92 protein-coding genes (1 of these 92 running past the window's edge) are annotated in these 115,343 nt (G+C 63.6%); 43 read left to right on the top strand and 49 right to left on the bottom strand.

Annotated elements, in window-relative coordinates; genetic code table 11:
• Positions 1–118 precede the first annotated feature (118 nt).
• From LLH00_07035 to LLH00_07070, 8 genes are all read right to left on the bottom strand, one after another.
• Positions 119–2,239: a carbohydrate binding family 9 domain-containing protein gene (locus tag LLH00_07035; protein ID MCE5271024.1), complete on the bottom strand. Its 2,121-nt coding sequence runs from the start codon at positions 2,237–2,239 to the stop codon at positions 119–121.
• A 286-nt stretch (positions 2,240–2,525) separates the two neighbouring features.
• Positions 2,526–2,903 (bottom strand): hypothetical protein, encoded by a 378-nt coding sequence (locus tag LLH00_07040; protein ID MCE5271025.1) that lies wholly within the window; start codon positions 2,901–2,903, stop codon positions 2,526–2,528.
• Positions 2,900–3,541 (bottom strand): hypothetical protein, encoded by a 642-nt coding sequence (locus LLH00_07045; protein MCE5271026.1) that lies wholly within the window; start codon positions 3,539–3,541, stop codon positions 2,900–2,902. The genes LLH00_07040 and LLH00_07045 overlap by 4 nt, the downstream gene beginning before the upstream one ends.
• Before the next feature lie 214 nt (positions 3,542–3,755).
• Entirely contained in the window at positions 3,756–5,555 is a 1,800-nt protein-coding gene (locus LLH00_07050; GenBank protein MCE5271027.1) for a DUF4340 domain-containing protein, read from the bottom strand.
• Positions 5,552–7,150: a GldG family protein gene (locus tag LLH00_07055; protein MCE5271028.1), complete on the bottom strand. Its 1,599-nt coding sequence runs from the start codon at positions 7,148–7,150 to the stop codon at positions 5,552–5,554. Before LLH00_07055 ends, LLH00_07050 begins: the two co-directional genes overlap by 4 nt.
• Positions 7,151–7,156: 6 nt before the next feature.
• On the bottom strand, positions 7,157–7,906 hold the full coding sequence (locus LLH00_07060) for an ABC transporter permease subunit (protein MCE5271029.1): 750 nt from the start codon (positions 7,904–7,906) through the stop codon (positions 7,157–7,159).
• A 17-nt stretch (positions 7,907–7,923) separates the two neighbouring features.
• Entirely contained in the window at positions 7,924–8,865 is a 942-nt protein-coding gene (locus LLH00_07065) for an ABC transporter ATP-binding protein (protein MCE5271030.1), read from the bottom strand.
• Positions 8,866–9,179: 314 nt separating this feature from the next.
• The gene (locus LLH00_07070; GenBank protein ID MCE5271031.1) at positions 9,180–9,386 is read right to left on the bottom strand and encodes a cold-shock protein; all 207 of its coding nucleotides are present in this window, start codon (positions 9,384–9,386) and stop codon (positions 9,180–9,182) included.
• Between the two features lie 253 nt (positions 9,387–9,639).
• Between LLH00_07070 and LLH00_07075 the strand changes: the two genes are divergently transcribed.
• Positions 9,640–10,467 (top strand): TylF/MycF family methyltransferase, encoded by an 828-nt coding sequence (locus LLH00_07075; protein MCE5271032.1) that lies wholly within the window; start codon positions 9,640–9,642, stop codon positions 10,465–10,467.
• 190 nt (positions 10,468–10,657) lie between these two features.
• Here LLH00_07075 and LLH00_07080 read toward each other — a convergent pair whose 3' ends face one another.
• A complete protein-coding gene (locus tag LLH00_07080; protein ID MCE5271033.1) occupies positions 10,658–12,574 on the bottom strand; it encodes a KamA family radical SAM protein in 1,917 nt (638 codons plus the stop codon).
• A gap of 491 nt (positions 12,575–13,065) precedes the next feature.
• On the opposite strand from LLH00_07080, the gene dacB reads away from it, so the two are divergent.
• The gene (dacB, locus tag LLH00_07085; GenBank protein MCE5271034.1) at positions 13,066–14,556 is read left to right on the top strand and encodes a D-alanyl-D-alanine carboxypeptidase/D-alanyl-D-alanine-endopeptidase; all 1,491 of its coding nucleotides are present in this window, start codon (positions 13,066–13,068) and stop codon (positions 14,554–14,556) included.
• A gap of 19 nt (positions 14,557–14,575) precedes the next feature.
• On the opposite strand, the gene LLH00_07090 is transcribed toward dacB, so the two are convergent.
• Positions 14,576–14,860, bottom strand: a complete 285-nt coding sequence (locus tag LLH00_07090) for a hypothetical protein (protein ID MCE5271035.1) — start codon at positions 14,858–14,860, stop codon at positions 14,576–14,578.
• A gap of 10 nt (positions 14,861–14,870) precedes the next feature.
• On the bottom strand, positions 14,871–15,371 hold the full coding sequence (locus LLH00_07095; protein ID MCE5271036.1) for a hypothetical protein: 501 nt from the start codon (positions 15,369–15,371) through the stop codon (positions 14,871–14,873).
• 198 nt (positions 15,372–15,569) lie between these two features.
• Here LLH00_07095 and LLH00_07100 point away from each other — a divergent pair, with 198 nt between their 5' ends.
• The 3 genes from LLH00_07100 (at position 15,570) to LLH00_07110 (ending at position 19,480) form a co-directional block, all read left to right on the top strand.
• The gene (locus tag LLH00_07100; GenBank protein ID MCE5271037.1) at positions 15,570–16,904 is read left to right on the top strand and encodes a glycosyltransferase family 39 protein; all 1,335 of its coding nucleotides are present in this window, start codon (positions 15,570–15,572) and stop codon (positions 16,902–16,904) included.
• A 92-nt stretch (positions 16,905–16,996) separates the two neighbouring features.
• Complete coding sequence (locus tag LLH00_07105; protein MCE5271038.1) at positions 16,997–18,274, top strand: SLBB domain-containing protein; 1,278 nt, start codon at positions 16,997–16,999, stop codon at positions 18,272–18,274.
• Positions 18,275–18,292: 18 nt separating this feature from the next.
• The gene (locus LLH00_07110; protein ID MCE5271039.1) at positions 18,293–19,480 is read left to right on the top strand and encodes a hypothetical protein; all 1,188 of its coding nucleotides are present in this window, start codon (positions 18,293–18,295) and stop codon (positions 19,478–19,480) included.
• 106 nt (positions 19,481–19,586) lie between these two features.
• Here the strand turns inward: LLH00_07110 and LLH00_07115 are convergent, their stop codons facing one another.
• Together LLH00_07115 and LLH00_07120 are read right to left on the bottom strand one after the other, a co-directional pair.
• Entirely contained in the window at positions 19,587–20,984 is a 1,398-nt protein-coding gene (locus tag LLH00_07115) for a sigma-54 dependent transcriptional regulator (protein ID MCE5271040.1), read from the bottom strand.
• Between the two features lie 9 nt (positions 20,985–20,993).
• The gene (locus LLH00_07120) at positions 20,994–22,568 is read right to left on the bottom strand and encodes a hybrid sensor histidine kinase/response regulator (GenBank protein ID MCE5271041.1); all 1,575 of its coding nucleotides are present in this window, start codon (positions 22,566–22,568) and stop codon (positions 20,994–20,996) included.
• Positions 22,569–22,965: 397 nt separating this feature from the next.
• On the opposite strand from LLH00_07120, the gene clpB reads away from it, so the two are divergent.
• From clpB to LLH00_07150, 6 genes are all read left to right on the top strand, one after another.
• Positions 22,966–25,575 (top strand): ATP-dependent chaperone ClpB, encoded by a 2,610-nt coding sequence (clpB, locus tag LLH00_07125; GenBank protein ID MCE5271042.1) that lies wholly within the window; start codon positions 22,966–22,968, stop codon positions 25,573–25,575.
• A 233-nt stretch (positions 25,576–25,808) separates the two neighbouring features.
• Complete coding sequence (locus tag LLH00_07130) at positions 25,809–26,060, top strand: zinc ribbon domain-containing protein (protein MCE5271043.1); 252 nt, start codon at positions 25,809–25,811, stop codon at positions 26,058–26,060.
• A gap of 118 nt (positions 26,061–26,178) precedes the next feature.
• Positions 26,179–26,463, top strand: coding sequence for a co-chaperone GroES (groES, locus tag LLH00_07135; GenBank protein ID MCE5271044.1), 285 nt, complete (start codon positions 26,179–26,181; stop codon positions 26,461–26,463).
• Between the two features lie 93 nt (positions 26,464–26,556).
• Positions 26,557–28,185, top strand: coding sequence for a chaperonin GroEL (groL, locus tag LLH00_07140; protein ID MCE5271045.1), 1,629 nt, complete (start codon positions 26,557–26,559; stop codon positions 28,183–28,185).
• A 242-nt stretch (positions 28,186–28,427) separates the two neighbouring features.
• Positions 28,428–29,255: an AAC(3) family N-acetyltransferase gene (locus LLH00_07145; protein ID MCE5271046.1), complete on the top strand. Its 828-nt coding sequence runs from the start codon at positions 28,428–28,430 to the stop codon at positions 29,253–29,255.
• Positions 29,255–29,950, top strand: coding sequence for a carbohydrate-binding family 9-like protein (locus LLH00_07150; GenBank protein ID MCE5271047.1), 696 nt, complete (start codon positions 29,255–29,257; stop codon positions 29,948–29,950). Before LLH00_07145 ends, LLH00_07150 begins: the two co-directional genes overlap by 1 nt.
• A gap of 89 nt (positions 29,951–30,039) precedes the next feature.
• Here the strand turns inward: LLH00_07150 and LLH00_07155 are convergent, their stop codons facing one another.
• Entirely contained in the window at positions 30,040–30,312 is a 273-nt protein-coding gene (locus LLH00_07155) for an integration host factor subunit beta (protein ID MCE5271048.1), read from the bottom strand.
• Positions 30,313–30,610: 298 nt separating this feature from the next.
• Between LLH00_07155 and LLH00_07160 the strand changes: the two genes are divergently transcribed.
• Positions 30,611–31,618 carry a hydroxyacid dehydrogenase gene (locus LLH00_07160; GenBank protein ID MCE5271049.1) on the top strand — a complete coding sequence of 336 codons (1,008 nt, stop codon included), beginning with the start codon at positions 30,611–30,613 and terminating at the stop codon, positions 31,616–31,618.
• Positions 31,619–31,929: 311 nt separating this feature from the next.
• Here LLH00_07160 and LLH00_07165 read toward each other — a convergent pair whose 3' ends face one another.
• On the bottom strand, positions 31,930–32,175 hold the full coding sequence (locus LLH00_07165; GenBank protein ID MCE5271050.1) for a DNA-directed RNA polymerase subunit omega: 246 nt from the start codon (positions 32,173–32,175) through the stop codon (positions 31,930–31,932).
• A 298-nt stretch (positions 32,176–32,473) separates the two neighbouring features.
• Here LLH00_07165 and LLH00_07170 point away from each other — a divergent pair, with 298 nt between their 5' ends.
• The 4 genes from LLH00_07170 (at position 32,474) to LLH00_07185 (ending at position 36,972) form a co-directional block, all read left to right on the top strand.
• Positions 32,474–33,094, top strand: coding sequence for a nucleotide exchange factor GrpE (locus LLH00_07170; protein ID MCE5271051.1), 621 nt, complete (start codon positions 32,474–32,476; stop codon positions 33,092–33,094).
• Positions 33,095–33,258: 164 nt separating this feature from the next.
• Positions 33,259–34,656 carry a nodulation protein NfeD gene (locus LLH00_07175; GenBank protein ID MCE5271052.1) on the top strand — a complete coding sequence of 466 codons (1,398 nt, stop codon included), beginning with the start codon at positions 33,259–33,261 and terminating at the stop codon, positions 34,654–34,656.
• Between the two features lie 70 nt (positions 34,657–34,726).
• A complete protein-coding gene (locus LLH00_07180) occupies positions 34,727–35,515 on the top strand; it encodes a slipin family protein (GenBank protein MCE5271053.1) in 789 nt (262 codons plus the stop codon).
• A 134-nt stretch (positions 35,516–35,649) separates the two neighbouring features.
• On the top strand, positions 35,650–36,972 hold the full coding sequence (locus LLH00_07185) for a hypothetical protein (protein MCE5271054.1): 1,323 nt from the start codon (positions 35,650–35,652) through the stop codon (positions 36,970–36,972).
• A 16-nt stretch (positions 36,973–36,988) separates the two neighbouring features.
• Here LLH00_07185 and LLH00_07190 read toward each other — a convergent pair whose 3' ends face one another.
• Positions 36,989–38,911 carry a PAS domain S-box protein gene (locus tag LLH00_07190; GenBank protein ID MCE5271055.1) on the bottom strand — a complete coding sequence of 641 codons (1,923 nt, stop codon included), beginning with the start codon at positions 38,909–38,911 and terminating at the stop codon, positions 36,989–36,991.
• Between the two features lie 87 nt (positions 38,912–38,998).
• On the opposite strand from LLH00_07190, the gene LLH00_07195 reads away from it, so the two are divergent.
• The 7 genes from LLH00_07195 to LLH00_07225 all read left to right on the top strand — a co-directional run bounded on the left by LLH00_07195 (position 38,999) and on the right by LLH00_07225 (position 46,441).
• A complete protein-coding gene (locus LLH00_07195; protein ID MCE5271056.1) occupies positions 38,999–40,012 on the top strand; it encodes an aminopeptidase in 1,014 nt (337 codons plus the stop codon).
• Positions 40,009–41,277, top strand: coding sequence for a glycosyltransferase (locus LLH00_07200; GenBank protein ID MCE5271057.1), 1,269 nt, complete (start codon positions 40,009–40,011; stop codon positions 41,275–41,277). Before LLH00_07195 ends, LLH00_07200 begins: the two co-directional genes overlap by 4 nt.
• Positions 41,278–41,425: 148 nt before the next feature.
• The gene (locus LLH00_07205) at positions 41,426–43,486 is read left to right on the top strand and encodes a DNRLRE domain-containing protein (GenBank protein ID MCE5271058.1); all 2,061 of its coding nucleotides are present in this window, start codon (positions 41,426–41,428) and stop codon (positions 43,484–43,486) included.
• Positions 43,487–43,864: 378 nt separating this feature from the next.
• On the top strand, positions 43,865–44,806 hold the full coding sequence (locus LLH00_07210) for an LOG family protein (protein ID MCE5271059.1): 942 nt from the start codon (positions 43,865–43,867) through the stop codon (positions 44,804–44,806).
• Between the two features lie 34 nt (positions 44,807–44,840).
• Positions 44,841–45,197, top strand: a complete 357-nt coding sequence (locus LLH00_07215; GenBank protein ID MCE5271060.1) for a hypothetical protein — start codon at positions 44,841–44,843, stop codon at positions 45,195–45,197.
• A 4-nt stretch (positions 45,198–45,201) separates the two neighbouring features.
• Entirely contained in the window at positions 45,202–45,516 is a 315-nt protein-coding gene (locus LLH00_07220; GenBank protein ID MCE5271061.1) for a hypothetical protein, read from the top strand.
• A complete protein-coding gene (locus LLH00_07225; protein MCE5271062.1) occupies positions 45,503–46,441 on the top strand; it encodes a sugar phosphate isomerase/epimerase in 939 nt (312 codons plus the stop codon). Before LLH00_07220 ends, LLH00_07225 begins: the two co-directional genes overlap by 14 nt.
• A 481-nt stretch (positions 46,442–46,922) precedes the next feature.
• Here the strand turns inward: LLH00_07225 and LLH00_07230 are convergent, their stop codons facing one another.
• The 5 genes from LLH00_07230 to LLH00_07250 form a co-directional block, all read right to left on the bottom strand.
• Positions 46,923–47,285, bottom strand: coding sequence for a VOC family protein (locus LLH00_07230; protein MCE5271063.1), 363 nt, complete (start codon positions 47,283–47,285; stop codon positions 46,923–46,925).
• Between the two features lie 62 nt (positions 47,286–47,347).
• The gene (locus tag LLH00_07235; GenBank protein MCE5271064.1) at positions 47,348–48,547 is read right to left on the bottom strand and encodes an alkaline phosphatase; all 1,200 of its coding nucleotides are present in this window, start codon (positions 48,545–48,547) and stop codon (positions 47,348–47,350) included.
• 187 nt (positions 48,548–48,734) lie between these two features.
• On the bottom strand, positions 48,735–49,934 hold the full coding sequence (locus LLH00_07240) for an alkaline phosphatase (protein ID MCE5271065.1): 1,200 nt from the start codon (positions 49,932–49,934) through the stop codon (positions 48,735–48,737).
• A 174-nt stretch (positions 49,935–50,108) separates the two neighbouring features.
• On the bottom strand, positions 50,109–51,086 hold the full coding sequence (locus LLH00_07245) for a hypothetical protein (protein ID MCE5271066.1): 978 nt from the start codon (positions 51,084–51,086) through the stop codon (positions 50,109–50,111).
• Positions 51,087–51,222: 136 nt separating this feature from the next.
• Complete coding sequence (locus LLH00_07250; GenBank protein MCE5271067.1) at positions 51,223–52,107, bottom strand: sugar phosphate isomerase/epimerase; 885 nt, start codon at positions 52,105–52,107, stop codon at positions 51,223–51,225.
• A 378-nt stretch (positions 52,108–52,485) separates the two neighbouring features.
• Here LLH00_07250 and LLH00_07255 point away from each other — a divergent pair, with 378 nt between their 5' ends.
• From LLH00_07255 to LLH00_07290, 8 genes are all read left to right on the top strand, one after another.
• Positions 52,486–54,189, top strand: coding sequence for a 2-oxoacid:acceptor oxidoreductase subunit alpha (locus LLH00_07255; GenBank protein ID MCE5271068.1), 1,704 nt, complete (start codon positions 52,486–52,488; stop codon positions 54,187–54,189).
• Positions 54,190–54,209: 20 nt separating this feature from the next.
• Positions 54,210–55,058 (top strand): thiamine pyrophosphate-dependent enzyme, encoded by an 849-nt coding sequence (locus LLH00_07260; GenBank protein ID MCE5271069.1) that lies wholly within the window; start codon positions 54,210–54,212, stop codon positions 55,056–55,058.
• 200 nt (positions 55,059–55,258) lie between these two features.
• Complete coding sequence (locus tag LLH00_07265; GenBank protein MCE5271070.1) at positions 55,259–55,429, top strand: hypothetical protein; 171 nt, start codon at positions 55,259–55,261, stop codon at positions 55,427–55,429.
• Positions 55,430–55,758: 329 nt separating this feature from the next.
• Positions 55,759–57,039, top strand: a complete 1,281-nt coding sequence (locus tag LLH00_07270) for an SUMF1/EgtB/PvdO family nonheme iron enzyme (protein ID MCE5271071.1) — start codon at positions 55,759–55,761, stop codon at positions 57,037–57,039.
• A gap of 64 nt (positions 57,040–57,103) precedes the next feature.
• Positions 57,104–60,085 (top strand): T9SS type A sorting domain-containing protein, encoded by a 2,982-nt coding sequence (locus LLH00_07275; protein MCE5271072.1) that lies wholly within the window; start codon positions 57,104–57,106, stop codon positions 60,083–60,085.
• A gap of 70 nt (positions 60,086–60,155) precedes the next feature.
• Positions 60,156–60,590: a DUF3795 domain-containing protein gene (locus LLH00_07280; protein MCE5271073.1), complete on the top strand. Its 435-nt coding sequence runs from the start codon at positions 60,156–60,158 to the stop codon at positions 60,588–60,590.
• 113 nt (positions 60,591–60,703) lie between these two features.
• On the top strand, positions 60,704–62,284 hold the full coding sequence (locus LLH00_07285; protein ID MCE5271074.1) for an NAD(P)-binding domain-containing protein: 1,581 nt from the start codon (positions 60,704–60,706) through the stop codon (positions 62,282–62,284).
• Between the two features lie 135 nt (positions 62,285–62,419).
• Complete coding sequence (locus LLH00_07290) at positions 62,420–63,355, top strand: hypothetical protein (GenBank protein ID MCE5271075.1); 936 nt, start codon at positions 62,420–62,422, stop codon at positions 63,353–63,355.
• A 225-nt stretch (positions 63,356–63,580) separates the two neighbouring features.
• Here LLH00_07290 and LLH00_07295 read toward each other — a convergent pair whose 3' ends face one another.
• Positions 63,581–64,564 carry a Gfo/Idh/MocA family oxidoreductase gene (locus LLH00_07295; GenBank protein MCE5271076.1) on the bottom strand — a complete coding sequence of 328 codons (984 nt, stop codon included), beginning with the start codon at positions 64,562–64,564 and terminating at the stop codon, positions 63,581–63,583.
• 41 nt (positions 64,565–64,605) lie between these two features.
• Positions 64,606–64,803 carry a DUF6485 family protein gene (locus LLH00_07300; protein ID MCE5271077.1) on the bottom strand — a complete coding sequence of 66 codons (198 nt, stop codon included), beginning with the start codon at positions 64,801–64,803 and terminating at the stop codon, positions 64,606–64,608.
• A 202-nt stretch (positions 64,804–65,005) separates the two neighbouring features.
• Between LLH00_07300 and LLH00_07305 the strand changes: the two genes are divergently transcribed.
• The gene (locus LLH00_07305; GenBank protein MCE5271078.1) at positions 65,006–66,745 is read left to right on the top strand and encodes a hypothetical protein; all 1,740 of its coding nucleotides are present in this window, start codon (positions 65,006–65,008) and stop codon (positions 66,743–66,745) included.
• A gap of 735 nt (positions 66,746–67,480) precedes the next feature.
• Here LLH00_07305 and LLH00_07310 read toward each other — a convergent pair.
• The 3 genes from LLH00_07310 to LLH00_07320 all read right to left on the bottom strand — a co-directional run bounded on the left by LLH00_07310 (position 67,481) and on the right by LLH00_07320 (position 70,272).
• Complete coding sequence (locus tag LLH00_07310; GenBank protein ID MCE5271079.1) at positions 67,481–68,032, bottom strand: hypothetical protein; 552 nt, start codon at positions 68,030–68,032, stop codon at positions 67,481–67,483.
• 237 nt (positions 68,033–68,269) lie between these two features.
• Positions 68,270–68,443: a hypothetical protein gene (locus LLH00_07315; GenBank protein MCE5271080.1), complete on the bottom strand. Its 174-nt coding sequence runs from the start codon at positions 68,441–68,443 to the stop codon at positions 68,270–68,272.
• A 191-nt stretch (positions 68,444–68,634) separates the two neighbouring features.
• Positions 68,635–70,272 carry a glycosyltransferase family 39 protein gene (locus LLH00_07320; protein MCE5271081.1) on the bottom strand — a complete coding sequence of 546 codons (1,638 nt, stop codon included), beginning with the start codon at positions 70,270–70,272 and terminating at the stop codon, positions 68,635–68,637.
• Positions 70,273–70,438: 166 nt separating this feature from the next.
• Between LLH00_07320 and LLH00_07325 the strand changes: the two genes are divergently transcribed.
• The 4 genes from LLH00_07325 (at position 70,439) to LLH00_07340 (ending at position 75,016) form a co-directional block, all read left to right on the top strand.
• Positions 70,439–72,262, top strand: coding sequence for an ABC transporter ATP-binding protein/permease (locus LLH00_07325; GenBank protein MCE5271082.1), 1,824 nt, complete (start codon positions 70,439–70,441; stop codon positions 72,260–72,262).
• Between the two features lie 8 nt (positions 72,263–72,270).
• The gene (locus tag LLH00_07330; GenBank protein ID MCE5271083.1) at positions 72,271–73,413 is read left to right on the top strand and encodes a glycosyltransferase; all 1,143 of its coding nucleotides are present in this window, start codon (positions 72,271–72,273) and stop codon (positions 73,411–73,413) included.
• Positions 73,414–73,466: 53 nt separating this feature from the next.
• On the top strand, positions 73,467–74,261 hold the full coding sequence (locus LLH00_07335) for a DUF3108 domain-containing protein (GenBank protein MCE5271084.1): 795 nt from the start codon (positions 73,467–73,469) through the stop codon (positions 74,259–74,261).
• Between the two features lie 143 nt (positions 74,262–74,404).
• Complete coding sequence (locus LLH00_07340) at positions 74,405–75,016, top strand: MjaI family restriction endonuclease (GenBank protein ID MCE5271085.1); 612 nt, start codon at positions 74,405–74,407, stop codon at positions 75,014–75,016.
• On the opposite strand, the gene LLH00_07345 is transcribed toward LLH00_07340, so the two are convergent.
• From LLH00_07345 to LLH00_07370, 6 genes are all read right to left on the bottom strand, one after another.
• Entirely contained in the window at positions 75,009–76,145 is a 1,137-nt protein-coding gene (locus LLH00_07345; protein ID MCE5271086.1) for a site-specific DNA-methyltransferase, read from the bottom strand. The two genes, LLH00_07340 and LLH00_07345, sit on opposite strands and share 8 nt — an antisense overlap.
• Positions 76,146–76,152: 7 nt before the next feature.
• Positions 76,153–76,911 (bottom strand): hypothetical protein, encoded by a 759-nt coding sequence (locus tag LLH00_07350; GenBank protein MCE5271087.1) that lies wholly within the window; start codon positions 76,909–76,911, stop codon positions 76,153–76,155.
• Positions 76,912–77,081: 170 nt separating this feature from the next.
• Positions 77,082–78,419 (bottom strand): hypothetical protein, encoded by a 1,338-nt coding sequence (locus LLH00_07355; protein MCE5271088.1) that lies wholly within the window; start codon positions 78,417–78,419, stop codon positions 77,082–77,084.
• Positions 78,416–78,682 (bottom strand): sulfurtransferase TusA family protein, encoded by a 267-nt coding sequence (locus LLH00_07360; GenBank protein MCE5271089.1) that lies wholly within the window; start codon positions 78,680–78,682, stop codon positions 78,416–78,418. The genes LLH00_07355 and LLH00_07360 overlap by 4 nt, the downstream gene beginning before the upstream one ends.
• Positions 78,639–79,232: an epoxyqueuosine reductase QueH gene (locus tag LLH00_07365; protein ID MCE5271090.1), complete on the bottom strand. Its 594-nt coding sequence runs from the start codon at positions 79,230–79,232 to the stop codon at positions 78,639–78,641. Before LLH00_07365 ends, LLH00_07360 begins: the two co-directional genes overlap by 44 nt.
• Positions 79,233–79,339: 107 nt before the next feature.
• A complete protein-coding gene (locus LLH00_07370; protein ID MCE5271091.1) occupies positions 79,340–80,374 on the bottom strand; it encodes a Fe-S cluster domain-containing protein in 1,035 nt (344 codons plus the stop codon).
• 233 nt (positions 80,375–80,607) lie between these two features.
• On the opposite strand from LLH00_07370, the gene LLH00_07375 reads away from it, so the two are divergent.
• Both LLH00_07375 and LLH00_07380 read left to right on the top strand, forming a co-directional pair.
• The gene (locus LLH00_07375) at positions 80,608–81,498 is read left to right on the top strand and encodes a hypothetical protein (GenBank protein ID MCE5271092.1); all 891 of its coding nucleotides are present in this window, start codon (positions 80,608–80,610) and stop codon (positions 81,496–81,498) included.
• Positions 81,499–81,673: 175 nt separating this feature from the next.
• Complete coding sequence (locus tag LLH00_07380) at positions 81,674–82,849, top strand: 8-amino-7-oxononanoate synthase (GenBank protein ID MCE5271093.1); 1,176 nt, start codon at positions 81,674–81,676, stop codon at positions 82,847–82,849.
• 259 nt (positions 82,850–83,108) lie between these two features.
• Here LLH00_07380 and bioD read toward each other — a convergent pair whose 3' ends face one another.
• The 14 genes from bioD to LLH00_07450 all read right to left on the bottom strand — a co-directional run bounded on the left by bioD (position 83,109) and on the right by LLH00_07450 (position 102,759).
• Positions 83,109–83,855, bottom strand: coding sequence for a dethiobiotin synthase (bioD, locus tag LLH00_07385; GenBank protein MCE5271094.1), 747 nt, complete (start codon positions 83,853–83,855; stop codon positions 83,109–83,111).
• Between the two features lie 2 nt (positions 83,856–83,857).
• The gene (locus LLH00_07390) at positions 83,858–84,718 is read right to left on the bottom strand and encodes a methyltransferase domain-containing protein (GenBank protein MCE5271095.1); all 861 of its coding nucleotides are present in this window, start codon (positions 84,716–84,718) and stop codon (positions 83,858–83,860) included.
• Positions 84,711–85,523: an alpha/beta hydrolase gene (locus tag LLH00_07395; GenBank protein ID MCE5271096.1), complete on the bottom strand. Its 813-nt coding sequence runs from the start codon at positions 85,521–85,523 to the stop codon at positions 84,711–84,713. The genes LLH00_07390 and LLH00_07395 overlap by 8 nt, the downstream gene beginning before the upstream one ends.
• A 40-nt stretch (positions 85,524–85,563) precedes the next feature.
• Positions 85,564–88,311: a DUF2723 domain-containing protein gene (locus LLH00_07400; GenBank protein ID MCE5271097.1), complete on the bottom strand. Its 2,748-nt coding sequence runs from the start codon at positions 88,309–88,311 to the stop codon at positions 85,564–85,566.
• A gap of 166 nt (positions 88,312–88,477) precedes the next feature.
• A complete protein-coding gene (locus LLH00_07405) occupies positions 88,478–91,231 on the bottom strand; it encodes a DUF2723 domain-containing protein (GenBank protein ID MCE5271098.1) in 2,754 nt (917 codons plus the stop codon).
• Between the two features lie 313 nt (positions 91,232–91,544).
• Positions 91,545–92,468, bottom strand: coding sequence for a hypothetical protein (locus LLH00_07410; protein ID MCE5271099.1), 924 nt, complete (start codon positions 92,466–92,468; stop codon positions 91,545–91,547).
• A 177-nt stretch (positions 92,469–92,645) separates the two neighbouring features.
• Positions 92,646–92,831, bottom strand: coding sequence for a hypothetical protein (locus LLH00_07415; GenBank protein MCE5271100.1), 186 nt, complete (start codon positions 92,829–92,831; stop codon positions 92,646–92,648).
• 28 nt (positions 92,832–92,859) lie between these two features.
• Positions 92,860–95,949: a multidrug efflux RND transporter permease subunit gene (locus LLH00_07420; protein MCE5271101.1), complete on the bottom strand. Its 3,090-nt coding sequence runs from the start codon at positions 95,947–95,949 to the stop codon at positions 92,860–92,862.
• Positions 95,946–97,094 carry an efflux RND transporter periplasmic adaptor subunit gene (locus LLH00_07425; protein ID MCE5271102.1) on the bottom strand — a complete coding sequence of 383 codons (1,149 nt, stop codon included), beginning with the start codon at positions 97,092–97,094 and terminating at the stop codon, positions 95,946–95,948. The genes LLH00_07420 and LLH00_07425 overlap by 4 nt, the downstream gene beginning before the upstream one ends.
• 32 nt (positions 97,095–97,126) lie before the next feature.
• Positions 97,127–98,608: a TolC family protein gene (locus LLH00_07430; protein MCE5271103.1), complete on the bottom strand. Its 1,482-nt coding sequence runs from the start codon at positions 98,606–98,608 to the stop codon at positions 97,127–97,129.
• 9 nt (positions 98,609–98,617) lie between these two features.
• Positions 98,618–99,253, bottom strand: a complete 636-nt coding sequence (locus tag LLH00_07435) for a TetR/AcrR family transcriptional regulator (protein ID MCE5271104.1) — start codon at positions 99,251–99,253, stop codon at positions 98,618–98,620.
• A gap of 138 nt (positions 99,254–99,391) precedes the next feature.
• Positions 99,392–100,570, bottom strand: a complete 1,179-nt coding sequence (locus LLH00_07440; GenBank protein ID MCE5271105.1) for a hypothetical protein — start codon at positions 100,568–100,570, stop codon at positions 99,392–99,394.
• Between the two features lie 51 nt (positions 100,571–100,621).
• Positions 100,622–101,869, bottom strand: a complete 1,248-nt coding sequence (locus LLH00_07445; GenBank protein ID MCE5271106.1) for a DegT/DnrJ/EryC1/StrS family aminotransferase — start codon at positions 101,867–101,869, stop codon at positions 100,622–100,624.
• A gap of 122 nt (positions 101,870–101,991) precedes the next feature.
• Complete coding sequence (locus LLH00_07450; protein ID MCE5271107.1) at positions 101,992–102,759, bottom strand: creatininase family protein; 768 nt, start codon at positions 102,757–102,759, stop codon at positions 101,992–101,994.
• Positions 102,760–102,975: 216 nt separating this feature from the next.
• Between LLH00_07450 and LLH00_07455 the strand changes: the two genes are divergently transcribed.
• Complete coding sequence (locus LLH00_07455; protein ID MCE5271108.1) at positions 102,976–104,628, top strand: amidohydrolase family protein; 1,653 nt, start codon at positions 102,976–102,978, stop codon at positions 104,626–104,628.
• Positions 104,629–104,910: 282 nt separating this feature from the next.
• Complete coding sequence (locus tag LLH00_07460) at positions 104,911–106,188, top strand: beta-lactamase family protein (GenBank protein ID MCE5271109.1); 1,278 nt, start codon at positions 104,911–104,913, stop codon at positions 106,186–106,188.
• A gap of 102 nt (positions 106,189–106,290) precedes the next feature.
• Here the strand turns inward: LLH00_07460 and LLH00_07465 are convergent, their stop codons facing one another.
• The 3 genes from LLH00_07465 to LLH00_07475 form a co-directional block, all read right to left on the bottom strand.
• Complete coding sequence (locus tag LLH00_07465; protein ID MCE5271110.1) at positions 106,291–107,862, bottom strand: sodium:solute symporter; 1,572 nt, start codon at positions 107,860–107,862, stop codon at positions 106,291–106,293.
• Positions 107,863–107,934: 72 nt separating this feature from the next.
• Positions 107,935–108,753, bottom strand: a complete 819-nt coding sequence (locus tag LLH00_07470; GenBank protein MCE5271111.1) for an L-rhamnose mutarotase — start codon at positions 108,751–108,753, stop codon at positions 107,935–107,937.
• Positions 108,754–108,849: 96 nt separating this feature from the next.
• On the bottom strand, positions 108,850–110,238 hold the full coding sequence (locus tag LLH00_07475) for an alpha-L-fucosidase (GenBank protein MCE5271112.1): 1,389 nt from the start codon (positions 110,236–110,238) through the stop codon (positions 108,850–108,852).
• 343 nt (positions 110,239–110,581) lie between these two features.
• On the opposite strand from LLH00_07475, the gene LLH00_07480 reads away from it, so the two are divergent.
• The 3 genes from LLH00_07480 to LLH00_07490 form a co-directional block, all read left to right on the top strand.
• Positions 110,582–111,634 carry a LacI family transcriptional regulator gene (locus LLH00_07480; GenBank protein ID MCE5271113.1) on the top strand — a complete coding sequence of 351 codons (1,053 nt, stop codon included), beginning with the start codon at positions 110,582–110,584 and terminating at the stop codon, positions 111,632–111,634.
• Between the two features lie 1,206 nt (positions 111,635–112,840).
• A complete protein-coding gene (locus tag LLH00_07485; protein MCE5271114.1) occupies positions 112,841–114,034 on the top strand; it encodes an SDR family oxidoreductase in 1,194 nt (397 codons plus the stop codon).
• 73 nt (positions 114,035–114,107) lie between these two features.
• A protein-coding gene (locus LLH00_07490) for an HAD-IIIC family phosphatase (protein ID MCE5271115.1) crosses the window boundary here: on the top strand, positions 114,108–115,343 show its 5' portion. The gene runs 555 nt beyond the window's last position; the window shows 1,236 of its 1,791 coding nt (coding positions 1–1,236); it begins with the start codon at positions 114,108–114,110; its stop codon lies off the right edge, out of view.

The raw sequence follows: 115,343 nt of genomic DNA on the forward strand, positions 1-115,343 counted from the left end.
GGCACACAGTATCCGGCCCAAGTTTGCTCCGGGTGGCATTATTGTGAGTAGGTGGAAAAACTCTCTTAGCGTGGCAGGGAAAGTCTAACACCGCCGGGCGGGTCAATCAAGAAAATACTTACTCTGTCAGGGCCACGGGCACGCTGAGCTTGACAAAGAACGCCCGCTGACGGCGCCGCAGGGGGTCGGCCAGCAGCCCCGGCCGGCTCTCCAGCTCGTCGAAACGGTCCGCGGTGTAGGCCACGTACAGCGCCCCGAACGGCGGGGCGAACCTCCAGCCGAACAGGCCGTACACATACACCCGGTCGTTCCGGCTGTTGTACTGGGTGAACAGGTGCAGCCAGAGGTCGGGAGTGAAATTCCAGTCGCCGGTCAGGATATGCAGGTTGGTAGTGGAGTGGTCCGGGTCGGGGTGGAACACCACCCGGTTGAAGGCATAACTGAGCGACAGGGCGCTGCTCAGTTTCACTTTGGGCCGGAACACGTACTGACGGAACTCGCGGTCGAAATTGCGGCCGCTGGTGATTATCCAGCTCGTGTTGTTCCAGGATTGCAGGTTGTAGCCGCCCTCCATGAACCGGCTGTGGTTGTGGAAACGCTTCTCGTACAGCTCGGTTAGGTAGTTGTTGCCCGCTCCGAGCAGCCATTTGTTCAGGAAACTTACGGCCATCCACTGGTCCAGCTCCACGTGCCGCAGCGACCCGTCATAGCCCCAGTACACGTCGTTCGTGGTGAACCCCTGGACCTTGTCTATGCCGTGACTGTTGATCCAGTGCACGAAATTGGCGTTGGTGTCGAGCCGCCGCAGATTGTCGTCCTGGATGTAGCCCACCTTGTTCACGTTGTCCCGGAAACCCGGATCGATGCTCTCGTACATCAGGTGGTAGCCGTACAGCTCGGTCTCGCGGACGGCGCGGACAAACCAGGCCTTGCTGGAGACGCCCTCGGAGGGGAAACTGCCCACCAACTGCGAGGTCAGCTTGACGTGCGAGGGCAGGTTGAACGTGGCATCCGTGGAGAGCACACGGTTGTAGCCGCCGTCATAGCTGCGGTTCACCGCGGTGAGCCCGATATTCGAGGCGCCCAGGATATCGCGCTGCACCCGCGCCACAGTGAACAGGGCCGAGCTTTCGCCCCCGGCGGCGCGCTCGCGGGCGCCGAGCACGGAGTAGTTGAACGCCCCCACCCGTCCGTTGGACTTGGCCCCGAAATCCAGGTCACCCACCCGGCGCGAGTAGAACACGTTGAAATGGTCGTTGAAAAGCTCGGCCCCCTCCAGGAAATAGAGGCGTTTCTCGGGGTAGAAAGTCTCGTAGCGGGTCAGGTTGATCTGGTCCTGGTCCGCCTCCACGGTGGCGAAATCGGGGTTGTAGGTCAGATTGGCGTTGACCGAGCTGCCCAGGCCCAGCTTGAGGTCGGCTCCGCCCATCAGCTCGCTCCCGCCCGAGGCCAGGATTGTCCGCCGCCCGGTCGCGGGCGTGTTGGTGTCCAGGCCGACCAGGTACGGGTAGAGCGAGGCGCTGAAACCTTTCCGGAACGCGGGCAGGCCGGTCAGGTCGCCCGATTGCGAGACTTTCCAGGCCGTGTCGCGCTCCTGCCAGAAACTGGTCTCGAAATACTCGGGATAGTTGCGGCGGAAATTCACCCCCCAGGCGGCGGAGTCACCCTTGGGGATACGCAGCTCGGCCACCGGGATCGCCATTTCGGCGCTCCAGCCAGCCGAGTCCTCACGCGCGGCCACCTGCCAGGCGCAGTCCCAGCTCTTGTCGTTCGTGTTGCCGTCCTCGCCGATACGGCCATCCACCCGGATGCCCAGCGAGTTGGTGGAAAAGTAGTAGCAGTCGCGGCGGGTGTGGAAAGTATCCAGGTAGAGAGTGACCGCGTTGTCGGTGTCCATGTCGCCGTCCGCGCGGTTGGTCTTGCTGTTCGTGGCGGGGCCGGCCGGGCTGGCGCAGCGCCAGGCGACATACATATGCCTGTCGTCGAACGCCACGGCCACGCGGGTTTCGGCGCGGGCGGGCGCGCCCGGAGAGGGCTTGAGCTGGCTGAACCCGCCCTGCCAGTCGGCCCCGGCCCAGAGCGGATCATCCAGCACGCCGTCGACAGCCGGGGCCACCGTGGCCCGCACGGCGTGGATGCTGCGGGTTGAGGCTTTTATATCCAGGACCTGCTGTGCGACAAGAGGGCGATGGAATGCCAGAAAGGCGAGGGCCAGGACTACGCCGGCAAATCTTCGCACCGTGTTCTCTCCGCTGGGTTGGGGGGCGGGCGGGCTGGAGCAAGGGAACTGCCGGCGGCGGGACTGGTTTGGGCGGTCCCTTCGCACGGGTGTTAAGAAAAAATACACCCGCAATGGAGAGTCGTTCCCTTCTGGACTACGGCGGAAGAATATATTACTTAACTGTTTGCGGGGCAACCGTGGGTGCGGCCAGTCTGCGGTTATCTGGATGGAGTCAATGGGCCATGAACAACAGGCCGAGGATTACGAACGGCGGGATGGCGATGGTATTGAATGTCACTCCGGTCTATTCCGTGGCCAATGAAAATAGAGCCAGAAGCGCCAGCGGCACTGCGATCACGGCGATACATTTGGCTACGGTCAGGGCGTGCGACCGGGAGAAATCGATTTTCACGATGCGGTCTATCTCGACTCTCAGCGCCTGTCCATCGCTTTTCTGTATGACAGCCAGAGAGTCTACCGCGATCAGGCGGCCCTGGATAACCGAGGAGTCGGCCGTGACAATCCTGACCTCGTCGCCTACATAATCCTGCAGCAGCCCCTGGGTAAGGTTCTCATATACCGGAGGCAATCCGGTTCCGCTTTTCTCCCGTGCCGGGGCGCTGGCCGGCAGCGCCTGCAGGGCCGCCACGAGCAGAAAACATACAAGCCGGCAGTTTCTCATGCGCCTGACTCGAGCTCGAGAAACAGAAGGAATAACGCGACACAGGTCGCGGCGCCGATGATTACCGTTTTCGTGACCGCGGACATGTTCTTGGCGGCTTTGAGTCCGGCGATATCATCCCACGGGACAAAGCGGTGGAGCTTTGTCAGCAGCAGCCCGCTCTGACGCACCTCGATCGGGCCCTTGTAGCTGTCGCCGTCCTTGAGGCTCACACGATAATTGTTTTTTCCCAGCGCTTGGATAAGCTGCAGCAGGGACGGGTCCGGGCGATGGGCCAGGTCCCCGGCCTGCAGAGGGACAGGCTTTTCTTTTTTACCGCGGGCAAAGCTGAGCGAATCGATGTCCGCCCAAGGGAAAAAGTCCTGTCTGCGGCTGTCGTTCACATTCAATCCGGTCTGTGCCCAGGCCTTGATTGTCAATCCCCCGGCCTGGACCGTGACAACCCCTTCCACTTCCTTTCCGTTGACCGGAAACAGGCGGCACCATGCGCCGCTGATTTCCTGCAGCAGGCAGAGAACCGCCGAATCCGGCGGCGCTCCGTGCAGGGAGCCGTCCCAGGCAGGTGCCGGCAACGGCAGGGCGAGGGCCAGGAGGCAGGGCAGGGCTGAACCGAGCCAAAACTTCCGGAAACTTTTCATAGGATTGTCGGAGTGGAATGTAACGGATATTTTGGTTTGAGGCTTTATTGAGCTTAGCAACTCTCGCAGCGGCTGTCAATGTTTCGATGAACAAGAATCAAAAGGGGTCACGGCAGACGGTGCCCCTGCAGGAGAAATCCTCGAACAAAAAAAGAGGGCCGGTCTTTCGGCCGGCCCTCACGCAGATTCTCCTCTGTCTTGACGCTGTCGCTCGTTATTTCTGCTCCGGCTTCGGTTCATCGCCCTTCAGGTCCTCCGCTTTCGCGGGCAGGCCGCGCAGAAGGCTCATCGGCACCTTGAACGTGCGGGCCGTGCCACTGCGGCGCAGGTACACCGACCGTCCCGCCTCCAGCGAGTCGCCGAACGCGGCCTGGGCCACCAGGCTGTCACCCTTGAAAAGGCCCACCCGCGCGGACGGTTTGCCGAAGCCCTGGCTCAGGCTGTCCGCGCCGCTTTCCGATACGATGCTCTCGAAATTTACGCCCTCGATGTCCCAGAGCAGGTTCTGCACTTTCCACTCCTTGGCCGGGGCTTTCTCCGGGGCGGTAAGCTGCCAGGTGTCGCCCTTTTTCTCGACCTCAAGCTTGTGGTCCGGGTACTCCAGGGCCACCCGGTTAACCGTGCCGGTGTCGAACTCGAAGATCTTGCGGTAGCGCAGATCGCGCCCGGCCGGGTCGAGGCGGCCCAGCACGCTGCTGTCCACCGCGGCCACGCCCGGCAGGCCAGTCACCCGCACCCAGACCAGCGAGTCCGCGGCCGAGGCGCACGCGAACTCCAGGCGGGTCACCGCGCCCGAGGCCGCCACACTCGCGGTCAACAGCGGCTGCTGGAACGCGGCGGCGAGCCTGGCCGGAAGCGGGTCGGCAAACTGGCGCGCGCGCAGGTCCTTGAGGTCCCACAACAGACCGTCCACCTGCGAGCCATCCGCCCGGGAGCGCTCGGGAACCAGAAGGCTCCACGCACCGGCGCTGTCCTTGCGCGCGGCCAGCGGGGCCTCGCCCGGACGGGCCAGGGCCAGGCTGTCGATCCGCTCGCGGGCCGCGTGCACCAGGGCCCGGTCGCGCAGGCGCGCCGGGTCGAGGAGAAGGCGCGACAGCAGCGAGACGGGCAGCACGTACACGTTGTCCATGCCCTGACGGCGGGCGTAGTAGTTGCCAGTGGAATCCTTGCCGCCGAGGAACAGCCGCCGCTCGATCTCGCCTTTCTGTCCGCTCAGGCTGAGAGTGAACGCGGGATTGTCCAACCCGAAAGCTTTCAGCCCCCCGGCGGGCAGGCTGTCCACGAACGAAAGCGCCTCGGCCTCCTCCACCGCGCGCAGCAGCTCCTTGAGGCTGTCGCTCTCGGCCGGGGCGGCCAAGGGCGCGGTCAGCTCCCAGAGGCCGCTATCGCTCCGGCGGGCGGAAAAGACTGTCGCCGCGCCGCGCTCCAGGCTCAGGCTTTCCACCTGGTCGCTCGCGAAATGCAGGGCTTTCTTGTCCCGCAGGTCGGCGGCGTGCTTGTCCAGATCGGTCCGGGTCCAGGAGTTGAGCAGCAGCACCCGCCGCGGACGGTCGAGGTTGACCGCATAGATAAAGCTTCCGGTGGGGTTCTTGGCCCCCAGGGCCAGGCGCAGCCCGGGTTTGCTTTCCACCTGAAGGCTCAGTGTCAGCTCCGGCTTGTCCAGCCCGAACGGGGCCAGGCTCGCGGCGCTGTCCTCCACCACCCGGTCGACCGCTGCATCCGCGGCGCTGCGGATGAGACGCGCCACCGCGGCGCTGTCGGCATCCGCGGCCAGGGGCCAGGTGATACGCCAGCCGGCCTGCGGCGAGCGGACCAGCACCAGGCTGTCCACACCCAGGCTGTCGTGGCGCAGCACGTGGAACGCGCTCACGCTGTCGGCGGAGAAGACCAGGGCCTTCTTATCCAGGTCGCTTTCTTTCTGGCGTTCCGCGCCGCCCTTGTACTCGTAGAAATAGTAGACCAGACCCAGCACCAGAAACAGCGCCAGGTAAATCAACGGCTTGCGCGCGCTCATCGCTTCGCCCTCCGACGCAGCCGGATGAAGACCCCGGTCAGGATGATGACCAGCGGCAGGGCCACCAGGGTGACCACGGCCATGGTCAGCATGTCCGAGCGCTCCAGCACCAGAGGGGTGTTCTCGGTCTCGCGCGGCTGGATCGTGATATCTTCATTTTGGCCGCGCAGCCAGCGCAGGCAGTTGAGCAGAAGGTCACGGTTGCCCAGCTGCTCGATATAGGTGTCCGAGATGAAATCGCCGTCCCCGATAACCACCAGACGGGCCGCGCGCGGCTTGGCCGTGCTGTCGGCCGCGGTGCTGTCCTCGTGCTGGAAGAACGAGGGCTCCAGCTCCACGCTCACCCCCAGGCTCACCTTGTGGCCCTGGTCCGAGGCGCGCTGGATCACCTGGTCGAAATTATTCTGCAGAGTGCCCAGGTCGCTCTCGGCCCAGCTTTTCTCGCTCGACTCCAGGAATCGGTTCACCGTGGCCCCCGGGGGCGGCACGCTGTCCGGGGCCACCGAGCGCACCATGTCGAACACCGTGCCCACATCGAAGAAACGGGTGATGTCGTGGGTCGGGTAGTCCTTGACCAGGAAAGCGAAGGGGCTGTTGGGCGAGCCGCGCAGCATGTCGACCACGATGTCATGGCCGGCTTTAACCCCGTAGCGGCCGAGCTGCTCGGTCAGCAGGGTGTCGGGCATGAACGGTTCGAGCAGGAACAGGGCCCGTCCGCCACGGGCCAGGAACGAGTCGATGTCTTTCAGTTCCACGGGCAGGAAATCTTTCTTGGGGCCGTCGACAATCAGGATGTCGCAACTGTCGGGCACCCCCTTGCCCGTGGCCAGGAACGCCTCGCGCACCGGGCCGATCTGGTCCTCGATGCTCTGGCGCACCCGGCTGACCGAGTAGGGGTCGCCCTGGTCCGTGCCCGGCTCGCCGTGGCCGGTGGTGAAATAGACCGCCCCCCGCGCGCCGGGGCTGGCCCCGCCGATGAGCGAGTTGATCGAGCTGGTGAGCTTGGCCTCCTGCTCGCTGAATATCTTGTCGGTCTTCTCGCCGTAGCGAATTAGCACCGTACTGGTGCTCGTGATACCCATCTGCATGGCCAGCAGCGGGTTGCGGTCGATGTCGATCTTCTCGAACTTGAAACGCTTGCTCTGAAGGGAATAGGTCTCCAGAAGGTCGAGCAGCGGCTGCTTGGTGCGCAGGTCACCCTCGCCGCGGTAGAACACGTAGACATTCAGGTCCAGGGTGTCGCGGTCCAGCTTTTCCAGCACCTGACGGCTCTGCAGGGCCAGGGAGTGGGTCTTGTTCTTGGTCAGGTCCCAGCGGTGGTTGTGCTTCTCACTGAACAGGGCCGCCAGCACCAGGATGCCGATGAAGAGCAGCGACATGGAGACCGAGACCGCGCCGTAGCGCGCCGCGCGGCGGGTGAACAGCATCCCCAGTTCGGACAGGTTGCGCGCCACGTAGAAACCCAGCGCCAGCGCGGCCAGCGCCCAGGTGACAATGTACCAGAGTCCCACCCCGGCCTGCGCGACCTTGACCACATAGCCGGCGACCGCGAGCAGCACTCCCAGAATCAGAAATATGAATGAACGGGTGGCCATCGGTGCTCAGCTCCTCCACTTTTTGGATTCCAGGACCCGGAGAGTCAGGAACAGCCAGAGCAGGATGAAACTTGCGTAGAATATCACATCCCGCGTGTCGATCACGCCCTCGGCGAAGTTGTTGAAATGCTCGAGGATCGACAGGTGACGAAGTATCTGGTTGCCCTCGCTCCAGAAACTCATGAACCAGAATGTCAGCAGCACGGCGAAAGTGGCCACCGCGGCGATGATCTGGTTCTCGGTAAGGGAGGAGATGAAAAGCCCCAGGGCGATGAACGAGCCGGCCAGGAGAAGAATCCCCAAATAGCCGCTGGCCAGGGTGCCGGTCTCGGGCTGGGAGTGGAGGTAGAGGAACATGGGGTAGATCAAAGTCAGACCGAGCATGATCACGAACAGGCTCAGGGCCGACAGGTACTTGCCCAGGAGCACGTCCAGATCGGTGAGCGGGTAGGTGAGCAGCAGCTCGATCGTGCCGCTCTTGCGCTCCTCGGCGAACGGTTTCATCGTGATGAGCGGCAGGATGAACAGCATGATCACGCTCATGTTGCCCAGCAGCGGCCGGATCACGCGCATGGTGATGTTCAGGTTGTAGCCGCCGCCGTAGGGCGACTGGTTCATCGAGGCCATGCTGAAATCGCTGACAAAGAGCATGAAGAAAATGCCGGTCAGCAGGATGAAAAACAGCATCACCACGTAGGCGATGGGCGAGTAGAAATAGCTTTTCAGCTCGCGCTTGTAGACAGGCCAGAAACCCATTTTATCTTTCGCCCTCCTCAAGCGTTCCGGGTGATTATCTGCATGAATATTTCCTCGAGGCTCAGACGGTTGGGCCGCAGCTCCAGAAGGCCCGCGCCAGCGCCGGCCACGGCCTCGGCCACGGCGCGCCGGATGTCGGCCTCGCGCTCGGCCAGAACCATAAGCTCGGTCTCGCCCTGCGGGGCGGCCGGGCCGGTCAGGCGCACCGAGGCCACACCCTTGAGCGCGGCCAGGCGCCTTTCCAGTTCAGGCGTGCAGCTTTCCACCCGCACGGTGACGCTGCCGCCGCGGCCGCTGCCACCGGTGAGGTTCTCCAGCGAATCCTCGGCCACGATCCGTCCCTCGTTGATTATTATCACCCGCTTGCAGACCGCGCTCACCTCGGGCAGGATATGCGTGCTCAGGATGATCGTGTGCTCGCCGGCCAGGGAGTTGATCAACTCCCGTATCTCGATGATCTGGGCCGGGTCGAGGCCGGTGGTCGGCTCATCCATGATCAGCACCTGCGGGTCGTTCACGATGGCCTGGGCCAGTCCCACCCGCTGACGGTAGCCCTTCGAAAGCGCGCCGATCAGACGGTTATTCACCTTGTCCAGTCCGCACTGGGCGGTGACTTTATCCAGACGGGCGCGGCGCTCGCTCGGGGCGACCCGCTTGGCCTCGGCCACGAAACGCAGGTACTCGCTGACGGTCATGTCGTTGTAGAGGGAGACATTCTCGGGCAGGTAGCCCAGGGCGCGCTTGACCGCCAGCGGCTCGCGGTCCACCGCGTGGCCGGCCACCACCGCCTGCCCGCTGGTCGCCGGGAGGAACCCGTTCAGGATGCGCATGGTCGTGGTCTTGCCAGCCCCGTTCGGACCCAGGAACCCCACGATCTCGCCCTTGCCCACGCTGAACGAGATGTCCCGCAGCACCTGGAACGCCCCGTAGAACTTGTTCACCGATTGCAACTCGATCATCTACTCACATCTCCTTCCCGGTGGCAGATAACCCTTACTCCAACTTTTATTGACCTCAAATCGGGCAATCTTTACATCAAACCTATACTTCCTTACAAGCTCCATGCCAGGCCGGATGAAAAATCAAGGCGCGTTTTTCACAATGACTTACCTGTGCGCTATCTGCCCGGCCCGCCCTGGGCATAGCGCAGCCTCGCTCCAAATGGGGCAGATCAGCGCCCGCAGGAATAACAAACGGGCGGCCCGCAACAGGACCGCCCGCATTCGTTCGATTTCAGTTTTTGCCGGCGCCGCTTCATTCTCGCCAGACCCGCTCAGTCCTCCAGCGGTTTGACATTGGCCGCCTGCAGCCCCTTGGGGCCCTCGACCACGTCAAACTGCACTTTCTGGTTCTCGTACAGGGATTTGAACCCCTCGCGCTGGATGGCGCTGAAATGCACGAACACATCCTGGCCGCCATCCTGCTCGATGAAACCGAAGCCCTTGGCGTCGTTGAACCACTTGACTTTTCCCAGCGGCATGACCGGTGCTCCTGCGAAAGCATTGACAACTGGCCGTCCGGAGCGGACGGCTGGAAATGGAAAGAGGGCGTGCGCCCGAAAAAATATTAAAACCCGCCATACACTTAGCAAGAAAAATCTTTACCTTCGCGCAATGTCCGTGAGCCGCTTCCACGGTTCCGCAGCGGCTCTGGGATTGACAGGGGCGGCGATGGAGTTATTTTAGGCTCTGCACATTCGCAATCAAAACGAACCACAAGCGGAGCGCCCCCCGGTGAACGCGAGCCTGCTCGACCTTTATCTGGACTTGCTCAAAAAGGCCCTTTCCTATTCGCTCTGGGAGGAGCCGGGCGTGCCGGTGGACGCCTTCGCCTCGCGGCGGCATGCCCCCCAGCGGCTGTTCCTGCGCGCCCTGACCGGGGTCCTCGGCCGCCTGGGCTATCAGTTGGTCAAGCCCGTGCACTACAGCGCCGAGCAGCGCGAGACCGGTCAGATCTGGCCCATGCAGGCCGACACCATGATCGGCATGCGGCGGCTGGACAACCTGCGCCGCTGCGTGGAGACAGTCCTGGCCGACAACGTTCCGGGAGACCTGATCGAGACCGGGGTCTGGCGCGGCGGGGCCTCTATTTTTATTAAAGCGGTGCTCGAAGCCCACGGCTCCACCGGACGCCGCCTGTTTGTGGCCGACTCGTTCCAGGGCCTGCCGCCGCCCGAGCTGGAGCGGTTCCCGCAGGACCGCGGCGACAAGCTGCACAAGTTCGATTTCCTGGCGGTCTCGCAGGAGCAGGTGGAGGAGAATTTCCGCAAGTACGGGCTGCTGGATGAGAGCGTGGTGTTCCTCAAGGGCTGGTTCAAGGACACCCTGCCCGCCGCCCCCATCGAGCGGCTGGCCCTGATCCGGCTGGACGGAGACATGTACAGCTCGACCATGGACGCCCTGGGGGCGCTCTACCCAAAGCTCAGCCCGGGCGGGTTCTGCATCATCGACGACTACAACCTGAAAACCTGCCGCGAGGCCACGGTGGATTACCGCCGGGAGCACGGGATCAGCGCGACGGTGCAGCCCATCGACGGCCAGGGCGTGTTCTGGCGGAAATGAGCCGCAGGGAAGGCGTTATTGGGCACGGAGCACCGTGCCCCTGCAACGAGATCAGAGAGCATTCGTAGGGGCGAACCCTGTGTTCGCCCTTTTTGTCTTTCCCGGCCATGTCTGAGTGAACCGGTAGAGGCAGAGATTTGGCCTTTCAATGTAAGGGCACGGCATGCCGTGCCCTATAGGTTTTCCCGCCTCAGAAATAGTACCAGATCGAATGGTAGTCGTTCACGTTCTCGCCCTCGGCCGCCAGGCGGGTCAGGTAGTCGTGGATCGAGACATCCGTGTACAGGTAGGGCTTGGTCAGGGCCAGCATCGACTCCCAGGGGTAGAACCGGTAGACCCGGCGGCCGTCCGGCAGCAGCATCACGATCTCGTGGTCCTGCCACGACTGCAGATAGCTCTTGCCCAGGGTGGGCACGTTGAACACCGGGGTGTCCGTGCGGGCCAGGCCCGGCAACAGGCGCGCCTCCTCGGTCCACTCCTGCAGCAGCCTGGCGATGGGCACCCGGAAATCGACGGTCTCATCCTTACCCTTGGCGTTGAAACAGTAGTAGGGGTCCACTCCGCTGCGCTTGAGCACCCGCCGCAGGTGCGCGGTCTGGAAGCGCCGGCTGTTGTAGAAAGTGAAAACCTCCTGGTTGTACACGCTCAGGCCCGCCGAGCGCAGACGGCCCACCGCATCCAGGGCCGCGGGGGTCATTTCGAGCGGGCTTTCGAAATGAGTCACCACGCAGACCTCGCGCCGTCCCAGCTCGTGGTGGCGCGACAGCAGTGACACCAGCTCCGGGGTGATCCGCATCGGCAGGGTCACCGGGGTGCGGGTGCTGATCCGGATGCGCTCCAGGTGGCCGATTGCGGCCAGGCGCTCCAGGACCCAGGCCAGGTACTCATCGCCCAGGGTGAGCGGGTCGCCGCCGGTGACCAGCACCTCCTGGATGTTCTCGTTCTCCGCGACCCAGTCGATAGCTTTCTCAAGCCGCTCGCGGGTCTCGCCGCTGCGGTCCAGGCCGGTCACCTCCCAGTTGCGCTGGCAGTAGACACAGAGCTGCGGGCAACTGTTGAAAGCCTTGAGGATCAGCACGTGCACGTAGCGCCGCGTGATCCCGTCCTGCGGGCTGGTGGCGGCCTCGCCCATGAAATCGAGGTCCTGGCCGCTCTCCGCTGCCCGGCGCATGCCCTCCACATAGTGCAGCCCCGGCAGCACCTGCGCCCGCAGGGCGGCATCCGTGGCTCCGGGGCCGGGCCTCTGGAACAGGCTCAGGTAATAGGGGGTGATCTGGAACGCGAGGCCCTGCCGTTCGGCCTGGGCCAGGGCGTGTCGCTCGCTGTCTGTCAGTTCGACCAGGCGTTCCAGGTCGGACAGGCGGCAGACGATATGGCGCATCTGCCAGCAGCAGTCGTTCCATTCCCTGGGGCCGGCCCCCAGGGCGGCGGCGATCCGCCGCACCGACTCCTCGTTCAGCGCCCGGACCCGCCCGTCAAGGCCGCTTTCGTAGCGCGCCATGGCCTCGCGCACCCGCTTGCCGTAACTGTCCAGAAGGTGCGAGCGCGCCAGTCCGGGCCGCTCCTCGGCGGTCAGCTCCAGCGCGGAGGGCTTTTCCCGGCGGTAGAACCCGAAACGCCCGTTGATCCCCAGGAACAGGAACAGCATCTCGAGAATGAACCCCCGGCTGACCGGCTCGCCCCGCGAGACGGTGCGCGAGGCCAGCTTGATCAGGCTCCCCAGGGCGCTGGCCCCGCTAAGTTTCTCGTTCTCGGTGCGGATGATGTTCTTGAACACCCGGATACACCATTTGGCGTGCTTTTTCCGCACGTCGTGCAGGTCCTTGAATTTCTTGTCCGAGTAGATGTTGAAATAGTGCCGTTCCAGGTCGTTCAGGTACTCGAACAGCCCGTTGCGGGCTTCGCTGATCGAGGCGCGGCTGAGCAGAATGTGCTGTATCTTGCGGTCCGTCTGCCAGAGAAGGTCGAGCAGGGCGGGCCGCTCGAGGTTGAGGATGCGTTCGAGGGAAACGGCGCGGGCGGGAGGCTCCAGGGCCCTTTCGCCGCCGAGTCCGCCGGCCTGCGGCGGGGCGTGGATTCCAGAGACTTCCTGGTCGTAGTTGATCATATCGATACCCTCACTTTCAATTCGGGGGGGCTTTTCGCCCCTGGCTCCGGGTGAGCGCACCGGGAGGCCGGGGGGCGGATAACACTCTCATCGGATGACTGGGCCAGGACTGCGGTCGGTGCACAACTCTGAACGGGATATTCGGGCGGTGCTCTTCCGTTCTCTTCTCTCTCCACTTGATAATTAAAGCCGTGCGGCGCCTTTTGTCAAGCCGCAATTGCAAGGATATTCCGGCGAACGAGTTAGAAAGGAAACGGTTGGACAGAGTGAGCGGCGCCGCGGATTTATCCGGTTGACAGCTCACCCCAGGAGTCGATAGATTTCAAAGCTGTAAGAGCACTGGTAAACAGAGATCGGTCCGGAGTGACAAGAGAGATGCGAAAAAAGGGGAGGCGGGTATTGTGATGCGGTCTGGTATTGTCCGTGAAAGAGAGTCTGCGCAAGTGCTGCGGCCTAAAGCGGCGGCGGCGCTGTTCTGCGTCTTGGCTGTCATGATTTATCCCTTTGCGCTCCGGGCGGCCTCGTCCGACAGCCTGGAGCTCAACCGCAAGATCGACAAAATCCTGGCCCGCTACGGCCAGCTCCCCGAGAACTGGGGCATTGTGTTCCGCTCGCTGGACAAGGGCGACTACCTGGTCCGGCGCAACGACCAGCACGGCTACATGCCCGCCTCCAACCTCAAGCTGCTGGTGACCGCTGTGGCCCTGGACGCCCTGGGGCCGGACTACCGTTTCCGCACCACCGTGCTGGCGGATGGCTCGGTCTCGCCGGGCGACAGCACGTTGCAGGGCGATCTGGTTCTGCGCGGCAGCGGCGACCCCACCATTTCCGACCGTTTCTTCCGCAGCACCACCGCGGTCTGGGACGAGCTGGCCGCCGAGGTTCACGCTGCCGGCATCCGTCACGTCAGCGGCGACCTCGTGGCCGACAATTCCCTGTTCCAGCCGCCGTTCCTGGCGGACGGCTGGTCGTGGGAGGACCTCACCTGGTGGTACGCCGCCCCGGTGAGCGCCCTTTCCTACAACGACAACGTGATCGACCTGAACGCCTATCCGGCCTCCCAGGTGGGCGAGCCGCCCGTGATCCGCGTCACACCCTCCTCTTCGGTGATGAACGTGATCAACCGCGCAGTCACCGTGGGCGACCGCAGCGGCGATCACCTGGTGATCTCGCGCGAGACCCCCGGCACCGCGGTGGTCCTGTCGGGCGGGATCTACAAGGGCAGCATCGGTTTCATGGAGCACGTGGCCGTGGACTCGCCCGGCCTGTTCGCAGCCTCGGCGTTCCTGGACGCCCTGGCGCGCAAGGGGGTGCGGGTGGACGGGCCGGTGCGGCTGGTGGCCGATACCGAGGAGAGCGACAGGATAATGGGGCGCGCGCCCTCCATCGTGGCCCAGCACGAATCCGTGCCCCTGACCGAGATCGTGAGGGTGATCCTCAAGCGCAGCCACAATTTTTACGCCGAGCAGTTGCTGTTCACTCTGGGGGCGCGCCAGGGGCGCGGCGGCGGGTTCCAGCAGGGGATCGAGGTGGAGCAGAGGCTGCTGCGCAAGCTGGGGGTGAACATGTCGAAAATCCGGCTGGAGGACGGCTCGGGCCTCAGCCGCCTGAACCTGGTCACCCCGGACATGTTTATCCGCCTGCTCACTTTCATGCACGACCACCCGGCGGCCGAGCAGTACATCGCCAGTCTGCCGATCAGCGGCGTGGACAACGGCGTGCGGATAATGCACAGCACCCCGGCGGATGGCAAGATACACGCCAAGACCGGCTACATCACCTCGGTCATGTCCCTGTCGGGCTATGCCCGCACGCTGGACGGCGAGCCGCTGGTGTTCTCGGTGCTGGGCAACAACTGGCTGATCTCGAAGGTGGCGGCGCGGATGGTGATCCGGGACATCTGCGTGGAGGTGTCGCAACTCAGGCGCGGCTGGAAACCCGGCCCGGAGAGACTGAGACAGCCGCCGCACCACGCCGAGTAGACTCAAAAGGGGCGGTGGTTCAGGCCAGCAGGTCCACGTTGGAGCCGCGGCCGTCGCCCGAGGACCCACGTCGCCTGCCGCGCCGCTGCCGGCGCTGATCCTTTCGGCCCTCATCCGGGTGGATTTTGGTTTTCTCCCCTGGCGAGGTCTCCTTGGTGCGGCGGCGTTCCTCGGCGGCCCGTTTCAACTCGTTCTGCTCGGACTGCAGGCGGCTCAGCTCCGGGTGCGACTGTTGCTGCTGGCTTTCTTTCTCCACGTGGGTGAATTGCTGCATCACCGTGGCGTGGTCTATCGGACGGACCATGGTCATTCCCTCAGCGGAACAGTTTCCCGAACCTCACCAGCGGCTCATCCGGGAAATCACGGAGCCATTGCCCGGCGGTCTCGTCGATGATCGCGGCCAGGGTCGGGTCCAGGCGGTCAAGGCTTTCGCCCCCGGCGCCCTCCTGTGGTGACAGACGGTCGCCCTCCAGGCGCAGCCGCCCGTCGCGCAGCATTATCCGCAGCAGGCGGGTCAGGCGCGGGCTGAAGAGCATGCCGTCCTCCACCCGGAAAACGAAATCCGGGAAAGCCACCTTGTGACGGTGGCAGACCCGCTCCAGGATCCAGATGAAATAGTAAATTTCCGAGGCGGAGAAGCTGGAGCCGTTCTCCTCGGCCAATCGCAGAACGCTGGCGCGCAGGACCTGGCTCATCCACCGGCGTTTCTCACCGAATCGTTTTTTCGCTTTAATACCCTGCCTGACAAGCAGGCCGCCCCCGATGCCGACCGAGGTCCCGGCCAGTATCGACAGGATCCATTTTCCGGCTTTCATCCCCAACCTTCCCCCGATATTATAAGTTTTCACACGTAATCGATGCGTCCGCTTAATATAGCGGTATTCAGGACAATTGTAAACCACTTGTGGATTAACTGAATAGCCTCGATGAAACGCTTGTAATTGATTCCGATTTAGTTATATTTGCAACGCTCGTGCGGCCCCCCGTCGTTCATCCGGTTCTGTGGTGCAATCATGACCTGGTCGATCGAACCGCTCCGGCGTGGGCTGAACTCACGCAAGGCTTTCCCGCTGCTGCTCGGGTTTGGACTGTCTGTCCGCCTGCTTCTTCTGGCATGCACCTGGCGCGACCCGCTGTTCGATGATGCGGCGGCGTACTATACCCAGGCGCTGAAGATCACGGACAGCGGGACCAGTTTGTATTTACCACCCGGTCTTCCCGCCTATCTGCGGCTCTGGATGTACCTGCCTGTGGACGGCCAGGTTGCCTGCCGGCTGTCGATGCTTCCGGTCTATCTCATTTTCAGCCTCGCGCTCTTCGCCTATGTCCGTGGCCGCTCCGGGATTCAGGCCGCCAACCTTGCGGTGCTGTTCTTCGTCTTTTCGCCGGCTTTCGTCTTCCAGTCCCAGTTCCCGTTGACACAGCTCCCGACAGCCACTCTGTGTTTGATGGCCCTGTTGCTGCTTGAAAAATCCGTGAAACCCGGGGGCTGGACCGCTGCCGTGACCTTGGGTCTGGTGCTGGGGGCAGCGGTCCTGCTGCGACCATCCATTTTGATTCTGGTCCCACTCCTGGCCGCGCTGGTCTGGGTGCGCGCCGGCGCCAGGCGTGCGACGAAAGCCCTGCTGGTCGCATTTGCCGCCTCCGTTCCGCTGCTGGCTTGGGAGCACCATGTCTGGCGGCGGAGCGGGGAGGCCGTGTTCATCAACAGCGCGAACTCGATGAACCTTTTTGTGGGCAACAACCAGTACACGCCGCTCTATCGCACCTGGTGGTTCGGCTCTCACAGTCGGGGCTCGCGGGACGTGCCGGCCGAATTCAGCTCTCTTCTCGAATACGGGCGCAGCCTCGGCCCGGCCGATCAGGAACGCTTCTTTTTCAGCCAGGCGCTTTCACACATAGCCTCGCATCCTTGGCTTTTCGCATTCCGGACTTTCAACCGTATGCGCTGCTTCCTGGCCTTCGACAGCTTTTCCGGAGCACAGGCCATGAAACATTACCGTCTCCCGCCCTGGAGCGTGGCGCTCGTGCTGGGGCTGGATGCCTTGTGCTACTGCTCGATAATGCTTGCCGCACTCGGATATATCGTTATATTTGGGAACTGGATGCCTGCCCTCGGCTGGCTGTGGAGCCTCGGATGCGTGGCTCTGTTTTATGCCGCGCCATACTACACCCCACGTACCATTTCCCGATTGTGCCGCTGGCCGCGGTTCCGGCATCGATGCTGGTGTCACGCTGGCTATCCGGTGGCAGGGTGGCGTTCGAATCACCGGGTAAAAGGCGGAAAGCGGTTGGAGCCGTACTTTGCGGAGCGTTTTTCATCATCCAGTTGGAATGTGTCTGGGTGATGTCGGGTTCTTTCATAAAAAACATGTGAACCAGCGGATTGCGGCGTTCGGTTTCTTTCTGGGGCCGAGGCCTCAATGCTGCGGAGAATGCGATGCCCTGTTTTTCAACCCTTGCCCTCCTCGCCCTTTGCGCAGCCCTCAGTCTGACCGGCCCGGTGCCGCTCGCCGCCCAGCTCAGCCGCTCCGACATTCTGGACCAGAACGCCGCGCAGCAGGCTATGGAGCAAAGAAAGCAAATGCTGCAGAACAAGGTCAGCACCGTGCAGCCGGGTGAACGGGTGCCGCTGGACGGCATGGTGGACCGCTCCGCATATTGCCTGGGCCCGGGCGATGAGATGGATGTCTCGATCTGGGCCGGTGATGAGTACTACACCTATCCGCTGGTCGTTTCGGCCGAGGGGCGTCTGCTGGTGCCGATGGTGGGGCCGGTCGAGGTGGGCGGGCTGAGCCTGGAGAACGCCGAGAAGCTTCTGGGAGTCCAGTGTGCACGTTTCTTCACCGGGGCGAGGGTGCAGCTTTCGCTGACCAACCCGCGCCTGTTCCGGGCCTACGTGGTCGGGGCGGTCAACAAGCCCGGCACCTACTACCACAGCGCGTTCGACCGGGTGAGCGACCTGGTGCGCGCCGCCGAGGGCATCAAGTCCGGCGGCTCCCGTCGCCGGCTGCACCTGTTCGACCGCGACCACAAACCCCTGACCAGCGCCGACCTGCTGGCTTTCGTGGCCACCGGCAACCCGGCTTTCAACCCGCGCCTGGTGGACGGCTGCATCCTGGAGGTGCCGCAGGTGGAGGACTACGTGCTGCTGCGCGGACGGTTCATCAACCTGGTGGGGGCCGATTCGATCAAGATCAACGACATCTCGAAGGACGAGATGAGCGAGCACCGGGTGGAGATCAACCCCGGCGAGACCCTGGGCGACCTTCTGGCCCTGGTCGGCCAGCCGGATGTGGAGGGCGTGGGCGGCAAGGTGCGGGTGCGAATCGTTTCCAAGAGCGGCGCCGAGCGCCAGGCCGACCTGGATGAGGCCATGCTGCAAACCCCCCTTGAGACCGGCTCGACCATCGAATTCCCGACACAGCAGTTTTTCGTCTATGTCACCGGCAATGTCACCCGCTCCGGGCGCTACCTGTACCAGAGCGGGTTCACGGCCCTCGATTACCTGGGACAGGCCGGCGGTCCGAGTATGTACGGCAGCACGACCAAGTTCAAGGTGCGGCGCAGCGACGGCCGTACGGTCGAGGTGTCCGCCACCGACCGTCTGTATCCCGGCGACATGCTGTACATCCCGGAAAAAGTACGCTGGCTCGACCGCACGCTGGCCCCGCTGATCTCACTGGTGGGTGTGCTGATCGCGGTCGCCGCAAGATAATCACCGCGGGGGAGAGCTTTGGCCGACAGAACGATTGACCTGCCGCAGATGCTTTCGATAATCGGGCGCCGCTGGCGTATCCCGGCTGTGGTCGGGGCTGTGACCGCGGTGGTCGCCCTGCTGGTGAATTTCCTTATCCTGCCCAAATGGTACGAATCCACCACAGTGATCATGCCGCCCCAGGAAAAGAGCGGTTTCGGCATCATGGGCATGCTCCTGTCCCGGGCCTCCGACATGCCGGGCGGCCTGAGCCGTCTGGCCAGCGGCATCGCCGGGATCAACCCCTCGCAGTTCCTGTTCGTGGTGGCGCTCAACAGCCAGACCGTGGCGGATTCGCTGATCGACAAGTACGACCTGATGAAGGTCTACAAGACCGAGTACCGTTTCCTGGCGCGCAAGGAGCTGGCCCGTCACACCTGGATCGATTTCCCGCCCGAGGGCCATATCGTGGTGAAAGTGGAGGCCCGGGAAAACCCGGAGCTGGCCCGCGACCTGGCCCGCGAGTACGTGATCCAGCTCAACAACGTCATCCTCGACCGCGGGATGTTCTCCGCCACCAAACGGAGGCGTTTCCTGCAGGACCGCCTGGAGGAGGAACGGCTGTACCTCCACGATCTGGAGGACAGTCTGGTGGTGATGCAGAAAAAATTCGGCATCATCGATCCGGAGGAGCAGGCCAAGGGCCTGGCCGAGATAGTGACCGCCCCGCTCCGGGGGACCATGGAGATGCTGGCCCTGCTGGAGGCCGAGCGCGAGAGCCAGATGGTGCAACTCAAGATCAAGCGCGATTTCTACACCGCGGCCCACCCCGATGTCCGTCGCCTGGAGGCGGCGATCAAGGAGATGGACCGCGCGATAGCGCGCATCCGGGCCGAGGTCAACGGCGCCACCACGCGGAATGCCGGCAAGCTCACCGTGCCCCTGGCCGATATCCCCGAGGCGGCCATGGACTACATGCGCCTGTACCGCGGGGTGAAAATCCACGAGGAGATGTACGCCCTGCTGGCGGCCCAGTTCGAGGAGGCCCGCCTGAACGAGGCGGATGACATCCCCAGCGCCATCGTGCTGGACCCGGCCAACCTGCCCGAGTACAAGAGCCGTCCCAAGCGCCTGCTCAACACGGCGATCAGCACCGCGGCCGCGGTGCTGCTGAGCCTGCTGTATGTCATGGCCGCCGCGCGTTTCAGCTTCCTGAAAGAGGACTGACCCGCCCGCAGCTTGATATCCAGATAAAAAATTGGGGGCACGGCGCGCGCCGTGCCCCTCGTATTTCCCTATCGTGATTGTCCGCCAGACCTTCCCGTCCCGCACCTCAGTCCTGGAACCCGTATTTCTCCATCCTGCGCCGCAGGGATTCCCGGCTGATCCCCAGTATCTCCGCAGCGCGCAGTTTCACGCCCCCGGCTTTTTCCAGCGCCCGCTTCAGCAGCATGCGCTCCATGTCCTCCAGAGGCATCAGCTCCACCTCGACCTTGCTCGAAGTGGGGGCCTGCCAGGCGTGCCTGTCCTGAAGGTTGGGGAAATCCTCCGGGGTGAGCTGCTGGGTGTTGGCCAGGATCATGGCCCGCTCGATCATGTTGCGCAGCTCGCGGATATTGCCCGGGAAGCTGTAGACTTTCAGCATTTCGAGTACGGCCGGCGAGATGCCCTGGATGTTCTTTTTCAGCTCGCGGTTGAAAAAGCGGATCATCGAGGCGCAGAGGTTCTTGATGTCCGTGGGGATGGTCCTGAGGCAGGGGGTTTGGATGGTGAACACCTCGAGACGGTGGAGCAGGTCGAGGCGGAACGAGCCCTCGCGCGACAGCTCGTGCAGGTCGCGGTTGGTGGCGGCCACCACCCGCACGTCCACTCGTATCTCGCGCTTGCCGCCCACCCGGAAGAAACTGTAGTTTTCGAGCACGCGCAGAAGGCGGCTCTGCAGGCTGGGCTCCATGTCCCCGATCTCGTCCAGGAAAATGGTGCCCTTGTCGGCCAGCTCGAAGAACCCGGCCTTGCGCCCCCGCGCCCCGGTGAACGCCCCCGGCTCGTGCCCGAACAGCTCGCTTTCGGCCAGGCCGTGGGTCAGGCTGGTGCAGTTGACCGGGATGAACGGGTGCTCGGCCCGTCCGCTCAGGCGGTGGATCGCCCGGGCGACCAGCTCCTTGCCCGTACCGGTCTCGCCGGTGATCAGCACCGTGGTGCGGTCGGTCTGGGCCACTTTGCGGATCAGGTTCTTGATGTGGCCTATCGGGGCGCTGTCGCCGATGATGTTGTCGATCTCTCCGCTCAGGGCCGAGCTCTTTTCCATCAGGCCGATCTGCTCGGCGGCCTGACGTTTCTGCCAGCGCAACTGATGGTATTTGCCAGTGCGCTCCAGGGCCATGTCGAGGTCGCGGAAATCGATGGGCTTGCGGATGAAATCGAAAGCCCCGGCGCGCTGGGCCTGGATCACCAGGTCCATGTCCCCGAACCCGCTGATCAGGATGACCTCGATCTTGTCGTCCACGGCCTTGATTTTCTTCAGCAGGGTAAGTCCGTCCATGCCCGGCATCTTGACATCCGACAAGACCACGTCCGGCGAATTTTCCTCCACCGCTTTCAGAGCGCTCGGCCCGTCCGCGGCGTATTCCACCAGGTAGCCCCGCTCCCGCAGGTACATGACCACCGTGTTCAGGACCGATCTTTCATCGTCCGCCACCAGGACATGCAAAGCTTTCGTTTCCTTCTGCATCGGATCACCTCATCCTGCAGCATTCTCGTTGCCCGGCAACGGGAGCCAGAAAGACATGCAGGCGCCCTCCCGTTGCTCCGTGTCGAGCTCGATTCGTCCCTCGAAGCCGTGCAGAATTCCGCTCGCTATGGTCAGGCCAAGTCCCGGCCGCGCTGTTTTATCGTTGCCGGAGAAAAACGGTTCGAACAGTCTGTCACGTATTTCGGGCCGGATTCCCACGCCGTTGTCCTCGACCCGCACCCTGACTCCCGGCCGTCCCTCCTGTTCCTGCGGAGCGGCGCTGACCCTGATCACGCCCCGCGTTCCGGAGCCGGCCGCCTTGGCGGCGCTTATCGCATCTATCGCATTGAGCAGAAGGCACTCGAACACTTTACCCAGACCGACCGGAGTGGCCGCCACCAGGGGCAGATCGGCCGGGAACTCCTCCTCCAGCTCAATCCCGCGCCGCAGGATATGCCCGCGCAGCAGCCCGATGAAGCGGAAATAATGATTGCGCAGGTTGATCGCCTCCAGGGGCGCGCCCTCCCGCCTCTGTGCCGCTGACTCGCGCGCCATCTGGATCATGCAGTTTATCCGGCCGACCTCAGACAGCATCTCCTGGCACATCACGGCCAGCTCCTCCGGCTTGATTTCGCGTCCCTCGTCCAGGCGGTATTTCAACAGCTGAAGGTAAGATGAAATGGCGTTCAGCGGCTGGTTGAACTCGTGCGAGAATACCGCCGATATCTCGCCCATGACCATCCGCCGGGTGATCAGTTCCTCGCGGAAATCCGCCTCGCTCTGGTTGGTGATGTCCTCGAGCAGCAGCAGGCGCTGGTTGTCCGCCTGCGCTCCCAACTGTCGGCAGAGCGCGCGCAGGGTCACCCCGGAGGTGCTGTCCGGCACAAAATAGAACGCGTCGGCTCCGCAGCGCACGCAGGGCTCGCCCTGGCTGTCGGCGGCGTACAGGGGGCAGTCACCCGCAGCCGCGCCGGGTTTGCCGGTCCGGCAGGACTGCCCCATCCGCACGAGCTGGCAAAACCTACGGCCCGACATCTCCTCCGGCGTCCGACTGAACAGCGCCGCTGCGGGCCGGTTGCAGGCGGTCACCTCCAGGTCGGCGTTGAGAGTGAGCAACGGCAGCGGCAGAATGTCCAGCGGAGGGAGTCCCTCCCGCGCGCCGTCATCCGCGGCCCCGCTCCCGAAGCCGGTCTTGCTTTCGCCGAGACGCAGCTCGAGCAGGGCTTTGTCACGCTGTCGCACTGCGGCCAGCAGAAGGCGGTTCAGCTCGGCCAGGTCGAAAGGCTTTTTCAGGTAGGCGAATGCTTTCAGCCCCATCCGCTCGATCATCTCGCGGGCCTCGTCGTACCCGCTCATCAGTATCACTTCCAGGCAGGGATATGTTTCGCGGATACCGGCCAGAAGGTCGGCGCCGCTCTGGTTTTCCATCCGGATGTCGGAGATGACCACATCCACCGAGTCATCGCACAGCCCCTGCGCCTCATCCGGGCTGCCCGCGGCGACCACTGTCCAGCCGACTTTGGCCAGAAATGAGCCCAGCATGCCACGGATATTTTTGTCATCGTCCACGATCAGGACTTTCATTGTCCTTGCCTGTCGGAGCGGATTGGGGTGAGCGTGCCCGAAGATAGTTCCCGATGCGACCGGAAGGATCGTCTCCTGCCGGGGCTGCATGAATTATATCTTACAGAAAAGCCTAAATGTCAAGCCTTTTAGGTGCGGGTTGCCTTTGGCAGTCTGCCAGAATGGCGGATGACGGCCCGCCTTCGCGGGGCGCGGATTCACCCCCGGCATTCGTAAGGACCGAGAAAATCTGGCTTAACAGCGAGCTGTCTCTGCCAGTGATCCCTGGCATGGAAATTGAGTTTATTGAAGGATGGAATAGAAATGCTGCAGGCTTTGTACGGTGCCGGGTGCGGTCGGGGAGAGCTTGCAGAGGAAAAATGCACGAAGAAACACGATTGGAACAGGAGGATAATTCATGAACAGGATGGACAGGCTGACCCTGAAATGCCGCGAGGCCCTGGAGCGGGCCGCGCAGAACGCGCAGCAGTCACATGCGCCCGAAATCGACACCGCCCACCTTCTGCTGGCCCTGGCCGAGGAGCACGAGGGCCTGGTGGAGCCGCTGTTCCAGAAAGTGGGTATCCCGCTGGCCCAGGTGCGCGCCGAGGCCCGCCGTCTGGTGGACAGCCAGGCCCGGACCAGCGGCGAGGGCCTGGAGCTGGCCCCCAGCCCGGCGTTCCGCCGCGCCCTTCAGCGCGCCTCAGAGGAGGCCGGCCGCATGGGGGATGAGTACGTGAGCACCGAGCACCTGCTTCTGGCCCTGGGCGAGGGCGGCGACCGTGCGGCCCAGGCGCTCAAGTCCTGTGGGGCCAGCCGCGACGCCCTGCTGCGGGCGCTCTCCGAGCTGCGCGGCACGCAGAAAGTTATGGATGAGAGCCCGGAGGACAAGTTCCAGGCCCTCAAGCGCTACAGCCGCGACCTGCTGGAGGCCGCCCGGGCCGGCAAGCTCGACCCGGTGATCGGCCGGGATGACGAGATACGGCGGGTGATCCAGGTCCTGAGCCGGCGCACCAAGAACAACCCGGTGCTGATCGGCGAGCCGGGCGTGGGCAAGACCGCGGTGGTGGAGGGCCTGGCCCAGCGCATCGCGGACGGCGACGTGCCGGAGGGCCTCAAGGGCAAACGCCTGCTGGCCCTGGATATCGGCCAGATGCTGGCCGGGGCCAAGTTCCGCGGCGAGTTCGAGGACCGCATGAAAGCCGTCCTGCGCGAGGTGAGCGACTCCGGCGGCGAGGTGATCGTGTTCATCGACGAGCTGCACACCCTGGTCGGGGCCGGAGCGGCCGAGGGGGCGGTGGACGCCTCCAACATGCTCAAGCCCGCCCTGGCCCGCGGCGAGCTGCGTTGCGTGGGCGCCACCACCCTGGCCGAATACCAGAAATACATCGAGAAGGACAAGGCCCTGGAGCGCCGTTTCCAGCTCGTCTACGTGGCCGAGCCCTCGGTGGCCGACACGATCTCGATCCTGCGGGGTTTGAAAGAACGCTACGAGCTGCATCACGGGGTGCGGATCAAGGATGCCGCCCTGATCGCCGCGGCGACCCTCAGCCACCGCTACATCACCGGCCGCCAGCTCCCCGACAAGGCCATCGACCTGGTGGATGAGGCGGCCAGCAGCCTGCGCATCGAGATCGACAGCCTGCCGGCCGAGATCGACGCTGTGCAGCGCAAAATCGTGCAGCTCCAGATCGAGCGCGAGGCGCTCAAGAAAGAGCGCGACCCGGGCAGCCGTGAGCGCCTGGCGCGCCTGGAGACCGAGCTGGCCGAGCTGGAATCGGAGCGCCGCGGGATGCTGCTGCACTGGCAGAACGAGAAGGAGCAGATCAAGAAGATCCAGGACCTGGGCGAGAGCATGGAACAGGCCCGCCGCGAGGCCGCCGAGGCCGAGAAGCGCGGCGACCTGGCCCGCGCCGCCGAGTTGCGCTATGGGCACCTGGTCCAGATGGAAAAGAACCTGGAGGCCGCCCGCGCGCACCTGGCCGAGCTGCAGGCGGAAAAGAAAATCCTGAGCGAAGAGATCGACGAGGCCGACATCGCGGCCATAGTCTCCAAGTGGACCGGGGTGCCGCTGGACAAGCTGCTCGAGGGCGAGCGAGACAAGCTGCTGAACATGGAGGAGCGTCTGCGCCGCCGCGTGGTGGGCCAGGACGACGCCGTGCGAGCGGTGTCCGACGCAATCCGCCGGGCGCGCGCGGGCCTGACCGAGGGGCGCCATCCCATTGGCAGCTTCATTTTCCTGGGGCCCACCGGTGTGGGTAAGACCGAGCTGGCCCGCAGCCTGGCCGATTTCCTGTTCGACAGCGAGGAGGCGGTGCTGCGGATCGACATGTCGGAGTACATGGAGCGCCACGCCGTGGCGCGCCTGGTGGGAGCCCCGCCGGGATACGTGGGCTACGAGGAGGGCGGCCAGCTCACCGAGGCGGTGCGCCGCCGTCCCTACGCGGTGGTGCTGTTCGACGAGATCGAGAAGGCGCACCCGGACGTGTTCAACATCCTGCTGCAGATGCTGGACGACGGCCGCCTGACCGACGCCAAGGGCCGCACGGTGGACTTTTCGAACACGGTGATCATCATGACCTCGAACCTCGGCGGCGCGGCCCTGGCCGCAGCCGGCGAGGCCGGGCGCGCCGCGGCGGAGGCGCAGACCCTGGAGGAGCTGCGGCGCACGTTCAAGCCCGAGTTCCTCAACCGGGTGGATGATATTATCATTTTTAACCCGCTCAGCCGCGAGGATATCGACCGGATCATCGACATCCAGCTCGCCCGTTTCGACTCCGTTCTGGCCGAGCGCGGACTGGAACTGAGCCTCGACCCGGCGCTGCGCGCGAGCCTGGCCGCCCGGGGCTACGACCCGCTCTACGGGGCGCGGCCGCTCAAGCGCGTGCTGCGGAGTAACCTGCAGAACCCGTTGGCGCGCTGGATACTGGAGAACCAGCCGCCCCGCGGCGCCCGCCTGCTGGCCTCGCTGGACCCGCAGGGCGAGGCTGTGCTGTTCAACCGCCTGGAGGGCCCAGCGGCAGCGTAACGCTCTGCCGTCCTGGCAGACCCAAGCCCCCATCGGCGCTGTCTGTATGGCAGTGACAGTCTGCCATACGGACAGCGACCGGTTGAGGCGAATATGCAGAATGAGCTTGGCATTCCACGGATAAAGGTATATATTGGTTGGAGGTAGCCGGGGACCGATCCCCGGCTGAGCTTTTCTGGTATGTGATTTGCAACTATGGAAGAGCTGAGAACATTCCAGCGAGCGAGGTGGGTATGCCGATCTACGAGTATCAGTGCGCGGATTGCAACAAGGTGTTCGAGGTCCTGCACGGGATAAACGAGAAGCCCGAGCTGCACTGCGAAAGCTGCGGCGGCTCTAAAGTGACACGGGTGATGAGCGCCGGGGCGTTCGTGTTCAAGGGCAGCGGTTTCTACGCCACGGATTACAAGAACAAGTCCAACGGTTCATCCTGCTCGACCTGTTCCGAATCGGGGAGCTGCCCGAGCGCCGGCGCGAAGAGCTGAAATTTTTTTACTCCGTTTGTTAGCACTCTGGCAGTCCGAGTGCTAACACAGTGTTTCAATCAATGCAGTACTGCCGTGCTGTAGAATCAATTAACCCCATAATACGAGAGGTGGCAGCATGAAGATCAAACCCCTGGCTGACCGAGTGGTGGTAAAGCCCCTCGAAGAGACCGAGCAGAAGAAGGGTAGCATCATCATCCCCGACACGGCCAAGGAAAAGCCCCAGCAGGGCGAGATAGTGGCTGTGGGCCCCGGCAAGATGAGCGATGAGGGCAAGCCGGTAAAGATGGAGCTGAAGAAGGGTGACAAGGTCCTCTACGGCAAGTATTCCGGCACCGAGGTCACGGTGGACGGTGAGGAGTACCTGATCATGCGTGAGAGCGACGTGCTCGCGGTCATCTGAACGCTTCGATTCCGCTGAAAAAAGTAAATCGTGAAAGGTATCCGATCCGCCTCCGGCCTGGCCGGGCGCGGGTCTTCCCAAGGAGGAAACACAATGGCGAAGTTGATCCAATTCAGTGATGACGTCCGCACCGATCTGATGCGCGGCGTGGACAAACTGGCCGATGCGGTCAAGGTCACCCTGGGCCCCAAGGGCCGCAACGTGATTCTCGACAAGAAATTCGGCGCCCCGACCGTGACCAAGGACGGCGTGACCGTAGCCAAGGAAATCGACCTGGAGAACCCGTTCGAGAACATGGGCGCCCAGATGGTGCGTGAGGTGGCCTCCAAGACCAGCGACGTGGCCGGTGACGGCACCACGACCGCCACGGTCCTGGCCCAGGCCATTTTCAAGCAGGGCCTCAAGAGCGTGACCGCCGGGGTCAATTCCATGAGCATCAAGCGCGGCATCGACGCCGCCGTGGAAGTCGTGGTGGCCGAGCTGAAGAAGCTCTCCACCCCCTGCAAGGGCAAGAATGAAATTTGCCAGGTCGGCACGATCAGCGCCAACTCCGACAGAGAGATCGGCGACAAGATCGCCGACGCGATGGAGAAAGTCGGCAAGGACGGCGTGATCACGGTCGAGGAATCCAAGAGCAGCGAGACTTTCCTGGAGACCGTCGACGGCATGCAGTTCGACCGCGGCTACATCAGCCCCTATTTCGTAACCAATCCCGAGAAGATGGAGTGCGAGCTCGAGGACGTCTATGTCCTGATCTACGACAAGAAGATCAGCGCCATGAAGGACCTTCTGCCCGTGCTCGAAAAGACCGCCCAGAGCGGCAAGCCCCTGCTGATCATCGCCGAGGACATCGAGGGCGAGGCCCTGGCCACCCTGGTGGTGAACAAGATCCGTGGCGTCCTGAAAGTCGCCGCGGTCAAGGCCCCCGGTTTCGGTGACCGCCGCAAGGCCATGCTCGAGGACATCGCCACCCTGTCGGGCGGCAAGGTGATCTCCGAGGAAGTCGGCCTGAAGCTGGAGAACGCGGTCCTGGGTGACCTGGGCAAGGTCAAGCGCGTCACCATCGACAAGGACAACACCACCCTGGTCGAGGGCGCGGGCAAGAAGGAGGCCATCGAGGGCCGCATCGCCCAGATCCGCCAGCAGATCGAGGACACCACCAGCGACTACGACCGCGAGAAGCTGCAGGAACGCCTGGCCAAGCTGGCCGGTGGCGTGGCCGTGATCAACGTGGGCGCCGCCACCGAGGTGGCGATGAAGGAGAAGAAGGCCCGCGTCGAGGACGCCCTGCATGCCACCAAGGCTGCGGTCGAGGAAGGCATCGTGCCGGGCGGCGGCGTGGCCCTGATCCGCACCCTGCCCGCTCTGGAGAAACTGAAGCTGAAGAACCCCGACGAGCAGATCGGCGTGGACATCATAAAGCGCGCCATCGAGGAGCCCTGCCGCATGATCGCCGCCAACGCCGGCGTCGAGGGCTCGGTCATCGTCGAGCAGATCAAGAAAGCCACCAGCAAGAACACCGGCTACAACGCCGCCGATGACAAGATCGAGGACATGGTCAAGGCCGGCGTGATCGACCCGACCAAGGTGGTCCGTATCGCCATCGAGAACAGCTCCTCTATCGCCGGGCTGCTGCTGACCACCGAGTGCGCCGTGACCGAGAAGCCGGAGCCGAAGTCCGCTCAGGCCGGCCACGCCGGTCCGCCGCCTGACATGTATTGATCGGGCCGGGACTGGAAGCACTGAGATTGAAACGGCTCGCGGGGTGACCCGCGGGTCGCGTGGGGGCGGGTCTGAAGACCCGCCCCTTTTTTATTTCCACACCGCGCCTCCGGCAGGACCGCCCGGTCGTGGGGCTTGATTAGTTTGCTCAAATAAACTAATATGTACGGGTTTATTCCACTTGTCGGTTTTTTATCATTGCTGGTTCGGCAATTCAGTTCAGAAGGATGGGTCTTAAGGCCATGGCTCACGACAGGAAAAGTCTGTCCCGGGATTTGCGCTCGCTGGGCTTACGCGAGGGCGACTGGGTGATGGTGCACAGCTCGATGAAATCCCTCGGCTGGGTCGAGGGTGGCGCGACCACAGTGATCCAGGCCCTGCTCGACACCCTGGGGCCGGAGGGCATGCTGTTCATGCCGCTGTTCGTCCGGGCCAGGCAGGAGATCATCGACCTGGCCACCGAGCCCACCTACCTGGGCCTGATCCCCGAAACGTTCCGCCGCTGGCCGGGCGTGGCGCGCTCGCCGCACCCCACCCACTCGGTGGGAATCCTGGGGCCGCGCGCTCAGGAAATAGCCGAGGCGCACCGCGGCCGGACCTATATCGGCCGGGGCAGCCCGTTGGACCTCCTGGCCCGGAACAAGGGTTGGGTGCTGCACATCGGGACGAATTTCAACACCTCCAGCATCCTGCACCTGGCTGAGGTCCTGGCCGATGTGCCTTATGTTGACTTGGCCTACAAGGGCTACGATGTACCGCTGACCGCCCGGGCCACGGACGGCACTCTGGTGGTGAGCGAGCCGCGCGAGGTGCCGGGTGACTCGGACGGGTTCGTGCTGGTGCAGGAGGAGATGAAGCGGCACGGGCTGCTGCGCACCGGCAAGGTGGGCGATGCCGATTCGGTCCTGGCCCGCGCCGACCAGATGCTGGATATCGCCGTGCCCATGATGCGTGAGGACCCGGCGCAGTTTCTCTGCCATTACGATGACTGTACGATCTGTCCGGCCGCCCGTGAGCTGGTGCGCCGCTGGGAAGAGGCCGGCCGACCCGAACGCAAGGAGAAAGTCTGATGAGCCCCGAGCGCGAGCTGCCTGTTTACGAAATTTACCGCGCCCAGTCCCCCATAGTAGTGGACGGGCGGATGGACGAGCCGGCCTGGAAAGCGGCCCCGGAGGTGGAGCTGAAACTCAACTCCGACGGCGGCGCGCCGCTCTGGGGCACCCGCGCGCGGATGCTTTACGACGACCAGTGGCTGTACGTGGGCTTCCTCAGCCGCGACCCGCACATCTGGGGCACCCTGACCGGCCACGATGACCCGATCTACAACGAGGAGGTGGTGGAGATTTTCCTCGACCCCATCGGCCGGGGGACGATCTACTACGAGCTGGAGGTCAACCCGCTCAACACCTCGTTCGACGCCGTGATCCTGAACGACGCCCCGGTCTCGGGCTCGGAGGGCCGCGGCGAGCGTTTCCAGGGCTTCACCGGCTGGAACCCCGGCAGCTTCAAGCACGCGGTCACGATCCAGGAGGGACGGCTCAACGACCCGTCCTCCGGCCCCGGGCTCTGGTGCTGCGAGATGGCGATCCGTTTCGCCGACATGTTCCTGGGGGCCAACGTGCCGCCCAGGCCCGGCGACCAGTGGCGCGGCAACCTCTTCCGCATCGACATCGACGGCGACAAGTCGGAGGAGAGCTCGTTCAGCCCCACCGGCCGTCCCGATTTCCACGTTCCGGCGCGTTTCGGACGCTTTATTTTCCGTTGAGAATTTCCAGCCCCGAAAAGCCGAAGCTCCGCTGGATGGCTTCATCCGGCGGAGCTTCTTTTTGCTTCGGTGATTCCGGTGGACCGTTCTCAGTTGAGCGCGTTGTTCAGCTCGCGGCTCACCTTGAAGACCGCCTTTTTCTTGGCCGGGACCTGGACTTCCTCGTTGGTCTTGGGGTTGCGGGCCTTGCGCGCCTTGTGGTTCTTCACCTTGAACGTGCCGAACCCGCGGATTTCCAGGTGCTTGTCGGAGGAGAGGCAGTTTTTCACCTCGTCCAGAAACTGCTCCACCATGATCTTTACGTCTTTTGCCGTGAAACCCGTTTTTTCCGCGATCGTCTCGACAATATCCGCCTTGGTCATACCGCGATTCCTCCACTGATTTATTGAGATTCAATTCTGATATTAACCGGCCTGACACCGGGCATGCTACCGTCCGTCCGGTCCGCACACTCTCGTTACTGGCGTAAATTCAAGTATTTATTCTAAAATATTCCCGCTTTTTGTGCAAGAAAAAAATCCGCTGAGAGCGTTTCAAAGCCGAATTGCAGGTCCGGAATTCAACCCGGATTGACAGGCCGGAGCGGATAGGCTAAATTTCGCTTTTCAACGGGGAGTCTCCCCCGGCTGGCCTGACCACCCCTGTGCTGAAAGGATCAAGATGCGACCGAATATCCTCGTCCCGGTGCGTGAGCGCTACCGCAGCTTCCTGTTGCCCGGCCGCATGCTCGAGCAACTCGCCGCCTTCGCCGACATCGAAGTGGTGGTCGACCCGGCCGACCTGCCCAGGAACGAGTATTGCGCCCTCTACCGCGGACGGGATGCGGTGCTCACCACCTGGAACACCCCCATGATCGACCGCGAGGTGGTCGCCTGCATGGATAGGCTGCAGATCATCTCCCATTGCGGCGGCGAGGTGCGGCCGTTCATCGCGCCCGAGTTTTTCGAGCTCAAGCCGGAGGTGGTCCTCTGCAACGCCTCCAACGTGATGGCCAAGCCAGTGGCCGAGCACACCCTCACCGTGTCGCTGATCCTGCTGCGCGGCCTGTTCCATTTCCGTGAGTGGATCAAGGAGGACGAGAATTGGTGGGATTATGACCCGGACCAGAACCGCAGCCTGCTGCGCAAGAAAGTCGGCATCGTTGGCCTGGGCCAGATCTCACGCGAGTTCATCCAGCTCGTGCGGCCGTTCGACGTGGAGCTGTGGGTCTACAGCGGACATATGAGCGAGGCGGAGGCCGCCGCCATGGGACTGGTGAAAAAGGGCCTGGAGGAGATATTCTCGCAGTGCGACGTGATCACGATCTCGGCGGCCAACACCCCGGCCAACCGTCACATGGTGAACCGTGACCTGTTGCGACTGATCAAGCCCGGCGCGGTGCTGGTCAACAACGCCCGCGGCGCCCTGATCGACGAGCAGGCCCTGGTGGAGGAGCTGCGCACGGGAAGGTTCCAGGCCGCGATTGATGTAACTGATCCCGAGCCGCCGGCCGCCGGACATCCCCTTCGCGACATGCCGAATGTGCTGCTCACCCCGCACACCGGCGGTCCGGTGCCCGAGCAGCGTATCTGGATGATGGAGGAGGCGGTGGACAACCTGCGCAATTTCTTCTCCGGCAAGCCGGTGCGCGGCGTCATCGACAAGAAGCGTTTCACCTACATGGCCTGAGCCGGCCCACGGGCGGAGCGTTGTCTTCCGACAGATTTTTGATAAAAAGGCACGGTGCACCGTGCCTTTTTATTTATCCAATTCTCCACAGTTGTGTCGCTGTTCAGCGTAGAGGCACGGCAGACCGTGCCCGAAAGGCTTTTCCGGGCGGGATATATCCCGCCCCTACGACAGGCGACCAGGCCTTTGGAGAATCGATCTGCCGACACGGGGTTTTCGATTTTTTCACAGGAGTAACCGGACGCAAAAAGGGGCCGCCCCGGTACACCGCGGGCAACCCCTTTTTATGATTTTTTCCTGTCCCGCTCCGCTCAGGAGGCGGCTTCCGGGAACAGGGACTTCGGCTTTTTCTTGCTCATCCGCCGGCTGACGATCTCGAAATTAAGGTCGTTCGCGCAGAGACGGCGGAGAGATTCAGTGGTTACTTTCTCCTCGATGAACTGCGTGGTCTCGCGCTTCTGGTCGTGCAGCTTGCGAGCGTACTTGGCCGCCACCACACAGGCCATGTACTTCGAGGGCGTCACTTTGCTCAGGTCTTCCGGGGTCACTACCAGCATCGGCTCAACCTCCAGTATCGGCTCAAGGACAAATTTATCCGGACACCGCCACCCGATCCGCCGTGAAATCATAGTCAACGGGTTGTCGCGGACGGCATTCGGAATTATATTGTTCTTCGTCCAATAGCTGTATTCTAACATGAATGGGTTGAATTGGCAAGAGTTGTGACTGCCCGGCTGGCAAGCCGCACGACGGGACACGTGCTCAGAGGGGGGGGCGGCAAAGGGGCCTGGCCCTTGCGGACTGCGCCCGGGCGGCGCGACAGACCAAACCGGATGCCTAAGGAGGAGTTGAAGGATGAAGTTCAGAAAAGGACAGAAGAAAGAGGACAAGCCGCTGGACAGTACAGCCGGGGCTGCGGCGTCGGACAGCGACGAGACGCAGGCCGCGGCTGGGGAGTCGGTGGCGGCGCAGGCCCAGGCCGGGGAGGCCGCGGTGGCGACCGAGGCCCCGGTGGAGGATGAACAGCAGGCGAAAGTGACTGCCCTGGAGGACCAGCTCCTGCGGCTCAAGGCCGAGTTCGCCAATTTCCGCAAGCGCACCGAGCGCGAGCGCACCGAGCTGAGCACCCACGTGAAAGCCACGGTCCTGCGCGAGATACTGCCCACGCTGGATGATTTCGAGCGCTTTTTCCGTCACGTGGAGGAGCGCAGCGAGAGCCTGGACCGCGATTTCGTCCAGGGCATCGAGATGATCCACAAGTCCCTGGCCGGCGTGCTCCAGCGCCAGGGTGTGGAGCCGATCCAGGAGACCGGCGTGCCGTTTGACCCGCACCAGCACGAGGCCATGCTCACCGCCCCGGTGGAGAGCCGGGAGCAGGACCACACCGTGGTGCAGGTGCTGGAGGCGGGCTACCGCATGGGCTCCACCGTGATCCGCCCGGCGCGGGTGCAGGTGGGGATGTTCGGCGGCGACTGAGCCGGACGCCCGCTGCGCCGACTTTTATTGACAGCGCGCCGCCTTTGTTGCATCATCATGCTGGGGAGCTATTCCGGATTCCCCGTGTTTTTCGTGTTTCTCCCCGGGCCTCGGGCGGCCGGATGAAACAGGTCCACGCCGAATAATCCTGACAAGGTGGCGCTATGGGGCATCGTTCATCCGATGGGACTGTTTTCAGCCGGGCGGCGCGCCGCTTTTCCAGGGCGGGGGCCGGGCTGCTTACACTGCTGGCTCTGATTCTCGGCGCGGCCGGATTGTCCGCGAAGGAGCCTTCCGGGACGCCGCGGGTGGATGTGGCCGTGATCAACGGCATGATCGGCCCGGTGAGCCAGGAGTTCATCCGGCGCAGCCTGGAGCGGGCCGAGGCCCGTGACGCCACGCTGCTGGTGATCCAGCTCGACACTCCCGGCGGCATGCTCAGCTCCACCCGCGAGATAGTCAAGATGCTGCTGGGCAGCCGTATCCCGGTGGCGGTCTATGTGGCCCCCTCGGGCAGCCGGGCCGGTTCGGCCGGGGTGTTCATCACACTGGCGGCCCACGTGGCGGCCATGGCCCCGGGGACCAACATCGGGGCGGCGCACCCGGTCTCGATCGGTCTGACAGGCGCGGCCAAAGAAGACAGCACCTCGACCATGAGCCAGAAGATATTGAACGACACCGCGGCTTTCATCAAGACCATCGCCGAGCAGCGCGACCGCAACGTGGCCTGGGCCGACTCGGCGGTGCGCTACAGCGTGTCGATAACCGAGAAAGAGGCCTTGGAGCGCCGGGTGATCGACCTGGTCGCCCCCAGCGTCGAGGCCCTGGTGGACTCGCTGGATGGCCGGGCGGTGGCCCTGAGCCCGGGCGACACGGTGCGGCTGGCCCTGGCCGGGGCGCAGATCGAGACCTACGAGTACTCCTGGCGTTTCCGCCTGCTCGACATGCTCACCGACCCGAACGTGGCCTATATCCTGTTCCTGCTGGGCCTGGTGGGGCTGTATTTCGAGCTGTCCAACCCAGGGCTCATCCTGCCCGGGGTGGTGGGCGGCATCTGCATCATCCTGGCCTTTTACGCGTTCCAGACCCTGCCGATCAACTACGCCGGGGTGCTGCTGATCGTGTTCGCCACCATCTTGTTCATCGTGGAGATCAAGGTGCCCAGCTTCGGCCTTCTGACCCTGGGCGGCGTGTTGTCGCTGGTCCTGGGGTCGATCATGCTGTTCAAGGGAGGAGGTTCACCCACCATGCCGGAGGTCAGCGTGTCCTGGAGCGTGCTCATCCCCACGGTAACGGCCACGGTGGCTTTTTTCGTCTTCGTGGTCGGCAAGACCGTGCAGGCGCACCGACGGCGCGCCATGACAGGCCGCCAGGGGCTGATCGGCTCGACCGGCAAGGTGATCGGCGTGCTGGAGCCGGAGGGCAAGGTCTTCGTGCACGGAGAGATATGGCGCGCTGTCTGCCCTGGCCGCAGGGTGGAGGACGGACAGAGCGTGCGCGTGATATCGGTCAGCGGCCTGCTGCTGACCGTGGAACCGCTGGAAAGCGCAAAGACTGACTGATCCATTCGTGAACGGTCCGTGCGGGTGCGCGGGCCGGGGCTGTCCTCAACGGCAGTGCGAGGAGGATGCAATGGAATATTTACCCGCATTTTTCATCCTGTTGGTTTTCTTCCTGATGCTCCTGACCAGCATGGTGAAGATCGTCAAGGAATATGAGCGCGGCGTGGTGTTCCGCCTGGGTCGCGTGCTGCCGGAGCCCAAGGGTCCGGGGCTGATCCTGCTGATCCCGCTGGTGGACCGCATGGTGAAAATAAGCCTGCGCACGATCACGATGGACGTGCCGCCGCAGGATGTGATCACCCGCGACAACGTGTCGGTCAAGGTCAACGCGGTGATCTATTTCCGGGTGATGGACCCGGCCCGCGCGGTGATCGACGTGGAAGACTACATGTACGCCACCAGCCAGTTAGCTCAGACCACGCTGCGCAGCGTGCTCGGCCAGGCCGAGCTGGACAAGCTGCTGGCCCAGCGGGATAAAATCAACGAGGAGCTGCAGGACATCCTGGACCGTCACACCGACCCCTGGGGGATCAAGGTTTCCACGGTGGAGATCAAGCACGTGGACCTGCCGCAGGAGATGCAGCGGGTCATGGCGCGCCAGGCCGAGGCCGAGCGGGACCGCCGCGCCAAGGTGATCAACGCCGAGGGCGAGTTCCAGGCCTCCCACCGTCTGGCCGAGGCGTCGGAAGTCATGAGTAAGCATCCGATGGCCCTGCAGCTCAGGTTCCTTCAGACCCTGACCGAGGTGGCCTCGGAAAACAACAGCACTCTCGTTTTCCCGGTGCCCATCGACCTGTTCAAGCCGTTCATCGAGCTGATGGAAAGAAGCAAGCGCCCGGACGAGCCGGAACAGAAATGAAATCCGGGTCCGGCCCTCTGGCGGCCGGACCGGTGGATACGCGGTCCAGTCTCCCGGCCAGAGGGCCGGTGGCGGCTGGGCCGCGGTTTTCTATGGACATAAGTGCTCTCTCTGTCGAAAGGACAATGACCTCGATGCCGGATGAACGCCGTCCGCTGAACTCGCCTGCCGCGGATGCCAAGGGTTACGACCTGGTGATCGATTTTTTCTCGAACATCGGGCTCAGCCGTGAAGCCTCGATGTACCTGAAGATGTTCCGGGAGAACGTGCCCTGGCGTTTCGCCGTGGTGCTGATCAGCGCCGAGAGCCTCAAGATTTCCTGGCGCACGGTGGCCCTCGACCTGGCCTACCTGAGCAACCTGAACCTCTATCCGGTGATCGTGCTGGACAACCCGCAGGGGGCCGGGGGCAACCTGGTCCCGGCCCTGGAGCGCCGGGAGGGCGACGCGCCGCGGGACGGGGTGCAGGTCAAGCGGCTGATCCGGCTGAACGACCGGCTCGTCTCGGCGGTCTATGCGGCCAAGGGCCGCGCCGTGAGCGTGCTGACCCAACTGTTTGACCTGGGCGCGCCGATCAGCGATGACGCCTCTTTCGATTTCCGCCGCCTGGTGGACCATGTCAACCTGGTGCCGATCAAGACCGCCGTGCGCAACCGTCAGATCCCGGTGGTCTCGCCCCTGGCCCTGGACAGCGACGGCCGCGTGCTCACCGCCTCGGCCGAGAAAGTGGCCAAGGCCATCTGCGCGCGCATCCAGCCCCAGAAATTCATCGTCATCAGCGAGCACGAGGGCATTTTCGACATCCAGGGCAACCTGGTGCGCAACATCATCCTGAGCAGCGACTACAGCCAACTCCTGGCCGATGGTGGGCTGGACGAGCGCGGACAGCGCCAGCTCCACGCCGCCATGCGCCTTCTGGTCGCCGTGCCCGACCTCACCTTGCAGTTCGCCTCGGCCCAGAACCTGATCCACGAGCTGTTCACGGTCAAGGGGCGCGGCACCTACATCCGGGCCGGGCACATGATCCGCATGGCCGATTCCTGGGAGAACCTGGACCGGGAGAAGCTGCGTGAGCTGATCGAGGACGGTTTCGGGCGCGAACTGGTGGAGACCTATTTCGAGGACAAGCCGGAACGGGTATTCTACGAGCAGGAATACCACGGGGTGATCGTGGTCAAGCCCCTGGAGGGTGACATTTTCTACCTGGACAAGTTCGTGGTGGGGCAGAAATGGCAGGGTGAGGGTGTGGGCGGCCCGCTCTGGCGCGAGCTGACCAAGTACTACCCCAAGCTGATCTGGCGCGCCCGGGCCACGAACCCGATCAACCGCTGGTACCTGGACCAGGCGGATGGCTTCCAGCGCACCAGCCAGTGGAACATCTACTGGCTCGGACTCACCCCGGAGGAGGTCGGGCGGCTTATCCCACGGGTGAGCGCCATCCCGCGCACCATCCTCTGAGCCGGCCCGCCTGCGCTCAGAGCGGCAGCTTGACCGTGAAACTGGTCCCCAGGCCGGGCCTGCTCTTGACATACACCTCGCCGTCATGCTGGCGCAGAAGGTTGAGCGCCACGGAGAGGCCCAGTCCGGAGCCCCGACTTTTACTCTTGGTGGTGTAGTAAGCGTCGAAAATGCGGTTCAGGTGCTCGGAGGCGATGCCCACCCCGGTGTCGGTGAAACGCACGTAGATCGCACTGCGGTGCAGGTAGGTGTGCACGTGGAGCGTGCCACCCTCGGGCATGGCCTCGCAGGCGTTGAGCACGAAATTGAGGAACACCCGCTGCAGCGCAGCCGAACTGCCGCGGATAGTGGGCAGTCGGGTGGACAGGCTGGCCTGGACTATAACACTGTATTTTTCGAGCTGGCCGGCGGCCAGCCCCAGGGTGCGGCGCAGCACGTGGTTCACTTGCAGTCTGCGCTTCGGGGCCCGGCCGGGGGTGTGGATTTCCTGGAGCTGGCGCACGGTCTCGCCGATAGTGTTCAACCCGGTGTGGATGCCGTCCAGCAGTTCCTGCTCGCGCCGTCCGGGCTTCAAGCTGCGGGCCAGCAGCCCCAGGTTGATCGTCACCGCCTGCAGCGGGTTGTTGATCTCGTGGGCCAACCCGGCGGCAAGGCTGCCCGAGGCCGAAAGGCGCTCGCTCAGGATACGGAACGATTCGAGCAGCTTGCGCTCGGTGTTGTCGCGCACGAACAGGGCGAAAAGACGGCCGGTGAGGTCGATCTGGCTGCGTGAGACGCTAAGCCAGCGGCTCTGGCCGTCCGGGGCGATCAGCTCTTTCTCCCAGCTCTCGCTTTCGAGGATTTCGCCGGGCGCGGTGTTCTCAGGGAACAGAAGGCCGGCCTCCACCTCGGCGGGCTGGAGCGTGAACTGGCGCATTATCCGCTCGAACGAGGGGTTCATCTCGAGCAGGTGGCTGCCGCGGAACAGGGCAAACCCGGCCGCGGTGTTGTTCAGCACGGCGCGGTACTTGGCCTCGGACTCGGCCAGGCGCTCGATCAACAGGGCGCTGTTCAGGGCGCGGGCGATCCGCAGTTCCAGGTGATCGAGCTGCTCCATGAGCTCACCGTTCAACTGGCGGTTCTTGCGGCAGGCCACGGCCAGGAGGCCCAGCAGGCCGCCCTTTTCCACACGGAACGGCTGGAGCAGTAGGCAGCGCACACCGGAGTTTTCGCGCAGCGCAAGTCCCAGCCGGACTTGCTCGTCGCCGGCCGGGTTGTGCAGGATGCAGCGCCCGTCCTGCTGCTGTTCCATGAACTGCCGCGGGATGGACTTGGGCAGTATCTCGTCCGGGTCGCGGGAACAGGCCTGGCGCAAGCCTCCGGCACGGTTGAGGTAGATCGCCCCGGTCTCCATGGCCAGCAGCTCCATGGCCAGGTCGAGCGAGACAAGCACGGTCTGGCGCAGGTCGCCGCTGTGGTCGATCAGGCGGTCGAGGTTGAACAGCATGGCGCTCAGGCGCTCCTGGCGGCGCAGGCTCGATTCAAGGCGGCGCTGGCCGCTCAGGTCGCGCAGGATCAGGATGAACGAGACCGGGGATTCGGCCGAGCGCAGGCGCGACACGCGCGCCTCCACCGGCAGCGCCGAGCCGTCCGGACGCAGAAGGCTCACCTGCATCGGGGGGGCGTTCTGCTCGTTCTGCGGGATGGCGAGGTAGGAGGACAGGAGGCGCATCAGGTCGCCGGGGGCCAGGAAATCGGCCAACGGGATGGAGTACAGGTCGGCGCTGGAACGCCCGGCCAGCTCCTCCAGGCTGCGGTTGCTTCCGTTGATGCGGCAGTCGGTCAGCCCGGCGCCCTCGATCAGGGCCGCCCCCTGGCCGGATTCTGAGAAAAGGCGGAACAGAAAGTTGAAATCCCGTCTGTCGAGCCGCTCGGAACCGGGTTTCCGTCGGTTAGTCATTCTGCCGCCCCGTTGTTGTAAGGGATGAAAGTTTAACTTATTAAAGAACATACGCGACTGTCAAGATGAATGGATCGGATTCGGCAAGTGAACGATGACAACGGTCAGTCCGGGATGCGGGCCGCGGTCGGGGTGATCTGCCGCGATTGCATGGGCTTGCGGCCCGGCGAAACCCTTCTGCTTGTGGCCGACCCGTTCGGCCTGGAAACAGCCGAGGTTATTCTGCGTCATGCGCAGGCGGGCGGGTACGGTTGCCGCCTGGCCCCGATCCCGCTGGTGGAGCGCGCAGGCCAGGCGCCGGAGGGGTTCGGCCGCGAGCTGCTGGCCTCGGCCGAGGCGGCGCTCCTTCTCACCTGGCGCTCGCTGTCGCACACCGAGGCGCGCCGTCAGGCCTGCCGCGAGGACGGCGTCCGGATTGCCTCGCTGCCGGGGTTCCGGCTGGAGATGCTGGCGCGCCTGTTCCCACCCGGATCGGCGGAGACGGTGGCAGCGGCCACGCGTCAGGCCGCTGCGCTGCTTGACGGGGCTGACCGGGTGCGGGTGCAGGCCGAGGCGGGCACGGATATCACGTTCTCGCTGGCCGGACGGCATATCTACCTGGATACGGGCCTCTACCGCGAGCCGGGACGGTTCGGCAACCTGCCGGCTGGTGAGGTCGCCGCAGCGCCGGTGGACCGCAGCGCCGGTGGCGTGCTCGTGGTGGACGTGGCTTTCGCCGGGCTGGGCGAGGTGGACCGGCTGCGGCTGTACCTGGAGGGCGGCTGTCTCCGCGCGGCCGAGGGGCCCGGGGCGGATGAAGTCATGAAGTTGCTGCACGGCCCGGCCGAGCGCGTCTCGGCCGAGTTCGGGATCGGCGTCAACCGCCTGGCGCGCACCGGGGCGCTCACCCTGGAGGCCGAGAAAGCCTGCGGCACGGTGCATTTCGCGTTCGGTGACAGCCACTCGTTCGGCGGGGCCAACGCCGCGGCGGGCCACTGGGACGCCGTGCTGCGCTGTGCGTCGATCGAGGTGGACGGCCGACGGGTGGAGCTGCCCCGGCCGGTTACATGGCAGCCGGGGGAGATAGCTTTGAACTCAGACAGTCAGGGAACGCAGCCATGAAAAACCTTCTGCTCGTCTCCTACTTTTTCCCACCACACGGCGGCGCGGGAGTGCTGCGCCCGTTGGAGACAGTGCGCCTGCTGGAGGGTCTGGGCTGGCGCTGTTCGGTGGTGGCGGGGCCGGCCGAGGGCTACTGGTTCAGCGACCCGGAGCTTCTGGAGCGCGTGCCCGCCTCGGCCGAGGTGCGCCGCACCCGCGCCTGGAGTGGCCCGCGCCTGCTTCGTCGCGGCAGTGCGGGACCGCGGCGGAACGAGGCCCTGATCGGACGCCTGCGCCGGGTCGCCGACTGGCTGCCCCTGCCGGATGTCTACTGCGGCTGGGTGCCGTTCGCCGTGCACGCGGCCATGGAGCTGGCCCGCAAAGCCGACTGTATCCTCTCCACCAGCCCGCCCGAGTCGGCCCACTGCGTGGCCGGCTACGTGGCCCGCCGCACCGGGCTGCCCTGGGTCGCCGATTTCCGCGACCCCTGGCTGCATGGCCTCTACCGCTGCTATCCCAGCCGCTGGCAGAGGGCCTGGCAGGCGGGTTACGAGGCCCGCGCCGTGCGCCACGCCTCCCTGGTGATCGCCAACACGCCCGAGGCGGAGGAGGATTTCCGCGTGCGCTATCCCGGGCTGCCCAAGGCCAAGTTCCAGACTGTGCCCAACGGTTTCGACCCGGAGGAGTTCAGCCGACTCACCCGCCCGCAGCCGCAGCCCGGCGTGTTCCGCCTGGTCCATGCCGGCGGCCTGACCCTGGAGCGCGACCCGCTGCCGTTTGTCCGCGCTTTCGCCCGGGTGCGGGAGACATTGTCCGGACGGCTGCGCCTGGTGCTGGAACTGATCGGGCCGCTGGCCCCGCGTTTCCTGGAACAGGCCCGCGGCCTGGGACTGGGCCCCGACCTGGAGCTGCCGGGCTGGGTCGGCCGCCGCACGGCCTTGGAGCGCCTGGCCGCCGCCGACTGCGGCGTGCTGATAGAGGCGTTCCGCGCGGGCGCCGAACTGGTCACGCCGCTAAAGCTGTACGACTACCTGGGCGCGGGCCTGCCCGTGCTGGCCGTGGCCCCCGCGGGCGCGGCCACTCGCACCGTGGAGAGTCTGGACGCCGGGCTGGCGGTCACCTCACCGGATGAGGACGCCATCGCCGCTGCGCTGGAGGCGCTGATCGAGCGGGTGCGGAGCGGGGGCGAGACCCTGCGCGGCCGTATCCGCGCCGCCGCGTCCGGGTTCGAGCGCGGCCGCCAGGTGGAGCGCTTGGCCGGCCTGATCGAACACATGCTACCCTGAACGTGGAACTGCACCCAAGTCATCTGTGTGAGGGACATCTCAGGAAAAATCTCAGGGAATAAAAACTCTTCTGTTCAGACATGTTTTTGTTAAATTCGATATGAAATAAAACTAACTAAGTGTTTTAACAATTTTCCGGAGGAGTTAAATGAGACTGGACCGTTTTTGCGCCGTGCTCCTTACGATCGGGCTTCTTGCTGTCCTGCCGTTGCGAGCTGCAGTGGTGGATACGCTTTACTGCGACGCCGACGTGACGATTACCGGCGCGGCGCCCTATCTCATGTCACCCGGCGGAGGACATCAAGGTTATCTCTCGGTGGGCCAGAGCGATCTGCGGGAAGGGGAGGGCGAGAACCGCGCTTTCCTGCGTTTCGACCTCAACGGAATCGACCCGGCCTCGATTCAGTCCGCCGAGCTGCACTTGTGGAAGACCCGCTCGCGCAGTGATTCGCTACGGGTGTACGCGGTGGAGTCCGACATCTGGGACGAGTACGAGACAGCCTGGCTGAACGCCCCGCCCATGGGCCAGGTGCTGGCGACCGGCCTTTGCGGCCAGGGGTGGAGTGTCTACGACCTCACCGGCTGGGCCAGGAGCCAGAACAATGACCATCTTTCGCTGGGCCTGCGCACGGTCAACCCTTACACTCAGTTCCTGGGGATCAACAGCCGCGAGGGCGGGGCCCCGCCGCGGCTGATCGTCCGTCATGAAGGTCCCGCGCGCGGTGACCCGGCCCCCACGCCGGGTTTTCCCTCGTCGAGCGCCCTGGAGCACGGGGTGTATGTCCACGGCGCGGGTGGCTACCGCAAGGTGGCCAGTATCAGCGATGCAGTGGCGGAGGTCCGTCCGGGCGAGGAGGTCGTGCTCGGTCCGGGCGTTTACTATGAATCTTTTACCCTGAGCGGTGAGGGCACCCCGGAGCAGCCGCTCAAGATCAGAGGCGACGGCAATCCGCGGCCCGCGGTGGACGGTTCGCTCAGCACCGCCTGGAAAAACACGGACCGCGGCCTGATCATGGTCACGGGCAAGAACTGGATCATCCAGCACCTGGATATCCGCAACGCCCATCCTTGGGGCGAGGCCGAGAGCAACTCCGGCTGCTTCTACATCCACCAGGCCGAGAACACGGTCATTCGCGACTGCGGGATATATTTCGGCGGCGACGGCATTTTTTCCACCGACGCATCGAAAGAGCTGACAGTCGAGAACTGCGAAGTGGCCTACAACAGTTTCCCCCACGCCGGTTACGAGCACGGTTTCTATGTCTGCAACGCCGGCACCGTGACCGTGCGTTACAGCTACATCCACCACAACGGCGGCCAGAATTTCAAGACCCGCGCCGAGGACTGCGTTTTCGCCTACAACTACGTTGAGGCGCCCGGCAACTATCAGCTCGATTTCTCCGAGGGTGAGAAATTCGAGGACGAGGATGCGATGCTGATCGGCAACACGATTGTCACCAACAACCGTTACCGCTCCAACAATCAGTATATCGTATTCGGCGAGAACCGTCACGGCGGCTCGCTTTTTCTCTACAACAACACCTTTGTCAATCTCTATCCCGCCAATGGAGATGCCTGGATTCACATGTGGTTCCCGGATGCCACGCCGGTGGGCGAAACCACCCTTTCGGCCTGGAACAACGCTTTCTATTTCCAGGCCGGCAGCGCGAGCATGAAGTTCTACGATTCCGAGAAATCCATTCCGGTCTCGGGCGGCAACAACTGGTTCGTGCAAGGCACGAGCGGGGTGCCCTCCACAGTGAGCGGCTCGCTCTACGGGGATGATCCGGGGTTCACCGACCTGGCGGCCGGAGATTTCGTGCCGCGCCAGAACAGCCCGCTGGTGGATGCCGGCAGCGCGGCCGCCCCCGAGCTGCCCGGCCACCAGAACCTTCAGCGCCGCCTGGACCAGCCGCGCACCGTGATCGGCGCGGCCCCGGATATCGGAGCCTACGAGTACGACCAGGCCGCTCAGGGCGGATCGTCACTGGAGTGGGATTTCAACCCGGACGGACGGCTGGACCTGAAGGACGTGATCGTGTTCCTGCTGAAAATCGGCACCGGCGCGCAATCGCTCTCGATGGATGTGAACGGCGACGGGAATGTGTCGTTGAGCGATGCGGTGGCGCTGGTGCGTGAGCTGCGCCGCAGCCACGCCTCGGTCCTGGCCGGTGCCGGTGAGTTCGAGCCGCTGGGGGGGCTGGATTAGGCGGAGCGCGAGGTGCGTCCGCCGGAATCGGGCCACAGCCCGATTCCGGCGGCCACCTCAGGTTTTTCACTGGAACTGAATTGCTCCACTCACCATAGCCTTCCAGCTATGCGGCGTCGAGGTGGAACGCCCGGCCGCCCTTCCCGCACATCTCCTGCCCAACGGATAGAGAGTTCATATCTGTTCCGCGCGGTCATTTTTCCTGCCCCCTGTTTCCTATTCCCTTTGACAGGCGCGGGTGGAAGACTTAAATTACAATCGGAAAGTGTGGTGAGATCGGGTCAAATGTATTAATTCCAGAGAGTTAAGTTATGAAATGACAAAAATGGCCACCTGGCGCGCGGAGCTCGGCAGTCCGCAGCGCCGGAAAGAGAGACGATGAGCGACAAACTGCAAGCCCCCCCTCCCAAGAACATGGTCCCGCGCGATTTCCTTCTCTCGCCGGAAGCGCACTCGATCCGCAGCGTTGCGGACAGCCTCTACCCGTCCTACCTTCGTGCCAGCCTGCGCCGTGGCGACCCGGCCGTGATTGAGCCGATCCCAGTGCTCGACGAGGCGTTCATGAACAGCCACGAGGGCCGCTGGGTGAGGATCCTGGCCGAGACGACCTACGCCGAATTCAGCATGCAGAAACACAAGGTGCACCACACGGTGGTGTTTTTCGGCTCGGCCCAGATACCGGAGAAACAGACCGCCGCCGACGGGTTACAGAAGGCCCGCGAGCGCGCGGACCAGGGTCAGATCGAGCGCTGGGAGCGGATGCTCGACATTTCGCAGTACTACGATCAGGCGCGCGAGCTGGCCGCAAAGCTGACCGCCTGGTCCCTGGAGCAGGGCGTGCCGGGCGACCCGCAGCCGTTCGTGATCTGCACAGGCGGAGGGCCCTCGATCATGGAGGCGGGCAACCGCGGCGCGGCGGACGTGAACGGCAAATCCATCGGGCTGAACATCTTCCTGCCCCACGAGCAGTCCTCCAACCCCTATATCAGCCCGGAGCTGGATTTCCATTTCCACTACTTTTTCACCCGCAAGTTCCATTTCCTCTACCGGGCCAAGGCCCTGGTGGTGTTCCCGGGCGGTTACGGCAGCCTGGACGAGATGTTCGAGGTGCTCAACCTGATCAAAACCCGCAAGATAGTCAAGTCGATGGCCGTGGTGCTGTTCGGCAGCCGGTTCTGGAAACGGGTGATCGATTTTCAGTACATGGCCGACTGCGGGGTGATCCACCCGGATGACCTGGAAGCTTTCAGCTACGCGGACACGGTCGAGGAGGCGCTCAAGCGCCTGACCCGACACCTGCAGAAATACCTCAACCGGTGAGGCCGCCCCGGTCTGACAGCGGAGGGAATTAAACATGCGCTGCAAGCAGATCCTGAAGCAGACTCAGGGTGAGGTCGCCGAGGTGGAACTGGACGGGCTGCGCTGCAGCCGGGCCGGAATCTGCCGCCGCAAGGGCATTTGCGCGCTCTCGCCCTGGGCGCGTCCCGAACTGGTGCCGCTGGACGAGGAGAACGCCCCGGCCGGCACTGACAACGCCTCGGAGCTTGCCTGCCCCACCTCGTACGAGGTGCTCAAGTTCAAGTATTCACTGGGCTTCCACTGGGTGCGGATGGAGAATTTCGAGGAGGCGGTGCGCCTGATCGACAACCAGCCGGTGGAGGAGCAGCCGCGCATAATCCGACGTATCGAATATTTCAAGCTGCCGGAGTAGGCCGATGTCCGTGCGTGATCCGATGACCGCCAGGCTGCTGGCCGACAGGATGGTCGGCTCGTTTTTCGACGGGCTGAGCGAGGTCGAACGCCTGCAGATCGCTTTCGGCGGCGGGCGGGCCAGCCAGTCCACCGCGTTTTCGATGCTCGCCTACACCCTGAATGTGTACCTGGCCGAGCTTTCTTTGCCCGAGGAACAGGGGCGGGAGTTCTTCCAAGCGGCGATCCAGAAAAAAATCCAGCAACTGCGCCAGTCCGCCCGGCCCGAAAAAGCCTCCGGCGGCAGCGCCGCCACGGAGAGGGACGATGAAACGACGTGATTTCCTTTACGGCCTGCCCGCCGCGCTGGGCGCCGCAGCCCTGCTCGGCCGGGCCGGGAACGCCCAGGCGGCCTGGCTGTCGCATTTCGCCCTGGGGGCGATCAGCGACGAGATCGACCCGGACGTGGAGAAAGCCTTCACTTTCCTGCGCCAGTTCGGGCTGGGCTGGGTCGAGATACGGGATGTCTGGGGCGCCTATGTGACCGACATCGACAGCGCCACCCTGGAGCGGCTCAAGGGCGTGATCGACTCCAGCGGCCTCAGGGTCTCGGTGGTGGACACGGCCCTGTTCAAGACCACTCTGCCCGGCACGCACCCCGACCAGGGCCAGAGCGACCAGTACCCCTACGCGGTGCAGTTCGACCTGCTCAAGCGCGCGGTGGAAAAGGCCGTGGCCCTGCAGGCGCCGTACCTGCGGATTTTCGATTTCTGGCGCTGCCGCGAGCAGAACCGGATCATGGACGAGGTCTGCGAGCACCTGGACCGGGCCATCGAGATCGCCCGTCCCGCCGGGGTGCGCCTTCTGGTGGAGAACGAATACTCCTGCCACACCGGCACCGGGGCCGAGATGGCCGGCCTGCAGAAAAAGATCAACCACCCTTACCTGGGTTTCATCTGGGACCCGATGAATTGTCTTGTCGCCGGGGTGGACCCCTATCCGGCCGAGTACGACAAGCTGGACAAGGCCCGTGTGTTCCACGTGCACATCAAGGACGCGCTCAAGGACCCGTCCGAGGGACGCTACAAGGCGGTGCGGGTGGGAGCGGGCCAGGTGGACTGGGTCGGCCAGTTCCGGGCGCTGCTGGTTGACGGGTTCCGGGGCACGCTCAGCCTGGAGACCCATTACAACGGGGCGGACGGCACCCGGCGTTCGGCCAGCCTGGAGTCGATGACCTCGATCTTCGAGCTGATAAAAAAAGCCTGAGGCGGACGGCCGGAACAGGTTTGCCGATGGAATTGCTATGTTTGGTGTAGTGGCACGGTGCACCGTGCCCTAAAAAGCATTTTGTTCTCTTAGTTACGGCACAGAGAACCAGAAACCATTGGGGGGCCGTAAACTCGCCCGATCCCTTTGAGTTTTCCCTCCTGCGGTGTGCAAGGAGCTTTTGCACGCTGCCTTGGGTGCGGGGCGCCGCTGGCGCTGATTGCCCACCGGGCCTGGGCGGCTGGATTCGCCTTCGATGTGCCCGGCGCTTTTTCTCCGCTCCCCCGGTACGGCTCGGACATACGGCCCCCTGCGTCCCTGCGGGCCGCTCATGGGATTCAAGCCTTCGATGGGGATGTAATCCATCAAATCGCGTACGCTGCGCCGTGCCCCGGCATTGTCCCGCCATTCCCCTGGAAAACAAAGAGGGGCGGGTTATAAACCCGCCCCTACGTTTTTATCCTCATTGATCAGTCAGCTTTCAGCGCACGCCCGGGTCCACCTCCCACAGCCCGAACCGGTTGCCGTCCTGGTCCTCCAGGATGGCGAAACGCCCCATGCCCGGCACGAGCGTCTCAGGGACAATCACCTTGGCCCCCAGGCCCGTGGCTTTCAGGACATAGGCCTTGAGCGAGTCCACGGAGATGTAGTTCATCCAGCGGTGCCCGGGGTTCTGGCGTCCCAGCAGGCCGCCGGAGGGGCCCTGCCCGCCGGTCTTGATCTGCCAGTAGGGACTGTCCCCCAGGCTCAGCTCCTGGAATGTCCAGCCGAACAGCTCGCCGTAGAACTCCCGCGCCCGGTCTACCGAGTCGCTCGGTATCTCGAAATGGCAGATATCCGGCATGCTCCGCTCTCCTTGTCCATTGGGGGCCGCGCGCGCTGATGCCTGCCGCAGGCGGTCCGGGTTTATTTGTCAGTGGCGAAGGTGGTGAAGTTTTTCACCCCCCAGCCCTGGACTGCCAACTGCGGGATGTGGAAATTGTGGTGCACTCCGGCGAAAGCCTGGGCGTTGGGGCCCCAGGCCAGAAGCGGCACCGCGCCGCCGGTGTGGTCGCCGTGGGTCCAGCCGGCGGTGATCGTACCCTCTTTCTCGTTGGCCTCGTTGATCGCCAGGCCGCCGGTCTCGTGGTCCGCGGTCACCAGCACCAGCGTGCTCCCGTCCTTCCCGGCGAAAGCCACGGCCTTGGCCACGGCGCGGTCGAAATCGAGCGTCTCATCCACGTTGCCCTGCAGGTTATTGGCGTGGCCCTCCCAGTCGATCTGGCTGCCCTCGACCATCAGGAAAAAGCCTTTCTGGTTGCGGCTGAGCACCTTGATCGCGTCCTCGACCATCTCGGGCAGGGGAATCTCGCGCTGCGGGGCCTTGGCCATGTGCATCGGGACAAACAGGCCGGCCACGGACTGCACCTTGTTCAGGTCGAGGGCGCGGAACTGTTCCACCGTGGTGACCACGGTCATGCCGCGCTTGCGCATGGCGGCCAGCAGGTCGAGATCGTCATCGCGAAAACTTTCCCGGTCCGAGGCGGGCAGGAAATAGCCGCGTCCTCCGCCCAGAAGCACATCCACCGGGGCGACGCTGATCTGGCGGGCGATCTCCCACTCGTTGACCCGGCTCCTCACGTGGGCCAGGAAATCGGCGGGCGTGGCGTGGGTCACCGAGCAGGTCACCACCACGCCGGTGCTCTTGCCCAGGCTTTTGGCCAGCTCCAGGATGGTCTTTACCGGACGGCCGTCCTTGTCCGCGCCGATCCGTCCGTTGGTGGTGCGCAGACCGCAGGAGATGGCTGTGCCACCCGCGCCGGAATCGGTGATGAAATCATCGCTCAGCGACCAGGTGAGCGACTGGCCCAGGGCCTGCGGGCTGTCCATGGTGAGCCCGGCCCCGCGGCCGAACGAGGCGGCGCGCGCCGCGCCCACGGCGTTGAACCCCATCCCGTCGCCGATCAAAATGATAATGTTCTTTACCGGTTTCACGTTCTGGATCGCGGTGGCATCCCCCACCTGGGCGAAAGAGGATATCTTGACGGTGTCGTTCTGGTCGGCGGCGTACACGTGCAGGGACAGGGCCAGCAACGCCACCAGGGCCAGGTGCAGGTATCTTTTCATTTTGCGGTCTCCGTTTTGAGATTGGCATGATTGAGAAAAAATATCAAAGAAACCATTTTAGGACAATATAGGGGACTGTCGGCGTGCCAGTCAACCGAAAATGGCGGGTTGCGCGTTTGAAATGCAAAAGAAAACGCGCCGCACCGGAGGCGGTGCGGCGCGCTGCGGATTCAGATGCGGTCCGGGGTCATTTGTCGGTAGCGAAGGAGGCGAAGTTTTTCACCCCCCAGCCCTGAACAGCCAGTTGCGGAACGTGGAAATTGTGGTGCAGCCCGGCGAACGCCTGCGCGTTCGGCCCGTAGGCCAGCAGCGGGACCACGCTGCCGGTGTGCTCGGGTCCGGTCCAGCCGGCGGTCATGGTGCCGTCCGTTTCATTGGTTTCGGTCAGCGACAGCCCGCCGGTTTCGTGGTCGGCGGTGACTACGACCAGCGTGTTGCCGTCCTTTTCGGCGAAATCGACCGCCTTGGCCACGGCCCGGTCAAAATCGAGCGTTTCATCCACCACGTACTGAAGGTCGTTCCCGTGGCCGCCCCCGTCGATCTGGCTGCCCTCGACCATCAGGAAGAAGCCCTTGGGATTGCGGCTGAGCAGTTGCAGCGCCCCGGCGACCATATCGGGCAGGGGGGTGTCGCGCTTCGTGGCGGAGCGCATGTTGTAGGGGGCGAAAAACCCGGCCACGGCTTTGGCCTTGCCGAAATCCGTCGCCTTGAGCTCATCCGCCGTGGTCAACACGCTGTAGCCGCGTTTGCGCAACACTTCCAGCAGGTCCGTCTCGTCATCGCGGCGGCTGCGTTTGTCCGAGGCGGGCAGGAAGAACTCGATCCCTCCGCCCAGCATCACATCCGCGGGCGCGGCGCATATCTGGCGTGCGATCTCCCACTCGTTCGAGCGGTTTTTCACGTGCGCCAGAAAACAGGCCGGCGTGGCGTGGGTTATCGAGCAGGTGACCACCACACCGGTGCTCTTGCCCATGGATCTGGCCAGCTCCAGGATGTTTTTCAACGGCCGGGCGTCCCTGTCCTCGCCGATCCGTCCGTTGAGGGTGCGCAGGCCGCAGGCCAGTGCGGTGCCGCCGGCGCCGGAGTCGGTGATGAAATCATCGCTCAGAGACCAGGTGATCGACTGCCCCAGGGCCGGCAGGCGGTCCAGGGTCAGGCCGAGGCCGCGCCCGTAGAGGGCCGTGCGGGCGGCGCCGACCTCGTTGATCCCCATCCCGTCACCGATCATGATGATTATGTTTTTGACCGGCTTTACGTTCTGGATGGCCGCGGCATCCGCAGCCTGTGTAAAGTCGGCGATCTTGACCGTATCGTTCTGGTCTGCGGCGTACACGGGCAGCGAAAGCATCAGCAGAGCGGCAAGAGCCAGATGCAGCAGTCTTTTCATTTCTCGGTCTCCATCTGAAAGATGGCAGTTGAAAAATCATGACAAACGGAGTACAGGGTCAACCTCATTCTTCAAGTGTATGGGACGGGAAAGAAAGCGCGCCGCACCCGGGGGGCGACGCGCACAGTCGAAACCGACAGCCGGAACTTCGGTGTTCTGTCAGAGGCCTGTGTTTTAGACCAGCGGCTTGACCGCGAAACGGAACTGCGGCACGTGGTCGTCCGGCGAGAACTCATAGAGCCACTGGTTGCCCGGGGCAAGCGGCATGTAATCCATCAAGGCCGCGCCGCCCAGCTCGAGGTTAGCGCCGCTGTAGCCCAGCAGCGCCCCGGCGGCCTCCTGCCCGAACGCCGTGACCAGGTGGTAGTAGATTATCCCGATGTTGGGGGCCAGGTAGGCCTGGATGTGGCCCTGTCCCTCGTTGGCCTTGCCCTCGATCATGATCACGTCGTTGAACTGCCCCAGCGACTTGCCGCTGGCGGTCAGTTGGGCCGGGCCGATATAGTGGATGCTGTAGCCGAACACCTCGACAAATTCGTTCCCGCTGCCGTTGCTCACATAGACCGGGTCGCCGGTCCATTTGCGGGTGGTGTCGGTGGGGAAGGCGATGTAGGGCTCGCTCAGCAGGGTGAGCATCAGGTCGGTGGCGAAACCGTTGAAAGTGCTGCGCACCGAGTACTGGATGAAACGGTTCACGCGGATGAAATTCATCGAGCCGGAGGAGGTCTCGCGCAGCCCCTCCCAGTCGAAAGTATCCCGGTGCCGCAGCCAGCCGGACTGCTTGATGAACTCAACCGCTCCGGCCAGGTTCTCGTAGTTGGCCTCGTTCTGGTTGTTGCCCCGGAACAGGTAGCCCGAGTTGGAGGTCCAGAACGGCTCCACGGCGAAAGAGAGCTCGAGGCCCTGGCTGGCGCTGGTGGTCGGGGTGACCTCGCGCAGCGTTCCGTCTGCCTTGACCAGCTTGAACCCGGAGGCCAGGGTGATCGGGTTTCCGCTGCCGTCCAGGAAATTGTCCCACCAGTGCTCCGCGGAGAGGTCGTCGCCGGGGGTGACAGTCCCGCCGCCGCCGTCCTTGCCGCAGCCGGAGGCGCCCGCCAGTAGTGCGATCAGAACAAAAGAGGCCAGGCTTATCGGGAAATGCGCTTTCTTCACCTTATCTCCTCTTAGAATATTTGGCGTTGCATCAGTTCAATTATCCTTACATTCGCTTCGGGCCTGCGTACAGCCCACGGCCGTGCCGGGTCGACAACTCAGGTGACAGGTGCTCGGGCTCCTATGGCTGCCGGTTTTACAAACGGTCCTGGTAGGCCAGGAAAAGCGCCCGGTAATATTTCATCAGGCGGACCGGGTCGGCGCTTTCGGGTATCTCGGCGCAGCAGTAGCCCTTGTAGCCGGAGCTTTTCAGCAGGCCGAACAGCTTGCGCCAGGGGTAGTCCTCGATGTACAGGTCGCGCATGTGCACGAAATGTATCCGTCCGGCCACCAGCGAGAAATTGTGCTCCAGCCCGCCGTCGTCCAGGTCCGTCTCGTTGCAGTTCCAACAGACATATACATTCGGACTGGTGGTCTGTTCCATGATCGGGTGGTAGACCGGGAAGCTGCTGGTCTGGGGTCCGTGCACCTCGACCCGCACCTCCACGCCCAGGTCGGCGCCGAAAGAGCCGACCTCATCCAGGCTGCGGGCTATCTGGGCGATCGTTTTCTCGCGCGGCACGCCCTCTTTCTCGTGGAGGCCGTTGGGCCGCACCTTGACCCCGTCGCAGCCCAGGTCCGCGGCCAGCTTCAGGTATTCCTTGGTCCCCTCGATATTGCTCTTCAGCTCCGCCGGGTCGAGCGCGTGGAACTCGAAAGCGCTGCCCAGGCTGGCCAGGCGCACCGGCGAGTCCTCGAAACGCTTGCGCACCTCGGCGCGCCGGGCGGCGCTCAGGCCCACCTCCACGCCGTGGGCGTGGGTGGTGCGCAGCTCCACCGCGGAGAACCGGGCCTCGGTGCAGTTGGCGATGATAGTGGGGACATCCCAGTCCTTGGCCAGGTTGTAGGTGACCAAACCCACGCTGGGCCCCTCGCCCGAGGGGTCCTCGTAGCGCGCGCTCAGCTCGGCGGCCGAAAGTCCGAGCAGGGCCGGGGTGCAGGCGGCCGCCCCGATGAAACGCCGACGGTTAATACCGGCCATTTTGTGTTTGCCTCCGGATTAAGGGTGCGATTTGAAGGAATATTACTCCACAGACCGCGCAGCCACAAGAGAAAACGAGAGGCCGTCATCCCGGCAGGCAGGTTGATACCGATTTATCAATATGCAAATAAATGTATAAATCTGCATAATTTCACACCCTGCGGATCGAGCCGTAAACCCGTGCCGACGCAGGGCCCTCCGGTCCGTGCACCCTGTGCCGCCTGCGCCGCGCCGACTTGATTTTTGTTTTCCAGAACGTTACATCTAAGAAGGACCGGTTGGTAAATACAGGCGCGGTGAGCGCCTGTTGAATTTTATGCCGATTGCTGAATAATCCGCACCGTGCGCGCGGATAATTTCATAAAAAGGGGACAGACTGTGGCCAAAGAGCTTTCGATCCTGATCGGCGGGGAGGCCGGACAGGGTATTCAGTCCATCGGGCAGGTGCTGGCCCGCTCGTTCACCCGCTCGGGCTGGCGCGTGTTCGCCCTGCAGGATTTCGAGTCGCGTATCCGCGGCGGGCACGCGTTCACCAGGCTGCGGGTGACAACCGGAGAGGCGCAGTGTCACGCGCCGGGGATCGATATCCTTGTCGCCCTGAACGCCGAGACTATCGGCCTGCACCGCGGGGAGCTGAACGACGGGGCGCGGGTGATCTACGACAGCGGCCGGGTGAAAGAGGCCGAAACAGGCGCGGCTTTCCTGGGTCTCGACCTGGCAGGGATCTGCCGCGAAAGCAGTGGCTCATCCGCCATGGCCAACACCGTGGCCACCGGCGCGGCCTGGGCCATGCTGGGCCTGGATACCCCGGTGGTGGAGGCGGTGCTGGAATCCACGTTCGCGCGCCGTGGCCTGGAGACGGTGAACAAGAACATCGCTGTGCTGCGCGCCGGGTACGCTCTGGGCCGTCCTTACAGCCAGGCTGCGCCGCGGCTCGATCCGCCCGACGGCCGCGCGGGCCGTCTGTTCCTCTCGGGCGCGGATGCGGTGGCCCTGGGCGCCCTGGCTGCCGGGGTTAGTTTCTACAGCGCCTACCCCATGACCCCGGCCACCTCGGTGATGGAGTATCTGATCCGCCACGGCCGGGAACGGGGCGTGGTGGTGGAGCAGGCGGAGGACGAGATCGCGGCGATCAACATGGCTATCGGCGCCTCGTTCATGGGTGCGCGCAGCATGACCGGCACCTCGGGCGGCGGGTTCGCCCTGATGAGCGAGGCGCTGGGCCTGGCCGGCTGCACCGAGATTCCGCTGGTGGTGCTGAACGCCCAGCGCCCGGGGCCGGCCACCGGGATGCCCACCCGCACCGAGCAGGCGGACCTGCTTTTCGCCCTGTTCGCCTCGCACGGCGAGTTCCCTCGGGTGGTGCTGGCCCCGGACGGCCCGGAATCGGCGTTCCGCCTGACCGCCGAGGCCTTCAACCTGGCCGACCGCTTGCAGGCCCCGGTCATAATCCTGACCGACCACCACTTGATGGATTCCTACTGGACCGTGGAGGGGCTGCCCGTGGGTGAGGTGAGCCTGGACCGCGGTGTGCTGGCCGGGCCGGAGGAACTGGCCTCGGGCCAGAACTACCTGCGCTACCGGATCACGCCGTCCGGCGTCTCGCCGCGGGCTTTCCCGGGCCAGGGCACGGCGCTGGTCTGCTCCACCGGGGATGAGCACGACCAGAGCGGGCATATCACCGAGGAGCCCGGCCTGCGCAGCGCCATGGTGGACAAGCGCTGGCGAAAGCTGGAGCAGTTGGGCGACCGGAGCGGCCTGGAGTGTGACCTTCAGGACGGCGCCGACACCGTGCTGGTGGGCTGGGGCTCGACCGGCGGAGCGCTGCGTGAGGCGGTGCGGATGCGCCGCGCCGGTGGGGCCAAAACCTCGCTGGTCCTGCTGACCTGCCTCTGGCCGTTCCCGGAGGCGCAGTTCAGGCAGGCCGTGGAGGGCCAGGGCCGCCTGGTGAGCGTGGAGGGCAACTCCCTGGGCCAGCTCGCCCGCCTGGTCCGGATGGAGACCGGCCTGCGCGCGGATCATCAGGTGCTCAGGTATGACGGTCGCGCGTTCTGTGCGCGGGACATCCTCGAAAAACTGTGAACAGCCGGAGAGAGACTTCCATGCCGACTTTGAACGACTATAAAGGGATCGAGACCACCTGGTGCCCGGGCTGCGGCAATTTCGCGATCCTCACAGGCATCAGGCAGGCCCTGACCGGCCTGGGGCTGCCGCCGCACGAGGTGACGGTGTTCTCCGGGATCGGGCAGGCGGCCAAGCTGCCGCTGTACACGCGCTGCCACTACCTGAACGGGCTGCACGGGCGGGCGTTGCCGCTCGCCACCGGGGCGCGCCTGGTCAACGGCCGCATGAAAATGATCGTGGTGGGCGGCGACGGCGACGGGTTCGCCGAGGGCGGGAACCATTTCCTGCACGCAGTGCGGCGCAATGTCGACCTCGCCTATTTCGTGCACAACAACCAGGTTTACGGCCTTACCAAGGGCCAGGCCTCGCCCACCAGCGACCGGGGCTTTGTCACCGGCACCACGCCCGAGGGGGTGGTGCACGGACGGTTCAACCCGGCCGGCGTGGCTATCGCCCTGGATGCCGCCTTTGTCGGCCGCACCCACTCGGGCGACATGCAGCACATGGTGCGCATGATGACTCTGGCCCTTCAGGCCGGCGGGTTCGCCCTGCTGGAGATACTCCAGCCCTGCGTGACCTACAACAAGGTCAACACCCTAAAGTGGTACCGCGAGAAAGCCTACGACCTGGAGACCGCCGACCCGTCCTACGATCCCACGGACCGCGAGGCGGCTTTCCGCAAATCGCTGGAATGGGAGGACCGTTTCCCGATCGGGGTGCTCTACCGTGGAACACGTCCCGCGGTGGTCCCCGGCAAAGATGAACCCCTGGCTCTGCAGACGGTCCCGCAGCGGGATATCACTCCGCTTCTTGATGAGTTCCGCTGAGGGCGCCGGAACAAAAAAACTTTTGTTTTAGTATTGTGTTTGGGACCTAATTTACTATATATTTAAACGTTCGGACTTTTTCGGTCCGGGGTCGGGATCAGGCCCGCCACAGCTCCCGCCTCCGGCCCGAGTACTTTAACCTCCCGTTTTCCGGCAGGCCCAGTCCCTGCCTGGAAAGCCTGTTTCAGGAGTAGCGTAGTATGGAACAGGAGTATCTGGATCTTATCAAGCAGGAGCTGCTCGACCGTCAGGAGGAGCTCAAACGCCGGTGCCTCGAGGAATGCCGTCGCCGTTGCGGCGGCAGCCCGGAGGAATCGATGGAGTGCCTGGCCAACCTCATGACCCTGGAGTACCTGCTGGACAACGCCTGAGCACGGCCTGTCCTCCCCCCCGGAGGACAGGCCGACCGGCCCACCTACAGGAAGCGGCGGGTTGGAGCACCATAGCCTTGCAGGTGTATTTTCGCCCCCCCTTGAGCAATTCACCCTCCCCGGATGAGCAGATTTTCGGAACTCTTTTCACTTCAGCGTGTTGAATAATGCTGAAAGATTTAATCAAGCCTTGACTTCCCCGTGCGGGCGGATGTATCTTACTGCTGCGTCCGGCAGGGGCCGGCGACCAGCGGAGCCGTGGCCCGCTTTCCTGTGGGACAGGCGGATGCCACTTTGGTGACGGATACCTACAGAGATCAGACGGGTCCATGAATCTATTTGAACGGCCTGTATCGAGCGGGCATCTCAGGCGGTCGGCCGGATCGGTCGCAGGACTGTTCCTGCTGCTGGCGCTGCTGAGCGCCGGCTGCAACAGCGACCTGGCGATCCTGCCCGAGGAGAGCGAGTACAGCGCGGCCGGTCTGAAGCTTTCCACCTATGTGATAAGCTTCGCCCCAACCTTCATCGGCCAGGCCAGCACCCAGACAGTCCAGGTCCAGTACGGCGACACGGTCCAGGCCAAAGTCCACCTGGTCCTGAGCGACACCAGCGTCTTCCGTGTCAGCCCGGACAGCCTCAGCCTCAACAGGACCACCAAGACCGGCAGCCTCACGGTCACGTTCACCCCCACCGGCATAGATTCGGTCTGCCACACCAACCTCTATCTGATCACCACCGGCTGGGCCGACACTTTCCACGTGGCAATCGACACCGTGGGCATCGATTCGGTGCGCGTGGCCGGCGCCGGGCAGAATTTCTACCTCGACCTGGAGATGGTGTTCATCCCGGGCGGCACTTTCATTATGGGCTCCGACTCCTCGGCTGTGGATTCGATCTTCTACGACAACCGGGATGAGATTCCGGCCCACGAGGTGCACCTGTCCTCGTTCCTGATCGGTCGCTACGAGGTGACCAACATGCAGTACTACGAGTTCTGGCGCGAGGAGGGGGATTCCCGCACGCCCAAGGACACGAGCGGTATCGGCGCCTGGCCGGGTGTGGCCCTGTCCAAGCCGAATTTCCCGGTGATCGGGGTGAGCTGGGAGGATGCGGTGGCGTTCTGCCGTTGGCTGAGCCTGCGCACGGGCGCGCATTACACCCTGCCCACCGAGGCGCAGTGGGAGTACGTGGCCCGGGGCGGTGGCGCGCGCGAGTACCCCTGGTCGATTCTGGAGGACGAGCCGGTGGACAGCACCGAGCTGGCGATCCCGCTCTCCATGCGGGCGAATGTGAAGCACGGGGGTGACGGCTACACGTTCACCGCACCGGTGGAGGCGTTCCCGGCCGGGGCCAGTGCGTTCGGCCCGCTGAACATGGCCGGCAACGCCGCGGAATGGTGCCTGGACTGGTACAACCCGAATTACTACGCCACAGAGCAGACTTGGCAGGACCCTCAGGGCTCGACCGATCTGGAGAACCAGTTCTACCGAGTGGTGCGCGGTGGCAGCTATTTGACCGAGATCGATCAGACCCGCACCGCCAACCGCAGCGCCGTGGCCCCGGACAACCGCGAGATCGATATCGGCTTCCGGCTGGTCCGTTTGCCTTGATCGACACCGACAGCCAAAGGATGGGAAAATCCGTTACCGTAATTTCATAATCGCCGCGGCGCTGTTGCTTGGGCTGACGGCCGGGCCGGGTGGCCTGCGGGCGCAGAGCGCCAGTCCCGGTTATGTCCCGGTGGCCCTCGATCCGGCGGGTGGCCAGTTGCGGCCCGCGGTGATCGTGGACCATCAGGACCGTCTGCTGGTCTCCTGGTTCGACAGCACGGCGGGCCTGTCCCGGATTTTGCTCCAGGGCTTCGACCGTCAAGGCGGACGCCTGGGGCCGACCGTGGAGGGCAGTATCTACCCGACCACCCGCAAGAGCCACCACGACCTGGCCGTGGATTTCAACGGGCAGGCGGTGCTGGCCTGGGCGGATGGTATCTGGCCTGTCAGCTTCATCTATTTCCGGCGGTTCGACACCAACGGCGGGGCTGTGGAGCAGAACCCCCGTCCCGATGCCGTGGCGCGCCGGATACGCGGGCTGAACCCCTCGGTCGGCATCGATTCCAGCGGCATAGTCTACCTGGTCTGGCAGGACCAGGGCACCGAGGGCCAGGATGTCTACGGCGCGCGGTTCCTGGCCGCGGACAGCCTGGGCTACGGCGCCCAGGACACGCTGACCCACCAGTGGGTCGGCACCCACCGCCTGAACGACACCCCGGCCGGCGACCAGCTCGACCCGGTCATCGCCGCCGACCGCAAGGGCAACACTGTCGCCGCCTGGCGCGATATGCAGCCGGACAGTGTCGGCATCCGCGTCATCGCCTACGACCGCCTGGGGCACGAGATGCTCCAGCGCCTGATGCTGCCCGAGGATTCGAGCCAGGTGACCGCGCTCTCTCCGCCCGCGGTGTCCGCCTCCTCTTTCAGTTCCACCTACAGCTGGTTCGTGGTGAGCTGGGTCGAGGTGAGCGGCAGCGGTGTGCCGCAGCTCAAGCTCTACTCGATCCGCCTGCAGATAAACCGTTCCCCGACCCGGATCACGGAGGACTCGATTCCAGCGGTGGTGGATGCCGGCCTGGAGCTGTCCCTGACCAAGCCCGCCCTGTCGGGCAACGAGAACGGGGATGTGGCCCTGGTCTGGGTGCGCAACCAGGACGGTGGTGGCAGCGCGGCCTGGTCTTTCGTCTGTAACGTCAACGAGGGCGTCGAGGGCGGCCGCCAGGGACAGATAACCCCGCAGAACATGAAAGCGCTCCAACCGGTCGACGCGATCCGTCAGGACGGCACTTTCGTGTCGGTCTGGGGTGATGACGCCCACGACGTGTCCGACCTGTGGATGCAGAATTTCAGCGCCGGCGGACTGATCACAGACCCGATGCACATATCCCCTTCCGGGGGCGAGGGCGAGCTGGCCGGGGCCGCTGCCCTGGTCGGGCACCCCGACCTGAGCTACAGCCTGTTCTGGGAGCGCCAGAGCGTGGAGGAGGGGGCCCAGATACAGCAGTTGACTTTCTCTGCGGATGACCGTCCCTCCGGGGCCGTGCAGCCGCTCCAGCCGGAGACGGCCGTGCAGCGCCATCCCACTGTGGCCCGGGCTGTGAGCGGACAGTACGCGGTGGGCTGGCAGGAGAGCGGCGCCTCGGGCTACCGGGTGCGCGCCTCGCTGTTCGGGGCGGACGGTGCGCTGAAACAGGCCGGCCTGACTCTGGAACAGTCGGCCCAGAATTTCCTGGACGGGGTGAGCCTGTCGCTCGGGCCGGACGGAGTGCTGAGCGCGGCCTGGGAGCGCTGGACCCCGCTGGCCGGGATCCCCGAACTGGTCCTGGCGCACTGGGACAGCCTGGGCAACCGGATCGGCTCGGTGCGCAGCGTGGCCAGCGCGGCCCACGGCGGCGGACGGTACGCGTCACTGGCCACAAGCCCGGCCGGCAACCAGATGATTGTCTGGCGCGAGGGCGCGGTCTCGGGGACCAACGCGCGCATCCGTGCCCAGGTGTTCAATTCCGGCGGCACGCCGCGCGGTTCCGAGCTGGCGGTCAGCGAGGTCCAGGCCGATTACCTGGGCGCCAGCGGAAAGCCGCAGGTGGTGGCCTCGCCGCTCACCGGACGGTTCTTCGTGGTCTGGCAGGAGTTCTTCTCCGACGCCCAGCACCTTTACTACCGCCTGTACTCCGAGCGCGGCGACAGCCTGGAGCTGCCGCAGGAGCTGGGCTACCGCGGCGTTTTCGGCAGCCTGTCCACCTCGGGCGGCGTGGTGGGGCAGACCAATCCGGCCGTGGCCGTGGACAGCCACGGCGACCATCTCGTCCTTTGGGTGGAGAAAGAGATGGGCGGCGAGACCCGCCTGTTAGGCTGCAAGATCGATTCGACTGGCGCGCCGCGCGGCAGTGTTTTCCAGGTGCCCGGAGTGCGCCTGGCCGCCCTGCCCTGCCTGAGCATCCTGGGCACGGACCGGGTGGTCCTGGCCTGGAACGACACCACCGGCGCAGCCACGCGCCTTCTGGCGCAGTCTCTTCAGATCACGTTTTTCGCCCTGAGCGGCAAGCTCGACCTGGCCTCGGACATGTCCGGTTCCACGAGTCCGGCTGTCGTTCATATCGCGGGCAACGTGGTGGATTCGGTGAAAGTCGACACGCAGGGCAATTTCGCTTTCAGCACCCTGACCGCGGGCAGCTACAGCCTGCGGGTCACGCGGGAGGGCCGCGAGCTGAGCCTGAGCCGCAGCGGCTTCGAGTTAGCCGGAAGCACGGGCGGCACGGTCGACCTGGGCCGGGTGACTGTCCTGGGCGGCGGCACCGGCCCCGAACTGCCCCGGGTGGCAACTCCGGTGCTGAACCAGAACTCGCCCAACCCGTTCAACCCCTCGACCACGATCACTTTCGACCTGCCGGAGGGCGCGGCGCTGCAGAAAGTGGCGCTGCGGGTCTACGACCTGCGCGGCGCGACGGTGCGGGTGCTGGTGGATGAGCAGTTGGGCGGCGGGCGGCACTCGGTGCAGTGGGACGGGCGGGACGCACAGGGACGGCAGGTGGCCTCGGGCGTGTATTTCTACCGCCTGGAGGCCGGCGGCCGCAGCGCGGTGCGCAAGATGATCCTGCTTAAATAGCGGACCTGTCCTTTACGAAGTGGGAATGTTTTCAGGGGGCGCCGCCCGGCGCCCGAGGTTTTTCTGAGCCATGAAATCTCCGAGGGCGAAGCGGGTTGTCGAGGCGGCGGGCCCGGAGCTGATCGCGCGCTGCGGGATGAACTGCCGTCTCTGCCACGCCTATGTCAGAGACAAGAACACCTGTCCGGGTTGCCGCAGCGGGGGGTATTTCATCTTCAAATCCGTTGTCAGGTGCCGGATATTGAACTGCGGCAGGATACCGGAAGACAGGGCCGACTACTGTTTCAACTGCGACAGTTTTCCCTGCACCCGTCTGAAACAGCTTGACAAGCGCTACCGGACAAAATACGGGATGAGCATGCTGGAAAATCTGGAAAACATCCGGCTGAACGGAGTCGAAAGTTTCGTCGAAAAGGAAAACCAGCGCTGGGAATGTCCGGGGTGTGGGGAAATCCTCAGCGTTCACAAGCCGCAGTGTCTTTCCTGCGGCCGCGGTTGGCATTAATTTATCCGTCACTTGAAAATGCACTTTCATTCCGACTGCTTGAGAGAGCCTGTTGCAGTCCTTCACTGTGATGCGGCTTGCGGTATAAAAAATCAACCAAAAGGAGCAGCCACATGCGGGTCCTGATCGCGACCAAACTGGACGAGGTTGCCCGGCGTATCCTCGAAGAGGCGGGGATCGAGGTGGTGGTGAAAGCGGGCCTGGATGAACCGGGGTTGTGCGAGGCGGTCAAGGGCTGCCAGGGGCTGATCGTGCGCAGCGAGAAAGTGACCAGGACGGTGCTGGATGCGGCCGACCAGATGCAGGCAGTGGTGCGCGCCGGCAGCGGAGTGAACACGATCGATGTGGCCTACGCCACCACGCGCAACATCCAGGTGATGAACACCCCCGGCGCCAACAGCAACTCGGTGGCCGAGCTGGTGTTCGCGTTCATGCTGGCCGGCTCGCGCTGTCTGGCCCGCGCCGACCGCTCGGTCAAGGAAGGGCGCTGGGAGAAATCGGGACTGATGGGCCGCGAGCTGGTGGGCAAGACCATCGGCATAGTCGGCCTGGGCAATATCGGCACTCTGGTCAGCCGCAAGGCCAAGGGCTTCGAGATGAACGTGATCGGGTTCGACCCGGTTGTCTCGGAGGAGAAAGCGCGCGACATCGGTGTAAGCATCAAGTCGCTGGAGGAGGTGTTCGCCGAGAGCGATTTCATCACCTTGCACGTGCCGCTCAACGACAAGACCCGCGGGATGATCGGCGGCCAGTTGCTGGGGTCGATGAAAAAGGGCGCCATGCTGATCAACTCGGCCCGCGCCGAGGTGGTGGACCAGGCCGCCCTGCTGGAGGTGTTCGGGGCGCGCGAGGACCTGCTCTTCGGGGCGGACGTGTTCGTGGAGGGCGACAAGGAGGGTGACAAGTCCGTGGCCGTGCTGGCCGACCGGCTCGTCTCGACCCCGCACCTGGGGGCCAACACCTCCGAGGCCAACCGACGGGCCGCGGTATCGGCGGCCGAGGAGCTGCGCGATTTCCTGGTCAAGCGCATGGTGTGTTTCCCGGTCAACAACCTGGCCATCCCGCCCGACCTGAACCCGCGTTTCCTCGAGCTGACCCGCCTGATCGGCGAGATCGCCCACTACAACATCGGCGGCTACCAGCCGCAGGAAGTTCGGATCACCTGCTACGGACGGCTGAACAAGCATATCGACGTGCTGACCAAATACCTGCTCAAGGGCTTGATGGACATCTACCATCAGGAGGTGGTCTCTCCGGCCGAGGCCATCAAGCGCGCCGAGGAGAGCGGCATCCTGGTGGTCAAGCGCGTGCCGGACGACAGCAAGGGCTACGGCGAGTCGATCACCATCGACATCCTGTCCAAGAAACAGGAGTACCTCGAAACCTCGATCCGTGGCACGATCACCCCGGAGAGCGAGCTGAAGATCAACCGGATCGACTCGTTCGTCAACCTGGATCTGATCCCCAGCGGGCACATGCTGTTCACCTACCAGAAGGACCGTATCGGCCTGATCAACGACATCAGCCTGGCCCTGTCCAGCGCCGGGCTGAATATCCTGAACATCCGTTTCACCACCGACCGGGAGGGTCGTTCCATCGCGGTGCTTCAGACCGACACTTCGCTCAACCGCGAGGTTTTCGAGGGAATCAAGGCGAAGATATCGCCTTACAAGAGTTTCATGATGGCAGTCTGAGAAGTTTTTCGACCTGGGACTACCTCGGGTGATACATTCGGGCGGCGGCGGAGGTTAAACCGGGGAGGCCCGGGGTGTGGTGGCTCAGTGGCCGCACCCTTAACGTGAATCGATCCTCGAGAAGAGATACCTGCAATGAGCAAGGACAGAAAATTGCATCCAGATAAATCGGTTGGTGCGCCAGCGGGCGGCGAGCAGCAGGGCGGCGGCGCAGGCGGAGGCCGTTCCGGCCGCCGCAGACGGCGCTCGCAGAGAAACCGCAAACACAACAGCGGCGAGCAGATGGCGGCCCAGGCGCAGCAGGGCCAGCCCGGCAACCACAACCAGCCGGCCCAGGGCAAGCCGAACGGCGGCCACCCGCAACCGCAGCCGCAGCAGAACCGTCAGGGCGGCGGTGGGGGCCGGCAGCCCGAGAACGGCGGCGGGGGCCGTCAGCACCAGCACTCTCCCCAGGCGCAGCGCGAGCGCGAGGAGCGCCGGGTTGAGGAGGAATCCCAGGCCGGCCGCCACTCCAAGGCCAACATGATTGTCCTGGTGGACAGCGACCCGGCCTACGTGGAGATGGAGTCCCTGGCAGTGGTCAACTATGTCTCCGGCTTCAACCCGATGGGCTTCACCGCCCTGGACAAGGCCCTGAGCTACGTGACCAGCCCGCGCAACGAGGGCCGTATCCGCATGGTGCTGCTCAGCCTGGAGACCGAGGCCCAGAGCGGCGCCTCGGTGGACGACCTTCTGACTGCGATGCACAATCACGGCGAGATACCGCTGGTGGCGGTGAGCGAGCAGAACTGCGCCGAGAGAGTGAGCCACGTGCTCGACCTCGGGGCGGTGGGCCTGCTGACCAAGGCTTTCACCATGGACGTGTTCGTGCGGTTCATCAAGGACGTGCTGCGCAAGGGGCATGTCACCGGCTGGCAGTGCTCGCAGTGTGGCAAGCTGGTGCCCATGGATCAGGTGGACATGCTGAACATGCGTCCGATCCGTTGCGCGCACCGCGACTGTGTCTGCTCGGAGATTCAGGAGGTCACTTTCGGACGGCCCGCGGTGGCCGCGCGGGTCAAGGTGGGCTGAGAGGGAGAAGAGCCTGCCTCGTAATCCAAAAGACCGGATGTGGGTGCACGGCATGCCGTGCCCGATTCAGGAGATTAAATCCCCCTCGCTCCCCCTGCTTTGAAAAAGGGGGAGGTTTGGCCGGCTCTCTGGGCTTATCGTCTGACAGGATCGCGACGGGGAAGAAACGGTCCGAAAATAGCGTAGGGGCGGGTTTCAAACCCGCCCCTATATGTTTTTGGGGACTTAGAACCGCGCCGACTTGCCCGCCATCACACATTCGGCGATGCGGATCGACTGCAGGCACTCGGCCAGCGAGGGCGAGGGTGTCGCTCCCTTGAGCAGGCAGTCGATGAAATGCTGGCTCTCGCCCAGGAAACCGGTCACCTCGGCCGGGTCGCCGGGAGGGAACACTCGGCTGTCCTGCACGAAATGCCGGTCCCGTCCGTTGTAGTGTAGGAGGCGTCCCGGGTAGTCCACGGTCCAGTCCAGGGGGCATTCCAGGATCGTGGTGGCCCCGTGGGCGTGAACTGTGTAGCGCTCCAGGGCCAGGCCGGCCTCGGGCAGGACAGTCAGCCGTCCGTGCGCCCCGGAACGGTAGCTGTAATCGACGAAATAGGAGGGCCGCACATTGCCGGCCAGCTCCAGCTTGCGCACCTCCACGGCCGAGACATCGCCACCCAGGAAACGCAGGGTGTCGATGGCGTGCACGGCGGTGCTGTAGCCGAAATCGGCATCCGTGCGCCCGCAGCGCAGCATCTGGCCCTCGACGGCGTGCAGCGCCGGGGCGCCCGGGGCGCTGATTATTTCCTTGAGCCGCTGCACAAGGGGGATGAACCTGCGGTTAAGCGCCACCACATGAGTCAGTTTCTTTTTCTCAACCGCCTCGATCAGGCGTTCGACATCCGCGCTGCCGAGCCCCGGGGGCTTCTCCAGCAGCAGCGGTATCTCGCGGTCGATGAACTTGAGCGCGACCTCCGGGATCACCGCCGGCGGCACCAGGACCCAGACAGCGTCCAGCTTCTCTTTCTTCAGCATTTCATCCGGGCTGTCGTACCAGGCGGCGAACCCGAAACGCGCGGCCGCGGTCTCGGCCCTGACGGCCGAGGTGTCGCAGATCGCGGCCAACTCCAGGCCCGGGTATTTCTGGGTCAGGCGCTTGAGCGCGGGGCAGTGGTAGCCCTCGCTGATATAGCCCGCACCCACTACGGCTGCTCGTATCCGATCCAATGTGTCTCCCCTCAGTGCGGTTTCAGGCCGCGGCAGGCTGCTCAGCGTTGGTTGCAGCGCACGAAATAGACAATCGAGCGGTCGTAGGTCCGCTCCTGGGCCGCGCTGAAATAGCAGGCCGGCAGCTCATCGTTGCGGCGGTGGTAGGCGATGCACTCGCAGCATTTGCCCTTGCGGCTGCATGGCTCGTAGGTGCAGTTGCAGTCTTTCAGGTTGGAGCTGAGATTTTTACAGTCCACGGTCGGCTCCTTGCAGGATTGCGGTATAAGTTCGGATGCAAATCTAATTCCTGCCCCGGCAGGGCGCAAGGCCGCTGCCCCGGGTGCGCCGCAGGCCTTTGTTGCGCCGACGCCGCGGGAGTGGTAAATTCGCCCGGTGACAGATGCGATCCACGCCTGAATTTCCTTCCCGCTACGCTCCATTCAGCCCGCTGGAGGCATTTTGCAACAGAACCTCCGTCTCGGCGACTGGGCCATGATCCTGGTCTACAGCCTGTTGATGCTGGCCATCGGCATCTACTGCATCCGTTTCAGCCGCAAGGGGATCAACTATTTCGCCGGGGGGCGGCGCATTCCCTGGTGGCTCTCCGGGGTGAGCGCCTGGATGAGCGCGTTCAGCGCCTACGTGTTCGTGGGCCTGGCCTCGCAGGTCTACCGCCTGGGAGTGGCCCCGCTGGTGCACGTTCTCTACGGCATGTCGTTCGCCTGGTTTGTCGGGATGTTTCTCTGGGCCGAGCGCTGGCGCAAGACCGGCGTGATCACCGTGCCCGAGTTCATGGAGACACGTTTCAGCCTGAGCACGCGCCAGGTGTTCGCCTGGTCGGTCACCCCGTTCCGCATCGGGGATGACGGGGTCAAGTGCTACGCCACGGCCAAGATACTGGGTTTCGTGTTCGGAGTGCCGCTCTGGGCCAGCATCCTGGGCCTGAGCCTGCTCACGGTGGGCTACACGATGCTCGGGGGCCTCTGGGCGGTGATGATCACCGACCTGGTCCAGTTCATCATCCTGGCCCTGGTGCTGCTGGTGGTGCTGCCGGTGGGGCTGGCGAAAGTGGGGGGGCTGAGCGGCCTGGCCGCCGGGGCGCCGGAGGGGTTTTTCAAGATATTCCACCCGTTCGACAGCTACAACGGCGATTTCACGATCTGGTTTTTCGTGGCCATGTGGGTGATGACTCCGCTGCTGTACAACGGCAGTTTCTCGCTGGTCCAGCGCTACACCACCGTGCCCACGCCGAGGGATGCCCGCCGCAGCGCGAAGCTCTCGATGTGGCTGGGGATACTGTTTTTCCCGCTGGTGATCGGGCCGCCGCTCATAAGCCGGGTGCTGTACGGGGATGCCCTGATGGCCGGGACCTCGCTGATGGAGACGAGCTACATCAAGCTCTGCGTCGACCTGTTGCCGGTGGGCATGATCGGCCTGGTGGCGGTGGCCCTGATGGCGGCGACCATGAGCTCGCTGGCCGGGGACTACAACATCTACGGCGCCGTGCTGACCAGCGACCTCTACCACCGTCTGCTCAACCGCAAGGCCAGCGCCACCCGCCTGGCCGTGGTGGGCAAGATTAACACCCTTCTGGTGGGAGGCCTGGCCCTGCTCGTGGCGGCCAGCGTGGAGCGCCTGGGCGGGGCTTTCGGTGTGATGATGACGATCCTGGGGATGATCGGCGGGCCCACCACGATCCCGATCCTGCTGGGGATCTGGATACGCCGTCCGGGCCCCGGGGCGGCGATCACCTCCTGCCTGAGCGGCTTGGCTTTCGGCGCACTCGCCAAGTATGGCCTGGGCTGGTCCTACGCTCCCTTTGTCCTGGGCAACGTGGCCGTGACCGCGGGGGTGTTCCTGCTCGTGGGTTGGTTCCGTCCCGCACGGGGGGCGGTCAAGGCGCGGGTGGATGACCTTTTCGACCGCGTGCTGCGCGGCGGGGGCGAAAGTGGAGCAGCGTTCGGCGATGAGGGAGGCGGCACGGCCACAGCGGCGCAGTCGCCGGAGGACTCGGCGGCGCCTTCGCCGTTTCGGGTCGTGGGCTGGATACTGGGCGCCATCGGCGCGGCTCTGGCCCTGGTCGGACTGCTCAGCGGAAGCGCTCGCGCGGCTCTGGTGGATGCCCTGTCGGCGCTGGCCCTGGTGCTGTTGGGCTGGTTCCTGGTGCGGCGCAGCCGCAGTCTCGTGAAAAGCGCCTGACACCGTATCCATATTCAGAATAGACAAAAAATATCAGCGGAATAAGGAAATCCCCTCGATCCCATTAATGTCCGGCTTAGGAACTTGCATCCCGGAATCGACAGGCAACTACTGTCTTGTCCTTTTCCGGCTTGTGGAAAAGGACCAAAAGACGCTTCGGGGCCGTAAACTCGCATTGGCCTCGGCTTTTCTTCCTCCCGCGGTGTGCGCGGCGCCTCTCTGCACGCTGCCAGTGTTGCGGGGCGACGCTGACGCTGATTGCCCGCCTGACTCCGCTTCATCTGCCTCCGCTGTGCACGGGGGAGTGTACTCCGCTTCTCGTGCGGGGCTCGGACAGTACGGCCCCGGACGGCCCTGCGGGCCGCTGGGAACAAGGCCCGGAAACAGAAGCTATTCACGAAGGCAGTCAAGCCGCCGCAGACCTGGATAGGCGCTGTGCCGTAAACATCCGCATTTCCGCTTAGGGGCGCGGCATGCCGTGCCCGCCTATCTTTTTTACGCCCTTCCCTGCAACTTCCTAACAAAGCTGCCCTGGCACCCCTTTGAGAAAGGGGGGGAAAGCGGGGGGATTGGCTCTTAATGTGCACCTTCCCTCATTTGGGAACAGCGTCAATCCGTAATCTGAAAATGGTATGAGAGGGAAAACGAAGAGCGGTCCCGGATGCGTGAATGGTTCTCCGGTCAGGGCGCAGCTTTGGGTGGATGAGGTGTGTTCGGACAGGTTGGCGGGCGGGTCTATTTCTGAACCAGTTTTTCCTTGATTCGCACCAGTTCCTTGTTGTACTCCAACTCGCTCTCGGCCTGGGCGATCTGGTTCTGCAGGGCGACAATCTGCTTGTCGCTTTCCAGGGTGGCCAGCTCCAGCTTCTTGACCGATTCCTGCAATTCGGTGGCCCGGGCGTTGATCTCGGCGTGCTTGTCCTCGGCCAGCTTGAGACGGTTGTTCAGCAGGTTGCGCTCGCCCTCAGGCACCGCCCCCTCGTCCAGGGTGTGGCGGATCTTGTCGCGCTCTTCCTCCACATTCTTGAGTTGCTTGGCGATCTGGACCAGTTCCTCGCGCTTGGTGTTGAAATAGTGCTTGTTGTCGTTGAGCAGGTTCTCCGCGTCGTACGTTTTCTTGCGCAGGGAGTTGAGCTGCTCGCGCGAGGATTCCAGCCGCCGCTGGGCGGTGAGGTATTCCATCTCCCGTCGCTTGCACTCCTCCTCGCGTTTGCGCTGGAACACGATCAGCAGGAAAAGCAGGATACAGATACCGAGAACAACCGCGACCGAATAGTAATAGACCATTTTCCGAGACCCGGTTGTGTTGCGCTGCCTTGGGGACGAAAGAAGCGGGAGTGACGGGATGCAAAAATCAAACTGCGGAATAATACTGTAAACAATACACAAATGTCAAATCAAAACAACAAACTCCCGGCGCCGCAACCTGCACCGGCTCGGGCGGGACCGCTCCGTCCGACCGCGGTCCCGGGTGGGGCTGCTGCGCTGTGGCCAGGAATTGATCGAGAGAAGGGGCCCGATCCGTCAGAGGACGAAATCGCTGAAGAATTCCTTCTCGTTGAAAGTCGCCGTGATATCATCGTCGATCAGAACCATGATCTTGCCCTGCTTGCGTTCCAGAACCGTGACGATGCCGAACTTGGTGTCGAGCTTGTCGAACTTTTTGATCTCCCTGGCCACTGACTTCATGCGCGCCATTATAACCTCCGTGTCAGGCGATTGTTAAGAGGGATTGGTGAATGCCTGCCCGGAGTTAGGCAAGTTGCGTACCAGAAACTGGACAAAGGGTGTTGTCTTGTAAGTGATTGTAAATAATGGTGTTGATGAATGGTGGGGCCGGCAGGTGGAAGAAGTGGCCCGGCTCCGGCGAGGTCAGTTTTTCCGGTCAGTCATTTCTTTCCCAGCAGCACCAGGTCGGCGGAGCGGGCGATCAGCTCGAGGCCGGGAAGGCTGTCCTGCAGCTCGGCCAGGTAGCGGCTGCGGGTGAGCACGGTCAGCGGACGGGCCAGGCTGTCCAGCCGGGCGCACTGGCCCGGCTCCACGAAAGTGACAGTCTGGCCGGAATAGTAGACCAGCGCGGTCTTCCGGTAGCGGTAGGCGGCCAGGTTCACCTCGGCCGGCCCGCTGTACTGGCGGGCGCACTCGATCAGCTCCACCTGCGGCTGCTGGCGCAGCGCCGAGACCGCGGGCAGCGCGGCCAGAGCGAGAAACAGGGCCAGGGATATCTGCCCCAGCGCCTGCCCGAACAGGGCCGCAACCGGCTTGCGGCGCAGCACGAACAGCAGCGCCAGGAGCGACCCGGCGGCAAAGACCGCGGCCGCGGGCATGGGCAGCCAGGACGGCACCGACCCGCCCAGCGAGCCGGCGCGTACGATGAGGAACACCCCCGCGCCTGCGCTCAGAATAGCCCCGATCCAGGCCGGGGCTTTGAGCGCCGCCCCCATCCTTCCTTTGACGTAAAGAGCCTGCCAGTAGGCGGCCAACAGCAACATCAGCGGTGGAAAGGCCGGGGTGATGTAGGTGGGCAGCTTGGCCCGCGCCACGCTGAAAAATAGCACCACCCCCAGGCACCAGACCAGCGGGAACAGCATGGGCTGGGCGGTCCGCTCCGCGCGGGTGCTGCGCAGGAACTGCCTTATCGGGGAGGCTATCGCCTGCAGGCTGAAAAAGCTCCAGGGCCAGGCCCCGGCCACCAGCAGGGGCAGGTAGTACCAGAACGGCTCCACGTGCTGACCGCCGGGGGCCACCTCGCCGGCGAAACGCTGGATGTTGTGCCGGATTATGAACACGCGGAAGAATTCCCAGTCGCTGCGCAGGTTCACCAGCAGGTACCAGGGCAGGCAGACCGCCAGGAAAAGGAGGGTCCCACTGATCCAGGGCACGCTTTTCAGCCCCTGCCGCAGCCGTCCGGCGGCCAGCCAGTACACCCCGACTATCGCCGCCGGCAGGACCAGCCCCACCGGGCCCTTGGTCAGCACGGCCAGGCCGCAGGCCAGGAACGCGCCCAGCCAGTGGAGACGGGCCCTTTTCCGGTCCGGCTCACGGTCGGCCAGGAGGAACAGGGCCAGGCAGGCGCTGAAGAAAAAGGTCAGCGGCATGTCGGTCAGGGCCATGCGCCCCAGGGCCAGGAACTGGAGCGAAAGAGCCAGGGCCATCCCGGCGGCGAGGCCCGCCCCGGGCGCGAGAAGGCGCGTGCCCAGCAGGCAGGTGAGTAGCACCGTACCGGTGGCGCAGGCTGCCGCGGGGAACCGCGCCGCCGCCTCCCCGTCGCCCAGCAGCACGATCGCCCCACCGATCAGCCAGTAGGTCAGCACCGGCTTTTCGAACCTGTACTCGCCGTTGAAATAGGGTACGCACCAGTCGCCGCTTTGCACCATGCGCTGGGCCGTGGCTGCGTAGCGCGGCTCATCCACGTCGAACAGACGGTACCCGCCCAGGTTGGGAAGGTAGAGCAGCGCGCACAGGACAGTCAGCGCGGAGTAACGGTTCCGGACAAGCAGTGCGGTCAGGCGTTCGAAACGGGTCATGTGGCCCCGGTCGGTAAAGGGTGACAACAGCGGAGTTCAGAGGAAATTAGCCTGGCGTGTCAGCCCTGTCAATGGGCCGTGGGCCGGCCGCGCGGCTTGACTTTCACCCTTTCGCTGAGTATATTCCTGCAATTCCTTATGTTATAGAATTTACAGGAGATACGTGTTGAAAGAATACTGGCGACTGCTGGCCTACCTCAAACCCTACTGGCTCCGTCTGAGCGCTACTCTGATCGCAATCGGCGGTTATTCGTTGAGCGCGGGCGCCAGCCTGACCCTGGCCATGCCGCTGCTGAGCGTGCTATTCAAGTCCGACAAGACGGATGTGAGCAAAAACCTGACCGGCGGCGGCTTTTTCGATTTCCACCAGTACCTGCGCTCTTTCCAGGACTTTATCCTGCGCGGCGATCCGCTGAGCGTGCTCAGCCGGATCGTGGTGATCACGGTGGGCCTGTTCCTGCTCAAAAACGTCTTCGACTACATCCAGCGTTTCCTCAGCCGCTCGCTCGAGCAACTGGTGGTACGCGACCTGCGCAACGATCTGTACAACCATCTGCACGCTCTGTCCCTCAATTTTTTCCACAAGAACAAGACTGGCCAGTTGATCTCCTGCATGTCCAACGACGTGGGCATGGTGCGCAGCATGCTCACCGACAGCTTCTCCAAGGTGCTGATGGCGGCGGGACAACTGATGGTGTTCGTGACCATGCTGCTGGTCACGAGCTGGAAGCTGACCCTGATGGCGTTCCTGCTGATACCGCCGATGGCCGTGCTGGTCACCTGGGTGGCCAAGAAGCTGCGTCGCAAGAACCTCTGGCTGCAGAACGCGATGGGGGAGATCACCGCCATATTCCAGGAGACAGTCAGTGGGATACGGGTGGTCAAGGCTTTCGGCATGGAGGACTTCGAGCGCCGCAAGTTCGCGGACCAGACCCAGCATTTCTACCGCGAATTCCAGCGCACGAACAAGTACGGAGCACTCTCCTCGCCGCTGACCGAGGTCCTGATGGCCTCGGCCGGGGGAGCGTTCCTGCTGTACGGGGGCCGTCAGGTGCTTGCCGGGCAGATGCCGGCCCAGGATTTCCTGTTCTTCCTGATGGTGAGCATGATGCTGATGAGCCCGATCAAGGTGTTCGGGAATTTCAACGACGTCATGCAGCAGGGGCTGGCTGCCTGCGACCGCATCTTCGCCATCCTCGACACTCCGCCCCGGATTGTCGACGCGCCGCAGGCGTTGCGCCTGGAAGCTTTCAGGGACGGGATCCGCTACGAGGGGGTCAGTTTCAGCTATGACGAGGGCGGTGAGGTCCTGCACGGCATCGACCTCGAAATCCACTGCGGCGAGGCCGTGGCCATCGTCGGGCCGTCGGGCGCCGGCAAATCCACCCTGATGGACCTGATCCCCAGGTTCTACGACGTGAGCGTGGGACGGTTGAGCGTTGACGGGCTGGACGTGCGTGAAATCCGCCTGGCCGACCTGCGCAGCCTGATCGGGATTGTCACCCAGGAGACGATCCTGTTCAACGACACCGTGCGCAACAACATCGCCTACGGTCTGAGCGACACAGCGCAGAGCGCGGTCGAGGACGCGGCCCGGGCGGCCAATGCGCACGAATTCATCTGCCAGATGGAGGAAGGATACGACACGGTCATCGGCGAGCGCGGCACGCGGCTCTCCGGCGGCCAGAGACAGCGGATCGCAATCGCACGGGCGATCCTGAAGAACCCGCAGATTCTAATTTTCGACGAGGCGACCTCCTCGCTCGACACGGAGAACGAGCTGCTTGTGCAGCAGGCGATCGAGCGCCTGATGAAAGGCCGCACCAGCCTGGTCATCGCCCACCGTCTCTCCACCATCCAGCACTGCGACCGGATCATTGTGCTGAGCGAGGGCCGTATCGTCGAGTCCGGCAGCCACCGCAGCCTCCTGGCGCGGGACGGCCTCTACCGTCGGCTGCACGAACTCCAGTTCCAGACTACCGATGCGTGACAGGGATTATGAGACCGAAAATCTTTTTCTTCATCCCGGTTTTCAACGAGCAGGAGACCGTGGGAATCCTGCTCTACCGGATCAGCGAGCTGATGCGCGCTCTGCGCTTCGAGTACCGGGTGTTTCTGACTCTGGACGGCTGCACGGACGAGTCACCCGCGGTGGTGGCCCAGTACCTGGCCTCGGCGCAGTTGAGCGTGATCGACCACGGACGCAGGCAGGGCTACGGCCCCAGCCTGCTGGAGGCCATCCGCCTCGCCCTGCGCGAGAGCGAAAGCCCCAAGCGTGATTTTTTCCTGATACTGGACGGCGATTTCCCGGTCGATCTGGCCTGCCTGGAGGAAATGGCCCAGCAGATCGACCGCAACGTGGACCTCTATAGCGCCGACTCTTTCACCGATAGCCGCCGCATGCCGCGCTCCCGCCGTCTGGCCCAGTGGCTGGTGCGCCGTATCCTGCGCTTCAAGGGCCTCGAGCCCGCGCAGGGCGCAGCGGACCTGTTGACCACATTCCGCGGCTGCCGTCTGCACCTTCTGTCGCGGGCCGAGCGCGAGCTGGCGCGTCTGGGACGGATGGGCACCGCCGCGCCGCAGGCCGCCTCGCTCCTGTTTTTCCTGAGCCTGCTGCCGTTCAGCCGCAAGGTCATGGAAATAAGAGTCAAACATCGCCGCATCTCGCGCCGCAAAAGCCGTTTCTCGCCGTTCGGACTGGCCTGCTCGCTCTTGTTTTCGAAGGCTCTAAGCGGAAGCCTCCCTGCCCAGCAGCCTCGTCCGGCCGCCGAGGGCCGCCCGGCCCCCCAGGAGACCGAGGACCGCCCGGAGAAAGCCGCCACGCAACAGGCACGGGGGGCCCAGGCCGAGGAAAAGAGCGAGGGCCGCAGCAGCCGTCGCCGTCGCCGCCGCAAGAGTTCCGGCGAGGCGCGCGCTGTCCAGGCCGCCGATGGTCAGACGGAACAGAAGCCCCGGGAGAAAAAAGAGCCCCAGCCGCAGCGAAGCGAGAAAAAGAAAACCGAGACCGCGCCGGCCGCCCAGGCCCAGGTTCATGACGAGACTGGTGAGCCGAGACCCAAGTCGCGCCGCCGCCGCCGCCACCGCCGCCCGGCGAATAAAGACGGCCAGGGATCGTCCAACACCGGAGAGAGCGCAAGCTGAATCGGACATGCGCCGCCCTGTCTGGGGCGGATGTCCCAACCCGGAGGAGGAATATGCGAGCGGTCATCGGTGTGCTGGTCCTGCTGAGCGGCCTGACCTTTTCTGCAGCCTGCGGCGCCGGGGAACAGTCTTTCCCGCCCACCCCTTTCAAGGTGGGAGAGCGCCTGGAGTTCTCGGTCAACTGGACCGTGGGTAATATCGGCGCGGCCTACCTCGAGGTGGCAGGGATCGACTCGTTCCGCGCCGACCCCTGCTACCGCGTAGTGGCCGAGGCACAGTCGAACAAGACCATCGACCTGCTCTACCCGGTGCGTGACTATTTCCTCACCCTGATCGACATGCGCTGCCTGTGCAGCCGCAAGTACACCAAGATCCAGCGCGAGGGCGGCCATCACCGCAACCGCGAGCTGATCTACGACCAGGACCACGGCCTGCGCTACGACCTGGCCCGCGGCGACACCACCGAAATCCCGCCCGAGGCCCAGGATGAACTTTCCATCTTCTACTATTTCCGCACCCTGGACCTCAAGGTGGGGCAAGGCCTTCTGTTAGAGGGGTTCACCGATAAGCAGGGCAACCCGCTCAAGGTGTCGGTGCTGCGCAAGGAGTGGGTGGACGTGCCGGTGGGACGGTTCAACTGCTGGGTGGTGGAGCCGCAGATTCGCAGCGGGGGGCTGTTCGAGCACAAGGGCGATTTGCTGATCTGGATCACGGACGACGAGCACCGTATCCCAGTGAAAATGACCAGCGACCTGGATTTCGGCAGCGTGGTGGTGCTGCTGGAGTCCTACCGCCTGGGCACCGGCGAGCCGGTCAAGGGCAACGCCCAGATCCTGCCGGGACGGTAGAGAGATTTCTCTCATGCACATTCAAAGGACTCACATTCAACCGGAGTTGTTGAATGGAAGAGGAATGGCTGACTGGTTGTGAGGGCGTGAACCGCAAGTTCAAGCGGGAAACCCTGCTGAATTACGCCATGAATCGCTGAGGTCTGAACAAGGCAGCATCGGTCGGGCCTGTAGCCGAGCTAATCCGGAAGCGTGCACCCCGTGAGTTTGAGGAGTGGGAGCAGTTTTATTTCGAGAGTGCCGTCCAGAAAAAGAAATCCGGGCAGAGGATCAGCCACGAGTACTTGGAGGATCTGGGGCGTCGACTCTACGTGAAGCTTTCCGAGGTGGTAAAGAGTGAGCTTTTCAGCATCAAAGAGCAGGAATGCATCGATTATGTTTTCAATCTGGTGTTGAACCGTACTTATGAGGGCTACCGGACCGAGGTTGAAACTGTATACGGGCAGCTTGAACAAGCTTTGGGAGTCAGTATCGAGCCTGCCCCGGATGAATGGGACCGCACATACAACGTCGATTTCTTCATCCGGATCGGTGAGAGGCACATTGGAATACAGATCAAACCGGTAGCGACCGGTAAATCGATAAATGACTATCAATGGGAGCAAATGCACAGAAGAAATCATGAACGATTCAAGGCTCAGTTCGGGGGGGAGGTGTTTTTTGTCTATTCGCGAGCCGTGGGCAAAAAGAAAGAAATTGTGAATCAAGATGTCTTGCAGAAAATAAAGGCGGAAATAGAAAGACTATCTATATAAGGCTGCGCTGTTCAGTCTGCTGACTGGTTGTCATCCGGTTTTTGTGCTTTTCAAAGGTGTGATTCGCTATCGGTTGAGTTTCGAGAAGCTCAGTCAAGCCTGGCTCATCATATTGTATCTCAATAAACTCGACGGTTGTTGTCAGAACGGAAAGCCGATTGAGATAAAGCTCCGACTCCTGTTTTGTCACCACCGGGAAGTCGTAGTAGATATTCTGATGGCTGGCCTTGTTGCTCCAGTTGGAGATGAAATCAAGGTGCTGAAGCAGACGGTTATGGTTGTATGTGTTGGCCAACTTCACGATATCATCTGCCAGATAGGCATGCTCGTTTTGCAGGCTCTTGTCCAGGTCGAACCCCAGGCTGTTGCGGCCCAGGGCCATGCAGGCCGCAGTGGTTTTCCCAGTGCCGACAAACGGGTCAAGCACAAGGTCACCCTTCACGGAATACATCGCTACCAGACGGTAGGCCAGATCGAAGGGAAAAGCGGCGCTCCGGGTTCTTGATCCGTTGGTCAGATTCTGCGAGATACCCCTAAGGTCCATCCAGACATCCGAGTACCACTTGTTCCTTTCCTCCCAGAAAATTGCACTTTCCCGCCGGATTTTTTTTTGCGACTCGGTCTCGAACAGCCTTTTCCCGCCTTTGCGGAAAATGAGGATGTACTCGTGCTCCAGCGTGACATAAGCTCCGGCGGGCAGCATGCCGGAGCCCATGAATTTGTTGGGCGAATTGGCCGGCTTTCGCCAGATAATCGACGGGAGCTGATGGAACCCGTTTTCGTGGAAGAATGAGGTTATTCTGGAGTGGTTTGGGAACAGCTTGAAATCGCCGTTGAATGTCCTGACCGCATCGCCGATGTTTATACAGATGAAGCCGTTGTCCTTTATAACAGCGATACACTGCCGCCACACCCGGTCCAGCAGCCGGTGCATGCGCTCGAACGCCCCCTCCGCGTCAGCCTGCTCCAGCAGCCCTCGTATAGCTCCATCCTGCGAGGAGAAGCATTCGTCCCACATCTCTATCATCGGGTAGGGTGGCGAGGTGAGGACCAGGTCCACCCCCGCACTGATCTGTCCGGCCAGGGTCGAGGCATCCTCGAATATTATTCTGTGTGTTGTTCTGGGCATGACTGTTCTACCTTCCGCTGGCCCTGAAATGCAGGAACGCCTCGATCTTGGCTCGCTCGGAGCGCGAGATCGCCCCGTCTATGTCAACATACAGCCCGTTGTGACGGGCCGCCAGGTGACGGGCCAGGATATTCTTGCTGCAGAAAGTCTGGGCGAAAAACACGGTGGGCACCCCTTGCGGCACCCAGCACTCCAGGTCCAGGTCGGCCGGGGTGCGGTTCTCGAAGCAACGCAGCCAGCCCAGCACCTGAGTCCCGACCGGGAACAGCGAATAGACCTCATCATCCGCGCAGGGCACACCCCAGAACGCCGCGGGCGGATTCGCACACGCCTGAAGCCCGCTCAGGTCCTGCGGGGATACGATCCCGTCCAGGATAAGCCCCACTTTTTGCGCCAGCGGCAACGTGCTGTCGCAGACCCTCACCCCGGCCCCGATCAGGTTGTCGTTCTGCGTACGGACAAGCTGTGTTTCAGGCAAAAGGTCGGCCAGAAGGCGGCCCAGGAACCGGGCGTTGTCGCACTTGCTGTAGCCATCGTCGAACACGATAACGGATGGCTTCAAGGCCAGGGCGTTGTCCAGGATGCGCTTGATTATGCGGCAGGTGGTGGCGGGCAGAAAGGCCTCGGAGCGGCCGGAGCGCACCCCCGGCTGCACGTTGTCCAGGTCCACCAGAGCGCAGCCGCGCCAGCGCGCCATCCGGTCCTCGGGCGGGCAGCCGATGAACCCCACCAGCGGGGGCTGAGTCCGGCTTTCCCGGGTTGTCATGGGAGGGGCCACAATTGGGTCCGATCTGCTGTCGTTCTATAATGATCTATTGGCAATGCGTTTTCCTGGGATCGGTCTGCGTAGCGGCAGGCCCCTGTGCCTGCCGTCCAGGATTCGGGCGGCCACAGGGGGCCGCCCCTACAGCGTCACACCTGGAAATGGAACAGGCTTCAGACAGCGGCCACGCTGAAACGTGAGGCCAGCTCGTGCAGCGTGCGCCCGGTGGCGCCCAGGTTGTCCCGGACAACGCGTTGGGCGGACGCCCCGGCTTGTTTGCATGTGTCCGGGTCCGCGAGGAGCTTTTCCACCGCGTCCACCGCCGCAGTGCTGGAATCCACCGCGGCCGCGCCGCCAGCGGCCAGCATCAGGCGCGCCTCGTAGCTGTTGAGATGATTCGGCCCGAACAGCACGGGCAGGCCGAAACAGGCCGGCTCCATCACGTTGTGCACACCTTTGCCGAAACTGCCGCCTACGTAGACCAGCGCGGCCGCGCGGTAGACCGCGGCCAGCACCCCCACCCGGTCCACTACCACGGCGCGGGTGGCGGGGCCCACTCGCTTCGCGTTCCCGGTCCCGGCATTGAACGAGCTGTAGGTTTCGAAACTCAGTCCCTGGCCGTTCAGGAAACGCCGCAGGTTCTCCAGGTGCTCGGGTGTGGTCTCGTGCGGGACAAGGACAAAGCGCAGCTCGGGGTGCGAGGCGGCAAGCGCGGCCACAGCCGGCAACAGGTGCTCCTCATCCGTGGGCCAGGTGCTGCCCAGGGCGAACACGGGGCTTTCGCCCCAGCCGTGGAACGGCTCCACCAGCGGGTCATCCGGCTGGACTTTGGCGGCCCTCTCCCAGGTCTGGTCGAAACGTGTGTCCCCGGTGGTCACTATCCGCTCGCGCGGCACGCCCAGGCGGGCGAAACTGTCGCCGTCCTGGTCCGAGATGGCGCAGACAAGATCGAGGTGACGGTAGAAACTGCGGTGGAACGAGCCGGAAAGCCCGCTCAGCCGTCCCGAGTCGGGCGAGAGCGTGGCCGCGGTCACCGCGGTCGGCACTCCGGCGGCGCGGCACTCGGTGATGACGTTGCGCCAGATGTCGAACTTGGAGAACACCACCAGCCCGGGGCGCAGAAGGGCGATCAGCTCGCGCATGGCCGGACGGGTGTCCTCGGGCAGGTAGAACGCCAGGTCGCAGCCGGTGAACGCGCGGGCGCGCTCCTCGACCGAGGGTGAGAAAAACGAGAACCAGACCGGGCGCTCCGGGCGCGCCTCTTTGAGCCGCAGTATCAGAGGCACGGCCTGCAGGAACTCACCCACCGAGGTGCCGTGGAACCAGATTCCACCCTCGGTCTCGGCCCCCCGCGGCCCGGACTCCAGGAATCTGCGTATCTGGGCGAATGTCGCCGCCCGCCCGGCCAGCCCCTGCGAAATCTTGGGGCGAAACGGGGCCAGGGCGCGGATGCCAGCCCGTAACGCGGGCAGCAGGGCCAGGTCGTAAGCTGTCTGCCACAGGTCGCTCAAGAGTCGCCTTTCTTTCGCACGTACAGCCTCCAGCGCACTCCATCGCGCAACAGGCCGAGGTACTCGTGGCCGAAGCTTTCGCACCAGGCTGGAAGGTCGGCCTGGATGCCGCCGTCGTCCGAAATCAGCTCCAGCACCTGTCCCGCCGGCATTTCCTTTATCCGCTCCGCGGTTTTCACCACCGGCAGTGGGCAGTAGAGCCCCGTGGCGTCCAGCACCTCATCGGCTGTCAGCGGGGCGCTCAGAGTTGTCCCTTTTTTCACTTTCCGCCTTGCTGTATGCACAGCCGCAGTAGTTCTGACGGTAGAACCCATAGGGTCGGGCAAGTTGGCAGGTGATGCGCCAGCCGTCCTTTTTCTTGAAATCCTCTTCCAGGAATGTCAGGTTCCCCCCCGCCTCGGCCGCCGCGGCTACACCCTGCGGGTTGACCAGGGCGGCTTTCTTGTGCGGGCTGGCGGTCAGCGTGGTGGCCACGACCTCGGCACCCAGCTCCACGGCCTTGCGGCAGAGCTCGTCCAGCCGCAGACGGAAACAGACCACACAGCGCTCGCCGCCCTCGCCGCTGGAGGCGAAAGGCCCCACCTGGTCGAAAAAGCGCTCCGGGTCGTAGGGGCCCTCGACCAGCGGCACTCCCAGGTCGTCGCACAGACGGCGGACCTCGGCCAGGCGCAGCTCGTACTCCCCGGCCCCGTGGATATTGGGGTTGTAGAAATAGACGGTCAGGTCGTACTGCGCCTTGAGCGTACGGATCACGTGCGGCGAACAGGGGGCGCAGCAGGCGTGCAGCAGAAGTTTTTTGGCTTTATTGTCCAACTCACGTGCCTCGAAAACAAAAATGAGTCAGGCCGAGGCTGCGACCGACTCATTCTTGCGGTTCAGATTCACCTGGTTTCCATTCCCCTTGAGGCGACAGGCCGAGATCAGCTCTGCACCTGTTTCTTGGGGGTACGCTTGGGGTTCTCGTCCTGGTAGCCCAAGGCTCCCACGGCGTGGATCGACTGGTGCGGGCAGACCGGGATACAGATGCCGCAGCCGATGCACTTGTCGAACACCACCTTGTGGCGCTTTGCCGGCTCGCCCTCGATCGCGCCCTTGATCGGGCAAACCTTGATACACTCCGTGCAGCCGTCGCACGAGGTGTCGATCGAAACCTTGGCCCGCACGCTGATCCGGTCGACCAGGCTCTTGGTCGGGCACTTGTGCACGGCGATAACCAGGTCGGTGCCCGAGGGGTCGATCACCGGCAGGTTGCCGTCCATCCTGATCGCCCCGCTGGGGGTGACCTTGGCGCAGAGCGTGCAGCCGATGCAGCCCAGCGAGCAGACATCCTTGACCGCCTTGCCCTTGTCCTGGGAGGCGCAGCCCACGTAGACCTGCTGGGTGACCGGTATCAGCTTCATCAGGCTGCGCGGACAGGCGCGCACGCAGGCTCCGCAGGCGGTGCACTTTTCCTCGTCCACCACCGGCAGGCCGTTCTCCATCCTGATCGCGTCGAACGCGCAGGCGCGCATGCAGTCGCCGAAGCCCAGGCAACCGTACTGGCAGGCCTTGTGGCCGCCGCCGGTGCGGTGGGCGATGGCGCAGGACTGTATCCCGCGGTACTCGAAACGGTCCTTGGCGATCCCCTGGCCGCCTTGGCAGCGCACCATCGCCACCGGTGGGGTCATATCCCCGATCTCGATCCCCAGCAGCTTGGCGATCCGCTCGGCGGTCTCCTTGCCTCCAGGGTTGCAGCCGGTAACCGGGGCCTCGCCCTTGAGCACCGCCTCGGCGTAAGCCGAGCAGCCGGGGAACCCGCAGCCGCCGCAGTTGGCGCCGGGCAGCAGCTCGGTCACCATGGCCAGGCGTGGGTCGGATTTAACGGCGAATTTGATGGAGGCGTAGGCCAGGCCGCCGCCGAATATCAGTCCCAGCAGGCCGAGAGTCAGGTTGGATGTGAGGATTACCGGGTCCATGTCTACAGTTACCTCTGCTCAGGAATTCTTGCCGGGCGTTGCAGCGCGTTACTGCGCTTCCAACCGGCCGGCAACATTTTCTCAAACTCGGGGGTTAATATCCTAAGAAATATAACGGAGTGTGGGCGGTTTTTCTACATTTTTCTGTTGATCGTCGTGTGTGGATGTATATTTTTCAGCTCAGGCGCGGACCAGAGCGCGCCGGGTCCAGACTGTCAGCGGAGGGTGCCGAGTTGAGAAACCAGTACAAGCGCCTGGATGTCTACCGCTGCAAGCTCCAGTCCCACGACTCGTTCGCCGGCCGGGTGAGCGTGTACCACGTGCTCAAGGTCAAGCGCTGCCTGGGCGAGGGCTGTTTCTATTTCCAGTGGCGCTGCCGTCTGCTTGACAAGGGCGGCTCCTGCCGCAAGGGCTACAACTACCCGGGGAAGAACTGCACTGGCTGCCGCTACTACTACGACATCAAGGAGCACAAGCTGCCGGTGTGCCTTCTGGATGCCCAGGGCCAGGCCCTTTTCGAGCGCGAGCTGGAGGAGTTCGAGCTCTGGCTGCGCGACAACCTGGGCCGCCGGGTCGAGGTGCTGGGACGGGTTAACCACGTGGGGCCGCTGCTGACCCGTGAGGTCCTGGCCCGCGACAGCCGGGTCAGGTTGCACGGCTACCTGGTCAATTTCGCCGAGTGCTACCTGGGCTGGACCCATTTCGAGGACTATGTCTACCTGCGCCTGTCGCGGCGCAGCCAGGAGGAATTGCGCCTGGCCCGCGGCGACAGGCTGGAGTTCGAGGCCGAGCTGACCCTGGACGAGGGCCGTCTGGTGCTCACACGCCCCGGGCGTTTCGATTTCAGCGAGCGCGCCCCGGAGCGGTTCCGGGCCGGGGGTGACCCGGCCCTGGAGGACACCCGCCGCGCCGTGCGGCTGGAGGGCCAGCCGGAAAAATGCTTGCGCTGCGAGCGCGGCCGCCTGGTGGATGTGATCGAGAAGACCAGCCGTTTCGAGCGCCAGACATTCCACCGCGAGCTGTACTGCCTGGAAGGGATCGCCGACCCGGAGCTGTGCTGCCACCATGCACTGGCCGGGTTGAGCCTGGGAACGGGGAGCCTGGAGGACCGGGAGTGCGAATGAGCCCGGTGTGCTTTCAAGCCATATGGCTTCCAATGCAGGGGCGGCCCCCTGCGGCCGCCCGGATATAACGGCAGGCACAGGGGCCTGCCGCTACACCATTCGATTGCTGAATCCGTTTTTTTGGAAATATACCCGATTGGACGCATAGAGGTGGTCGATCCACCGGAGTTCCTGAATGGATGAAAGATGGGCCTTTATCACGAACTACCTGTCCAGCCAGCGTGAGAAGGACTGCCTGCGCGTGCTGCGCACTCTGTGGCCCGCCGAGGCCAGCAGCCGGGTGACCTTGGACGGCCGCAGCCTGCTCAACCTGGCCACCAACGACTACCTGGGCCTGCACGGCGACCCCCGTCTGGCCGAGGCGGCCTCGCAGGCGGCCTCGCGCTGCGGCATGGGCTCGGGAGGGTCGCGCCTGATCTGCGGGACGACCCCGGCGCACGAGGAGGCCGAGACCGCCCTGGCGGCTTTCCACGGGGCCGAGGCGGCGCTGACTTTCAGCTCGGGCTATGCCGCCGGGGTGGGAGTGATCGCGGCCCTGGCCGGACGCGGCGACCGCCTGTACCTCGACCGTCTGTGCCACGCCTCGCTGTACGATGGGGCCAGGCTGAGCGGGGCGCGCCTCGACCGCTTCCGTCACGATGACCTCGCGCACCTGCGCGGGCTGCTGGAGCGCGACAGCGGCCAGAGCGGGCGGGCCCTGGTGGTGAGCGACGCCGTGTTCAGCATGGACGGCGACCGGGCGGATGTGGCGGCCCTGGCCGCACTGTGCCGCAGCCACGGCGCGCTGTTCCTTCTGGATGAGGCCCATTCCATGGCCGTGCTGGGTCCGGGGGGACGGGGGCTGGCCGCGGCGGCGGACCTTCCGCCCGAGGACGTGCTGGTGCTGGGCACTCTGGGCAAAGCTTTCGGCCTGGCCGGGGCCTACGTGGTCTGCACCCGCGAGGTGCGCGAATACCTGGTCAACACCTGCCGCCCCTTCATCTTCAGCACCGCGCCGCCGGCGCCGCTGGCCGCGGCGGTGGCCTGCTCCGTGGCCATAGCCGCCACCCTGGACGACCGGCGGGCCTATCTGGCCGACTTGTCCGAGCGTTTCCGCCAGGTCCTGCACGGCCTTGGCTACGGGACACTGAACAGCAGCACGCAGATCGTGCCCCTGGTCACCAAGACCCCCCAGGCCGCGCTCAACCTGTCCAACGCCCTGCGCGAGCATGGGGTGCTCGCGCCCGCGGTGCGCCCGCCCACTGTGCCGCAGGGTGCAAGCCGGGTGCGGTTCTCCCTGAGCGCTGTCCTGAGCGGTGAGGATTTCGCCCTGCTCTGCGAGGCGGTGCAACTGGCCGCCGGGAACGGTTGATACCGTTTCGATGTCGAAGGTGTTTTTACACGGGCGGGAAACAAACCGGTAGAGGCGGGAGAACAGCTTCACTTCAATCCAATAGCAAATTCGTAGGGGCACGGCATGCCGTGCCCTTCTGCTTTTTCTGCCCGGACGCACACGCGATCGCGTCCGGGCGGCCACAAGGGGCCGCACCTGCATAAGACAAACGGCTTCCCGCAATGTCCTGTCACTTAACCGCTTGACATAAACGCTATTCAGCGGTTCTGAAGCCGTCTCAGTCCGCCCGGCCTGTCAGCAGGGAGCGGATCAGGCTCTCCGCCCCGGCCTCGTTCAGCGCCGCGGCCAGCTCCCGGCCGGGTAGCGGCTCCAGGCCCGCCCCGTGGATGTGCGGCAGCGGTCCCAGCACAGTCACCCCGCCGGTATCCTCGATCACTCTCCGGTTGTCCCGCTCGATAAGGCGCTCGACCCGGTCCGGTGTGCCGGGCAGGGGACGGTTGAGCACCACCGCGGCCACGTTCAGCCCGGCCGCGCGCGCCGCCTGCAGGGTGAGCAGAGTGTGGTTCAAGGTGCCCAGCGCCGCGCGCGCCACCACGATCAGCGGCAGGCCCAGGGCCGCGGCCAGCTCCAGCGTGCTGTATTTGCGGGTGAGCGGCGCCAGCAGTCCGCCGGCGCTTTCCACCAGCAGGCAGTCGTGGGTTAGGACCAGCTCGCGGCAGCCGGCCAGGATCAGCTCCGGGTCCACGGCCTGCCCTTCCTGTTCGGCAGCCAGGTGCGGCGAGGCGGGCAGACGGAAACGGTAGGGGTTCATCCGGCGCAAAAGCTCCGGGCCGGGCTTAAGCCCGGCGGTTTCCAGGCAGATTTCCAGGTCGCCCGGTTCGCCCGCCGTGACACCGGTCTGCACCGGCTTGACCGGGGCCACCCGCAGCCCGGCGCGGAAGAGCAGCACACACAGCGCCGCGGTGACCGCGGTCTTGCCCACGCCCGTGTCGGTCCCGGTGACAAAAAATCCCCGTAGCGACATTCTCAATCACCTCCCGGCTTGACCGCAGTGAGGAACAGCACCTCGTAACCGGCGAACACCTGGCCGTCCACCCGGTAGCTGCGGTTATAGTAGTCGATCACGCCTTGCAGCAGACGGCGCTCGGTGTCCAGGCTCATCGGACGGAAATTCGGGTTGCTCGCCCCGAGGGCCTTGATCGAGAGCATGAATTCGCGGCAGCCGGGGAAAAACTCCAGCTTGGGGCGGCTCTCGACCGTGACCCCGCTGAACCCGGCCTCGGAGAGCATCTGGCGCAGTTCCTCCGCACCGGGCAGCACCGGGCCGTAGCGCGAGGCGGCCAGACGGATGCCCAGTCGCCCGGACGAGACCCGGTAGGCCTGGCGCAGCTCGCGGAACGTGCCGCGCCCCAGGGTCGCCGCGACCAGCCGTCCGCCGGGGCGCAGCAGGCTGTGTATCCCGGCCAGGGCGCCCTCCAGCGATTCCACCCACTGCAGCGTGGTGCTGGAGGCCACCAGGTCGAAAGAGCGCCCGGCCAGGGGTAGCTTTTCGCAGTCTGCGCACAGGTAGCGGACCGCCGCGGCGCCGGGGGCGCCATTCAGGGTCCGGCGCGCCTGACCCAGCATGCCCAGGGCCAGGTCCACGGCCACCAGGCGCTCCGGGGCCAGGCGGTGCAGGATGTGCCCGGTCAGGAACCCCGTCCCGCAGCCCAGCTCCAGCACGCTGACGAGCCGGTCGCGCGTCGGCGCGCCGCCGTCCTCAGGGAAAGCCAGCTCGGCCAGCTGGAACGCGATTTCCCGCTGCAGACGGGCCTCGCGGTGGTAGCGCGCGGCGTTCTGCGAAAAGTGCAGGGCCAGGATTTTCTTGTTCAGGCGTATTTCAGCCATTGTCTCTCCAGAGTTTTTCCACGTCGGCGATAAAGCCGCCCAGCTCATCTGTCAGCCGCCCGCAGCGGGGCCAGAACGGAAGGTGCCCCTCGCGCTCCAGCTCGATCAAGCGGGCCGCGGGCAGAGAACGGGCCAGCTCACGCCCCAGTTGCGGGGCGATCACGCGGTCGGCCGCCCCGTGGAGGGCCAGCACTGGCACCCGTATCCCGGCCGGGAGCGGGCGTAGGTCGGTCCGCAGGAGGTATTCCAGGCCGGCGGCCAGCCAGGCCTTGTCCTGCTCCAGCCAGGCCGGCTCCAGCTCCTCGCGCAGGCGCTGACGGTGCTCTGTCTGACGCGGGCTGAACAGGTTGTCGTAGAAATCGTCCAGCACCCGGGCAGCCGAGCCGGGCAGACGGCGCTGCATCAGGTGCAGCGCGCGCGGGTCCTGGCCTGAGGGGTTGGACTGCTCACGGATGAAACGGGCGCAGCCGGAAAGCAGAATCAGGCCGGACAGACGGTCTCCCAGCAGCGGAGCGGCCTCCAGGGCCAGCATGGCCCCCAGCGACCAGCCGGCGAGCACGAGCGGCTCATTTGCCGGCGCCACGCTCTCCAGGTGACCGGCCAGGACCGTGGCCCAGCGCTCCGGGCGCTCCAGACGCAAATGGCCGGCCAGGTTGGGGTGAAGGCAGGGCGTTCCGGTCGAGGCGGACAGGGCTCCGGTCAGCGGGGCGAACACCCGGCTGTCCGTGGCCCAGCCGTGCAGCCAGACTGAAAGCATGGTCCGCGGTCGATCCTTCCAGAAAAAAGGCCCCTTGTCCAGTCTCACTCTGCGCAAGGGGCCTTGTCCGTTGGTTTTTACATCACAATCAGCGCGCGGTCACACCGAAAGCCGTGTTCAGGTCGATCTGGCCGGTGGCGCGGTAAGCCTCGAGCAGCGGGGTGACCCGGGCCGTCTCATCCGGGAAAGACTTGATGAAACGCTCCAGCACCTGGGCGGCTTTCTCCTTGTCGCCGGACTGTTTGTGGATCACGAAAAGGCTGGCGTAGCCATCGCGGTAATGCGGGTCGAGCTCCAGGCTTTTCTCCACGAACCGGGCCGCCTGGTCGAAAGCGCCGTTGTTCATCGCTAACTGGGCGGTCTGGGTGTACCAGACCGGGAGGTTCTGACCCTGGGCCGTGGCGAACGAATCGAGCATGGCCAGGGCGTTGTCGTACTGCCCGGCACGGCAGTAGAGCGAGGCCAGGGCGAAATCCCAGCGGTGGCGCTCCTGCATGAACGAGCGGGCGCGCAGGTTGGCCTCCATCGCCTTCTCGGCCTGGCCGTGCTGCAGGTACACGCTGCCCAGGTAGGCGAACGGCGCGGCGAAATGTTCCACCAGACGGATATCGGCGTCCTCGCGGCTCTCGCTCTCGCGGAAGAACGAATCATATTTGTAGACATCGTAGATCAGGTGGCGCGTGCCCTCGATGTCCAGGCAGATTCCGTTCTCGCCCAGCGGGGCCAGGTTGGAGTCGGAGGCGGCCAGGGTTTCGCTCCGGACCGGGTTGACCTTGTAGAGCGAGCCGACCATGGTCAGGTAGGGGTCGAGCCCCGCGCGGTTCGAGGGCGGAACTGTGGTGGTGAAATAGACCGGTTTCTGCCACTTGTTTGTACGCAGGATGTCGAGGATCATGATGTCCTTGACGTACATGACCGAGTTCTTGGCGAAAGTGAGTTCGACCTCGCCGAACTTGAATTTCATCTCCTTGTCCAGGAGGAAAGGCCGCAGGCCCATGATCTGCTGCTCGGTGTAGCTGATCGGGACTTTCGGCTCCTGGTTGCGCATCTGGCGGATGTACCAGTCGGTGTTGAGCAGGCTGAGGTTCACCACCCGGCAGTCCTTGCGCACACCCTCCACCTCCTGGATGTACCAGAGCGGGAACGTGTCGTTGTCGCCGTTGGTGAACAGTATCCCGTTCGGCTCCATGGAGTTCATGATGTTGCGGGCATAGACCGGGGGTACGTAGTTGTCGGCGCGGGAGGACTTGCTCCAGTTGGCGTACAGCGGGACAAAGGCCGGCGCCAGGAACAGCAGTCCCAACAGCAGGAACACCGGCCGCGCCAGGATCGGCTTGGCGCTGTCCACCCGGAACGCCAGGCGCAGGCGGTTGACAATACCCGCCAGGCCCAGGCCGCACCAGAGGCCGAAGAAGGCGTAGGAGACCATGAAGAAGTAGTCCCGCTCGCGCACCTCGTGCATGTCCTGGTTCGGGTAGGCGCCCTGGGCCTGGGTGTAGCCGAGCTTGAAGTTCATGTAGGTGTTCAGGATCAGCCCGGTGACCAGGAACGTGGTCAGCCAGAACCAGAACGATTTCCTCTCGTGGCGCCAGTGCTCGTAGGCCCCGTAGACCCCGAGCAGGATGAACACGGTCGAGACTGCGGTGTTACCGAACTGCCAGCCGAAATATTTGAAGTAGAACGGGATGTTGTACTTGAAATACACACCGATGTTGCCGATCAGGTCGGACGCCGAGCTGACCGCATCCTTGCCGGTGATCATGCTCCAGACCTGGCGCGGCAGGATGCCGTAGGCGCTGCCGTACTGCTCGCGCCCGATCACGGCCCAGAGCGCGGCCAGGTTGTCGGGCTGGCCCTCGTTGATCGGCGGCAGCAGCCCGGAGCGGATCAGCAGGTAGAGATGGATGCTGAAGCCTAACAGGAACAGTCCCAGCGCGGTGAGAAAGAAATTGAGCGAGCGCTCGCGCACGGCCCAGAACAGGCATCCCGCCAGGAGCATCGCTCCCAGGAACAGCGTCGGCCAGCTTTCCACGAAATTGTAGAACCCGCCCAGCACCCCCAGCAACGCGGCCAGGTGAAGATAAATCGATACAAAAATCCCGGTCCCGCCGCTCGTTTTCTGGTTAAGGTGCTGCGCCACGGCGTTAAGGTCCAGGCCTTTCATCACCAGCAGGTACAGCCCGGCGAAACAGCCCAGCACCGAGAGCCAGTAGCTGCGCTGGTCACGGTCGTGCAACAGGGTGTAGACCACCACCGCCGGGGCGATCAGAAGCACTATCAGATGGTTGGCGATCGAGAGGCTGACGATGTAGATCACCAGCAACAGGACATTTTTCACGTGTCTCTGGTCGGTCAGCGAGCCCATGTAGGTCATCAGCCAGCCCACCAGGAGCATGGTCGCCGTGGCGATGGCGTAGACCTCGGCCTCGGTGCAGTTGGTCCAGACCGAAAAGAGGAACGGGGTGATGAAAGCGGCGGCCAGTCCTCCGCCGTGCACCACCAGCCGTCCCGCCGCGCTGCGGCTGTCCTCGACCATATTCTGGAGCACCTTGACCGCGACCAGGTAGAGCAGCATCGCGCAGACCGAGCCGCAGATCACCGAGAGGAAATTCAGGCGCTCGGCGACAGAGAACGGCAGCGGCAGGACCGAGATCGTGCGGCCCAGGACAACGAACAGCGGGGTTCCGGGCGGATGGGGGATGCCGAGGGTGTAGGAGGCGGCCAGGAACTCTCCGGCATCCCAGAATGTGACAGTGGGCGCCATGGTCAGGGTGAGAATGAGCATGACGAAGAGAAAGGCGACGGCTGCGCCGATGTAGTATTCCCTGCTGTACATTTTTTCCATGGTGTCGGGAGAACCCTCTACTGAGTGGGCCGGTTGAATCGGAAATGACGGTTCAGGCCAAAAAACTAATCAATAAGACGTTCGCAATCAAGTAAATACTGCCGTCAATAAAAAAGGTCCGGGCTGCGCAGCCCGGACCTTGGGCCGACAACGTGTTTTACTGCCTCTTCTGGGGCGCGATGTTGAAAGCGCGGGTCAGGTTGAAATCACCAGTGGTCTGGTAGCGTTCCAGTTCCTGAGCCACTACGGTGTCGGCGGGGAACTGTTTCAGGTACATCTGTAGCGCCGCCGAGGCCGAATCCTGGCGGCCGAGGTGGTTCTGGAGCATGAACAGGTGGGCGTAGCCCTCCCTGTAATCGGGATGGACCTCGAGGGTATGGTGCAGTATCGACACGGCCAAGGCGGGTTTGCCGTTGTTGGCGGCGGTCTCGGCCAAGCTGGAATAGAGCATGGGCGGCGCGCTCAGCGAGTCGAGCATCCGGAACGCCTCAGCGGGACGGCCGAGTTCGAGCAGCAGGCTCCCGAGCGTGTAATCCAACTGGCGACTCCAGTTGCCGCCCTGGGTGAGGAACTTGCGGGCCAGCAGCCGGGTCTGAAGCGAGGACTCGAGGTCGCCGCGGATATTCTGGCCGAAACTGAGAAACACCAGGGGCGAGCCGGTGCGGTTCAGGGTCTCGGCGTCCTCGCCCTCCAGCTTGCGGCCCTGGTCGAAAAACGTATCGAATTTGTAGACATGGCTGTAGAGGCTGTCCGTGACCCGGATGTTGACATATGTGTTCGGGTCGCCGGTGGGCGCGATGGCCGAATCCCGCAGGGCCAGTGCCTCGGCTTTCTCCGGGTTCAGGCGCGTGACCATCCCCTCCATGGTGCAGTAGGGGTTGAGCTTGGTCCGGCCATCCGGCGGGGTGGTGTTGGTGAAATAGATCGGGCGTTTCCAGTGGTTGTTGCGCACGATATCCAGGACAATGATATCCTTGACCCAGATAGTTTCACCCTTGTCGAAACTCAGGTCCACACTGTCCATCCTGAAACGCATCGGCTTTTCCAGGACGAAACCGTACAACTTGTCCAGGGTCGAGTCACTGTAGCCGATGGGCAGACGGGGCTCGCGGTCGCGCATCTGGCGGATGTACCAGTTCAGGTTGAGCAGGCTGAGGTTGACCACCCGGCAGTCCTTGCGCAGGCCCTCCACCTCCTGGGCGTACCAGAGCGGGAACGTGTCGTTGTCGCCGTTGGTGAACAGGATCGCGTCCTTGTCCAGCGAGTTCAGCACGTTGCGGGCATAGACCTGCGGGATGTGGTTGCCGCTGCGCTCGGCTTTGGACCAGTTGAGTCCCATCGGCAGAAAGGCCGTGCACAGCAGGGCCGTGCCCAGCACGCCGAAAACGGTGCGCTCGCCGGGGCCGGCTGCACCGGAGCCCAGCATGGCGCTTCGCAGACGGTTGACCAGGGCGGCGAGCCCCAGGCCCGACCAGACCCCGAAGAACACGAAAGAGACGAGGAAGAAATAGTCGCGCTCGCGCACCTCGTGCAGGCCATTGCCCGGATACTTGTCGCGCGAGAGCATGAACTCGAGCTTGAAATTCATGTAGATGTTCAGGACCATCCCGGTGACCAGGAACACGGTCAGCCAGAACCAGAAACTCTTGCGGTCGATCCGCCAGTGCTCGAAAGCGCCGTAGAGCCCGATCAGGAAAAACAGGAAACTCAGGGCCGGGCCGCCGTACTGCCAGCCGAAATACTTGGTGTAGAACGGGACATTGTGCGCGAAAAAGACCTGGATGTTCTCAACCAGGTCGCTCAGCGAGGTCACCGCGGTCTTGCCGGTGATCACGGTCCAGGCCTGGCGCGGCAGAAGGCCGTAGGCGCTGCCGTACTGCTCGCGGCCGATCTCGGCCCAAAAAGCGGCGAAAGTGCTGGGGTTGCCCTCGTTGAGCGGCGGGTTTAGACCGGAGCGGATCAGCAGGAAAAGATGGATGCTGAAGCCCAGCAGGAACAAGGCCGCGGCCAGCCAGACAAACCCCAGGGCCCGCTTGCGTCCGGCCCACCACAGCGCGGCCACGCTAAGCAGAAGGCCGAGGATGAATGCGCCCCAGCTCTGCACGTGCGCCCCCAGACGGAACAAGACCTCGGGCAGGCCGGAGACCAGGCTCCAGAGGATTGTCCCCAGGTGCAGCGGCCCGCCGGAGTGGTGCTTGTCCAACGTGGCTCCCACCTTGTCCAGGTCCAGCCCTTTGAGGACCATAATGTACAGGCCCACCAGGGACAGGATGATAGAGAGCCAGTAATTACGTCGCTCCGGCTCGTTCAGTAGCACGTAGACCACCACCGCCGGGGCCACCAGCAGGACTATCAGGTGGTTGGCGATGGACAGCGCCACCAGGTAGATGATCAGCAGCAGGATACGCTGTGTGCGGAGCGGATTATCGACCGAGCCCATTTTCAGGCAGAGCCAGGAACAGAGCAGGATCGTGGCCATGGCCGCGGCGTAAACCTCGAACTCGGTCACGTTGGTCCACTCGGTGAACAGGAATGCCGGTATGATAGCCGCGGCCGCGGCGCCGCCCAGCACTACCAGCCGTCTACCTGGGGCCTGACGGTTGCCGGCGAGCTTTTCGAGCAGGTGGGCCGCGATCAGGTAGATCAGCACGGCACTGGCTACACCACAGAGCACCGAGACGAAATTCAGGCGCGGCGCGATCTCAAAGGGCAGCGGAAGGCTGCAGACCACGCGCCCGATGTTCACGAACAACGGTGTGCCGGGCGGATGGGGAATGCCCAGGGTGTAGGCTGCGGAGAGAAACTCGCCCGCATCCCAGAAAGTGACCGTGGGAGCCATGGTGAGAATGTAGGCGACAAGGACAAGAATCCCGGTCAGAGCGGCCCCGATGAAATGATCTTTTGTGTGCATTAGCGCAGGTCCCGGCGGAATGGTCCATGGAGGGTTTTCCAGGTATATGCCTCAAACTGTCGAGTGTTCCGTCAATTTAACAGCCCGGGGCCCATGTGACAAGCAAACGGCTGCGGCCGGAGGCCGCTCGGGGGGCCGGCGGGGCGCGAAAAGCGCCCGCCCGGCCGCGCCTTCGGCGCAGCCGGGCCCGCGTTTACGCGGCGCCGGCCCCCAGGCGGCAGAGCCCGGGACCCGCACCGCAGGCAAAAAAAGCCCGGCCTTGGGAGCCGGGCTTTTACTGTCGTCCTTTGTCTGGCAAGCGGAGAAAAACGCTTTACTTAGTCACGATCGCCAGGTAGGGCACTTTCCAGAACTGCTCGCGATCCAGCACCTTGAGCACGGACTTGCTGTTCTCGAGCTGCTCGACCTTGTAGCTGCCGGCCACGCGAGGTGGAATGATTTTCACGTCCGAGGCCTTGCAGTCCAAGGAGAAATCCGAGACCTTGGTCACGTCGATCTTGGAGAACACGCTGGTGTCGAACTGGCTGGACAGGGCCGGCTTCTTGCTGATGAAGCCCACGCGGTTGATCACGTTGCGCGCCTCGAGCTCCTTGGAGGTCCCGATCACGTAGTAAGCGGTGTTGCGGGTGTCCACCAGGGTCTGCTCGGTCTCATGCAGCTTGTCCTCGGTGTTCCGGAGGACTTTCTGCGAGAAACTCAGCGAGTCACGGGTCACGTGCAGGGCGACCTCTTTCTCCTCCAGCGCGGCTTTCAGGCTGGAGATAGTGGCCTGATTCTGGTTGATCTCTTTCTGCAGGTTGGCCACCATCTTTTCGAGGGCTTTGATGCGGAAATTGGATTTCTGCATCTTGGATTTAAGGTCCTCGACATCGCGCTTGTCCTGTTCGAGCTGCATCTGGATAGCGGTGATGTCATCCAGGATCATGGCCTTCTTGCTCTTGTCCTTCTCGGCGGTGGTGATCAGGTTGCTGATTACCACCTGCTGGTCGCGGACATCTTTCAGCTTGGTGCCGATCTCGTCGATAGTGCCGCTAACTTCCGAGATATAGCTGTTAAGGCTGTCCTGGGCGGCGATGAAACCGACCTTTTCGGTCTGCAGGGAGGCAATCTCCTGCTTTTTCTCCGAGATCGTCTTGAACTGCCAGATGCCCACTCCGGCCAGAATGACGAGGAGAGCGACTACTACGTAAAGAGTGGTCTTGCCGTTGGAGCTGTTGCGGGAAGAGGTTTCAGACATCGCGGGTCCTCCTTTCGAACCCGAACTGCGCGGTGGGGGCTTCAGGCCCCCTGTGAGTTATAAAAAATACCTGTACCGGATTTGGCACAGGCTTCTTACAGGTACTGCAGTCGACTGTCGCAGTAAATATAATCGGGAACTCCCCAGATGTCAAATAAAAATGCATTCCGTGAATACTCATTCGCTGCCAGACTCTTTGAAAATCAGACAATGGGTTTTGGCTGACGAATAAAAATACAGCGATGATGAAATTTCGGCAAGGAAAATGATGATTTGCCGGCCGGTTGTTGCGATCGAATCCTGAACCGGCGGCAAAAAAGCAGGGGGCGCGGTTGAACGCACCCCCTGCATGTCACGATGCATAGCGAGAATTTTCGTTGAGCGCCGACCGTCAGGCGACCGGCAGGCTCTTTTTCCGTCCACGGCGCAGACGGTTCTGAAGCTGGTCCATGTAGAGGTAGAACACCGGCGTGACGAACAGGGTCAGGAACTGCGAGAACACCAGCCCGCCCACAACTGCCAGGCCCAGGGGCTGACGGGCCTCGCCGCCGGCGCCGTAGCCCACCGCGATCGGCAACGTGCCCATCAGGGCGGCCATGGTGGTCATCATGATCGGCCGGAAACGCACCTTGCAGGCCTCGTAGATCGAGTCGTAGGCGCTGCGTTTCTGCTCGCGCTGGGCCTCCAGGGCGAAATCGATCATCATGATCCCGTTCTTCTTGACCAGGCCCACCAGCATCACGATACCCACGAAAGCATAAATATTCAACTCCACCTTGAACAGCAGCAGCGTGACCAGCGCCCCGAACCCGGCAAAGGGCAGGGCGGTCAGGATGGTCAGCGGGTGGATGAAGCTCTCGTACAGGATGCCCAGCACGATGTAAATCACCAGCACGGCCAGCAGCAGAAGGTACTGCATGCCGCTGATCGAGGACTGGAACGCCTGGGCCGTGCCCGAGAATGTGGTGCTGATCGTGGCCGGCATGCTCTGGCGCGAAATTTCCTCCACGGTCGATACCGCCTGGCCCAGGGAGACTCCCGGCGGAAGGTTGAACGAGATGGTCACCGAGGGCAGTTGCCCGAAATGCGAGACCGTGAGCGGCCCCAGGGTGCGCTCCAGCTTGGCCACCACCTCCAGCGGCACCAGCTTGCCGCTGTTCGAGCGCACGTACAGCAGCGCGAGCATGTCCGGGTCGCGCTGAAACTTGGGGTCGAGTTCCATGATCACGTAATAGGTGTTGTTCGGCGTGTAGATCATGGAGACCTGGCGGTCGCCGTAGGCACTGTAGAGGGCGCTTTCCACCTGCTCGGCGCTGATCCCCAGGCTGGAGGCCTTGTCCCGGTCGATCTTCACCTCCACCGTAGGGTTGGTGATCTGCAGGTCCGTGTTCACGTCCAGGAACCCCGGCGCGGCTTTCAGCTTTTCGAGCAGGATGTTGGAATACTTGTACAGCTCGTCCGTGTCCGTGCTCTGCAGGATGAACTGGTACTGGCCCTTGGTCATGGTGCCGCCGATACGGATGGGCGGCGGGTTCTGCATGTAGGCCATGATCCCTGGGATTTTCGACACTTCCGGGCGAAGCTGCTGGATCACCTCATCCACAGAGGCCTTGCGCTCGTGCCTGGGTTTCAGCCTCAACATCAGGGTGCCGCCGTTGGCCCCGGAGGAGCCGCGCGCCCCGGCGCTGCACATGAACGCGTCCACGTTGGGGTTCTGACGCACCGCGTCCGCCACGGCCCGCTGGTGCTTGACCATATCCTCGAACGAGATGCCCTGGGCCGCCTCGGTCATGATGAACAGCTGGCCGTTGTCCTGGCTGGGCAGGAAACCCTTGGGGGCGATCTTGAACAGGTAGCCCATCAGGATCAGAATCAGCACCGAATAGAACATGGTGAAACCGCGGTGGTGGAGCGACCAGGCCAGACCCTTTTCGTAGACGGCCAGCATGCGGTCGAAAAAGCGCTCGCTCGCCCGGTAGAACCGTCCGTGGCTCTTGTGCGACTGAGCGGAGAGGATACGGCTGCCCAGCATCGGGGTCAGTGTCAGCGAGATGAACCCGGATAGCAGGATCGCCACGCTGATCGAGACCGCGAACTCGTGGAACAGCCGCCCGATCAGCCCGCCCATCATCAGCACCGGGATGAACACCGCCACCAGCGACAGGGTCATCGACATGATAGTGAACCCGATCTCGCGCGACCCGTCCAGGGCCGCCTGGAGCGGTTTCTTGCCCATCTCCATGTGGCGCACGATGTTTTCCAGCATCACTATCGCGTCATCCACCACGAACCCGATCGAAAGGATCAGCGCCATGAGCGACAGGTTGTTCAAACTGTAGCCCAGTAGTTGCATCACCGCGAACGTCCCCACAATCGACATCGGCAGCGACAGGCTGGGGATCAGGGTGGCCGAGACGTTGCGCAGGAACAGGAATATCACCAGCACCACCAGGCCCAGGGTCAGCCACATGGTGAACTTGACGTCCGTGAAGGACTCGCGGATCGAGTTCGAGCGGTCGAACAGGATCTGAAGGTTGACCGAGGGCGGCAGCTTGGCCCTGAACTGCGGCAGAAGGTCCTTGACCGCCTGGGCCACGGCAACGGTGTTGGTCCCCGGCTGGCGCTGGATCGCCAGGATCAGGGCCCGCTGGTCCACGAACCAGGCCGCGGTCTTGTCGTTCTCCACGCTGTTGATCACCCGTCCCAGCTCGCCCAGGCGCACCGGGCGTCCGTTGCGGTAGGCCACGATCACAGGCTCGTATTTCTTGGCCTCGTTGAGCTGGCCGGTGGCCTCCACGGTGAAAGCCTTGTAGCGGCCGTAGAGGATACCGGTGGGAAGGTTCACGTTGGCCGATTTGATCGCCTGCTGCACCTCGTCGATCCCGATCCCGCGCGAGGCCAGGAGCTTGGGGTCCAGGTAGGCCCGCACGGCGTATTTCTGCGAGCCGTACACGTTCACCTGGGCCACGCCGTTGACCATCGAAATCCGCTGCGCCATCATCGTCTCGCCGTACTCGTCCAGGTCCGACAGCGGCATGGTGGGCGAGGTGAGGGCCAGGTAGAGAATCGGCATGTCGGCCGGGTTCACCTTGCGGTACGACGGCGGGCTGGGCATGTCGGCGGGAAGCTGGCGCTGGGCGGTCGAGATGGCCGACTGTACGTCCAGCGCCGCGGCGTCCAGGTCGCGCGACAGGTCGAACTGAAGGGTGATGCTGGTGCTGCTCTGGCTGCTGGTCGAGGTCATGGAGCTCAGGCCGGAGATAGTCGAGAACTGGCGCTCCAGCGGGGTCGCCACCGCGCTGGCCATGGTCTCGGGGCTCGCCCCGGGCAGCGAGGCCGACACTTGCAGCGTGGGGAAATCCACGTTGGGCAGCTCGGCCACGGGCAACTGACGGTAGGCGTATATGCCGAACAGCAGGATGGCGAACATGATAAGAATAGTCGCCACCGGGCGTCTGATGAAAAGTTCGGAGAAATTCATTGCACGCCCCCACCCGCGGCGGAGTCGGGCGCGCTCGCGCTCAAGCCGCTCTTGAACTGGACTGTCGAGCCGGGACGCAGCCGCAACTGGCCGTCGGTGACCACAACTTCCGAGGGCTGAAGGCCGCTGTCGAACACTGTGAGGTTGTCGCTGTCGTAGGAGACCGCCACCGGGCGCGACTCCACGCTCATGTCGGGCTTGACCACGTAGACGAAGCTGCCGTTCTGGCCCGGCTGCACGGCCTGCGAGGGCGCGGTGACCACCCCGTGCAGGATTTTCAGCACCAGGCGCGTGTCCACGAACTGTCCCGGCCAGAGGGCCAGGTCCTGGTTGTCGAACACGGCCTTGAGCCGCAGTGTGCCGGTGGCTTCATCCACCATGTTGTCCAGGAAACTGAGCCGGCCCTCGTGCAGCTTCTCCCCGTCGTCCGGGATGTTGACCAGCACGCGCAGCTCACCGTCGGCTCCGTCCTGGGCCCGTATCTCGGTCAGGTAGCGCTCGGCGATGGTGAAAGTGACATAGATCGGGCGCACCTGGTTGATCACCACCAGTTCGCCCTCGTTGGCCTTGATCACGTTGCCCTGGTCGACCATGCGCATGCCCGTGCGGCCGTCCAGCGGCGAGCGGACCGAGCAGAAATCGAGGTTCAGCTTCGCGTTGTCCAGGTCGGCCCGGGCGGCCATGACCGAGGCTGCGAGCTGGCGTTCCTGGGCCTGCATGTCATCGAACTGCTGGGCGGTGATGTATTCCTTGCGCACCAGCTCGGAGTAGCGTTTCACTGTTTCGCGAGCATTCAGCCAGGCCGCGCTGTCGCGGGCCAGGTCCGCGCGGGCGGACTCCAGCGCGGCCTGGTAGGGGGCCGGGTCGATCAGGAACAGCATGTCGCCGCGCCTGACATCCTGGCCCTCCTCGAAATACACTTTCTTTATCTCACCGCCCACCCGGGCCTTGACCGACACGGTGTTGTAGGCCTCCACGCTCCCGATGGAGCGCACTTCCAGGGGCACGTCCTGCACCTTGACCGTATCGACCAGCACAGGCACCGGGGGCGCCACGGCCGGCCTGTCGTTCCCGTTGCAGGCGGCCAGGCTGATCAGGCCCAGGCAGAGCGCCGGGGCGGCCAGGCTCCGGATGTTTCTTCTCACGCCGAATCCCGCATTCATCTTCGCACTCATACTCATTTACCCTCGTTCGTGGCGTTGCCTGCGGTTGGGATCAAACTCGTCTGTCCCAGGCCCAGCGAGCCGGTGTCTTTCGCCAGCCGGGCCAGACAGAGGAACCAGTCGGTGCGGGCCTGGATGTTCTGCGCCCGGGCGTCCTCGAGCGCAGACTGGCTCTGCAGCAGCTCCAGGATCGAGCCAACTCCAGAGCGGTAGCGCTCCAGGGCCACCTTGTGCGATTCATCCGCGCTGGCCAGGAGGTCGCGGCTGGTGGCCAGGCGCTTGGCCGCGGTCTGAAGGTCGTAATAGCTGGTCCAGACATCCAGCACCACCTGCTGCTGGACGCCGCGGGCTTGCTCCTCGGCGCCCTCGGCCTTGGCGCGCGCCTCCAGCATATCGTTCTCGGCCTTGAACCCGGTAAACAGCGGCACACTCACGCCCAGCGATACGTTGTAGGTGTCGCCCTGACGGTCCCGGCTGTTGTAGTAGATACGTCCGGCGCCGCCGGTCAGGCTGATTTCGGGGTAGCGCGCCCGGCTGATCGAGGCCGACTCGGCGCGGGCCTTGAGCGCCTGGGCGCGCGCGGCGGCCAGGTCGGGACGGCGGGCCAGGGCCTCGTCGATCAGGCGGTCCACCGTGACTGTCACCGAGTCGGCCGGCACGTCCTCGGGCAGATAGTCGATATCGTATTCCAGGTCGGCGGGCAGGCCCATGACCGTGGCCAGGCTGCCGCGCAAGGTCTTGATCTGTCCCTCCACGCTCAGCATGGACAGCTCGGCCTGCGAGGCGCGCGTCTTGGCCTGGAGCACGTCCGCCACCGTGGCCAGCCCGGCGGCGCGGCGCTGCTCGGCGGCGTCCAGGTCACGGCGGGCCTCCTCCAGGGAGGCCTGGCTGGACTTGTACATGGCCTTGGAGTACTGGTACTGGTAATAGGCCTGCTGCACGGCCAGGATCACGGTCTGCACCGTGGCGTTGTGGCTCCAGTTCCGGGCGAGCATGTCCTGGCGGGCGGCTTCTACATCCGCGATGCGGCGGCCGAAATTGAACAGGATGTAGCTCAGGCTCACCCCGGCGTCATAGCTGATCGACTTGTAGGCCAGCCGTCCCCCGGCCGTGGAGCCGCGGGAGTGTCCGTAGCCGCCGTCCGCGTCCAGCCTGGGCAGCCAGGCGGCTTTCTCGCTGCCGTAGTGCGCCGCGGCGGCGCGGGCGGACTGCCAGCTCGCCCGGGTGAGCGGGTTGTTGCTCAGGGCGATGTCCACGATGTCGGCCAGGGTCCAGTTGCGGGCCCGCATCTCTGGGCTGATCGCCTCCAGGCCGCTGTGCGTGGTGTCGCGCGTCACGGCCGGGGCCGCGGCGTTTTTGGGAGGCCGCCACTGGCTGTCCGGCGCGCTCGGGATACGGTGTTCGAGCGGGCGCTCGGCCAGGCGGGTGCAGGCCGTGAGAGCCAGCAGGCCCAGGATCAGGAGCAGCCCCGTCTTTTTCAACTCTGTTTGCTTCATCTTGAGTTCTCACCTTTGTCCTTGCCGGTCACCTGGACCGGGCTGTCCGATACCGTGAATCAGCATGTCCCTGAGTAGCGCCGCGTCGTCCTCCACCGGTCCGGGGTCTTCGCAGATCAGCCTCCGGCCGATCATCGCGATGTCCGCCTCCAGGATCACCGTGGCTACCTTGAGTGGGTCGAGGGGCCGGAACAGGCCGGCCTGCATCCCCGCCTCGACCACCGCGGCGGTGCGCTCCATCAACTGGCGGAAGCGGCTGTTCTTGTAGCGCGCGGCCTTGCTCTGGGCCAGAGTGCGGTCGTAGAGCAGCACGCGGAAAAAGCTGCGGTGCCGCTCGAAGAACCCCAAGTGGCGCTGGATCATCTCGGCCAGAAGGACATCCGGCGGGCCGGTCCGGCCCAGGGTCTCGAGAAGCTCGTCCTGCATCGGGACCAGGCAGTGGTCCACCGTGGCCCGCACCAGGGCGCTCTTGGTGGTGAAATAGCGGTAGAGCGTGCCCTTGGCCACTCCGGCCTCGGCGGCCACCCGGTCCATGCTGAAACCCTGCACGCCGTCCGCCGCGATGATCCGTGTCACCGCATCCACGATGTTCTGGCGGGCGAGCTGGACAAGCAGGGCCTTGTGTTTTGGCACTGAGACATTCATCACGATCCTCCCGTTACAAAAAAATGACCGCCCGGTCATTTTTTGGACTGAGCAGTCATTTTAATAAAGCCGCGGCTGCAAGTCAAGCCGACAGAAGGAGTGCCGGGTCCGGTTCTAAAAGCACTGATACAGCGAGATTTACGGCTTACGATCCCTTGCGGCGAGTTTCCGCCAGGCCGGGTCTTGCTGCAGCACGGGCGGCAGGTTGTCGCGGATCACCCGGGCCAGGATACGCTCGGCGAAACAGGTCTTATGGACTATGTCGGTGAACAGATGCTGCCCCTCGCTGCGGGCCACATCCAGCGACGGCAGCGGGTCGATCACCGGCACGCCCGCCGCCCGGCAGAAATCGGTCTGGATCGTGTTGACCAGGCGCTGCTTGAGCGGGAAATTATCCGATCCGGCCAGTTTATTCAGTTCCGGGCTGTATTTCAGGCTGCCGGAGAGCAGGCCCTCCAGCGTGGCCCGGTCGGTCAGGTCGAGGCTGTCGGCGCCCAGCGGAAAATCGATCGCCTGACGGACATAGACGAACTGGATTGAGCGCTCCCGGCAGGCCTGGATTATCTGCCGCATCCCCTGCTCGATCAGCCGGGTCTCCTCGCCGGAGCGGCCGCTGTTTCCGCCGCTCAGCATACGGTCCGCCTGGCGGTAGTGCCATTTCTGCACCAGGTAGGTGTAGAGCATGGAGGAAAAGTACAGCCTGCGGTGCAGCCAGCCGAAAGTGCTGCGGCCGAGCAGCCCGATTTTCTTGTCCAGCAGGCCCTTGTTCACGTCGTTGTAAGCCTCGTAGTAGATCACCATGTCCGGCTGAAGGGCGAAGCCGTAGTTCTGCAGGTGCAGGAACACCGACTCCGAGTTGTAGCCCACCTTGCCGCCGTTGATCACCTCGTAATGCACTCCTGCCGTGGTGGAATCGTTCAGCATGGTCTCGAGCTGGGCGGACCAGGTTTCCTCATCCGCGTTGTTGCGGCTCTCCACCGTGGAGCCTCCCACGGTCAGGATACGGTAGGTCCCGTCTGCCTTGAGCGGCTGGAACGCCTTACCGCGCCAAGTGAAGCCGTTGATCTGGTGATAGGTCTGGGGCAGGCTTTCTCCGCTGCACGGGGAATAGATCAGCGTGTCGCGCGGGGCGTTGACCCGGATCACCTGCGGGATGTTGATCACGTCCACCTTGCTTTTCCACATGAACGGGGCGAGCAGGTACGGCAGCCCGTCCTCGTGCGCCCGGTAGTACTTTATCCGGCAGGCGCTCTCGCCCAGGAGAACGATGACAACGAGCGGCAGCAGGGAGAACAGGAGTTTTTTCCACAGGCTCATGCGGGCGTCCCCCGACAGGTTGAGGCTGCGCCTTGGTCGCAGCCGGACGGATCAGTTCGCGGCGTACCAGGAGAACACCTTGCGCACGCCGGCCAGAATGTCGGCGACATCCTTCTCCTGGTAGAACTCGTTCATGGACAGGATAATCATCTCATCCAGCAGGTTCTCGGCCACCGGGCAGAGACCGGCCGGGTAGAGCTCTTTCAGCTCGCGTCCCTGCGGGTCCAGGGGCGGCAGGGCGAACGGCGAGACGGCGCTGTCCTGGAAACACTCGTACAGGTACACCGGCCGTCCGCCGCAATAGCCGGTCCAGGCGGGAAGGCCCTCGGCGGCCAGGGCCGCAGCCAGCTCGGAGGCGGAGGCCCGCACCACGCCGCGCTCGGCCCGCAGCACGAAATACCACCAACTGTGGTCGCAGCCCTCGGGCGCCACCGGCAGGCGCAGGCCGGGGACACCGCGCAGCCCGGACAGCAGGGTGTCCGCGATCTGACGCCGCCGCGCGATGATCCGCTCCAGCTTGGTCAGTTGCACCCGGGCCACCGCGGCCTGTATCTCGGTCATACGGTAGTTCATCCCGAAAAACTGCGGGTTGCGCGCCCCGCCCGTGCGGTCGTAGCACTTGTCCACGAACAGGCGCATGCGGCGGGCCACCTCCGGATCGCTGGTCACGCACACCCCGCCGTCGCCGCACTCGATATGCTTGTAGCCGTTGTAGCTAAAACAGCCCACCGCGCCGAACGTACCGGCCAGCGCGCCCTTGTAGCCGGCCAGCCAGCTCTGGGCGCAGTCCTCCACCAGGGCGATCCCGCGGCTGCGGGCCAGGGCCTTGATCTCATCGAGGCCGCTGGCCAGGCCTGCCAGGTGCACCAGCAGGATGGCTTTCGTGCGGGGAGTGACCACCCGGGCCACGGCCTCGGGGCTCATGTTGAAAGTCTCCGGGTCCACATCCGCGAACACCGGAAGGGCCCCCTGGGCGATGATCGGGATGATCGAGCCCTGGTCCGTGATCGGGCTCGTGATCACCTCATCGCGCCAGCCCACGCCCACCCCGGCCAGGGCGGTGTGGATCGCCGCGGTCCCGCTGGAGCAGGCTGTCGCGTGCGGAAGGCCGAAATACCGGGCGAACTCTTTCTCCAGAGCGAGCGCCTCGCTGCCGAACGAGCGGCAGAGCACCCCGCTGTCGACCACCCGCAGCAGGGCCTCTTTTTCCCGCTGGTCGAACCTCAGCGGGCGCAGGCGGTTGGGGTCGAGCGGCACGGCGCGCACCGGGTCGCCGCCGTGAAGCGCGAGCTTTTCCATCTGGCAGGCCTTTCACAATAAGTGGGCTGGCTTCAGGATTCGGTTTTCTCTGTCGACGGTGGGGCGGCTGGAGCCTCTCGCCCGGACCGAGCACACAAAATATCTATTCCCCGGGGCGATTCCTACAGCTTTTCCAGCAACTGCCCCAGGCGCCCGACCAGGATACCCACCAGTTTCTCGCCCTTGGCCGCGCTGCTCAGCGTGGGCGTGCCGTGCACCCCCGAGGCGGTGAACTTTTTCAGGTCCCGGATGCGCCAGACAGTCTCGGGGTCGCCGGGCATGTACTCATCCACCGCGCGCGACATGTCCACCAGCTCCGGGGCCAGGGCCAGCATGGCCGAGGTCTCCACCTGGCAGGCGTGGCCCCACTCGCGTCCCCCGGTCACCTCCTCCAGGTCGCCCGGCACGTGAAAGACCGTGGTGGCGAGCAGGATATCGAAATCCGAACGGAACGGTTGCCCGGCCGGGACCAGGCGCCTCAGGGCCTCGCGCTGGGCCGTGTCCAGGGCGCCGCAGTTGCCGCCGTGGCCGTTGTAGATCACCAGCTTGCGGAACCCGTGACGGTAGAGGCCCTCCACGATGTCGCACACTGTGTTGATCAGCGTGTCCGCGGACAGGCTGAGCGTGCCGCAGTAGTTGACCACGTTCATGCAGTAGCCGTAGCTCAGCTCGGGCAGCACGAGCGTGTCCGTGCGGCTGCGGGCGGCCCGTGCGGCTATCTGCGCGGCAAGAAGGATGTCGGTGCGCAGGGGAAGGTGGTAGCCGTGCTCCTCGATCGAGCCGACCGGCAGGATCAGCTTGATTTCCGTCTTGTCCTCGATGCGCTCCAGCTCGTCCCAGGCATAGTCGGCCAGGAACAGTTTCTTCCCGGCGGCGTTGAGTTCCGGCATGTGTCGCTCCTTGTCCGAGGGTCGGTGAACGGGCCAAAAATAACAGCTTTTCCGGCGCAGGGGAACAGGTCTTTGCGGCCGTGCCTGTCAGCCTCTGTTGACTGGAGACGGAAAGCGGCTATATTCATCGCCGTGGCCGCATGGCGAAAGACGGAGCTGGCTGCGCCGCAGCGGCGACACACCGTGAAAACAGCCGAAGCGCGGAGGGACAGACACATGAGCCAGGTCGTGTATTTCGACTCCAACTGCGCTTTCGGCCCTCCGGCCGGACGCCTGCCCGGCGCTCCGGCCGACCGCCGGGAACTGCTCGCGGAGTTGGACCACTGCCGGATCAGCCGGGCGCTGGTCTACCATATCCAGGCCCGCGAGATGGACCCCCGCGCCGCCAACGCCTGCCTTCTGCGGGAAATCGAGGCCGAGCCGCGATTCGTGCCCTGCGCCGTGCTGAGCCACGCCCCCTACATTCCGGACCGTGACCTGGCCGCCGAATGCCGTGACTGGCTCGAGCGCGGGGTGCGCGCTTTCCGCATGTTCCCGCACTGGCACGGGGTGGATTTCAGCCTGCCGCTCGTGCGCGCGGTGCTGGAATTGCTCCAGGAACGGCGTGTACCGCTCTGGCTGGACTTTGACCAGATCTGGTACAACTACCGTCAGGCCGGCACCCACGAGCAGCGCCAGATCGACTGGTCCGGGCTGAAACAGCTCGCCCGCGACTATCCCGGCCTGCCCCTGGTGCTGGTCGGGGGCAACTACACCCACCTGACCCGTCTGTACCCCCTGCTCGACCAGTGCCCGAACCTGCTGCTGGAAACCTCGCTGCTCCAGGCGTTCGAGGCGTTCCCGTTTATCTGCGGACACTGGGGCGCCGGGCGGCTGCTGTTCGGGACCGGGCTGGGCGCGGTGAGCCCCGGGGCGGCGCGGGCCATGCTGGCCTACGCCGAAATATCGGATGACGATAGAGGAAGGATCGCCGCGGAGAACCTGGAAGCCCTTCTGGGCCTGGGGCCCACCCCCGCGCTGCCCGAGGACCCGGATCGGCCCGAGATTCTGCGGCTCGTGGATGAGGGCCGTCCGCTGACCGGCATCCCGTTCTACGATGCCCATGGGCATATCGCGCCGCCGGGAGTGGATGGAATGATGGGCCTCAGCCTCGGCCCGCAGGATGCGGCCTCCATTGCGCGGGTGAGCGGGCGCCTGGGTGTCCGGGCCACGGTGATTTCGAGCTGGAGCCTGTTGAGCGGCGATGCCCCCGCGGGCAACGAGGTGGCATCGCAGGCTGCGCAGGACTATCCGGGGCGGTTCCTGCCCCTGGCCGTGTACAACCCCAACTACCCCGAGCACTGGGAATCCACCGCCGCCCTGTTTACGGGTGAGCGGAGATTCTTCGGTTTCAAACCCTATCCGTTCACCCAGCGCACGGCCCTTTCCGACCGCTCGTTCCGTCCGATGCTGGAGCTGGCCGACAGGCTGCACTTGCCCGTGCTCTGCCATTTCGATTTCGAGCCCCTGGGCGGAGTGCCGGCCTCGGAGATCGAAATCCTCGCCCCGCGCCACCCCAACGCGCAGTTCCTGATGGCCCACGCCGGGGCCAGCCCGCGCGTGGCGGCCCAGTGTATCGAGATGGCGCGGCGGTTCCACAACGTGTGGCTGGAGATCAACTACACCTCGGTGCCCTACGGCATGGTGGGCCACCTGGTGCGGAACGCGGGGGCGGAAAGGGTGCTGTTCGGCACCGATATCCCGATGCGCAACCCGGCCCCGATCCTGGGTTGGGTGGTGTACGACCGCAATCTTACCGGGGAGGAGATGCGCCTGGTGCTGGGCGGCAATTTCATCCGTCTGGCCGCCGGCTGCGGCTGGAGTCTGTGATGCCTTTTCGGCTTGTCTTTCGCACGCAGCCGGTTCCCAGCCAGACACGGTCCTGTCGGGCGGAAACAGTCAGGTGGACGGCCTCCCCCTGCTTTGGCAAAAGGGGATTGGGGGGGATTTAATCCGGTGGATCCGGCACGGAATGCCGTGCCCATACGACCGCTTTGACACGTTTTGATTACAGGCTCCAACCGCTTGCCCGTAATCCTGGGAAGTCTTGTCGTACCGGCTGTCCCGGAGCGTTCCGGGACCTCAATCCACACACCGAGGGAGGACCTCACAATGCGACCGCGTCACTCCAACCTGCTGCTCGTTCTGCTCGCCGCAATCATGCTGGTTCTGCCGTCTCTGCGGGCCGCCGACCTGCCCCTGGCCAAGCCCGAGACTCTCGGCATGTCCTCCGCCCGCCTGGCGCGGATCGATTCGGTGATCGAGGGCTATATCGCCGACAAGCGGGTGGCCGGGACAGTGAGCCTGGTCATGCGTCACGGCAAGGTGGTATATTTCAAGGCGCACGGGATGCAGGACCGCGAGAAGTCGATCCCCATGCCCAAGGACGCCATCTTCCGCATCTGCTCCATGAGCAAGCCGATCACCAGCGTGGCCGCGATGATGCTGTACGAGGAGGGCCGTTTCGCGCTGAGCGACCCGGTCTCCAAGTACATCCCCGAGTTCAAGAACCCGGTCGTGCTGAAAAAGACCCCGGACGGCAAGACCTACACCGTGCCGGCCACCAGTGAGATCACGATCTTCGAACTGCTCACCCACACCTCGGGGCTGGTCTACCAGTGGGACCCCGACCTCGGCCCGTTCTACAAGGACGCCGAGGTGGGCAACGGGATCAAGCAGGAGACCCTCACCCTGGCCGAGAGCACCAGGCGCATGGCCAAGCTTCCGCTGCTGTTCAACCCCGGCGAGAGATTCGAGTACGGGCTGAACACGGATGCCCTGGGCTACCTGATCGAGGTGGTCTCGGGTATGCCCCTGGACAAGTTCCTCAAGACCCGCATTTTCGACCCGCTGGGCATGAACGACACCCAGTTTTTCGTCCCGCAGTCCAAGCTGAGCCGTCTGGCCTCGGTCTACACATGGTACGACGACAAGGGCTTGCAGCCGTTCCCGGACAGCCCGATCTGGGAGGGCCCGTTCCGGTACGACGCCGATTACCCCTACAAGGGTGAGATGAAATATTTCTCCGGCGGCGGAGGACTCTGCGCCAGCACCCAGGATTACGCCAAGTTCGCCCAGATGCTCCTGAACGGCGGAGAGCTTAATGGCGTGCGCCTTCTGAGCCCCAAAACTGTCGAGATGATGCGCTCCATGCAGGTCAAGACCGACAGCCCGACCCAGGATTTCGGCCTGGGATTCGGTATCCAGGCGTCTCTGAGCGAGATCGGCACCCAGGGCAAGTACGGCTGGGGCGGGTTCTACAACACACAGTTCTTCATCGATCCCAAGGAGGAACTGATCGGCGTGATCATGTCGCAGCTCCATCCCACCGGAGACCTGCCTCTTCTGGACCGTTTCGAGGTTGCGGCCTATCAGTCGATCGTCCAGTAGAGCCGACGGTCCCTGTCATGGACCGTGGCACGCGCAGTGACGGCCTGGCTCCTTACGGAACCAGGCCGTTTTTTTCCAGTGCCGGTGGCATTGGCGGACAGTTCAACCGAATATCGAGTAGAGCCCGACTATGAGCGCAAGAAGGCAGCCTGCGAGCACGTACACCACACGGCCCGAACCGGCGCGGTTGAGCCCGCTCAGGGTGGGCAGGGCCTTGTCCGGGGCTGTCGGGCGGGTGAACAGCGAGACCGCCGCCATGAACAGCATTATCACCAGCAGCATGACAAAGGCCAGGAACATGAAATTCATCCAGTGCGGCCAGAAACCTGCTGGCCAGCCCAGAACATTGGCCAAGCCCACGGCCACGGTCACCGGTTCGCCTATCCAGAGGGCCAGCTCCGCGGCCCTGGGGGTGGTCCTTTTCCACAGCACCCCCATCAGGAACACGGCGGTAAGAGGCGGGGCTATCGCGGCGATGAGCTGGTTGATCGCGATGAAAATCCCCTTGGGGAACCGTCCGATCATGGGCGACCAGACAACCGCGAGCAGCATCGCCCCGGCGGTGGCCAGGCGCCCGATCAACAGCAGTCTCTCGTGGCTGGAGTCGGGCATCCACTTGCGGAAAATGTCCAGGGCGAAAATGGTGCTGATCGAGTTGAGGCCCGCGTCGATAGTGCTCAGCAGGGCCACTATCAGCACAGCCACCATCACCCCGCGCAGGCCTGTCGGCAGCCAGTTGCTGATTATGGTGGGGTAGGCCAGGTCACCGTTGCTCAGGTTCGGGTAAAGGGCGAAAGCGATGACTCCCGGCAGCACGAAAATGAACACCGGCAGCAGCTTGAGGAACCCGGCGAAAATCACCCCCAGCTGGCCGTTCTTGAGGTCGCGCGCCCCCAGCACGCGCTGGACCATCAGCTGGTCGGTGCACCAGTACCAGATGCCCAGAACTGGGTAGCCGAAGATGATCGCGTACCACGGCATCTCGGGGTCGCCGGCCGGGCGCAGCATGGACCAGAACTCCGCCGGCACCCGGGCCACCAGTTCACCGATCCCCCCGACTTTGGAAATGCCGATCAGTGTCAGGAGCGCCGAGCCCGCGATCATTATGTTCGCGGAGAACGATTCGGTGACAATGACCGCGGCCAGGCCGCCCACAATCGTGTAGCTCGCCGCCAGAAGGGAAAGCACCAGGATGCTCAGCCAGAGCGGCCAGCCCAGGAACACCCGGATCACCAGGCCGCCCGCGTAGAGCGCCACTCCCAGGCGGATGAAAATGGTGGTGATCACGTTGAGCCAGCCCAGGAAATCCCGGCAGGCACGGTTGAACCGGCGCTCCAGGAACTCCGGCATGGTGCTGACCCGGGTGCTCAGGTAGTAGGGCGCGAAGATCAGGGCCAGCATCAGCAGCGGCCCGGCGGCCATCCACTCGTAATTGCCGTGCAGAAGGCCGTACATGTAGCCCGCGCCGGCCAGCCCGACCAGGTGCTCGGCCGAGATGTTGCTGGCGAAGATGGAAAACCCGATCATCGGCCAGCGCACGCTCCGCCCGGCCAGGAAAAAATCGATATCTCCGTGCAGCTTCCGTCCCCGGAGCATTCCTATCGTCACCAGGGATACCAGGATAAAGACTATGACCGCGTAATCCCAGAACCGCAACTGGTTTATCGAGTCCACTGTGATACCCGCCGGATGGAATGTGCCGGAGCTTGTAGAAAAGTTAAACAGTCCGCAGACTGCAAGCCACTTTCAGTCGGTGTGGAACACGTCCTGCATCTCGACCCACAGGCTGGGGCCGGATTCAGCTTGTTGCCGCTCCAGGCAGGGGGCCAGGACTTTTTCCAGGGCCAGCCATTTTCCGCTTTGCAGGAACCGCTCGCGGTCCGCGGCGAAATCCCTCCCGTAGTACTCCAGGTAGAGGAAAAGCCGCGGCGCCTTGAGATAGAAAACGAAATTCTGGATGCTCGCCGCACGGATCGCCTCTCCGGAGTACTCTTTCGCCAGGCCGGCGAAAGCCGAGCGGACCTCCTGCTCGCGGCCGGGTTTGAGCAGCGCGAGATAGCCGTGGCGCTCGACCCCGGCGGAGCTGACCTGCTTTACCGTATCCTCGAGCAGGATATCCAGCGGGGCCCACCATTCACCCTCTTTCCCGGGTTCGAGCTGCTCCTGCATCGGGTCGGTCAGTTTCCACCAGTCCCGGGTCACCGGGTCGGCGGCGATGGCGGCCATGTCGGCCCGGTAGTCCGCTCCCACGTAATCGTAATTCGAGTACAGGCAGCCCTCGTGCATGAATATCGTGTAGTCCCGGATGTTGGACCTGGCGATCCGGTCCAGGACCTCGGGCCAGACATGACGGTGAATGATGACGTACCGTTCCTCATATTCCGGCCTGACCTGGATCAACCCGCCGTAGTGTTTCACTTGTCCACCCTCGCTTTTCGTTTCCGGTTTCGCCGTCTGTTGAGCCGTGCTGTCAGCCGCCGCCGCTTTGCGTTCCGGCTCGGTCCGCCCGCAGCCCGACCCGCAGAGCGCCAGGGCGGCAGTCAGGACTATAAGAGCCTTTTTCATACATCCGCTCCCGGCCAAGGATGAAAATGCACCCTGTAATGTAGCCCTGACAATTCGCCATCGCCCGCAGAAAACGCATCGGGCGTTTCGGTGCATTCAGTTCAGGAACAGCTCCACCACCGGGATCTCGACCTCCGGCTTACGCACCGGCAGGGCAATACGCAGGGTGCCGCCAGCGGGATTCCCCTCCGAGGACATCCAGGCGCCTTTGTTGTCCTCGATGATTTTCAGCTCGGATGCGTCGTTCAGAAGCTGTGCGTATTTGACTTTCCCCGCGAACCCGTCCAGGCACAGCTCCCCGAGCGGCCATTCGAGGACATGGACATAGAGGCGGTTCCTGGCGGCGTTGTAGGTCAGCAGGCAGTTGGCCGGGGTCTTGAACCCCTCGGGGGCCTGGGTGCAGCCGTAAATCGAGCGGCTATGCAACTCCATCCACTTCCCGATCCCGTCGAGCGCGTTCATGGCGCGGTAGTCGAACGTGCCGCGCGCCGTGGGTCCGACATTGAGCAACAGGTTGCCGCCCTTGCTGACTGTCTCGATCAGCATGGCAATAAGTTGACGGACGCTCTTGTAGTTGCCGCCGTCGCGGTCGTAGCCCCACCAACCGGACAAAGTCTGGCAGGTTTCCCAGGGCACCCGCTTGCCGTCCACCTGCACCCACTGCCTGGGCATGAACTGCTCTGGGGTCCTGAAATCCCAGCCCCCGGGCACATCCAGCAGGTCCAGGCGGTCGTTGACAATGATATCCGGCTGCAGCTCGCGGATCATCTTGAGGAGTTTTTCCGACTGCCACTCGTTACGGCCCTTGCCGGGATAGGAATAGTCCAGGAACAGGTAGTCGATCCGGCCGAACTGGGTGAGCAGTTCCCGCACCTGGGCGTGAAGGTATTCGTCGTAACGGGACATGTCCCTGGCGGCGGCTTTCCTGGCGAATTCCTTGTCGCCGGACATCGGGTGGTTCTCGTCGAGCGTGAAATCGGGATGGTGCCAGTCGATCAGGGAATAGTAGAACCCCACCCGCAGTCCCTCGTTGCGTAAAGCCTCGACCAGGGGCCGAATGAGGTCTTTTCCGCAGGGCGTGTTGGGGGCTTTGTAATCCGTGTGCTTGGAGTCCCAGAGGCAGAACCCCTCGTGGTGCTTGGTCGTGATCACGACATATTTCATCCCGGCTTTCTTTGCCGTGCGGGCCCATTGCGCCGGGTCGTAGAGGTCGGGGTCGAACAGCTCGAAATACTTCCGATAATCCTCATCCGAGATGCGCTCGACGCTTTTGACCCATTCCCCGCGCGCCGGCTGGGCGTAGAGGCCCCAGTGGAGGAAAAGCCCGAAGCGCGCCTGACTCCACCAGGCCATTTTGTCCGGAGTGCTTTTCGCCCCCTGCTGGCAGAAACCGCTTTCAGCTGTCACCGCCACTGCCAGCGCGAGCATGAGCAGGCAACCTGCTCTGAGCACCGAGGCCGCGACCCTGTTCACAAGACTGAGCATAACCCGGTCCTTGTTGAATGGAAAAATGGAAGTGGACGTTTTTACGACGCGAGATAACGTTAACACCATGCAGGCCGCAGCGATTTGCCTTGATAAAGCTCGTATCTATCTGTAAAAGTGTTATAACGCCAAGTGAGACAGGCTTGGAATACTTTGAGCGTTGACTTATCGCCATAAGATAAGTATTTTATGGCGCGTTAACGTTAACATTATATTCCGGGTTTGATCTTCGCGCAAGTCTTTTCCGAATGTTCCACCGCTGGATGAGTAAAAAAGCGGCGGGTCTTTCCACGGCTTTTTCTCAACAGCCGGACAACGGCGCTCAGAGAGGCGGTCTGGCCGCTTGAAAACGAATAAAATCGGCAGTCCTGGCTCCCCGTTCGTGGGCCTCAAGGATATCGCCCGGAAGTGCGAAGTGTCGGTGATGACTGTCTCGCGCGCCCTGCGCAACTCGGGCGGTGTCAGCCCTGCGACCCGGGAGAAAATAATACGGACGGCCAAGGAGATGGGCTACGTGCCCAATCTGGTGGCCAGTAACCTGTTATCTCACAAGACCCGCACCGTGGGAGTAGTCGTGCCGGATATCGGGGTCACGATATTCCCGTCCGTGGTGAAAGGTGTCGAGTCGGTGTTGAACCGGGAGAATTACCGGATATTCCTCTGCTGCACTTTCGACAGCCCCGCCAAGGAGTATCAGGAGGTGCAGGCGCTGCTCAGGCACCGGGTGGATGGCATCATCCTGGCGCCCGCCTCGACTTTGGAAAGCCGGGATACCGCCCGGAAAATCATGGCCAGCGGCTGCCCCTTGGTGTTCATCGACCGGATGATCCCCGAACTGGAGGTGAGCTCGGTCACTGTCGGCGATTTTGAGGGCGCCTACCAAGTGACAGCCCATATGATCGAGCAGGGCTACCGTAAAATCCTGCACTTCGCCGGGCCGCGCAACGTGTGGACAGCCGACGAGAGGCTGCGTGGGTACCGTGAAGCCCTGCGGGAGGCCGGCCTCAGGGTGGGCCGGAAAGACATAGTCCGGGTGGGGTTCTCGATCGACGGCGGGATGGCGGAGATGGAGCGGGTCCTGGGCCGCAAAGATCAGCCCGATGCGATTTTCTGTGTCAACGACCCGGTGGCCCTGGGCGCGTACCAGGTGCTCAGGCGCGAGGGCGTGAATATTCCGAACACCATGGGCCTGGCCGGGTTCTCCAACCTGCTGGAGTCGGAGCTGCTCGCCGTGCCGCTGACCTCGGTCACCCACGACGCGCTGACGCTGGGGCAGCTGGCGGCCCGGATCCTGTCGGGGCGGATGAGCGCCGCCGGGACGACCGAAAGAAAAGTGGTGCACCAGGAGCTGCGGCCGCAGCTTGTGGTCCGCCAGTCGACCCTCCGGAACAGTTGAGAACCGATCATGATCCTCAGGGTTTCATTGGCAGGGTAAAAAGGCGACGGCCCGATTCCTTTCAGAACCGGGCCGTCATATTTTTGGCGCCGAAGGCGGGATTTGAGGCTTAAAATTAACTTCCTTATAAATCAATCGGTTAAGTCTGGCCTCAATCTCAAAACCGAGTACGAAAAGGCACGAAAGTGAACCCCAGGCGAACCCAGGGGCACGCTTTGCCAAGCTGAATTGAAAATGCATTTTTTCCCTGAATCCATCCAAATTGAATAGAAATTTCTTCCTCGGCCATTAGATGCAAAGACGTACCTGTAGGCTCGGTTCTCCACCCAAGTGGCTCGGTCGGAGGGGTGATCGCTCTACCTTGGTCGTCTGATGGCCTTGTGGCGGTATGCATGGCTCAAACGCTACGGCCAGAAAGCGGTTCGGGGGGAGTGGTTATTATCTCAGACTCAGTACTGTCCGGTAAAATAGAAAATGAGAGGGCTACCACTTTTTCTTAATTGAAGTTCAAAATCTCAAAGCCGATAACCTAAAACCCCTGAAACCAGACATCGGCCAGTTGGGGTTACAACTCGGTTTTTAACCGGACAGCACTGATTTGTCTATAATTAACTCCAGGGAATGCTATTTAATTGACCTCTCGCCACAAACTCGACCACTAATTATGAGAGATCTCGAAGGTTGGGAACAGGTGGCTGACATCCAGGATGTCCGCGTTGAAACCGACCCTCAGAGAACGCTGAAAATCCATCCGGCCAATCGGAACACCCTCCAACTCCGGATTGCTCAGGTCGTACATGACAAAAAAATCAGGCAATTGATACAGGCTTGAATTCAATGGCCTCCTTCTGTAAATTAAGCGAAATCTAGACAGGTGAGAGGATATTTCTTTTGACTCAAGAGTTAGGGCTTTATCCAATTGCCAATTCGCCACATCGAGAAAAATGGTCAGCCATATAAGTATCGACATGGATAAAATCAATTGATAGTTAAAGCGACTATGAATTATATTCGAATGGCTGACCGGTACAGGGCGCCGAAACCGGCTGTTGCCTGAAATCCAGATAAGACATAATTCGGTCCCAAGATGCTGATTAAGGGTTTCGAACAGATGGCTTATCCCTATGTGCCTTAACAGCAAGAAAGCGCTGTATTCCGAGCCTTTCTCCAGTCTGATAATCACTTAGCCGGGAAGCGCAGCCGATTATGATAAATGACAGGTTTCACTCCATTGCGGTAGGTGACGAGGCGGAAGTATTTCATACGATTACCGAGAAAGATATAGACACCTTCTCGGAGCTTACAGGGGACGACAACCCGCTGCACATGGACAGTGAATTCGCCGCTGGCACCAGCATGCGCAAGCGCGTGGCGCACGGCATGCTGACAGCCTCCTTCATTTCTGCAATAATCGGCACCAGACTGCCAGGACGAGGGGCGTTGTGGTACGAGCAGAGCCTCCGGTTTCTTGCCCCCGTTCTGGTAGGGGATAAAATCCGGGTCTGGGCCAAGGTTATAGAAAAATCGGAATCCCAGAGAGTGCTGGTCCTGAGTACGATGGTCACCAAAGGTGAGACGGGTACCAAAGTGATCGAGGGTGAGGCCAGGGTAAAAATGCTGGAAACGAAAGAACCGGAAAAACATGAGCCGACCAAAGGGAAAGGGGCGGTGATCGTAAGCGGCGCGGGAAGGGGTATAGGTGCGGCAATCGCTTTACGTCTCGCCGCTGAGGGTTATCCGGTGGCGGTCAATTATTGTTCAAGTGAAAGGGAGGCTGAAAAGGTGTACTCCCTTATCAAACAGCAGGGCGGCAGGGCGATAACCATAAAAGCAGACATATCGCACAGAAGTGAGGTAGACCGGATGGTAGAGACGGCGGTCGAACGTCTCGGCCCTCTGGAAGGGGTTGTCAACAATGCCGCTCCTTCAATCGAACCGCTGGATTTCACCAGCCTGTCCTGGAAACATATTCAGACCCACATAGACATCCAGTTGAAAGGAGCCTTCAATCTTTGCCAAGCGGCAATCCCTCATCTTCTGCAGCGCGGGCAAGGATCGATCGTGAACATTTCGAGTATCTACGCCGATAGCAACCCTCCAGCCAAGTTGGTGCCGTATAACCTCTGCAAGGCCGCCCTGGTGTCTCTGACGCGGTCGCTGGCTGTGGAACTCGGGCCCAGGGGAATCAGAGTCAACTGCGTCTCTCCTGGGATGACAGAGACTGATTTTATCGCAAACCTTCCCGAAAAGGCAAAACTGCTCGAAAAGATGCAGTCACCGCTAAGACGTCTCGGCACCCCCCCGGACATAGCTGAAGCCGTGACTTTCCTGATCAGCGAGCGGGCCTGTCATATAACCGGCGAGAACCTGCGTGTCTGCGGCGGAAGGGTGATGGGCTGAGCCTGCCGGATATACATCCGCTAACGGGCCGAATCACTAAGACAATCGCAAGTGAACAACACGGCGGGACCGAATGAAAGAGATTACCTACTCTGAAATCGTGGACCAACTGGAGCGAGAGGACCTCAACAGTCTGCCGGTGTTCAAAATAGCTGTTTTGCGTTCGATCATGGCGGACCCGCTGGCGCAGTATCTTCGTTTCCAGGCCTACAGGGAGGGATTGAATGCCGTCGTGCGCTGGGGCAATTACGACAACGTGATTCAGGATGCCAGCGGTGCCAGCGAACTCACTTCCGTCCTACTTAACGATGAAACCAGCCTGGTAATCATTCTCCTGCGTCTCGAAAATGTTTCCTGGAAGCTGTCAAAGAGCTTTGCTGCGTTGACGCCTGAGGCGGTCAAAGAGGAATCGCAGCGGGTGCTCGATTATTGTGCCGCCACACTGGATGCCGTCAGACAGAGGACGGCCGCACGGGTTATCTGGACTGCCTTTGAGCTCCCCTCCTATCCCGCTCTGGGAGTAATGGAAAGCCAGGGAGCCTCTGGGCAGGAGCAGGTGATCCGGTCCCTGAACGACGGCCTGCGTGAGTTGCTCCGCAACCGTGTCGATGGCTACTTTCTTGACCTCAACCTCTGCCGCATGCGCCTTGGCGATGGGGTCTTTTTCGACCAGCGTTACTGGCACATGGCTCGCTCGCCATACTCCCTGAAAGGTCAGGAAGCTCTGGCCGAGGAAGTTTTCCGTATTGTCCGTCCCCTGATCGGGAAAAACAGAAAGTGCCTGGCGCTGGATGGCGACAATGTCCTGTGGGGCGGGATAATCGGGGAGGACGGCATGGCTGGGATCAAGCTTTCAAGCACACACCCCGGCTCCGCTTTCCAGGAATTTCAGGAAGAAGTGCTGAACCTGTACCATAGGGGAATCATCCTGGCCCTGTGCAGCAAGAACAACGAGGCCGATTTCTGGGAGGTGTTCAGGAACCATCCCGGCATGTTGCTGCGTGAGGAGCATATATCCAGTTGGCGGATAAATTGGAACGATAAAACCACCAACCTTAGGGAAATAGCCAGTGAGTTGAATATCGGACTTGACAGCATTGTCTTCGTTGATGACAGCGAGTTCGAGATAAACCTCGTGCGCGATATGCTGCCCGAGGTCAGCCTTCTGCACCTGCCCGTGACTGAAGCGGTGCACAACGCCCGCAAGCTGGCCGCCTGCGGCCTGTTCGAAACCCTGGCCCTCAGCCACGAGGACCGTGAACGCGGCTCTCTCTACAGGGCGGAGGTCCAGCGGAGGAAATTCCGCCAG

This window comes from bacterium, from assembly GCA_021372515.1.
Lineage (GTDB): Bacteria > Gemmatimonadota > Glassbacteria > GWA2-58-10 > GWA2-58-10 > JAJFUG01.

Bases quoted from the DNA above. Each gene is read 5' to 3' on its own strand.
- LLH00_07040 (MCE5271025.1), bottom strand. From the start codon at position 2,903: ATGAGAAACTGCCGGCTTGTATGTTTTCTGCTCGTGGCGGCCCTGCAG.
- LLH00_07045 (MCE5271026.1), bottom strand. From the start codon at position 3,541: ATGAAAAGTTTCCGGAAGTTTTGGCTCGGTTCAGCCCTGCCCTGCCTC.
- LLH00_07050 (MCE5271027.1), bottom strand. From the start codon at position 5,555: ATGAGCGCGCGCAAGCCGTTGATTTACCTGGCGCTGTTTCTGGTGCTG.
- LLH00_07055 (MCE5271028.1), bottom strand. From the start codon at position 7,150: ATGGCCACCCGTTCATTCATATTTCTGATTCTGGGAGTGCTGCTCGCG.
- LLH00_07060 (MCE5271029.1), bottom strand. From the start codon at position 7,906: ATGGGTTTCTGGCCTGTCTACAAGCGCGAGCTGAAAAGCTATTTCTAC.
- LLH00_07065 (MCE5271030.1), bottom strand. From the start codon at position 8,865: ATGATCGAGTTGCAATCGGTGAACAAGTTCTACGGGGCGTTCCAGGTG.
- LLH00_07070 (MCE5271031.1), bottom strand. From the start codon at position 9,386: ATGCCGCTGGGAAAAGTCAAGTGGTTCAACGACGCCAAGGGCTTCGGT.
- LLH00_07080 (MCE5271033.1), bottom strand. From the start codon at position 12,574: ATGATCAACTACGACCAGGAAGTCTCTGGAATCCACGCCCCGCCGCAG.
- dacB (MCE5271034.1), top strand. From the start codon at position 13,066: ATGATTTATCCCTTTGCGCTCCGGGCGGCCTCGTCCGACAGCCTGGAG.
- LLH00_07090 (MCE5271035.1), bottom strand. From the start codon at position 14,860: ATGGTCCGTCCGATAGACCACGCCACGGTGATGCAGCAATTCACCCAC.
- LLH00_07095 (MCE5271036.1), bottom strand. From the start codon at position 15,371: ATGAAAGCCGGAAAATGGATCCTGTCGATACTGGCCGGGACCTCGGTC.
- LLH00_07100 (MCE5271037.1), top strand. From the start codon at position 15,570: ATGACCTGGTCGATCGAACCGCTCCGGCGTGGGCTGAACTCACGCAAG.
- LLH00_07105 (MCE5271038.1), top strand. From the start codon at position 16,997: ATGCCCTGTTTTTCAACCCTTGCCCTCCTCGCCCTTTGCGCAGCCCTC.
- LLH00_07115 (MCE5271040.1), bottom strand. From the start codon at position 20,984: ATGCAGAAGGAAACGAAAGCTTTGCATGTCCTGGTGGCGGACGATGAA.
- LLH00_07120 (MCE5271041.1), bottom strand. From the start codon at position 22,568: ATGAAAGTCCTGATCGTGGACGATGACAAAAATATCCGTGGCATGCTG.
- clpB (MCE5271042.1), top strand. From the start codon at position 22,966: ATGAACAGGATGGACAGGCTGACCCTGAAATGCCGCGAGGCCCTGGAG.
- LLH00_07130 (MCE5271043.1), top strand. From the start codon at position 25,809: ATGCCGATCTACGAGTATCAGTGCGCGGATTGCAACAAGGTGTTCGAG.
- groES (MCE5271044.1), top strand. From the start codon at position 26,179: ATGAAGATCAAACCCCTGGCTGACCGAGTGGTGGTAAAGCCCCTCGAA.
- groL (MCE5271045.1), top strand. From the start codon at position 26,557: ATGGCGAAGTTGATCCAATTCAGTGATGACGTCCGCACCGATCTGATG.
- LLH00_07145 (MCE5271046.1), top strand. From the start codon at position 28,428: ATGGCTCACGACAGGAAAAGTCTGTCCCGGGATTTGCGCTCGCTGGGC.
- LLH00_07150 (MCE5271047.1), top strand. From the start codon at position 29,255: ATGAGCCCCGAGCGCGAGCTGCCTGTTTACGAAATTTACCGCGCCCAG.
- LLH00_07155 (MCE5271048.1), bottom strand. From the start codon at position 30,312: ATGACCAAGGCGGATATTGTCGAGACGATCGCGGAAAAAACGGGTTTC.
- LLH00_07160 (MCE5271049.1), top strand. From the start codon at position 30,611: ATGCGACCGAATATCCTCGTCCCGGTGCGTGAGCGCTACCGCAGCTTC.
- LLH00_07165 (MCE5271050.1), bottom strand. From the start codon at position 32,175: ATGCTGGTAGTGACCCCGGAAGACCTGAGCAAAGTGACGCCCTCGAAG.
- LLH00_07170 (MCE5271051.1), top strand. From the start codon at position 32,474: ATGAAGTTCAGAAAAGGACAGAAGAAAGAGGACAAGCCGCTGGACAGT.
- LLH00_07175 (MCE5271052.1), top strand. From the start codon at position 33,259: ATGGGGCATCGTTCATCCGATGGGACTGTTTTCAGCCGGGCGGCGCGC.
- LLH00_07180 (MCE5271053.1), top strand. From the start codon at position 34,727: ATGGAATATTTACCCGCATTTTTCATCCTGTTGGTTTTCTTCCTGATG.
- LLH00_07185 (MCE5271054.1), top strand. From the start codon at position 35,650: ATGCCGGATGAACGCCGTCCGCTGAACTCGCCTGCCGCGGATGCCAAG.
- LLH00_07190 (MCE5271055.1), bottom strand. From the start codon at position 38,911: ATGACTAACCGACGGAAACCCGGTTCCGAGCGGCTCGACAGACGGGAT.
- LLH00_07200 (MCE5271057.1), top strand. From the start codon at position 40,009: ATGAAAAACCTTCTGCTCGTCTCCTACTTTTTCCCACCACACGGCGGC.
- LLH00_07205 (MCE5271058.1), top strand. From the start codon at position 41,426: ATGAGACTGGACCGTTTTTGCGCCGTGCTCCTTACGATCGGGCTTCTT.
- LLH00_07210 (MCE5271059.1), top strand. From the start codon at position 43,865: ATGAGCGACAAACTGCAAGCCCCCCCTCCCAAGAACATGGTCCCGCGC.
- LLH00_07215 (MCE5271060.1), top strand. From the start codon at position 44,841: ATGCGCTGCAAGCAGATCCTGAAGCAGACTCAGGGTGAGGTCGCCGAG.
- LLH00_07220 (MCE5271061.1), top strand. From the start codon at position 45,202: ATGTCCGTGCGTGATCCGATGACCGCCAGGCTGCTGGCCGACAGGATG.
- LLH00_07225 (MCE5271062.1), top strand. From the start codon at position 45,503: ATGAAACGACGTGATTTCCTTTACGGCCTGCCCGCCGCGCTGGGCGCC.
- LLH00_07230 (MCE5271063.1), bottom strand. From the start codon at position 47,285: ATGCCGGATATCTGCCATTTCGAGATACCGAGCGACTCGGTAGACCGG.
- LLH00_07235 (MCE5271064.1), bottom strand. From the start codon at position 48,547: ATGAAAAGATACCTGCACCTGGCCCTGGTGGCGTTGCTGGCCCTGTCC.
- LLH00_07240 (MCE5271065.1), bottom strand. From the start codon at position 49,934: ATGAAAAGACTGCTGCATCTGGCTCTTGCCGCTCTGCTGATGCTTTCG.
- LLH00_07250 (MCE5271067.1), bottom strand. From the start codon at position 52,107: ATGGCCGGTATTAACCGTCGGCGTTTCATCGGGGCGGCCGCCTGCACC.
- LLH00_07260 (MCE5271069.1), top strand. From the start codon at position 54,210: ATGCCGACTTTGAACGACTATAAAGGGATCGAGACCACCTGGTGCCCG.
- LLH00_07265 (MCE5271070.1), top strand. From the start codon at position 55,259: ATGGAACAGGAGTATCTGGATCTTATCAAGCAGGAGCTGCTCGACCGT.
- LLH00_07270 (MCE5271071.1), top strand. From the start codon at position 55,759: ATGAATCTATTTGAACGGCCTGTATCGAGCGGGCATCTCAGGCGGTCG.
- LLH00_07280 (MCE5271073.1), top strand. From the start codon at position 60,156: ATGAAATCTCCGAGGGCGAAGCGGGTTGTCGAGGCGGCGGGCCCGGAG.
- LLH00_07285 (MCE5271074.1), top strand. From the start codon at position 60,704: ATGCGGGTCCTGATCGCGACCAAACTGGACGAGGTTGCCCGGCGTATC.
- LLH00_07290 (MCE5271075.1), top strand. From the start codon at position 62,420: ATGAGCAAGGACAGAAAATTGCATCCAGATAAATCGGTTGGTGCGCCA.
- LLH00_07310 (MCE5271079.1), bottom strand. From the start codon at position 68,032: ATGGTCTATTACTATTCGGTCGCGGTTGTTCTCGGTATCTGTATCCTG.
- LLH00_07315 (MCE5271080.1), bottom strand. From the start codon at position 68,443: ATGGCGCGCATGAAGTCAGTGGCCAGGGAGATCAAAAAGTTCGACAAG.
- LLH00_07320 (MCE5271081.1), bottom strand. From the start codon at position 70,272: ATGACCCGTTTCGAACGCCTGACCGCACTGCTTGTCCGGAACCGTTAC.
- LLH00_07330 (MCE5271083.1), top strand. From the start codon at position 72,271: ATGAGACCGAAAATCTTTTTCTTCATCCCGGTTTTCAACGAGCAGGAG.
- LLH00_07335 (MCE5271084.1), top strand. From the start codon at position 73,467: ATGCGAGCGGTCATCGGTGTGCTGGTCCTGCTGAGCGGCCTGACCTTT.
- LLH00_07345 (MCE5271086.1), bottom strand. From the start codon at position 76,145: ATGCCCAGAACAACACACAGAATAATATTCGAGGATGCCTCGACCCTG.
- LLH00_07350 (MCE5271087.1), bottom strand. From the start codon at position 76,911: ATGACAACCCGGGAAAGCCGGACTCAGCCCCCGCTGGTGGGGTTCATC.
- LLH00_07370 (MCE5271091.1), bottom strand. From the start codon at position 80,374: ATGGACCCGGTAATCCTCACATCCAACCTGACTCTCGGCCTGCTGGGA.
- LLH00_07380 (MCE5271093.1), top strand. From the start codon at position 81,674: ATGGATGAAAGATGGGCCTTTATCACGAACTACCTGTCCAGCCAGCGT.
- bioD (MCE5271094.1), bottom strand. From the start codon at position 83,855: ATGTCGCTACGGGGATTTTTTGTCACCGGGACCGACACGGGCGTGGGC.
- LLH00_07390 (MCE5271095.1), bottom strand. From the start codon at position 84,718: ATGGCTGAAATACGCCTGAACAAGAAAATCCTGGCCCTGCACTTTTCG.
- LLH00_07400 (MCE5271097.1), bottom strand. From the start codon at position 88,311: ATGTACAGCAGGGAATACTACATCGGCGCAGCCGTCGCCTTTCTCTTC.
- LLH00_07405 (MCE5271098.1), bottom strand. From the start codon at position 91,231: ATGCACACAAAAGATCATTTCATCGGGGCCGCTCTGACCGGGATTCTT.
- LLH00_07410 (MCE5271099.1), bottom strand. From the start codon at position 92,468: ATGTCTGAAACCTCTTCCCGCAACAGCTCCAACGGCAAGACCACTCTT.
- LLH00_07415 (MCE5271100.1), bottom strand. From the start codon at position 92,831: ATGCATCGTGACATGCAGGGGGTGCGTTCAACCGCGCCCCCTGCTTTT.
- LLH00_07420 (MCE5271101.1), bottom strand. From the start codon at position 95,949: ATGAATTTCTCCGAACTTTTCATCAGACGCCCGGTGGCGACTATTCTT.
- LLH00_07430 (MCE5271103.1), bottom strand. From the start codon at position 98,608: ATGAAGCAAACAGAGTTGAAAAAGACGGGGCTGCTCCTGATCCTGGGC.
- LLH00_07435 (MCE5271104.1), bottom strand. From the start codon at position 99,253: ATGAATGTCTCAGTGCCAAAACACAAGGCCCTGCTTGTCCAGCTCGCC.
- LLH00_07440 (MCE5271105.1), bottom strand. From the start codon at position 100,570: ATGAGCCTGTGGAAAAAACTCCTGTTCTCCCTGCTGCCGCTCGTTGTC.
- LLH00_07445 (MCE5271106.1), bottom strand. From the start codon at position 101,869: ATGGAAAAGCTCGCGCTTCACGGCGGCGACCCGGTGCGCGCCGTGCCG.
- LLH00_07450 (MCE5271107.1), bottom strand. From the start codon at position 102,759: ATGCCGGAACTCAACGCCGCCGGGAAGAAACTGTTCCTGGCCGACTAT.
- LLH00_07455 (MCE5271108.1), top strand. From the start codon at position 102,976: ATGAGCCAGGTCGTGTATTTCGACTCCAACTGCGCTTTCGGCCCTCCG.
- LLH00_07460 (MCE5271109.1), top strand. From the start codon at position 104,911: ATGCGACCGCGTCACTCCAACCTGCTGCTCGTTCTGCTCGCCGCAATC.
- LLH00_07470 (MCE5271111.1), bottom strand. From the start codon at position 108,753: ATGAAAAAGGCTCTTATAGTCCTGACTGCCGCCCTGGCGCTCTGCGGG.
- LLH00_07475 (MCE5271112.1), bottom strand. From the start codon at position 110,238: ATGCTCAGTCTTGTGAACAGGGTCGCGGCCTCGGTGCTCAGAGCAGGT.
- LLH00_07485 (MCE5271114.1), top strand. From the start codon at position 112,841: ATGATAAATGACAGGTTTCACTCCATTGCGGTAGGTGACGAGGCGGAA.